General features: G+C 53.4%; 109 protein-coding genes (1 of these 109 cut by a window edge). 58 read left to right on the top strand and 51 right to left on the bottom strand.

The features are described from left to right. The 3 genes from CR46_RS0107080 to moaB all read left to right on the top strand — a co-directional run. A protein-coding gene (locus CR46_RS0107080; RefSeq protein WP_404813856.1) for a formate dehydrogenase subunit gamma crosses the window boundary here: on the top strand, positions 1–226 show its 3' end. It extends 764 nt beyond the left edge of the window; the window shows 226 of its 990 coding nt (coding positions 765–990); its start codon lies off the left edge, out of view; its stop codon occupies positions 224–226. A gap of 87 nt (positions 227–313) precedes the next feature. Beyond that, complete coding sequence (locus CR46_RS0107075; protein WP_030071317.1) at positions 314–640, top strand: DUF1244 domain-containing protein; 327 nt, start codon at positions 314–316, stop codon at positions 638–640. A gap of 4 nt (positions 641–644) precedes the next feature. Then, entirely contained in the window at positions 645–1,163 is a 519-nt protein-coding gene (gene moaB, locus CR46_RS0107070) for a molybdenum cofactor biosynthesis protein B (RefSeq protein WP_030071315.1), read from the top strand. Positions 1,164–1,390: 227 nt separating this feature from the next. On the opposite strand, the gene CR46_RS0107065 is transcribed toward moaB, so the two are convergent. After that, positions 1,391–2,845: an ATP-binding protein gene (locus CR46_RS0107065; RefSeq protein ID WP_030071312.1), complete on the bottom strand. Its 1,455-nt coding sequence runs from the start codon at positions 2,843–2,845 to the stop codon at positions 1,391–1,393. Between the two features lie 255 nt (positions 2,846–3,100). On the opposite strand from CR46_RS0107065, the gene CR46_RS0107060 reads away from it, so the two are divergent. Then, positions 3,101–4,306: a molybdopterin molybdotransferase MoeA gene (locus tag CR46_RS0107060; protein WP_030071310.1), complete on the top strand. Its 1,206-nt coding sequence runs from the start codon at positions 3,101–3,103 to the stop codon at positions 4,304–4,306. Here the strand turns inward: CR46_RS0107060 and CR46_RS0107055 are convergent. From CR46_RS0107055 to CR46_RS0107020, 8 genes are read right to left on the bottom strand one after another with little or no spacing between them, the layout of a single operon-like run. Then, positions 4,295–4,705: a hypothetical protein gene (locus tag CR46_RS0107055; protein ID WP_051690139.1), complete on the bottom strand. Its 411-nt coding sequence runs from the start codon at positions 4,703–4,705 to the stop codon at positions 4,295–4,297. The two genes, CR46_RS0107060 and CR46_RS0107055, sit on opposite strands and share 12 nt — an antisense overlap. A gap of 3 nt (positions 4,706–4,708) precedes the next feature. Beyond that, positions 4,709–5,296, bottom strand: a complete 588-nt coding sequence (locus CR46_RS0107050; RefSeq protein ID WP_030071305.1) for a chemotaxis protein CheW — start codon at positions 5,294–5,296, stop codon at positions 4,709–4,711. Further along, a complete protein-coding gene (locus tag CR46_RS0107045; RefSeq protein WP_051690138.1) occupies positions 5,293–7,005 on the bottom strand; it encodes a diguanylate cyclase in 1,713 nt (570 codons plus the stop codon). Before CR46_RS0107045 ends, CR46_RS0107050 begins: the two co-directional genes overlap by 4 nt. Before the next feature lie 54 nt (positions 7,006–7,059). Next, the gene (locus CR46_RS0107040; RefSeq protein WP_030071301.1) at positions 7,060–7,416 is read right to left on the bottom strand and encodes a response regulator; all 357 of its coding nucleotides are present in this window, start codon (positions 7,414–7,416) and stop codon (positions 7,060–7,062) included. 25 nt (positions 7,417–7,441) lie between these two features. Further along, positions 7,442–9,568 carry a hybrid sensor histidine kinase/response regulator gene (locus CR46_RS0107035; RefSeq protein ID WP_030071299.1) on the bottom strand — a complete coding sequence of 709 codons (2,127 nt, stop codon included), beginning with the start codon at positions 9,566–9,568 and terminating at the stop codon, positions 7,442–7,444. Beyond that, on the bottom strand, positions 9,568–10,914 hold the full coding sequence (locus tag CR46_RS0107030; RefSeq protein ID WP_030071297.1) for a CheR family methyltransferase: 1,347 nt from the start codon (positions 10,912–10,914) through the stop codon (positions 9,568–9,570). Before CR46_RS0107030 ends, CR46_RS0107035 begins: the two co-directional genes overlap by 1 nt. A gap of 5 nt (positions 10,915–10,919) precedes the next feature. Further along, entirely contained in the window at positions 10,920–11,987 is a 1,068-nt protein-coding gene (cheB, locus tag CR46_RS0107025) for a chemotaxis-specific protein-glutamate methyltransferase CheB (RefSeq protein WP_035536470.1), read from the bottom strand. 10 nt (positions 11,988–11,997) lie between these two features. After that, complete coding sequence (locus CR46_RS0107020; protein WP_030071292.1) at positions 11,998–14,025, bottom strand: methyl-accepting chemotaxis protein; 2,028 nt, start codon at positions 14,023–14,025, stop codon at positions 11,998–12,000. A gap of 387 nt (positions 14,026–14,412) precedes the next feature. On the opposite strand from CR46_RS0107020, the gene CR46_RS0107015 reads away from it, so the two are divergent. Then, a complete protein-coding gene (locus tag CR46_RS0107015) occupies positions 14,413–16,008 on the top strand; it encodes a solute:sodium symporter family transporter (RefSeq protein WP_030071290.1) in 1,596 nt (531 codons plus the stop codon). 71 nt (positions 16,009–16,079) lie between these two features. Here CR46_RS0107015 and CR46_RS0107010 read toward each other — a convergent pair whose 3' ends face one another. The 5 genes from CR46_RS0107010 to CR46_RS0106990 are packed head-to-tail and all read right to left on the bottom strand — an operon-like array spanning position 16,080 to position 21,339. After that, positions 16,080–16,526 carry a phosphatase domain-containing protein gene (locus tag CR46_RS0107010; RefSeq protein ID WP_030071288.1) on the bottom strand — a complete coding sequence of 149 codons (447 nt, stop codon included), beginning with the start codon at positions 16,524–16,526 and terminating at the stop codon, positions 16,080–16,082. A 10-nt stretch (positions 16,527–16,536) separates the two neighbouring features. Continuing rightward, positions 16,537–17,619, bottom strand: coding sequence for an MBL fold metallo-hydrolase (locus CR46_RS0107005; protein ID WP_030071286.1), 1,083 nt, complete (start codon positions 17,617–17,619; stop codon positions 16,537–16,539). Next, the gene (locus CR46_RS0107000) at positions 17,616–18,668 is read right to left on the bottom strand and encodes an ABC transporter ATP-binding protein (RefSeq protein WP_030071284.1); all 1,053 of its coding nucleotides are present in this window, start codon (positions 18,666–18,668) and stop codon (positions 17,616–17,618) included. Before CR46_RS0107000 ends, CR46_RS0107005 begins: the two co-directional genes overlap by 4 nt. Further along, entirely contained in the window at positions 18,656–20,356 is a 1,701-nt protein-coding gene (locus CR46_RS0106995) for an ABC transporter permease (protein WP_030071281.1), read from the bottom strand. The genes CR46_RS0107000 and CR46_RS0106995 overlap by 13 nt, the downstream gene beginning before the upstream one ends. A gap of 2 nt (positions 20,357–20,358) precedes the next feature. Next, a complete protein-coding gene (locus CR46_RS0106990; protein ID WP_030071279.1) occupies positions 20,359–21,339 on the bottom strand; it encodes an ABC transporter substrate-binding protein in 981 nt (326 codons plus the stop codon). A 148-nt stretch (positions 21,340–21,487) separates the two neighbouring features. On the opposite strand from CR46_RS0106990, the gene CR46_RS0106985 reads away from it, so the two are divergent. Together CR46_RS0106985 and mtnK are read left to right on the top strand one after the other, a co-directional pair. Beyond that, complete coding sequence (locus CR46_RS0106985; protein WP_035536469.1) at positions 21,488–22,240, top strand: DeoR/GlpR family DNA-binding transcription regulator; 753 nt, start codon at positions 21,488–21,490, stop codon at positions 22,238–22,240. A gap of 139 nt (positions 22,241–22,379) precedes the next feature. Further along, positions 22,380–23,642 carry an S-methyl-5-thioribose kinase gene (mtnK, locus tag CR46_RS0106980; RefSeq protein WP_030071276.1) on the top strand — a complete coding sequence of 421 codons (1,263 nt, stop codon included), beginning with the start codon at positions 22,380–22,382 and terminating at the stop codon, positions 23,640–23,642. 227 nt (positions 23,643–23,869) lie between these two features. Here mtnK and CR46_RS0106975 read toward each other — a convergent pair whose 3' ends face one another. Genes CR46_RS0106975 through mtnB form a run of 3 tightly spaced genes read right to left on the bottom strand, consistent with a single transcriptional unit; the run spans position 23,870 to position 25,726 of the window. Next, positions 23,870–24,418 carry a 1,2-dihydroxy-3-keto-5-methylthiopentene dioxygenase gene (locus CR46_RS0106975; RefSeq protein ID WP_030071273.1) on the bottom strand — a complete coding sequence of 183 codons (549 nt, stop codon included), beginning with the start codon at positions 24,416–24,418 and terminating at the stop codon, positions 23,870–23,872. Between the two features lie 34 nt (positions 24,419–24,452). Next, entirely contained in the window at positions 24,453–25,139 is a 687-nt protein-coding gene (mtnC, locus tag CR46_RS0106970) for an acireductone synthase (protein WP_030071265.1), read from the bottom strand. Then, the gene (gene mtnB, locus CR46_RS0106965; protein WP_030071263.1) at positions 25,136–25,726 is read right to left on the bottom strand and encodes a methylthioribulose 1-phosphate dehydratase; all 591 of its coding nucleotides are present in this window, start codon (positions 25,724–25,726) and stop codon (positions 25,136–25,138) included. Before mtnB ends, mtnC begins: the two co-directional genes overlap by 4 nt. A gap of 111 nt (positions 25,727–25,837) precedes the next feature. Between mtnB and mtnA the strand changes: the two genes are divergently transcribed. Next, positions 25,838–26,857 carry an S-methyl-5-thioribose-1-phosphate isomerase gene (gene mtnA, locus CR46_RS0106960; RefSeq protein ID WP_030071262.1) on the top strand — a complete coding sequence of 340 codons (1,020 nt, stop codon included), beginning with the start codon at positions 25,838–25,840 and terminating at the stop codon, positions 26,855–26,857. A gap of 27 nt (positions 26,858–26,884) precedes the next feature. On the opposite strand, the gene CR46_RS0106955 is transcribed toward mtnA, so the two are convergent. The 7 genes from CR46_RS0106955 to CR46_RS0106925 form a co-directional block, all read right to left on the bottom strand. After that, positions 26,885–27,565 (bottom strand): RES family NAD+ phosphorylase, encoded by a 681-nt coding sequence (locus tag CR46_RS0106955; RefSeq protein ID WP_030071261.1) that lies wholly within the window; start codon positions 27,563–27,565, stop codon positions 26,885–26,887. Next, complete coding sequence (locus CR46_RS0106950) at positions 27,562–27,963, bottom strand: MbcA/ParS/Xre antitoxin family protein (protein ID WP_030071259.1); 402 nt, start codon at positions 27,961–27,963, stop codon at positions 27,562–27,564. Before CR46_RS0106950 ends, CR46_RS0106955 begins: the two co-directional genes overlap by 4 nt. A gap of 71 nt (positions 27,964–28,034) precedes the next feature. Further along, positions 28,035–28,889, bottom strand: a complete 855-nt coding sequence (locus CR46_RS0106945) for a carbohydrate ABC transporter permease (RefSeq protein ID WP_030071257.1) — start codon at positions 28,887–28,889, stop codon at positions 28,035–28,037. Continuing rightward, complete coding sequence (locus tag CR46_RS0106940; RefSeq protein ID WP_030071255.1) at positions 28,886–29,770, bottom strand: carbohydrate ABC transporter permease; 885 nt, start codon at positions 29,768–29,770, stop codon at positions 28,886–28,888. Before CR46_RS0106940 ends, CR46_RS0106945 begins: the two co-directional genes overlap by 4 nt. A gap of 62 nt (positions 29,771–29,832) precedes the next feature. Then, positions 29,833–31,113 (bottom strand): ABC transporter substrate-binding protein, encoded by a 1,281-nt coding sequence (locus CR46_RS0106935; protein ID WP_030071253.1) that lies wholly within the window; start codon positions 31,111–31,113, stop codon positions 29,833–29,835. A gap of 29 nt (positions 31,114–31,142) precedes the next feature. Beyond that, complete coding sequence (locus CR46_RS0106930; RefSeq protein WP_030071251.1) at positions 31,143–32,270, bottom strand: ABC transporter ATP-binding protein; 1,128 nt, start codon at positions 32,268–32,270, stop codon at positions 31,143–31,145. Between the two features lie 98 nt (positions 32,271–32,368). Next, positions 32,369–33,787: a sigma-54 interaction domain-containing protein gene (locus tag CR46_RS0106925; protein ID WP_030071250.1), complete on the bottom strand. Its 1,419-nt coding sequence runs from the start codon at positions 33,785–33,787 to the stop codon at positions 32,369–32,371. 209 nt (positions 33,788–33,996) lie between these two features. Here CR46_RS0106925 and speB point away from each other — a divergent pair, with 209 nt between their 5' ends. The 4 genes from speB (at position 33,997) to CR46_RS0106905 (ending at position 39,588) form a co-directional block, all read left to right on the top strand. Further along, the gene (gene speB / locus CR46_RS0106920) at positions 33,997–34,947 is read left to right on the top strand and encodes an agmatinase (RefSeq protein ID WP_030071249.1); all 951 of its coding nucleotides are present in this window, start codon (positions 33,997–33,999) and stop codon (positions 34,945–34,947) included. Positions 34,948–35,080: 133 nt separating this feature from the next. Beyond that, positions 35,081–36,463 carry a YjiH family protein gene (locus CR46_RS0106915; protein WP_030071247.1) on the top strand — a complete coding sequence of 461 codons (1,383 nt, stop codon included), beginning with the start codon at positions 35,081–35,083 and terminating at the stop codon, positions 36,461–36,463. Between the two features lie 11 nt (positions 36,464–36,474). Continuing rightward, the gene (locus tag CR46_RS0106910) at positions 36,475–38,127 is read left to right on the top strand and encodes a 5-guanidino-2-oxopentanoate decarboxylase (RefSeq protein ID WP_030071245.1); all 1,653 of its coding nucleotides are present in this window, start codon (positions 36,475–36,477) and stop codon (positions 38,125–38,127) included. Continuing rightward, positions 38,128–39,588 carry an aldehyde dehydrogenase family protein gene (locus CR46_RS0106905; RefSeq protein WP_030071243.1) on the top strand — a complete coding sequence of 487 codons (1,461 nt, stop codon included), beginning with the start codon at positions 38,128–38,130 and terminating at the stop codon, positions 39,586–39,588. Positions 39,589–39,590: 2 nt separating this feature from the next. Here the strand turns inward: CR46_RS0106905 and CR46_RS0106900 are convergent, their stop codons facing one another. Both CR46_RS0106900 and CR46_RS0106895 read right to left on the bottom strand, forming a co-directional pair. Continuing rightward, positions 39,591–40,553 (bottom strand): hydroxymethylglutaryl-CoA lyase, encoded by a 963-nt coding sequence (locus CR46_RS0106900; RefSeq protein ID WP_232222352.1) that lies wholly within the window; start codon positions 40,551–40,553, stop codon positions 39,591–39,593. A gap of 10 nt (positions 40,554–40,563) precedes the next feature. Continuing rightward, a complete protein-coding gene (locus tag CR46_RS0106895; RefSeq protein ID WP_030071239.1) occupies positions 40,564–41,769 on the bottom strand; it encodes a CaiB/BaiF CoA transferase family protein in 1,206 nt (401 codons plus the stop codon). Between the two features lie 151 nt (positions 41,770–41,920). Here CR46_RS0106895 and CR46_RS0106890 point away from each other — a divergent pair, with 151 nt between their 5' ends. Further along, positions 41,921–42,823: a LysR family transcriptional regulator gene (locus CR46_RS0106890; protein WP_030071238.1), complete on the top strand. Its 903-nt coding sequence runs from the start codon at positions 41,921–41,923 to the stop codon at positions 42,821–42,823. Between the two features lie 18 nt (positions 42,824–42,841). Here the strand turns inward: CR46_RS0106890 and CR46_RS0106885 are convergent, their stop codons facing one another. Beyond that, entirely contained in the window at positions 42,842–43,609 is a 768-nt protein-coding gene (locus CR46_RS0106885; protein ID WP_030071235.1) for an SDR family NAD(P)-dependent oxidoreductase, read from the bottom strand. A 309-nt stretch (positions 43,610–43,918) separates the two neighbouring features. Here CR46_RS0106885 and CR46_RS0106880 point away from each other — a divergent pair, with 309 nt between their 5' ends. The 13 genes from CR46_RS0106880 to CR46_RS0106820 all read left to right on the top strand — a co-directional run bounded on the left by CR46_RS0106880 (position 43,919) and on the right by CR46_RS0106820 (position 55,118). Beyond that, positions 43,919–44,899 (top strand): TRAP transporter substrate-binding protein, encoded by a 981-nt coding sequence (locus CR46_RS0106880; RefSeq protein WP_030071233.1) that lies wholly within the window; start codon positions 43,919–43,921, stop codon positions 44,897–44,899. A gap of 108 nt (positions 44,900–45,007) precedes the next feature. After that, complete coding sequence (locus CR46_RS0106875) at positions 45,008–45,538, top strand: TRAP transporter small permease (protein ID WP_404813857.1); 531 nt, start codon at positions 45,008–45,010, stop codon at positions 45,536–45,538. Beyond that, complete coding sequence (locus CR46_RS0106870) at positions 45,535–46,830, top strand: TRAP transporter large permease (protein ID WP_030071229.1); 1,296 nt, start codon at positions 45,535–45,537, stop codon at positions 46,828–46,830. The genes CR46_RS0106875 and CR46_RS0106870 overlap by 4 nt, the downstream gene beginning before the upstream one ends. A gap of 301 nt (positions 46,831–47,131) precedes the next feature. Further along, positions 47,132–47,446: a hypothetical protein gene (locus tag CR46_RS0106865; protein WP_009722824.1), complete on the top strand. Its 315-nt coding sequence runs from the start codon at positions 47,132–47,134 to the stop codon at positions 47,444–47,446. 169 nt (positions 47,447–47,615) lie between these two features. Continuing rightward, positions 47,616–48,722 (top strand): heparan-alpha-glucosaminide N-acetyltransferase domain-containing protein, encoded by a 1,107-nt coding sequence (locus CR46_RS0106860; RefSeq protein ID WP_030071227.1) that lies wholly within the window; start codon positions 47,616–47,618, stop codon positions 48,720–48,722. Positions 48,723–48,783: 61 nt separating this feature from the next. Next, positions 48,784–49,848, top strand: a complete 1,065-nt coding sequence (locus tag CR46_RS0106855; RefSeq protein ID WP_030071225.1) for a serine hydrolase — start codon at positions 48,784–48,786, stop codon at positions 49,846–49,848. 82 nt (positions 49,849–49,930) lie between these two features. Then, on the top strand, positions 49,931–50,209 hold the full coding sequence (locus CR46_RS0106850; protein WP_030071222.1) for a peptidylprolyl isomerase: 279 nt from the start codon (positions 49,931–49,933) through the stop codon (positions 50,207–50,209). Between the two features lie 58 nt (positions 50,210–50,267). After that, on the top strand, positions 50,268–51,203 hold the full coding sequence (locus CR46_RS0106845; RefSeq protein ID WP_030071220.1) for an ABC transporter ATP-binding protein: 936 nt from the start codon (positions 50,268–50,270) through the stop codon (positions 51,201–51,203). Further along, on the top strand, positions 51,200–51,961 hold the full coding sequence (locus tag CR46_RS0106840; RefSeq protein WP_030071218.1) for an ABC transporter permease: 762 nt from the start codon (positions 51,200–51,202) through the stop codon (positions 51,959–51,961). The genes CR46_RS0106845 and CR46_RS0106840 overlap by 4 nt, the downstream gene beginning before the upstream one ends. 196 nt (positions 51,962–52,157) lie before the next feature. Beyond that, entirely contained in the window at positions 52,158–53,171 is a 1,014-nt protein-coding gene (yejK, locus tag CR46_RS0106835) for a nucleoid-associated protein YejK (RefSeq protein ID WP_030071216.1), read from the top strand. A gap of 129 nt (positions 53,172–53,300) precedes the next feature. Further along, positions 53,301–53,753 carry a tellurite resistance TerB family protein gene (locus CR46_RS0106830; protein WP_030071214.1) on the top strand — a complete coding sequence of 151 codons (453 nt, stop codon included), beginning with the start codon at positions 53,301–53,303 and terminating at the stop codon, positions 53,751–53,753. Between the two features lie 52 nt (positions 53,754–53,805). Next, entirely contained in the window at positions 53,806–54,399 is a 594-nt protein-coding gene (locus CR46_RS0106825) for an exopolysaccharide biosynthesis protein (RefSeq protein WP_030071211.1), read from the top strand. A gap of 65 nt (positions 54,400–54,464) precedes the next feature. After that, positions 54,465–55,118, top strand: coding sequence for a YqhA family protein (locus tag CR46_RS0106820; protein WP_232222350.1), 654 nt, complete (start codon positions 54,465–54,467; stop codon positions 55,116–55,118). A gap of 15 nt (positions 55,119–55,133) precedes the next feature. On the opposite strand, the gene CR46_RS0106815 is transcribed toward CR46_RS0106820, so the two are convergent. Continuing rightward, complete coding sequence (locus CR46_RS0106815) at positions 55,134–56,135, bottom strand: serine hydrolase domain-containing protein (protein ID WP_030071206.1); 1,002 nt, start codon at positions 56,133–56,135, stop codon at positions 55,134–55,136. A gap of 576 nt (positions 56,136–56,711) precedes the next feature. Further along, positions 56,712–57,041: a hypothetical protein gene (locus CR46_RS0106810; RefSeq protein WP_030071204.1), complete on the bottom strand. Its 330-nt coding sequence runs from the start codon at positions 57,039–57,041 to the stop codon at positions 56,712–56,714. A gap of 304 nt (positions 57,042–57,345) precedes the next feature. Here CR46_RS0106810 and fliD (CR46_RS0106805) point away from each other — a divergent pair, with 304 nt between their 5' ends. From fliD (CR46_RS0106805) to CR46_RS0106710, 19 genes are all read left to right on the top strand, one after another. Then, on the top strand, positions 57,346–58,698 hold the full coding sequence (gene fliD / locus CR46_RS0106805; protein ID WP_030071201.1) for a flagellar filament capping protein FliD: 1,353 nt from the start codon (positions 57,346–57,348) through the stop codon (positions 58,696–58,698). Positions 58,699–58,934: 236 nt separating this feature from the next. After that, on the top strand, positions 58,935–60,353 hold the full coding sequence (gene fliD, locus CR46_RS0106800) for a flagellar filament capping protein FliD (RefSeq protein WP_030071199.1): 1,419 nt from the start codon (positions 58,935–58,937) through the stop codon (positions 60,351–60,353). Positions 60,354–60,732: 379 nt separating this feature from the next. Then, complete coding sequence (locus tag CR46_RS0106790; RefSeq protein WP_030071193.1) at positions 60,733–62,100, top strand: FliC/FljB family flagellin; 1,368 nt, start codon at positions 60,733–60,735, stop codon at positions 62,098–62,100. 93 nt (positions 62,101–62,193) lie between these two features. Then, positions 62,194–62,388, top strand: coding sequence for a hypothetical protein (locus tag CR46_RS0106785; RefSeq protein WP_030071191.1), 195 nt, complete (start codon positions 62,194–62,196; stop codon positions 62,386–62,388). Positions 62,389–62,544: 156 nt separating this feature from the next. Beyond that, on the top strand, positions 62,545–63,144 hold the full coding sequence (locus tag CR46_RS0106780; RefSeq protein ID WP_030071189.1) for a hypothetical protein: 600 nt from the start codon (positions 62,545–62,547) through the stop codon (positions 63,142–63,144). A gap of 223 nt (positions 63,145–63,367) precedes the next feature. Then, positions 63,368–63,559 (top strand): hypothetical protein, encoded by a 192-nt coding sequence (locus tag CR46_RS0106775; RefSeq protein WP_030071186.1) that lies wholly within the window; start codon positions 63,368–63,370, stop codon positions 63,557–63,559. Between the two features lie 1,099 nt (positions 63,560–64,658). Continuing rightward, positions 64,659–65,351 carry a P-loop NTPase family protein gene (locus tag CR46_RS0106770; protein WP_030071184.1) on the top strand — a complete coding sequence of 231 codons (693 nt, stop codon included), beginning with the start codon at positions 64,659–64,661 and terminating at the stop codon, positions 65,349–65,351. Between the two features lie 356 nt (positions 65,352–65,707). Next, entirely contained in the window at positions 65,708–65,974 is a 267-nt protein-coding gene (gene rpsT / locus CR46_RS0106765) for a 30S ribosomal protein S20 (RefSeq protein ID WP_009722795.1), read from the top strand. A gap of 94 nt (positions 65,975–66,068) precedes the next feature. Further along, a complete protein-coding gene (gene murJ, locus CR46_RS0106760; RefSeq protein WP_030071180.1) occupies positions 66,069–67,646 on the top strand; it encodes a murein biosynthesis integral membrane protein MurJ in 1,578 nt (525 codons plus the stop codon). A 151-nt stretch (positions 67,647–67,797) separates the two neighbouring features. Beyond that, entirely contained in the window at positions 67,798–68,835 is a 1,038-nt protein-coding gene (gene ribF, locus CR46_RS0106755) for a bifunctional riboflavin kinase/FAD synthetase (RefSeq protein WP_030071178.1), read from the top strand. A gap of 7 nt (positions 68,836–68,842) precedes the next feature. Further along, a complete protein-coding gene (gene ileS / locus CR46_RS0106750) occupies positions 68,843–71,674 on the top strand; it encodes an isoleucine--tRNA ligase (protein ID WP_030071176.1) in 2,832 nt (943 codons plus the stop codon). Beyond that, on the top strand, positions 71,667–72,200 hold the full coding sequence (gene lspA / locus CR46_RS0106745) for a signal peptidase II (RefSeq protein WP_030071174.1): 534 nt from the start codon (positions 71,667–71,669) through the stop codon (positions 72,198–72,200). Before ileS ends, lspA begins: the two co-directional genes overlap by 8 nt. 69 nt (positions 72,201–72,269) lie before the next feature. Then, entirely contained in the window at positions 72,270–72,713 is a 444-nt protein-coding gene (fkpB, locus tag CR46_RS0106740) for an FKBP-type peptidyl-prolyl cis-trans isomerase (protein WP_009097963.1), read from the top strand. A gap of 54 nt (positions 72,714–72,767) precedes the next feature. Then, the gene (gene ispH, locus CR46_RS0106735; RefSeq protein WP_030071170.1) at positions 72,768–73,757 is read left to right on the top strand and encodes a 4-hydroxy-3-methylbut-2-enyl diphosphate reductase; all 990 of its coding nucleotides are present in this window, start codon (positions 72,768–72,770) and stop codon (positions 73,755–73,757) included. Positions 73,758–73,820: 63 nt separating this feature from the next. Next, positions 73,821–74,237, top strand: a complete 417-nt coding sequence (locus tag CR46_RS0106730; protein WP_269556844.1) for a type IV pilin protein — start codon at positions 73,821–73,823, stop codon at positions 74,235–74,237. Next, positions 74,238–74,645 (top strand): type IV pilus modification PilV family protein, encoded by a 408-nt coding sequence (locus CR46_RS0106725; protein ID WP_030071167.1) that lies wholly within the window; start codon positions 74,238–74,240, stop codon positions 74,643–74,645. 13 nt (positions 74,646–74,658) lie between these two features. Continuing rightward, positions 74,659–75,135, top strand: a complete 477-nt coding sequence (locus CR46_RS0106720) for a PilW family protein (RefSeq protein ID WP_030071166.1) — start codon at positions 74,659–74,661, stop codon at positions 75,133–75,135. Between the two features lie 31 nt (positions 75,136–75,166). Beyond that, positions 75,167–75,691, top strand: a complete 525-nt coding sequence (locus CR46_RS0106715) for a pilus assembly PilX family protein (RefSeq protein WP_030071164.1) — start codon at positions 75,167–75,169, stop codon at positions 75,689–75,691. Between the two features lie 49 nt (positions 75,692–75,740). Next, the gene (locus tag CR46_RS0106710) at positions 75,741–76,763 is read left to right on the top strand and encodes a tryptophan--tRNA ligase (protein ID WP_030071162.1); all 1,023 of its coding nucleotides are present in this window, start codon (positions 75,741–75,743) and stop codon (positions 76,761–76,763) included. Between the two features lie 72 nt (positions 76,764–76,835). Here CR46_RS0106710 and CR46_RS0106705 read toward each other — a convergent pair whose 3' ends face one another. Next, entirely contained in the window at positions 76,836–78,509 is a 1,674-nt protein-coding gene (locus CR46_RS0106705) for a cryptochrome/deoxyribodipyrimidine photo-lyase family protein (RefSeq protein ID WP_084180394.1), read from the bottom strand. Positions 78,510–78,621: 112 nt separating this feature from the next. On the opposite strand from CR46_RS0106705, the gene hmuQ reads away from it, so the two are divergent. Beyond that, positions 78,622–78,924: a heme-degrading protein HmuQ gene (gene hmuQ, locus CR46_RS0106700; RefSeq protein ID WP_030071158.1), complete on the top strand. Its 303-nt coding sequence runs from the start codon at positions 78,622–78,624 to the stop codon at positions 78,922–78,924. 148 nt (positions 78,925–79,072) lie between these two features. Continuing rightward, entirely contained in the window at positions 79,073–80,440 is a 1,368-nt protein-coding gene (aptA, locus tag CR46_RS0106695; protein ID WP_030071156.1) for an omega-aminotransferase AptA, read from the top strand. 30 nt (positions 80,441–80,470) lie between these two features. On the opposite strand, the gene CR46_RS0106690 is transcribed toward aptA, so the two are convergent. Then, positions 80,471–80,671: a DUF1127 domain-containing protein gene (locus CR46_RS0106690; protein WP_030071154.1), complete on the bottom strand. Its 201-nt coding sequence runs from the start codon at positions 80,669–80,671 to the stop codon at positions 80,471–80,473. Positions 80,672–80,873: 202 nt separating this feature from the next. Here CR46_RS0106690 and CR46_RS0106685 point away from each other — a divergent pair, with 202 nt between their 5' ends. Beyond that, on the top strand, positions 80,874–82,316 hold the full coding sequence (locus CR46_RS0106685) for an aminotransferase-like domain-containing protein (RefSeq protein ID WP_030071151.1): 1,443 nt from the start codon (positions 80,874–80,876) through the stop codon (positions 82,314–82,316). A 21-nt stretch (positions 82,317–82,337) separates the two neighbouring features. Here the strand turns inward: CR46_RS0106685 and pcsA are convergent, their stop codons facing one another. After that, entirely contained in the window at positions 82,338–83,060 is a 723-nt protein-coding gene (gene pcsA / locus CR46_RS0106680) for a phosphatidylcholine synthase (RefSeq protein ID WP_420038467.1), read from the bottom strand. 396 nt (positions 83,061–83,456) lie between these two features. Here pcsA and CR46_RS0106675 point away from each other — a divergent pair, with 396 nt between their 5' ends. Beyond that, complete coding sequence (locus tag CR46_RS0106675; RefSeq protein ID WP_030071148.1) at positions 83,457–83,906, top strand: GNAT family N-acetyltransferase; 450 nt, start codon at positions 83,457–83,459, stop codon at positions 83,904–83,906. Positions 83,907–83,978: 72 nt separating this feature from the next. Here the strand turns inward: CR46_RS0106675 and CR46_RS0106670 are convergent, their stop codons facing one another. Then, positions 83,979–84,611 carry a TetR family transcriptional regulator gene (locus CR46_RS0106670; protein WP_030071146.1) on the bottom strand — a complete coding sequence of 211 codons (633 nt, stop codon included), beginning with the start codon at positions 84,609–84,611 and terminating at the stop codon, positions 83,979–83,981. Positions 84,612–84,761: 150 nt separating this feature from the next. Between CR46_RS0106670 and CR46_RS0106665 the strand changes: the two genes are divergently transcribed. Then, positions 84,762–85,859, top strand: coding sequence for an efflux RND transporter periplasmic adaptor subunit (locus CR46_RS0106665; RefSeq protein WP_030071144.1), 1,098 nt, complete (start codon positions 84,762–84,764; stop codon positions 85,857–85,859). A 1-nt stretch (position 85,860) separates the two neighbouring features. Continuing rightward, positions 85,861–88,899, top strand: coding sequence for an efflux RND transporter permease subunit (locus tag CR46_RS0106660; RefSeq protein ID WP_030071142.1), 3,039 nt, complete (start codon positions 85,861–85,863; stop codon positions 88,897–88,899). Positions 88,900–89,118: 219 nt separating this feature from the next. On the opposite strand, the gene CR46_RS0106655 is transcribed toward CR46_RS0106660, so the two are convergent. Next, positions 89,119–89,475, bottom strand: coding sequence for an accessory factor UbiK family protein (locus CR46_RS0106655; RefSeq protein WP_030071140.1), 357 nt, complete (start codon positions 89,473–89,475; stop codon positions 89,119–89,121). 347 nt (positions 89,476–89,822) lie between these two features. Between CR46_RS0106655 and CR46_RS0106650 the strand changes: the two genes are divergently transcribed. The 3 genes from CR46_RS0106650 to glnK all read left to right on the top strand — a co-directional run bounded on the left by CR46_RS0106650 (position 89,823) and on the right by glnK (position 92,008). Next, a complete protein-coding gene (locus tag CR46_RS0106650) occupies positions 89,823–90,161 on the top strand; it encodes a P-II family nitrogen regulator (protein ID WP_007112359.1) in 339 nt (112 codons plus the stop codon). 59 nt (positions 90,162–90,220) lie between these two features. Beyond that, the gene (locus CR46_RS0106645; RefSeq protein ID WP_030071135.1) at positions 90,221–91,468 is read left to right on the top strand and encodes an ammonium transporter; all 1,248 of its coding nucleotides are present in this window, start codon (positions 90,221–90,223) and stop codon (positions 91,466–91,468) included. 201 nt (positions 91,469–91,669) lie between these two features. After that, positions 91,670–92,008, top strand: coding sequence for a P-II family nitrogen regulator (gene glnK / locus CR46_RS0106640; protein ID WP_009098335.1), 339 nt, complete (start codon positions 91,670–91,672; stop codon positions 92,006–92,008). 120 nt (positions 92,009–92,128) lie between these two features. Here glnK and CR46_RS0106635 read toward each other — a convergent pair whose 3' ends face one another. Continuing rightward, positions 92,129–92,905 carry a ferredoxin--NADP reductase gene (locus CR46_RS0106635; protein ID WP_030071131.1) on the bottom strand — a complete coding sequence of 259 codons (777 nt, stop codon included), beginning with the start codon at positions 92,903–92,905 and terminating at the stop codon, positions 92,129–92,131. Positions 92,906–93,089: 184 nt separating this feature from the next. Here CR46_RS0106635 and CR46_RS0106630 point away from each other — a divergent pair, with 184 nt between their 5' ends. After that, a complete protein-coding gene (locus CR46_RS0106630; protein WP_030071129.1) occupies positions 93,090–94,016 on the top strand; it encodes a LysR family transcriptional regulator in 927 nt (308 codons plus the stop codon). Between the two features lie 70 nt (positions 94,017–94,086). On the opposite strand, the gene CR46_RS0106625 is transcribed toward CR46_RS0106630, so the two are convergent. From CR46_RS0106625 to CR46_RS0106615, 3 genes are all read right to left on the bottom strand, one after another. Beyond that, positions 94,087–96,201 carry a methyl-accepting chemotaxis protein gene (locus CR46_RS0106625; protein WP_030071126.1) on the bottom strand — a complete coding sequence of 705 codons (2,115 nt, stop codon included), beginning with the start codon at positions 96,199–96,201 and terminating at the stop codon, positions 94,087–94,089. Positions 96,202–96,211: 10 nt separating this feature from the next. Continuing rightward, positions 96,212–98,083, bottom strand: a complete 1,872-nt coding sequence (locus tag CR46_RS0106620) for a methyl-accepting chemotaxis protein (RefSeq protein WP_030071125.1) — start codon at positions 98,081–98,083, stop codon at positions 96,212–96,214. Between the two features lie 118 nt (positions 98,084–98,201). After that, positions 98,202–98,633, bottom strand: a complete 432-nt coding sequence (locus CR46_RS0106615) for a host attachment protein (protein ID WP_030071122.1) — start codon at positions 98,631–98,633, stop codon at positions 98,202–98,204. Positions 98,634–98,734: 101 nt separating this feature from the next. Between CR46_RS0106615 and CR46_RS0106610 the strand changes: the two genes are divergently transcribed. After that, positions 98,735–99,328 (top strand): histidine phosphatase family protein, encoded by a 594-nt coding sequence (locus tag CR46_RS0106610; protein WP_030071120.1) that lies wholly within the window; start codon positions 98,735–98,737, stop codon positions 99,326–99,328. Here CR46_RS0106610 and CR46_RS0106605 read toward each other — a convergent pair. The 8 genes from CR46_RS0106605 to hemE all read right to left on the bottom strand — a co-directional run bounded on the left by CR46_RS0106605 (position 99,325) and on the right by hemE (position 107,479). Continuing rightward, positions 99,325–99,720, bottom strand: a complete 396-nt coding sequence (locus tag CR46_RS0106605) for a RidA family protein (RefSeq protein ID WP_030071118.1) — start codon at positions 99,718–99,720, stop codon at positions 99,325–99,327. The genes CR46_RS0106610 and CR46_RS0106605 overlap by 4 nt on opposite strands. Positions 99,721–99,822: 102 nt before the next feature. After that, positions 99,823–100,551 carry an amino acid ABC transporter ATP-binding protein gene (locus CR46_RS0106600; protein WP_009723183.1) on the bottom strand — a complete coding sequence of 243 codons (729 nt, stop codon included), beginning with the start codon at positions 100,549–100,551 and terminating at the stop codon, positions 99,823–99,825. An 85-nt stretch (positions 100,552–100,636) separates the two neighbouring features. Next, complete coding sequence (locus tag CR46_RS0106595) at positions 100,637–101,737, bottom strand: amino acid ABC transporter permease (RefSeq protein WP_030071115.1); 1,101 nt, start codon at positions 101,735–101,737, stop codon at positions 100,637–100,639. A 21-nt stretch (positions 101,738–101,758) separates the two neighbouring features. Then, on the bottom strand, positions 101,759–102,949 hold the full coding sequence (locus tag CR46_RS0106590; protein ID WP_030071114.1) for an amino acid ABC transporter permease: 1,191 nt from the start codon (positions 102,947–102,949) through the stop codon (positions 101,759–101,761). A gap of 120 nt (positions 102,950–103,069) precedes the next feature. Beyond that, positions 103,070–104,095: an amino acid ABC transporter substrate-binding protein gene (locus CR46_RS0106585; RefSeq protein ID WP_030071113.1), complete on the bottom strand. Its 1,026-nt coding sequence runs from the start codon at positions 104,093–104,095 to the stop codon at positions 103,070–103,072. Positions 104,096–104,388: 293 nt separating this feature from the next. Continuing rightward, positions 104,389–105,399 carry an amino acid ABC transporter substrate-binding protein gene (locus CR46_RS0106580; RefSeq protein WP_030071112.1) on the bottom strand — a complete coding sequence of 337 codons (1,011 nt, stop codon included), beginning with the start codon at positions 105,397–105,399 and terminating at the stop codon, positions 104,389–104,391. A 107-nt stretch (positions 105,400–105,506) separates the two neighbouring features. Continuing rightward, complete coding sequence (speE, locus tag CR46_RS0106575) at positions 105,507–106,367, bottom strand: polyamine aminopropyltransferase (RefSeq protein ID WP_009723178.1); 861 nt, start codon at positions 106,365–106,367, stop codon at positions 105,507–105,509. After that, positions 106,367–107,479 carry a uroporphyrinogen decarboxylase gene (hemE, locus tag CR46_RS0106570; RefSeq protein WP_030071111.1) on the bottom strand — a complete coding sequence of 371 codons (1,113 nt, stop codon included), beginning with the start codon at positions 107,477–107,479 and terminating at the stop codon, positions 106,367–106,369. Before hemE ends, speE begins: the two co-directional genes overlap by 1 nt. Positions 107,480–107,713: 234 nt before the next feature. Between hemE and ribA the strand changes: the two genes are divergently transcribed. Together ribA and trhA are read left to right on the top strand one after the other, a co-directional pair. After that, positions 107,714–108,349, top strand: coding sequence for a GTP cyclohydrolase II (gene ribA / locus CR46_RS0106565; RefSeq protein WP_030071109.1), 636 nt, complete (start codon positions 107,714–107,716; stop codon positions 108,347–108,349). A gap of 35 nt (positions 108,350–108,384) precedes the next feature. After that, positions 108,385–109,083 carry a PAQR family membrane homeostasis protein TrhA gene (trhA, locus tag CR46_RS0106560; protein ID WP_030071107.1) on the top strand — a complete coding sequence of 233 codons (699 nt, stop codon included), beginning with the start codon at positions 108,385–108,387 and terminating at the stop codon, positions 109,081–109,083. Here the strand turns inward: trhA and CR46_RS0106555 are convergent. From CR46_RS0106555 to CR46_RS0106535, 5 genes are read right to left on the bottom strand one after another with little or no spacing between them, the layout of a single operon-like run. Further along, positions 109,080–109,706 (bottom strand): glutathione S-transferase family protein, encoded by a 627-nt coding sequence (locus tag CR46_RS0106555; protein WP_030071105.1) that lies wholly within the window; start codon positions 109,704–109,706, stop codon positions 109,080–109,082. The genes trhA and CR46_RS0106555 overlap by 4 nt on opposite strands. A 58-nt stretch (positions 109,707–109,764) precedes the next feature. Next, positions 109,765–110,526: a co-chaperone DjlA gene (gene djlA, locus CR46_RS0106550; protein WP_030071103.1), complete on the bottom strand. Its 762-nt coding sequence runs from the start codon at positions 110,524–110,526 to the stop codon at positions 109,765–109,767. A 49-nt stretch (positions 110,527–110,575) separates the two neighbouring features. Further along, complete coding sequence (dxs, locus tag CR46_RS0106545) at positions 110,576–112,501, bottom strand: 1-deoxy-D-xylulose-5-phosphate synthase (protein WP_035536360.1); 1,926 nt, start codon at positions 112,499–112,501, stop codon at positions 110,576–110,578. 35 nt (positions 112,502–112,536) lie between these two features. Then, complete coding sequence (ispA, locus tag CR46_RS0106540; RefSeq protein ID WP_030071098.1) at positions 112,537–113,433, bottom strand: (2E,6E)-farnesyl diphosphate synthase; 897 nt, start codon at positions 113,431–113,433, stop codon at positions 112,537–112,539. Further along, positions 113,427–113,723 carry an exodeoxyribonuclease VII small subunit gene (locus tag CR46_RS0106535; protein WP_030071096.1) on the bottom strand — a complete coding sequence of 99 codons (297 nt, stop codon included), beginning with the start codon at positions 113,721–113,723 and terminating at the stop codon, positions 113,427–113,429. Before CR46_RS0106535 ends, ispA begins: the two co-directional genes overlap by 7 nt. Positions 113,724–113,986 lie beyond the last annotated feature (263 nt).

The following is a 113,986-nucleotide window of genomic DNA, read 5'->3' as shown; positions in this document are numbered from 1 at the left end:
GGGTTTAACGGCGGTTGCGCTAGGCCATATTTATATTGGCACCGTCGGAACGGAAGGTTCACTGGAAGGTATGACCACAGGCTATGTCGATGAAACCTGGGCCAAAGAGCACCACAACTTGTGGTACGAAGAGGTCAAAGATCAAGCCCTAAGCGAAGAAGAAGTCGCGGCACAAAAAGCGGGTAGCAGTAGTGGTGGCGATGTTTCCGCCACTAAGCCTAGCTAAGCCGTTTGCTGAAACGCTTTTCGACACCGCCTTCGGGCGGTGTCTTTTGTTATGCTGCTTCACAGTCACTTGATAAGAGGATCGGTAATGTCATCGTTCAATGAACTAGACCAAACCACGCGTACAGAACTAGAAGCTGCCGCGTTTCGCCGCTTGCTACAACATTTAGACGATAATAAAGATGTGCAAAATATCGACCTAATGATTCTTGCTGACTTCTGTCGTAACTGCCTATCTAAATGGCTAGTTACGGCAGCAGATGAGCAAGGTAAAGCACTGGACTATGACGCTGCCCGTGAGTATGTCTACGGCATGCCCTACAGCGAATGGAAAGCCCACTACCAAGGTACCGCAACTCCTGAACAGCTAGCCGCATTAGAGGCTCGCCAAGCCCAGAAAAAAGCCAAGGAGTAAGCCCATGGACAGCATGGAGCCCTTAAAAATAGCGGTATTGACGGTATCGGATACGCGCACGGAAGAGACCGACCGCTCTGGACAAGCGCTGGTACAACGTTTAACCGAAGCAGGTCACACCCTAGCCGAAAAGCGCATCGTGCCAGATGACGTCTACCAAATCCGCGCGGTCGTTGCCCAGTGGATTGCCGATGCCAACGTTCAGGTGGTGATTACCACGGGCGGCACTGGCTTTACGGGGCGTGACTCGACGCCTGAGGCGGTGTCCGTGCTACTGGATAAGCGTATTGAGGGATTCGGTGAACGTTTTCGCCAGCTGAGTGGTGATGAGATTGGTAGTTCAACCATTCAAAGCCGCGCGTTAGGTGGCTTCGCTAATGCCACAGTCATGTTTTGCCTGCCAGGTTCAACCGGCGCCTGCCGCACTGGTTGGGACGGCATTTTGGCGGAACAGCTCGACAGTCGTCACAAACCCTGCAACTTCGCCAACCTCGTCATTCCAGGCCGGGGGCAGCATGGCTGAAAGCGTTCGTGTTTATAGCTGTTACTAGCTGAAAAGTAAGGCTACAATTTTCTAATGTCACATGGCCTGCCCCTGTAGGCCATGTGACAGTGTTCTTTCTTGGCGCTCTGCCTGCCGTAGGATCAAGAGTGGATCAAGAAAACTAAAAGTCTAACTCATTAATTAACATAGTTTTTAGAGAAGAAAAACGTAAGTTAGCTAGAATGAATCAAAACACGATCAAGAAATCATGCCCACTGCGGGACGTAACCTGCTCTTGGGTGCTCGGGATCTGCTTCGCGTATTAATCCAGCTTCTTTTGCCTTTTTAATGACCACAGATGCTTGAGAAGCATTGCGGCTTTCAATTCCGAATCGCGCGCATAATGTCGCGTTCTTCATTCGCTCCCCTGTTAAAAATTTAAGCACAGCATGCTGGTAGCATGCCCTGGTACGCTCTTCTGGTGTCATCTGGGCAAAGTGGCGAGGCCCGTAAAGCACGACCTGCATGGCGTTACCTTCTTCTCGAAACAGCGGTGGAGGCAACTGGAACATTTCAATGGAAGCAATCACCTTATCCAGGCCGCTACCTTGCTCTTCACACATCCCCATTCGCCGCATCAGCGACGCTAGCGCTTCATTTCTCGAACGGGGCGGGAGATCAATCATTCTGTCTGCGGGCACTAATGGCTTACCAGGATTAGTTATCTCTATGCGATCTTGAAAAACTTCGATCTGCGGGCCAGCTCCAGAAATAGTCATATTCTGATGGATCAGCGCATTGGCAATCACTTCACGAACCGCGATGGTCGGAAATAACGGCTCTTCGGTGCGTAGTGCTACATCTATATGTTCATTTTTCGGCAGAATGCTGTTAATAAACTCAATGAGTCCTTCAAAACCAACGGCATAGCCTTTTTTACCTTCTACTCGGTGGCTTACCTGCGCTGCACGATTTTTTCCTAGATAAGCAGTGAAACGGACTGCTTTACGCGCCAAAGCGCTATCAAACTGAGTGAGGTCGGCAGCGAAAAGAATGGCACCTAGGTTGGTGATGTTCCAGTGTCCACCCACATCTTGGTGAATCAGGCGTTCGGCTGCTAGCTTATCGAAAATTCCCTGTCGATTATCTGGCAATGGTTGTTTGGTGAGTTTGAAATAGCTACTGTAATCCAGCAGATCCAATACATCATCACCGCTGATGTATTGCCGTGCCACTGCGTGCTCCCAGGTGTAGGGTCGCAGACGCTCAATAAGTTGCTGATAACGCTCTGGATAATCTGTTAGCTTAGGAGTTGCGCTACCAATTCGAATGTAAGGGATGTTTTTGAAAGCAACGGGCGCAGCGGTCGCTGCGGGTATTTCTAGAATAACCACATTGCCATGCGGATGTTCGATACGTCTAAATTGGAATGGAATGCTGGGTTGTAATTGTCGTGCCAGCCAAAACGCCAGTTCTTGCCCATTAGCCTTTTGTGTATGTGGATTGAATTTAGACCCGATCACGCTAAGCGTTGCATCGTCAATTCCCCAAAGCATGTAAGCGGTATCCTTACCAATCAGGCGTGCCGCATTAGCCAACGCTGAACAGCGAACCCCAATCATCTCAGGTTCAAAATTATCTTTTTTGAACTCTAACCAATCGGTTTCAGAACCTTGAGCTAATAGCTCATTGATCAAATCAGTATCGCGTTGCTGGGACATAGCGCTAGGCTCTCTTTTTTGGGTGACTGCCCAACGGCACCAGCGATTCTTTTTGTCTTAGGCTGCTTGGAATGCCGCTTAGTGAAGACATTAGCTAGCTGTTTCTATCCGTTGATCGTGGCATTCTACCTATACCGATCATCTAATTCTTGGGTTTCACTACTTCAATTTTCCTGTTTTTAGAGACGACTATGCCACTATTTCATAATAACCAGCTTATGTTTAACAACCTCGTCATTCCAGGCCGGGGGCAGCATGGCTGAGTTACAGCCGATAAGTGCCGCGCTTGAAGCGCTGCTAGCCGATGTCACTCCGCTTGGCGCTGAGCGTGTGCCGCTTGATGCGGCAGCTGGGCGTGTGTTGACCGACGCTGTTAACGCACAGCTAGACGTCCCGCCATTTGATAACAGCGCAATGGATGGCTACGCGCTTCGTGCCAGTGATGCGGGCAAGTGGCTGCCGATCAGCCAGCGTATTGCGGCGGGCAGCCCCGCTGTACCCTTGGCACCAGGCAGTTGTGCGCGCATTTTTACCGGCGGTGAGATTCCTGATGGCGCCGACTGTGTAGTGATGCAAGAGCGGGTAACGCAGCACGGTGACCAAGTATTGATGCCGGATGCACTGCCGGTGGGCGACAACGTGCGCCGCCAAGGGCGTGATGTACACCAGGGGGAGCTGCTGCTGGCGGCAGGCGAGCGCCTGGAGGCGGCAGCGCTGGGGCATTTGGCGGGGCAAGGAATTACCCAGGTGAGCGTGCGTCGTCGGCCGAGAGTAGCGCTACTGTCGACGGGTGACGAAATAGTTGACCCTGGCACGCCGTTAAAGCCAGGTCAGCTATATAACTCTAATCAGCCGATGCTGAAACGATTGCTAGAAAACTTTGGTGCGGAGGTGGTACAGCGGGTTAGTGTGCCTGACGATTATGCCCAGACGGTCAAATTATTAACGCAAGCCGCCTCCGTCGCTGATGTGGTTGTCAGCACCGGTGGGGTTAGCGTCGGAGAAGAAGATCATGTTAAGGCTGCGCTGGAATCGCTAGGCCAATTAGATATGTGGAAACTGGCGATTCGCCCAGGAAAACCGTTGGCGCTAGGCCGTCTGCCACGTGAAGATGGCAGCGAGGCGCGTTTTGTAGGGCTGCCGGGTAACCCTGTTTCTGGGTTTGTGGGCGCGTGGTTGTTTTTACGTCCTTTGATGGGAAGCCTACTGGGTTGCTCAGCGTTGAGCGCCTTGCCTGCCCTAATGGCCACGGCTAATTTCAACACGAGTACTGGCCCACGCCAGCACTATATGCGTGTTGCGCTGCGGTTTAGCGAGGAGGGCGTCATAGCTGATGCGTTTGAAGACCAAAACTCAGGCGTGCTTTCATCGTGTATTAGTGCTGACGCATTAGCGGTGATTGACCCGCACCAGCAGATAGAGAAAGGCACGCCGGTTCGCTGTTTATGGTTACAGCGTTAGGTCTGGTTTAAGCGCTGCGCCATCAAATAACAAGCGTACCGTTTGGTTGGCCAACGCTAAGCCTCGCAGAGCGGGGCTTGCGTGGCGTGCAGCAATTAGAGCGGGCAATGGAAACAGTTCCACTATTGGCGTATGTGCTAAAACAACTTCTCCCGAGACACCTAACTGCCAAGCGCCATCGGCATCTTGCAGGGTGAGCCAGTGAGTAGGGGCTATGCTTATTAGTTGAGTATTAAGCAGTAGGCGCTCAGCATTGGCGCATCGTGGTAAGCGGGCTATGTTCGCTAACCCAGTGATATGACGTGCTTCAATGGCGGCCAGGGTCTTGCCAGCATTAAATAGCACTAAGGCAACATGGGACGGTGGGTCTGAGGAGTGCTTCGGTGCACCATTTACCATGACTTACCCTAAGCCTTGCTGATAAGCACTGAATAACGCGTCTGGGTCGAGTAAAACAATGGCTGCGCTGCGTTTTTCAGAATAACCTTCAGCTGCTTCTCTCTCGCTCTCTTCCGGCGTTGCTTCAGGTTGCCAGAGCCCACTTACATAGGGCGTTAACTGTCTGGAAAGGGTGTCTGGGGCGGGTTTTAGCGTGCTGATCGGAATGTCGCAAACATCGTCTAAATGGTCGATACGAACGGCGCTACGAATGCCTGCTGCAGTAACTAATAACAGCATGCCCGTTTGTTCTGCAGGGGGAAGCTCAAGCAGTGACCGCAGCGTCATCACCGATTCAATGTTGCCGCGTAAGTGAATCACACCTTCCATCGAGTCGGGCAGCCCAGGCACAAAATACACGGGTTGGTCACCGTTCAAAATTTCATTGACCGCACTGCCAGGGAAGGCGAAGCGTTGACCGGCTAAACGAAATAGCACCAACTGCTGGCAGGGTTCGTCCACATCAATAATCGACTCGTCGTTACTCTGGCGTGCTAGCGCTTCTTCAAGAGAGATAGCTTGTGCATCACGTTGTGGAGCAGTATCGGTCATTGTTTTCCCGTGTCACGTTGTGCTGCGCTACGATGGTTTGGGTCATGCTCTTTACTGATCACTACTTGATTACGCCCTTGCCGCTTAGCAAGGTAAAGCGCTTGGTCTGCGCTAAGGCGTAACGCTTCAGTGGAAGGCTGGTTAGGAAAACTGCTAATGCCTGCACTGAAGGTGCAGCGAAAGCGCTCTCCACCGGCATGAAAATCCACTAGTTCAAAATCGTGGCGCAGTTCATCAATAAGTTCGGCTGCGCGTTCTGCAGTGATCCCTTTTAGTAATACAACAAACTCTTCCCCACCATAGCGTCCAATAATATCGGATACGCGCAAGCGAGTTTTTAGCAGCCGAGCCAGTGTGATAATGACCTGATCACCCGCTAAGTGCCCATGGGTATCATTGACGGTTTTAAAATGATCGATATCCAGCATGGCCATGGCGTGCTGGCTGCCTTCGCGATAGGCATGGGCGAGGGCTTTACCGATCATGTCAGTGGTGGTGCTATGGTTATAAAGCCCCGTCATGCTGTCTTGGGTCATCAGAGAGCGCAGTAAATGCAAGCGTTCGGCACGCAGCTGTACCGCAGAGACCAGTTCATCGGGGGTAACAGGCTTAGTAATAAAGGCCTCTACGCCTGCGGTCATGGCCGAAAGCTGCTTTTGGCTGTCTGTTTCGCTAGATAGATAAATAATCGGCAGGCCAATATGCGCGGATTGCTGGCGAATAATCGTCGCCAGCTCTTCCCCAGAACACACTGGCATATAGACATCAATTAGCAGTAAGTCAGGACTAAAACGGTCCAGCGCCGCTAACGCATCCGCAGGGTGATTAACCTGCTGAACAATCATACCTGCTTCTTCAAGAATCAATGAGTGATAGGCCGCTGCTTCTGGCTCATCATCAACGACCAATACGCGCAGAGGCTCTTCATCTAGTGGAGTGGTGAGTTCATCGATGGCTAACATTAAATCCAGTGGCTTAATGGGCTTAGTAAAGTAGCCATTGCAGCCAGCACGAACAGCGCTCAGCCGTGAATAAAAATCGCCGTAGGATGACAATACAATAGAAGGCAGCCGTTCTCCGGTGAGCTTGTTCAGGCTGGTCAGCGTTTCAGTACCCGCGGTGTTACCTTGAGGAAACTGCACATCCATGATGATAGCGTCGGGTCGACGGGTAATGACCGCGTTAAAGAAAGATTCGGTGTCTTCAAAATGAACCACTTCATGGCCGAAACAGCGCAGGTGATGCAGCAGCTGACTAACTTGGTCGGGTTCGTCGTCGCATAAATAGATTAGCCGTTGACGCTTACTGCGTGGCTGTGCAATGGCCGATGACAGCTCAATACTGTTAAGCGATGCCAGCACCGTCTGCTGGCCTTGCTGGGACTGCAAATACTTAATTTCCTCGGCAAGCTGTTGAAAAAGCTGAGGTATCAAGCTGTTTAATGTAGGTGGAGTAGGGCTTGTTTTTAGCGCTTCTTCGCCTTGATTGGCTAACATCGCAATGCGCTCAAAGCCTAACGAGCGCCCTGTACCTTTTAAGCTGTGGAAAAAGCGATGGAGTTCAGGCGCTAAGCGTGACTCTGCCTCCAGCGACAGGTGGCTTTGTTGCCACTTGTCGGCGGTTTGCTGTAAACGTGCTGGCAGCTGTTCAATAAAACGGTGGCGCAAATGGTTCAGCTTTTCGTGCAGCGTCGGAGCAGAGGATGACATCAGACTACCTGTTTATGTGGGCAAACGATGCGTCGTGAAGCAGATAGCTTAGGTTTAACCATTGAGCGCTTGGGTCACGGCATGTTGGAGTGTAGAGGTTAGCTGCGCATCTTTTTGTAAGCAGGCATTCAAGCCTGGTGTTTGCAGTAGCTCTGGCTCAGGGGTGTCGCCGCTGAGTAAAATAAAAGGCAGAGAGACGTCTTGTTCACGCAACATTTCCAAAAATTCGATGCCATTAATAAGCGGCATATGCATGTCGCTGACAATAAGCTCGATAGTATCCAGGTTGTCCAAGTGTTGAACAGCCTCCATGGCATCATTGGCCATGATCGTTGTATAGCCTTGAAACTCAAGTAACGCTGCTGTCATTTCACAGGCTAATGGGTCGTCGTCTACGACCAAAATTTGCATGATTACCCCCCACCATGAAGTGTGCTTAGCCGAGTAAAGCTCTCAGCGTGTCCACTAAATTATTTTGATCAAAACTACCTTTAACAATATAGGCATCAGCGCCTACTTCAATGCCACGTCGGCGATCCGCTTCTTTTTCTCGTGATGTAATAATGATAATAGGCTTATAACGATAAAGCTCATTTTCTCGCAGACTTGCAGTCAGTGCAAAACCATCCATGACAGGCATTTCGACATCGGTTAGCACGGCATCAAACGAATCAGCAAGGGCTTTATTAAGCCCATCACGGCCATTTTCTGCCAGTGTGACCTGATAGCCCCATGCCTCTAAAACGTCTTTTTCAATTTCACGGGTGTTCAGTGAGTCATCGACAACCAGTATACGATGCGCCTGGAGCGGTTGTTCCGTTTTCACTAACGTCCGTGGTGCATAGCGACGTGAGTGCTCCAGTAATGTTGGTACATGTAAAAGGCTGACCAGCGTATTGCGCCCCAGAGTGACCATACCCGATACCAACGGCAAATGGCGTAAATGGGCGGGTAAAGGCTTAATCACCATATCGCGTTCATCCACTAACGCATCGATAATTAACGCGAGTTTTTGATGACGTTGATGTACGACAAGTAATAGCAAATTATCAGCAGTAGAGGGCGTGTAGGAAAGGCCTAATAATTCTGCGAGAGAAACGACTGGAACAAATTCGTTACGTAAGATTAGTGTTTTTTGCCCAGCAGCATCGATAAAGTTCGTTGATAGATGCTCTACAAGCTCTGATACATAAGGTGCCGTGATACCTAGCGTGATGGTACCCACTTTTATCAACAGAACACGCATCATGGCCAGCGATAAAGGCAGGCGCAGGGTAAAGCAGGTGCCTTTGCCGGAATGGCTGGAAAGATGTAAATCACCGTTGAGTTCATCAATAACGGTTCGTTTGACGACATCCATGCCCACGCCGCGGCCTGAAAAATCGGTAATCAGCGGTTTGGTTGAAAAGCCGGGCAGGAAAATAAGCTCTAGGGTTTCCTGTTCGGTTAGGGCAAGCAACTGCTCTTCGCTGAGCAGCTGCTTGGAGAGCGCCTTGCGGCGTACCGCTTCTAGGGAAATACCCGCGCCGTCATCGCGCATTTCAATCACTACCCAGCTGCCGTCTTGCCATGCCTCTAGCGACAACTGCCCCCGAGCAGGCTTACCCGCTGCTTGGCGTTCATCGGGTGCTTCCAAACCGTGATCTAGTGCATTCCGCAGCAGATGAATAAGCGGGTCCGACAGGCGATCTATCATTTGTCGGTCAAGTTCAATTTCACTGCCGTGAACACGGCAATTAACCTGTTTGCCTAGCGAATGGGCAAGGTCTCTGGCCATTTGGGATAAGGGGTCAAACACCACGCTCAACGGTAACATACGCATCTGCAGTGCTCGATCATGAAGGTCACTCATTAGCCCGTCGTGGGAAAGCACGCTGTCTTTCAACTCGCGGCTAAAGGCGTTAAAGGGGGCCTGCTGATCTTTGGGAAGAGCCGCGCCGAGGCTGCGAGCTTGTTCTACCAGGGAGTGCAAATGATGGTGCCCTGATAATACTTCGCCCATTAGGCGAATCACGTCATCCAAACGGTCAAGGCGCACGCGTACCGTATCTGTTAAACGCAGTTCTTGAGCCGGAAGTGCTGGGCTCTTTGTGGTAGGCGGTGTAACGCTAGGTTCGCTGTTCACGAGTGCTGCTGTTTCAGGGAGCCGTTCAGACGTTGGGGTTAGCTTTCCCGCAGCGGCGTTTTCCAGCGCTTGGCAGAGCTGGCTATCAGCCTCGGGTAGCTCTGCGGGTGGCACATTTTGGGCAAGTTGACTGACCAGGTCCGACAGGGCATCCGTCGCCTGATTTAAAAGACATGTGATATCCGGCGAGACGGTTTGTGATCCGTCACGCAGTGCGCTTAATAACTCTTCAGTGCTGTGAGCGATCGCTGTAATGGGCGTCAGCTTCAGCATACGTGAAGAGCCTTTCAGCGTATGAGCAGCGCGAAATAGCTCGTTAATTCGCTCTTGCTGGGTGTCGCCTTGTTCAAGTGCTTCGATACCTTCCCTTAAACGGGGCAAGTGATCCGACGCTTCTTCAATAAAGCGCTGAATAAAGCGTTTAATATCCAGTGCCATTAACCCACTCCCTGTGTGGCCGTTTGTGCACGAAGGTGACGAGTTGCCAAAAAGTAGGCATCCCCAGGTGAGATAGGCGGCTCAATGATCGTTAACCCACCATCGGCCTGTTTTGAGGCATCCAATAGGCGAATAACCGCTGCGTAGCCACGCTGACGCTGCGTTGGGGCATCGTTAAGCTCGCCTAAACGGAAAAGTTCGGCTTGAAAAAAGTGCGCTGGCCAGCAATCCGGAGCCACATAAATAGCGCGCTTGAAATAATCATAGGCATCCGTAAAGCCCTGCTGCCAACGAGCAACTAAACCTGCCAGTAGCAGCGCATCAACACTCCAAGGTTGTTGGGCTAACAGTTTGGAAAGTAGCGCGGCGGCTTCAGAAAACGCGTTCTGGTTGAGTAACTGATGAGCCTGCAGTAAGGCTTCGTTAAACGACGTCAGCGACTCGAACTCAGCGTTATCCTCAGAGGGTGAATAATTATCTACCTGCACCGGCGGGACTAGCCACTCATCATCGTTATCGTGTGGCTCATCATTAGCCGGTAGAGCGCTGGCCTGCGCCTCCTGGAAGAAAAACACCCCCTGGGCCTGCTGTAGTTCCAAAACGCCCAGATCGTTGCCTAAGGTTTCCGTGACGCCACACAACAAAACGCCATTTGGCGCCAGTAACTGTTGCAAATGGCGCTGTATATCGCGTCGGGTCGATTCGTCAAAATAGATCGATACATTGCGAAATAAGATAACGTCGAAGAGGCCGATTTTGTCAGTATTTGGCTGTAACACGTTGAACGAGCGAAAAGTTATCCACTGACGAAGCGTCTCCTCTATTTTGAAGCGTCGACCCTCTGGGCGAAAATAGCGGTGTTTAAGCGCAGGGCTCAGTGCCCGAAACGACATGCCGCTGTAAATGCCCTGTTGGGCTTTGCTAAGTACCTGCTGATCAACATCTCCGCCGGTAATATGGAAGAGTTGTTTGGCACGTTCGCCGTAACGCTCAAACAGCGCAATAGCGATACTGTAGGGTTCTTCGCCCGATGAGCAGCCCGCGCTTAGAATGGCCAGTGGCTTACCTTTTTCAGCTAGTCGCTTTGGAAGATGAACATCGGCTAACCAATCAAGTGCCTCTGGTTCTCGATAAAAGTAGGTTTCGTTTACCGTTAACTGACTAATAAAATGATTAAACAACACGTCGTTTTGCGCTAATTGCGCAATAAGCGATGATGTATCAGATACGTTGGTTTCGGCTTGAAGAGTATCAATGGCTTTCACTAAACGAGCTTCAGCAAGGCCTTCTAAGTGTAAACCACAGCGACGGCGTACGAGATCCTTAAACGGCGTTAGCGAATGTATGGAACTCATAGCGGTTGCATCCACGAAGATGACCGTTGACCGCTTGATTCATGAATAAGCCTATCAGGTAGCTCATCAAGCGCCACAATGTGTTGAATAACACCGGCATTCACCGCTTCTTGGTTCATCCCATAGATGACCGAGCTAGCTTCATTTTGAGCAAAGGTGCTACCGCCCGCTAGGTGTATGGCACGCACCCCATTAACGCCGTCGCGTCCCATGCCCGTTAAAATGACACCAATTGCCTCCGGACCATATACATTGGCAACGCTCGTTAACAGCGCATCGCAGCTAGGGTGGTAGAGCGCATTGTCAGGCCCTTGTTGTAACTGTAGGCGGTGATTAGGCGTTACATGGAGGTTAGTTTCCGACGGCGATAGATAAATACACCCTGGTTTGAGCGGTTCACCATGTTGAGCAACGCGAACTGGCATTGAACATAGTGATGCCAGCCAGTGCGCCATGCCTTCAATAAACCCATGGCTGATATGTTGAGCAATCACCACTGGCGCAGGAAAGTTGGCGGGCAGCTTACTCAGTAAATGGGCCAATGCCTGCGGCCCACCGGTAGAGCAAGCAATAGCGACGATGCGTTGAAACGCTTTCGGCATAGTGGGGTGACAGACAGGTGGTGCGTTTATCGCCACAACAGGCATAACCGAGGTGGGGCGGCGCCGTAGGCGAGTAATCACGGCTACTCCCGACAGCAGTCGAACACGCGCGAGTAGTCGTTGTGCGTCTTCATCATCAAGGGTTGGCTTCTGCATAACCTCTAGCGCGCCAACATCAAGCGCACGATAAGCTGTTTCGGCATCAGAGCGGTCGCTTACCACCAGGATCGGCACCCCTTTGGTATGCATAATTTCTTCAATGGCGCTGAGACCGTCCATGACCGGCATATTCAGATCCATGGTGATTAACTGCGGCGCTAAGCGACGGGCAAGTTCCACCGCTTCACGCCCGTTAGTGGCTTCACCAACAATCTCAATATCGCCATCGCGGGTGAGGATATTACGCAGCACATCGCGCGCTAGTTGACTGTCGTCCGTGATCACTACCCGGATTGCACTCATCACGGCATCCTCACGAAGGGCGTTGGTGGTTTGCATCCTGTTGAGCCAGAGTAAACTCCTGCACCAGAGCGTTTAGCTCTGCCGACATGTTAATCATCTCCTGGCTGATGTCGGTTATGCTGCGTACTGACTGCGCATTACGCGAGCTGGCGGTATCAATATCCCGCAGTGCAATCACCACCTGACTGCTGGCGGTTTTCTGCTGTTGTGTTGACAGCGATATCTGCTGCGCCGCACTACTGGTTTGGCTGGCCGCTTTGAGCAGGGCATCCAAGTCCTGGGCGGTACTAATGCTGACCTCAACGCCTTTCTCAATCGACGATGCACCCTTTTCAGAGGCAACGACCAGCCGGTTAATGGCGTTTTGAATATCTTCGGTGTGGCCTTCAATCTCTTGGGTTGAGTCAGTTACGCTGTCTGCCAAGCGGCGTATTTCATTAGCGACCACGGAAAAACGACGGCCGGATTCGCCTGCACTTGAGGCTTCTAATGCCGCATTGAAAGCAATTAGTTTGGTTTGCGCAGCAAGGGTGTTAATCAGTTCCATCACCTTACTGATTTGTTTCGACTTAGCACCCAGCGCCATGATTTCTGCCAGACTCTGTTCGCTATCGCTACGAATATCCTGCATTTTAGACTGTAGCAGCTGCATGGCAGTGCTGCCCTTACGGCTGCGTTCCAGCGTTTGATTCGCCACCTCTACCACGGATTGGGAGTGGTCAGCGATTTGCGTTGACGAGGTGGAAAGTTCTTCCATGGTCGAGGTAATTTCAGCCACTGACGACGCCATCTCTTCCACGGCGGCGGCCATGGTCTGATTCGCTTCATGACGAATATCGCCGCCCTGGATGCCTGATAGCCCTGCCGTTTGCGCCAAGCGATCTGCTACCTGGGTAAGGGCTAACGCGTTATTGGAAACAGCCATGATAGTTCGCGATAGTCGGGCTAACAGTTCGTTAGTTTGGTCAGCCAAGACACCGAGTTCAGCTCGATCATCGGTTTCTACCCGGCGGGATAAGTCTAAACTAAGAGTGATCTCTTTTAGCTGGCGCTGAAAGCGGATTAAAGGGCGAATTAAGCTGCCGGTAAGTGGGTATAAAATGATTAGACCAACCAAGAGGATCAGCAACCCGATACCGGTAGACGCCAAGAAGCGCTCTCTAATGGAGCTTAAATACTCCTCTTTGGAGACTTCAATCATTAAATAACGCTGCAGCTCGGGCAGCCAGCGTGTAGTGACTAAAAAGGTTTGTCCATCCCGTTGCAGCTCATGTACACGAAGTTCGTGTTCATCTTGTAATAGGCTGTCTGCGTCTTGGCTTTGAAGCGCTGCGAGCGACGTTTCGTCGCTACGAATAAGCAGTTCGCCTTCCGCGTTTAGTAATGCAGCGCGGCCCGTTTCGCCTAATCGGAAGTCGTTAATTAACTGCGCCAACCGAGAAAGATCTAACCCTGCACCGGCAACTACCAGTGGGCGACCATTGAGCGCTTCCTCACGGCTGCGGAAATTTAAAAAGACAAACGCTTCTTCAGGTGAAAATGTATCGCTATCTAGGTTTAAGTTATAAGCGGAGCCGCTGTCGGTAAATTGATAGTACCAATCATCATCGCCGCCAGGCGCTTGTAATGTTCGCTCTAAAAACTCCCCATCGCGGTACTGAAAATAGTAACCACGTCCTTGATATTGAGCAGCGATAAAGAGAAGTTCAGTGTCTAGTTGGGTCATCAACCGCGATAAATAACGCATGATCGCGGGTTGTGACGTATCGGGCAGCCCATCGCGTACCCACTCTTCAATAAAGTAGCTGTCGGCTAGGCTTTCTGACAGTGCCAACGCCGGGCTTAGCCGTAGGGTTAACCGTGTAGCAAGGCCCTCTACCTGGGCAGGTAACTCTTCGTTTAGCAAGTTCGTCAAGCGCGCTTGGCTGTGTGAGCGAGCCTGTAAATAGAGCGCTAGCAACATGGCCAATGCCAATACCGTTCCAAACGAAATAAATAGTCGTAACCGTAAAGGCAAGGATTTCCAACGCGCTGTCATTATCGCTTGTGCTCCAAGTTAACTGTTGTCGCCAATAGAGAGATAGTGCCTGAGCCAATCGTATGATATTAAAAAAAGTTACTCATACATCATAAGATGATTTCAGCGGCTTTTATGAGAGCTGTCCAGTTTTCTCCTTAGCGCTATACCGCCCCGCCCTGCGGTTGGATACTGTCGCACAGATATTGCATCAGTATTTCTTCTTTTTCGTTAACGTCTTGCCAAAATAGAGAGTAATTAGTAAAAAACCGCCTTATTTATTCTTTATTGCTACTAAAGCATAATGGATGAATCGTTTCACCTGCTTAGAATCCCGCGCATATTGGTAATTTTACCTAAATTCACTATGTCGTTTGTTGTTTAGCGACTTCTTCTAAGGATTTTTTCATGCATGCCCTTACGCTGGCATCGTTCATCTTTTTTACGGGCTTAGTGGCCTTTGTGACATGGCGTATCACACGTCAAGATGATCACCGAAGCACCAGTGGCTACTTTCTCGCCGGCAGGACACTAACCTTTCCGTTAATTGCCGCCTCAATGTTGATGACTAATCTCTCAACCGAGCAGATGGTTGGGCTGAACGGTTCGGCGTTTACCGATGGCCTAAGTGTCATGGCTTGGGAAGTGATCGCGGTGATTGCTTTAGTAGCACTGGCTCTGTTTTTCCTGCCGCGCTTTCTAAAAAGTGGGATCGCGACGCTCCCCCAGCTGTTAGCGATACGTTTTGATAATGGTACCCAACTGATTGCCAACGTTATTTTCTTGATTGCTTACGCCGTGGTGCTGTTGCCCATCATTCTCTATTCAGGGGCGATTGGTTTACAGGGCATGCTGGATCTTCAAGGATTGACCGGCATTGAGTCGAGTACAGCGCTGCTGTGGGCTACCGTCTGGACGGTTGGCATCATCGGCGCGGTGTATGCGCTATTTGGCGGTCTGCGCACGGTGGCGGTCTCAGATACATTGAATGGCGTCGGTCTGTTGATCGGTGGCTTTGTGATTGTTTATTTCGGCCTTCAGGCAGTGAGCAATGGCAGCGGTGTCATGGAGGGCTGGAGCATCCTGAAAGAGAGCGACCCGAGTAAATTTAACTCGGTAGGTGGCCCTGATCAGCAGGTGCCGTTTTCGACTATCTTCACCGGTGTTTTATTACTGCATCTGTTTTATTGGACAACGAATCAGCAGATTATCCAGCGCACTTTTGCGGCTAAAAACCTGGCTGAAGGTCAGAAGGGCGTGCTGCTAACCGGCTTCTTTAAGCTGTTAGGTCCGCTCTATCTGGTGCTGCCGGGTATCATTGCTTACCACCTCTATGCCGACCAAGGCGTTCGCGCAGACGAAGCCTATGGCCACTTGGTATTTAACGTTCTACCGCCGTACCTAACAGGTTTTTTTGCTGCAGTAATGGTGGGGGCGATTCTCTCCTCATTTAACTCGGCGCTAAACAGCACCACCACGATTTTCAGCCTGGGAATCTATAAAGGTGTGCTTAAAAAAGATGCCACTGAAGAAGAAGTCGTGAAATCAGGCAAGGTGTTTGGCTGGATCATGGCTGTCACAACCATGGTTATTGCGCCGCTGTTAGCAGGCCAGGATAGCCTATTTGGCTATCTGCAGAAGATGAACGCCATTTACTTTATCCCTATTTTAGCGGTTGTTCTGGTGGGGCTTCTGACGAAACGCGTGCCTCCCATGGCGGCTAAAGTAGCGCTGGTAGGGGGCTGTTTGCTGATCGCGGCTGGCTACTTTGTTCCGCCGTTTAACAAGCTACCGATGGTGATGCATGAGTTCCACTTTGTCGCCGCGGTGTTCGTGCTGTTGGTCGCCGTAATGCTGATTATTGGTAAGCTGCGCCCCCGCGCCACCGCCTGGGTGCAAGAAGATTCGGGCGATGTGGACCTTACGCCTTGGAAGGGCGCTGTGCCAACCGGCATTGTGCTTGTGGTACTCGTGGTGATTATGTACGCCTCGTTCGCAGGCTGATAACGTCTGACATCATCGCTTTATTAACAACGGCGCCCCGTTTAGCGGGGCGTCAGTGTGTTGCCGTCTCCTTAAAAATCTCCCGGTGCGCACTGCAAGCAGGTGAGGCCGAGCGCGCGCCATTGGGCGACTACTGCGTCACGGTCATCCAGCACCAGCCAAGGCGCAAAGCCGTCGCTACGCATTTGATTGAGCAGTGCGGCTTTCACCTCTTCATCATCGATATGGTCATCACCTTGCGGGCGCAGGTACATGGCATCAAAGGGAATGGTGTGGCGCTCTAACCAGCGCTGGGTATGCTCACGGTGGCTGTCAGGCCGGCCGCTGCAGATCACGATCTGTTGGCCTTGAGCTTTCAGCAGCTTGACTAGCCGCGCCACTGGCTCAATGACTGGCGCTTCGGCCATATGGGCAAAAAAAGGATCCCACTGCTTGGCGGGGCCAAGAACCCACTCGTGTACGTCGGTGGGGTGAAATTCGGCAAGCGTGCCGTCAACATCAACAATTACTGTGGACATCGTTAATTTCCTAAACGGTTAAATGGGCGGTAGAGCGTCCGGCCGTATGCGGATGAATCTCTAGGGAGCGGTGGGGGCACAGCCGCTGCCCCAGGCGTTGTTGCCAATCGCTTAAGCAGTTACCAGTGAGCGGGGTAAAGAGCGGGACTACCTGAGTGGCCCTTAGCTGGTCGGCAAGCGCTACTAGATGCGATGCACGCAGGTGTACGTTCCAGCGCTGCCAGCGCACCTCGCCTGCGGCAAGCTGGGCTTGACGTTCAGGCGTTAAATAGCCGGTGTGCAGTAGCTGGTAATTGGGCCATTGGTCGGGCGTATCATTGCGATCGCTGACCAGCCGCAGCACTGGCTGCGAAGCACTCTGTCGTTTTAGCAGTGCGCTAATCGCACTGTCGAGACCAGGGCGACGTAAGTCGCTTGGCAGTGCTAGCAGTGCGGCGAGGTTGTCGCGAATAATCGGGTCAATGGCGAAATGGAGCTGACGGCGGTCGGCCTCTTCCGACAGCCACAGCGCCATTTCCAGAGCGCGCCCCGTTTCAGGCACCGGTAATACCAACGGCTGTTCAAGCTGCTGGCAAATCGCCTGCAGACAGTTTTCCTGGGGCTGGTCGTAATTGCCGTAGGAACCATCTAGTAGCGCAGTGTGAGCTGCTGGCGGCGTATCAAAGGGAAACAAGCGGGATTCAAAACAGGCATCGCCGCTGTAGAAAATGCCGCCATCCACGTCTAAGTGCAGCCAAACGCCACCCAGCGAGTGCCCCGCTTGGCCGGTGGTCACTTTGATACCTTCGACCATCAGGCTTCCGCGTGCTGGCAAAGGCTGCCAAGCGCGGTGCTTAGGCAGTGCGTTAGCGACTAAGGGTGTGCAGTAGAGCGGGATGGTCTCGGGCAGTTCGGCAACGCCGCCGATATGGTCAATATGGTCGTGACTAATCAGCATAGCGTCTACGTCTAAGCCACCTGCCCAGGTGATAGATTCCCCAGGGTGCAGCGCTCCACCGGCGTCCAGCAGCAGCCGCTTTCCGTTGGTTTCGACCACGATAGCCGCAGGGCCTTTATCACCCAACCCGCTTAATAAATGAATATGGGTGCTCATTGGTCAGGCTCCAGGCACCAGCCTTCTAGTAGTCGCAGAGCGACTTGCTGGCCCTCTTCAAGCGCACAGTGGTGGTAAGCCAGCAAGGCTTCACCGCTGGGCAGGCGCAGGTGCAACTCATAGCGTTCACCACGAAAGGTTAGCCGCTCGACGCGCCCGGTAAGGTCGTGTTGATTGGGGGCTTGGGTGTCTACGCGAATATGCTCGGGGCGAACTAATACAGGTTGGCGTGCAGGCTGGGTGCTGTGTGCTGCGGCCAGCCCTTGCATTAGGGCGCTTTCCGTCAACCGCTGCCCTGGCGCACCGTTGGCAATGGCCAACTGGCTACCTTGGCCGATAAAGCTTGCCACCCACTCGCTGCGCGGTTCGCGATAAAGCGTTTCAGGCGTTGCCCACTGTACTAGCTCACCGTCGCGCATTACGGCAATGCGGTCCGCCATCGCCATGGCTTCACTTTGATCGTGGGTGACGTACACCATTGTTGCGTGGGTACGGCGGTGGAAATCCACAAAGCTGTGTTCCATAGAGGCACGTAGATTACGGTCTAGATTGGCCAGCGGTTCATCCAATAACACAACTGCAGGGTCAGTCACTAGGCAGCGGGCTAGCGCGACCCGTTGGCGCTGACCACCGCTAAGCTCCTGTGGCGAACGCTGTGCATAGGGTTCCAAGGCTACCTGTGCCAGCGCATGAGCAACTCGGCGTTGATACTCACTGCCCTGAATGCGGCGCAGTTTGAGTGGGTAACCGACGTTGTCTGCCACGTTCATATGCGGCCAAAGCGCGTATGACTGAAAGACCATCGCCATGTTGCGCTGTTCTGGGGGCATATGTTGATGGCGACTGGCTAGCAGCGTATCGTTCAGGCGTATTTCGCCACCCGTCACGTTTTCGAACCCCGCTAGCATACGCAACATGGTGGTTTTACCGCAGCCGCTAGGGCCCAGCAGTGCCACAAACTCCCCTGGTGCAATCTCTAACGAGAGATCATTGACCGCGCGATGGTCGCCAAACTGTTTGGTGACCTGTTGAATCGCTAGCCCTGCCATGGCACGACTCCTTTGGGTAAACGAGGGGCAAGCAGGCTGAGCGACAGCATCAGCGAGGCGACCATGACGACCACCAGTACCGATACCGCAGACGCCAGTACGCTTTCACCGCCCTCATCAAGGTTAAAAATCAATACGCCCAGCGTTTCGTTACCGGCGCTCCAAAGCAGTGCCGATACCGTTAGCTCGTTCACCGCCAGCAGGAAGACCAACAGCCCGCCTGCAAAGAGCGATGGTGCAATCAACGGCAGTACGATCGTGGTTAGCCGCCGCCAGGGGCCTGCCCCCGCCAGTTGTGCAGCTTCTTCCAAGGAGGGATCAAGCTGTGCCAGGCTGGCACTAACGGGTTTGAGGCATACCACTAAAAAACGCGCCAGATAGGCCACAAAGATCAGCCCGAGCGTGCCGTAGAGCGCTACGTTGATCAGCGGCAACGGGCGCACGAACAGCAAAATGCAGGCGATCGCCAGCACCACGCCGGGCAGTGCGTAGGGCAGCTCAATAGCGCTGAGCGTGAGCTGCTGGAGTCGGGGAGGGAGCCGCTGCAGGCGATATGCTAGCGGCAGGCTGCACAGCATAAGCACCAGCGCGGCACCGCCTGCTAGCCATAGGCTGTTGCGCACGGCGCGCCAGGTGGCTCCTTGGCGGCCAATCACTTCGTGATAGGCGTTTAATGTCACGCTATCGACGCTAAGGGGAACCCCCATGGCGGGCACCAATGAGCTGACCACCAGTGCCGCGAGTGGTGCGACGAGAATCACCAATAAAACGCCGACGAGTACGGTCGTCACCGCTGGCCGAAAGCGGCCCAGCGTAAAGTCATGAGAGCGGCCACTGTGGCCGCCTAAACCAAAGCGGCTGCGATTCATCCAGTATTGCTGCAAGGCAACGCCTGCCAGTGCCAGCACACCAATCAGTAACGAGAGCGCTGCCATTTCCGCCAGCACGCCAGTACCAAAGCTAGCCATACGCTGGTAGATCAGCGTCGGCAAAACGTAGTAGCCCGCTGGAATTCCCAGCATGGCAGGAATGCCGAAGTTACCCAGGCTAGAAATAAACGCCATCGCAGCCCCGGCAATTAAGCCGTGCCGAGTGACTGGCAAAATAATCTGCCCCCAAACTTGGGCTTGGCGTGCGCCACTGATGCGGGCTGCTTCGATAAGCTCGCGGGGTAGCGAGATCAGAGAGGTGCGCAGTGCTAAAAAGACCAGCGGTGCACTTTGAATCCCCAGCAACAGAGCAATGCCCTCCGCCGAGTAGAGCGGCTGGGGGCTGCCCAGCGGCGGTGCCATACCAATGCTTTTCAGCAATGGGCTGGCGGGGCCGAACAGCTGTAGCCAGCTCAGCGCCGTCACCTGGGGAGGAATCATCATCGGCAGCATAAAGCAGAACACGAGCCACGCTTTGCCACGGATGTCGGTCAGCGTAATCACGAAGGCGAACAGGCTGCCCAACACCAAGGCAATCAGCATGCCAAGGCCCGAGGTATACACACTGTGCCACAGCGCTCGCCAAGTACTCGCCGCGTTGAGCACCTTCCATAGCGGTGATTCGCTACCTTGGCCAAGGTCGCTAAGCGCCTCGACGAGTAGCCGCAAACTGGGCGCTAGGCTTAACAGCACCACCGTGAGCGTGATTAGGCTGAGCAGCCAGCGGTGCTGGCTGCCAACGTTAAGCGACGGTGTCATGGTTAGCCGCCAAACAGGTCGCTAAAGCGCTGTTTCAATGTTTCTTCCTGTTCCAGCGCTTGCTCAATATTGATCGGCATTAGCTGAATAGCGTCACGAGCGGGAAAGCCTTCAGGCGGCGTAACAGCCGGGTGGGCGGGCAGGTAGCCTTGCTGGCTAACAAGTTCTTGGCCTTGTTGGGAAAGTACGAAATCGACAAATTTCTGAGCGGCGTCCAGATTGTTGGCACCCTGCATAATCGCGACGGGCTCGGTGACCGCGCTCACGCCCTCTTCGGGGAAAACAAATTCAACCGGCGAGCCCTTAGCGGCCTCACGAATCGGCAGGAAATCGACCACGATGCCGTAGGGCTTCGTGCCTGAGGCAACGGCATTGAAAACGCCGCCATTACCGCCCTGAGCTTCTGCACGATTAGCTTGCAGCGCCTCGTAGTAGCCCATTCCAAGATCGGGGTGGTCGCTCAGCGCTGCCATATGAATAAGCGCTGCGCCGGAATAGAGCGGACTTGGCATTGTTACAAGGCCTTCATAGTCAGGCCCCGTCAGATCTTTCCAACGCTGCGGCTGATGCTCGGCAGCGGTGTTATACACAATCCCGGTGGTGATCAGTTTGGTGCCGTAGAAGTAGCCTTCGGGATCGTATAGCGCCTCATCATAAGCCTCCCGCTCTGGGCTGAGGTAAGACTGTAAATGGCCCTCTTGCTTGAGTGAGGTCATGGTCATGCTGTCAGCAATTAACAGTACGTCTGGGTTACTAACGCCAGCGGAAAGCTCGGAGCGTAGGCGCGTCATCAGGCGAGTGGTGCCATCGCGGACCCACTCCACCTCAATATCAGGATAGGCGGCCTGAAAGGCATCCACGGTTTGCTGGGCGTCGCTATTCGGTTGGCTGGTATAAAGCACCAGTTTGTCATCAGCAAGCAGCGACGACGATAGAGCAAAGCTTGCAAGCGTAACGGCAGTGCACAGTGAGCGCTTCAACATCGTAAAAACTCCAGTAGGTGAACACTGATCACACTACTGTCATCGGCTTACAACATCGTGACACTACGCTTTCGTTTGATAGCGATAGGCTTTCGCCTGTCAAAAAAACGCTTTCGTTACTCAGGTGGTCGCCAACGTGAAGAAAATATTGGGCTTAAACGAGCGCCGCCGTGCCGTGTTGGCGCAGGTTCGCCAGCAAGGACGCCAGCCCCTGGAATCGCTGGCTAGCCAGTTTGATGTGTCGGTACAAACATTACGCGGGGATGTTCGTGTCTTGGCGGAGCAAGGGCTGGTATTGCGTCGCCACGGGGAAGTGCTGCCATTTCCTGATCAGGAAAATATTGGCTACGATCAGCGCCAAATCGTTAATCAAGCGGGTAAGCGCCAGATTGCCCGACAGGCCGCTTCGCTGGTTCAGCATCATCAATCGCTATTTTTAGGTACGGGCACCACGGTAGAGCAGCTGGCCGACGCCTTGCGCGATAAACAAGGTCTGCAGATTATGACCAATAATCTGCATGCACTCATCAAATTATGCACCATGGAGTGTGAGCTGGTGGTGGCGGGTGGGCGTGTACGGCGCCGTGATCAAGATGTGATTGGCGGCGATGCCTGTCGCTTTTTTCAGCGCTACCGAGTGGATGTCGGTATTGTCTCAGTTGGCGGTATGGACAGTCATGGCCATTTATATGACTACAATGATGACGAGGTCATGGCCCGTGAAGCGCTGCTATCCCATGCCGCATACCGCATCCTGGTGCTGGATAAAACCAAATTCGACCTGCCGCTGCGCTGTGCCGCTGGCGAGCTTGCTGACTACCATGCAGTGATTACCGATAGCCCACTACCCGATAGACTGCGCAGCCCTTTGGCCGCCCAGGGGGTGAGATTTTTGTGTTAACTCCCTTTCAAGGCATGTTCGTTGTTATTAGGCCGTGGTTTAAAGCTTACTAATGAAGTTGATGTCTTTTAAATAAGGGCATTTGACAACCCTGCTGGGGTATGACAAACAAGCATCATTTTTCGTGAGGAATCAAATAGTGGCACACGAGCAGCCCTATCAAGCACTGGATGTCGATACCCTGGCGCAGCGGCTAGGTGAGGTAGAAGAAGTGGCAAGCCGAGTGGGCGGCAACCCCGGGCAGTGGCAGATTCGCGAAGTAGGGGATGGCAACCTCAACCTGGTATTCATCGTATCGGGGAGTGTGGGCAGCGTGGTGGTAAAACAAGCGCTGCCTTATGTTCGTATGGTAGGCGAGAGCTGGCCGCTGCCGCTTTACCGTGCCCACTTTGAATACTACGCTCTGGTACGCCAAGCTCAGCGTGCGCCTGGCATCGCGCCAGAGGTGTTTTATTTCGATAAACCCCAAGCGCTGATTGTCATGGAGTACCTTTATCCGCACACGATTCTGCGTCGCAAGCTGATCAACGGTGAGCGGGTTACACAGCTTGGCGAAACCATTGGTGAATTTTGCGCGCGTATGGCGTTTCGTGGCTCGGAGCTATCGTTAAACAGCCCTGAGAAGAAAGCCGACGTGGGGCTTTTTTCAGGCAACGTGGCGATTCCTGCGATTACCGAATCCCTGGTGTTTACCGATCCTTATTATGGCGCCGAAATGAACCGTCATACGCCGGAACTTTCGCCGGTTGTGGATGAGCTGCGCCGTAATACGCGCTTAAAAGCTAAGGTGCAGCGGTTGTTGATGAAGTTCACCGCGAATACCGAAACCATGCTGCACGGTGATTTGCACTCTGGGTCAATTATGGCCACCGAGTCAGATGTGCGGGTGATTGATCCCGAGTTTTCCCAGTATGGCCCCATGGCTTTTGACCTAGGCATGGCCGTTGCCAACTTCCTAATGGCCTATTTCAGCCAGCCTGCTCACCGCCAAGCAAGTGAACTTGATGAGTATCAGGCGTGGATTCTTGATGTGATTGAAGCGTGCTTTACCCACTTTGATGCGGAGTTCCGCCACCTGTGGCAAACCGAGCGCACCGGCATTCTGTTTCCGAAGGCGCTGTTTGAAGCCCAGGGCAATAGTGCCGATGACGCCTGTGATGCCTTACTGGAAGAGATCCGTCTGGATGCGTTGGCCTACTGCGGTATTGAAATGCATCGTCGCGTTTTATCGCTGGCCCATAACGCTGACTTTGAAGAGATCGAAGACACCGCCCTTCGCGCTAGGCTTGAAGCACGCAATGTGCTGATGGGCCAAGCGTTAATTATGGAGCCTGAGGCTTATTGTGATCTTGCCGCGCTGGCGGAGCTTGCCAAGACGTATAACCAGCAAGAGGTGTTATAAGCGCTTACCCCTCTCGGTATAATGGACTTCGCGATAATGGCACCGTGGCTGATTTGGCCACAGTGCCAACTTCGGCAACGCTGGCGCGTTGCTTCGCGGGTGCGCTGACGCTTACGCCGCGCTACATAATGAGCCCAACTCAACTATCGTTAAGCCCCGTAGCGCGGTGTAACGAATCTCGCGAGGGACGAGCGTATGAGGCACCCGCGGGCGGCGTTCTTCACAGCTTACAGCTGATCCAGGCGGTCAAACTTCCCGGCGATATCGCTCTCTGTCCAGTGAGGCACCCAGCCTTCAACGTTATCGAAGAAGCGCAGCGCAGTAAATTCTGGCGCTGGGCCCATATCGAACCAATGGGGCGTATTCGCGGGTACGCTGATCAGGTCATTGCGGGTACACAGCACCTGATACACCTTGTCTTCAATATGCAGGCAGAAAAGCCCTTGGCCTTTAACGAAGAAGCGCACTTCGTCTTCGTGATGGCGGTGTTCGTTTAAGAACTTCTGGCGCATGGCCTCTTTGTCTGGGTGCGTGGGCACCATGTGCAGTACATCAACGGTTTGGTAGCCGCCCATGGCCTTTACGCGGTCGATATCGTCTTGGTAGAGCGCCAAAATGTCTTCCTGGGTGGCATCGTCGGCAATCTCGCCCGGCGTTGCCCAGCGCTCAAACAGTACACCCACCTTGCTCAGCTCAGCAGTTATCTGTTCGCCGTCAGTGATGTCCAGTAGGGCGTCGTTAGGATTTTGATCTGCAAATACTTTCAGTTGCGACATTCTAGGCTCTCCTTAAAGATGGCGGCAGTAAAGGCTAAACAGCGATTTCATCAAAGCGAGTAACGCAAGCGTGGGTGTTGCCCGCCTGGGTGCCTTCGCGAACTAACTGCAGGGTTTGCATGCCCGCTTGCTTGGCGGCGTCCAGCTCTTCTACCACGTCAGACAGAAACAGCACTGCCTCGGGCGGTAGATCAAGCTCAGCGATAATACGCTGATAGGCCGTGGCTTCGCGTTTATGGCCAATATGGGTGTCAAAGTAGCCGCTAAACAGGGGGGTTAAGTCGCCTTCATCGCTGTAGCCAAACAGCAGCTTCTGCGCCTGCACAGAGCCTGACGAATACACGTAGAGCGCTTTGCCTGCCTGCTGCCACTGGCGCAGCGCCGGGGCGACGTCACTATACAGGTGGCCTTTAAAATCGCCACGCTGATAGCCGTCCGCCCACACCATGCCTTGCAGTGCTTTCAGCGGCGTGACCTTTTGGTCGGTCTCGATCCAGTGCAGTAACTGAGCAATGACAGCATCCAGCGTGGCATCAGCGTCACCCATGTCACGGCGTACCGCGTTAATCTGCTCGGCAACCGCAGGTGTGCCTGCATTCGCGCGTAGAAAGTCGGGTAGCTTGGCCTGGGCGTAGGGAAACAGCACCTTATGCACGAAGTTAATATCCGTGGTGGTGCCTTCAATATCGGTTACAACGGCGCGAACAGCTAGGTTACTCATTTAGACCACCGGCTCTCTTCAAGTACACAGGACAGTAAAAATTCAATGGCTTCCAAGTGCCGGCGGCAACTAGCGATGCTATCGCCCACGGCGTAGATACCGTGCCCTGCTACCAAAAAGCCCCAGGGCATCGGCCAGCCGCTGCGTACATGCTCCGCTAGCTCGTCCATATTTTGGGAATTTGGCACTACAGGTAAGCGAATAGTCGCATCATGGGTCACGTTGCCCTGCAGGGCTTTTTGCATCTCGAAGCCGCTTAGCTCAATGCCGTTTGGAAAGCGCCGCGACAGCACGGTGCTGGCTAGGGTATGGGTATGCAGCACGCAGTTAATCGATGCGTCTAAGCGATAGAGCGCAGCATGGAGATCACTTTCCGCGCTTGGCTTACCATCGCCTGATAGCACTTTGCCATCCAGATCGCACAGCAGTAGGTCATCGGCCTGAATACGGGTCTTATCGCGCCCGGAAGCGGTGACCAAATACCCCGCTTCGGTACGGGCGGAAAAGTTTCCGCCGGTGGCGGGCGTCCAGCCTTGCCGCGCCGCCCATGAAATGGCATCCAGCAATTCAGTTTGTAGCGTCATCATAGGATCTGCGTCGCCTCTTCTAGTGGCAGCCATTCTATATGATAAGCTTCGCGCCTGATAAGCCGCGCCGTTGTTCTGCTAGTCAAGTTCAAGTGCTCAAGGAGTCCACCAATGCCACACTTACAGTCACGCAGTTTACGAGTCTATGTCGACTACCTTGAGTATTTGGATCAAACCCAGCTGCCCCAGGCGGAGCAGTGGGTGCGCTGTGACTCGCCAGAAGAGTGGCAGCATGCGGTGAAAAATCTAGCGATTCGCGGTGCGCCACTGATTGGCTTGAGCGCTGCCTTTGTGCTGGCGCAGACTGCTGCGCGCCATCCGCAAGGTAGCTGGCAATCCGTCAGTGACCGCTTACGTGCCACGCGACCCACCGCAGTGAACCTGATGTATTGCCTGGATGCCATGGAAGCCTGCTTCGAGCAAGGGGCTGCCGCCCTGGCTGAGCGCGCCGCTGAATTGTTTGCAGAAGACCGTGCGCTTTGCCAACGCATGGCCGAGCGGGGGGCAGACCTTTTGCAATCGGGTGATCGTGTTTTGACCCACTGCAATACCGGGGCGCTTGCCACCGCAGGCGTTGGCACCGCCATTGGCGCGCTGGCAGTTGCCCAGCAGCGTGGTGTGGAGCTGCATGTGTATGTGGATGAAACACGTCCATTGCTCCAGGGTGGCCGCTTAACCGCTTGGGAAATGGCCGACTTAGGTATTCCCTATCAATTGATTGCTGACAGCATGGCCGCGAGCTTAATGGCGGCAGGGAAAGTCGATAAAGTCATGGTCGGTGCCGACAGGATTTGCGCCAATGGTGACTTCGCCAACAAAGTGGGCACCTACATGCTCGCCGTTGCCGCTCACTACCATAACGTGCCGTTTTACGTGGTCGCACCCTACACCACCGTCGATCCCGCCTGCGCGTCAGGCGGCGATATTCCAATTGAACAGCGCGATGCGGCAGAAATCCGTGGCGCTTCCGGCGCTTTTGGTGATGTCGTCTGGGCGCCCGAAAATGCTCCCGTGTGGAACCCTGCCTTTGACGTGACACCCGCCGCGCTTGTCACCGCCTGGGTGTTAGACACGGGCACCTTCGATGCTGCCGCGATAGCGCGAGGGGAACACTGCCAGGGGCGCGGTTAGCAGTAGTGGTAGCCGTTACGTTCGTTGCTAACCCAGCAGCGTTAGCTCATAAACATGGCGGATTTGCTGCCCATCCCAGTCGTAGCCAAGGTGTTTCCCTTGGCGTGTTGCGGCAAGTACGGGTGGCCGCAAAACCGCCGCACACTCGCCTTCAGGATCACGCACGCTGGGGTAAACAATGCCATCGACTTGGTTTCCCCATGCTTCTCGGCCAAAGCGTTGCCCGGCTTCCCAGCTATCCGGCATGAGAAGCGTCTGGGCAGTGTTGTGACCACGTAAATCAATCAATTCACCCGTTAAATCCGACAGATAAACACGCTGCTGAAGCATCATGGGTGGTTCATTTGACTCACGCATAAAACGCTCGGCGTGATGACAGGTCTCGGCAATGGCGGTGGCTTCCGTTAGCGCGCAGTAGTAGGCGCCAAAGGTGCCATCGCTAAACCGCGAGCCGGTGGCGGGGAAGTGGCAGAAGGCGGCCATGACGGGTGTCCAGCCTTGACCATAGCGGCGATCTTCATCACGCACTAGGTGAATAGCACCAGCTTCCTCTCGCAGCCGTGCCGAGGTTTCACCCTCTAACTCGTTGAGTAGCTCCCAGTCATCGGTGCTAGTGTTTACCCCCTCAAATAAATCAATTGGTGGAAAGCGTGAAGGAATGACGCGGTAACTGGGTCGCCATATAACCTCGCTCAATGAATAGGTCATGCATGGCTTCCTCCGCGCGCTGCATCCAAATGCTGGCGAACAACATAAAGATCAGACACTTGCCCGCTGAGCAGGCGCTCCATTGGCGAGTGACCTGAAAACAGAGGATTGTTGTTAGCTCTCTGAAGCCAGCTATTAGCAGCTTCTGTATTAGGGAGGAGGATATGCAGCGCTTTATATATGCCGAGGATCAACGACATGCGCTCCAGATGATTTGCATCAAGCCGCGCCTGCTCAGGTGACTGTTTCCAACGGCGGTAGGTAGAGTCAGGAACTCCTAGTAGCAACGCTGCCTGACTCTCTTTCAGCCCCCATGCTCGTGAAATATTGGGGTAAGTACGCATCGCTGCGGCCCCCATATTGCGGCGTTTATCGGCTGTTTTTTGCTGAATAGCCATCTATTTTTCCTCCTCGCTTGCCTATAGATTACGCCAAGTGAGCGATTTTTTAAAATAGCGACCATTTGAGCTTAACGAATACCGGCCCTTAAGAACGACTGCACGAACTGGCGTTGGAAGAGCAAGAAGGCGATGAGCAGCGGGGCGATGCTTAATAGCGTGGCGGCGCTCACGGTAGCCCAGTTCACGCCGGTTTCGGGCGCGGAAAACACCCCTAATCCTACCGTTAGCGGGCGGCTCTCTACCGAATTGGTCACAACCAGTGGCCAAAGGAAGTTGTTCCAGTGGTGGCTGATGGAGACCAATCCGTAAGCAAGGTAAGTAGGCTTGGCCAGGGGAACGTATACTTTCCAAAGAATTTCGAGCCAGTTGCAGCCCTCAATACGGGCTGCGTCTTCTAGCTCTCGAGGAATCGTTTTAAAGGTTTGGCGCAGCAAGAAAATACCAAAGGCACTGGCCACGTAGGGCAAGCCGATACCAGTAATGGTATTGATCAACCCCAGTTCACTAGCGATGCGGTAGTTCTCAACAATCAGCACTTCGGGAAACACGAAGAGTTGAATCAGCACCAGCATAAACAGCAGGTTCTTGCCGGGAATCGGAAAACGCGCAAAGGCAAATGCTGCCAAGGTACACACGATAAACTGAGCGAGCACCACCCCGGTGACCAGCATGAAGGTGTTTAGGTAATAACGAGCAAAAGGGGCCTGGGCCCAGGCGTTTTTAAAGTTATCTAGCGTTAGCGGCGCAAATAAATCAAAGCGCACCATGTAGGCGGGCGGATGAAACGCCGCCCAACATGCGTACAGCAACGGAAAAATCCAAATGAGCGCCAGCAGCCAAGCCGCTATGGTTTCAAGCGATGGCACTGAAAAAAAGCGCGCGCGTGTCGGGTATGGTGTTGAAGGCGATGAGATTGAGCTCATTGGTAGTGTGTCCTGCGGTCGAGAACCGTGAACTTCAGCGTGGCCACCACCGCAAGCACCAGCAAAATGACCACGGTGATGGTGGCCGCCATGGTGCGATCGAAGAAGGAGAACGCGTTCTCGTAGACGTAATAAAGCAGCAGGTTAGTGGCGTTGTTCGGGCCGCCCTTGGTCAAAATAAACAGGTGATCCACGACCCGTACCGAGTTAATCAGCGCATTGATGAGCACAAACAGCGTGGTGGGCATCAACAGTGGAAATGTCACCCGCCAGAAAAAACTCCAGCGGCTGGTGCCTTCCAGGTCAGAAGCCTCCTTCAGTTCTGGCGGAATCCCCTGTAACGCCGCCAGATAAAAAATCATAAAAAAGCCGGCTTCCTTCCATATCGACATCACAATCACAGAACCAAGCGCCACGCTTGGGTCGCCAAGCCAGTTCACGCTGGAAAACCCTAGTGCGCCGAGCAACGTGTTGAACAGGCCAATCTGCGGCGCGTAGAAGAACATCCAGATATTGGCGGCGGCGATCATTGGCAAAATGGTGGGGGTAAAATAAGCCATCCTCACAAAGCCACGCCCGCGCAATTTACCATTTACAAACAGTGCCATCGCCAACGCCAGCGCGATGGACGTAGGAATTGTACCTAGCGCATAGAGTAGGTTGTTACGGGCGACCTTCCAAAACGTCGGGTCGTCAAACAATACGTGGTAGTTTTCTAGCCCTACAAATTGCGTAGGCGCACCGCGAAAACCGGGTAAAAATAAGCTGTTGACCAACGTGGCGATGGTGGGCAGGTAAGCAAAAGTGGCTAGCAGGATGGCGGCGGGTAACAGCAACAGAGCGCCATAAAGCTGCATTTTGCGGTGGTCGGTAAAAGACATAATGAAATACCGCACGTTGGAAGCGCCGGGGCAAACCCCGGCGAACGGAACGATGAAGTGCGTTAGCGGGCGTAGCGGCGCAGCACGCTATCGGCTTCTTGCTGCGCTTGGTTCAGCGCTTCTTCTGGAGATAGCTGGCCAGTGAGTGCCGCTTGAACAGCGTTATCCAGTGCGCGGCGAATACGGCCACCCTGGTAAGTAGAAAGTTCCGCCGTGCCATGTTCCAACTGGTCGCGGGCGACCGCTGCCGGTGGAAACTCTTCCACATAACGTTGTAGTGCGTCAGTTTCGTAAGCGGCGGGGCTAACGCCCATGTAGCCGGTTTCAATCGACCAGGCGGCAGCGCGCTCGGGAGCGGTCATCCAGCGAATAAAGGTCATCGCTGCGCGCTGCTCTTCTTCGCTTGTATCTTCAAAAATGTAGAAGTTGCCACCGCCGGTAGGGCTGCCGCGTTGGGTGCTCATTGGCAGCATGGCGACACCAAAATCAAACGTTGCGTCACTGCGCACAGCGGTTAGGTTACCGGTGGTGTGCCACATCATCGCGGTAGACTGTTCAAGGAAGTTCTGACGTAGAGTGCCCCACTCAATGGTGCCGCTTGGCATCGCTTCGTATTCCGTGGACAGCGACACCCAATACTCAAGTGCTTCAATGGCGGCGGGGTCGTTAAAATATACCTCGGTGCCATCGTCACTCATTAACCGGTGACCATTTTGAAAAGCGAAAGCCTGGAACATCCAGTAGGGGTAGCCAGTCGACGGCACCATCACGCCCCACTGCTCACCATTAGAGGCTTCGCGCACGGTAGTGGCCATGTCGGCCATCTCTTGCCAGTTTTCTGGAGGTGTTTCGGGGTCAAGGCCTGCCGCTTCAAAGGCGTCTTTGTTCCAGAACAGCACAATGGTGGAGCGCTGGAAGGGGATGCCGTAGGTTTTGCCATCCAACTGGCCGTTTTCCATCAGCCCTGGGTAGAAGCTATTGAGCCATTCGCGCTCTTCATCGGTTTCGACCAAGTCGTCGAAAGCAACAATGGCGTTTTGCTCAATTAACTCGTAAAGATCGATAGAAAACAGTACGGATAGTTGCGGTGTATCGCCTGCTTCAATGGCAGACATCGCGCGCACGCGAGTGTCGTCGTAGTTGCCGGCATAGATCGCTTCTACGTTGATATCCGGGTGCTCGCTTTCAAACTCCGCCACTAAATTATCTACCACGTCGGTGAGTGCACCGCCCACCGAAACGGGGTAGTACATAGTGAGATCAACGCTGTTCGCATTAACGTGCGCAGCACTTAATAGACCTGCTGCCAGGGTGGTCATAGCGAAAGGAATACGTAAACGCATAAACGGCTCCACAAGTGTCAATACTGCTGTCAGTGTTGGAAAGAGCCCACCGCAGGTGGACGAGGAACGGTTCGGTGTGTCGACGTAAGCGGGCTCATCATGAGGTCGTCTCGCCGTGTACCGTGAGCATCGAAAAAGTGTGCGCTTTCTACTGGCCAGTAAAGACGGCAGGTCGAGTCGGATAAAGCGTGTTTGCCGCTAATCCGAACGCGTAAGGTGTGCGCCCCTACCGCCACATGGGCAATGGTGTCCGCGCCTAGGTACTCTTTGCTCACCACTGTCGCGGGAACGCCGGGCTCAGAGGCGGGGCGTAGCTCGATATCTTCTGGCCGCACGCCCAACTGTCCGCCCGCAGCTTCTAAGGGAGCGATCGGCGTCGTTGGCTCGCCCTCGATAATGGCGCCTTGTTCACCTTGTACCAGTGGCAGTAGATTCATCGCTGGGCTACCAATGAAACTAGCGGCGAAAGTGCTGGCTGGGCGGTTGTAGAGCTCATCAGGTGTGCCGTCTTGAACGATTTTTCCTTGCTGCATCAAAATCACACGATCGCCCATGCTCATGGCCTCCACTTGGTCGTGAGTAACGTAAATCACCGTCATAGTTAAGCGGCTTTGCAGCGCTTTAATTTCCCGACGCATATCACTACGCAGCCGTGCGTCCAGGTTGGAAAGTGGCTCATCCATCAAGCAGATCGGGTGTTCGGAAATGATCGCACGGGCCAACGCCACACGCTGGCGTTGGCCACCAGAAAGCTGGGCAGGTTTGCGGTTTAAGTAGTCCGTCAGGTCAACCAGTTCTGCAACGTTCGCTAACCGTTGGCGCTGTTCGGCTTTAGGTACCTTGCGGCTGCGTAGGCCAAAAACGATATTGTCGGCAACGCTCAAATGCGGGAACAGCGCATAAGACTGAAATACCATGCTCAGCCCGCGATCACCGGGGGGAAGGCGAGTAACATCGCGCTCGCCAATATGAATTTGCCCGCTGCTGGCTTCTTCCAGGCCAGCAACCATACGCAGCGTGGTAGATTTGCCGCAGCCCGATGGCCCCAGCAAAATAACAAACTGCCCTGGTGTGACATCGAATGAGATGTCATCGACAGCGGTGGTCGCGCCCCAACGTTTGGAGACGCGCTCCAGGCGGATACGCGATTGGTTCATAAACCCCTTCACTCGCAATCAGTAACTACGTTTAAGAGTGCGAGGAAGGTGTTGCGGTTGTATGACGCTTATATGGCGGGGATGTGTCAACCCAAGCGTTAGGCGGTGATTTTAATGCCATAACGCTGCAGCCTGCGCACCACGCTGGATTGGCTAATCCCCAGCCGCTCAGCGATGGCATACGTACTGGGGAGCGTTGTGCTCAATGCCTCCAGTGTGTCGTGCTCCAGCCTGGCGAGGTACTGCTTTAGGGTTTCATCCGGCGCTAAGGGTGCTGCCGATGAGGATGCTGGGATATTCGGCAGATGAGCTTGAGGCTGCTCCTTATAGGGATGGAGATTAGGTGCTTCAATTTGATCGGTAGGGCTGGATAGCCAAGCTCTCTCTAGCCAGTTTTCAAGCTCGCGAACGTTGCCTGGCCAGTCGCTTCCCATCAACGTTGACCACACTTGATTACCCAGAATTTTTTGCCGCCCGTAGCGTTGGTTAAGGCGTTCCAAGCAGGCTTCCACGAGATCGGGGATATCTTCTCGGCGGTCGCGCAAAGGGGGAAGCGTGACCGGTATGACGTTGAGACGGTAGTAAAGGTCCAGACGAAATAGCCCCGCTTCTACTTGTTTAGCTAAATTCTGATTCGTGGCGACGACTAAGCGAAAGTCCACTTTGCGTGGCCTCGTATCACCTAGCCGGGTAAGGCTTCCGTCCTGGATGACTTTTAGCAGTTTGGTTTGCATTAATAAGGGAAGCTCACCAATTTCATCCAGAAACAGCGTGCCGCCTTCCGCTTGTTCTAGTAAGCCAGCTTTTCCTTGGCGAGCTGCGCCGCTGAATGCGCCTGGCTGATAGCCAAACATCTCAGACTCAAATAAATTTTCGGGAATGGCCGCACAGTTAACCTCAATAAAGGGGCTATTACTGCGTTGACTCCAGCGGTGCAGCTGTTTGGCAAACGCGGTTTTCCCCACGCCCGACTCTCCCAGCATCAATACATTGGCATCTGAAGGTGCAACTCGCTTGAGAAGCAAGGCGACTTCACGCATAACGTGGCTTCTCGCCTGCAGGTTATCCAACGCATCGTCCAGCGCTTGTTCCTCGGCATCGGGGGCTGCTTGGCTGCGCTTTAAGTGTTCACTAAAGCGCTTCTGGAGTAGTGCGTATTCATCTTGCAGGAGCTGTAGATCAGTTAAGTCTCTGGAACGGCTAATAACACGCTCTAATTTTCCATTCACAAAGACAGGGTAGGCTTCAGCAATCACACGGCGACCGGTGCCCGTTACCTGCATTAGTTGCGCTGGCTGTTGGGTGCGCATCACCTCTAAGGTGATGGATGGCTTCAAGATGCCTTTTTGCTGAAGCTGATAAACGCTACTGCCTAGAAGCTCTTCCCGGGGCGCGCCATAAACGGCTTCAGCGCCGGGACTGATATCAAGTACTTGGCCCTCTCCGCTGACGATAAAGAAGTGATCGTTAGCGGTTTCCACAATGGTTTTTAGCACGCACTTATCGATTTCACTCACAGCGTTGTCTCTCGAATAACCTTTAATGCATTTTTGCATCGATGATGCATAGATGACTTAAGTGTACGTGATTTTAATTCATTACTGCATCGATAATGCCTGAATGCCCTATTATTAGGGCGTTCAGGGACTTGGCATGGTCTGTGCAACGTAGTCGTTATCAGTACGCACGACAGCGCTACAACATGAACAACGCCAAGGAGATCTGTATGTCTGACTTTAATCAGCCGCTCGGGGGCAATAGCATGCCGCGCTTTGGTGGCCCTGCCACCATGATGCGTTTACCCGCTCAGGAAAGCGCTGCTGGTTTAGATGCTGCGTTTATTGGTATTCCAATGGATATTGGTACGTCCAACCGTCCTGGTACGCGTCTTGGCCCCCGCCAGATTCGTGATGAATCTCGTATGCTTCGGCCCTATAACATGGCGACCCGCGCCGCGCCGTTTGAAAGTTTACAAGTGGCTGATATAGGCGACGTGCCCATCAACACGTTTCACCTGCCCAAAAGCGTCGACATCATCACCGCCTTTTATGATGACGTGCTTAAACACAACTGCATTCCGTTAACGCTGGGTGGCGAACACACCCTGACACTGCCCATTTTACGCGCCATTGCCAAAAAGCATGGGCCGGTGGGGCTGATCCATATTGATGCCCATGCCGATGTGAACGAGCACATGTTTGGTGAGCCGATTGCCCATGGCACGCCGTTTCGCCGCGCCCAGGAAGAAGGCCTGTTAGCCCACGGCAAAGTGGTGCAAATCGGCCTTCGTGGTACCGGTTACGCCGCTGAAGATTTTGATTGGTGCCGAAATCAGGGTTTCCGCGTTGTTCCCGCTGAAGAGTGCTGGTATCGCTCGCTGGCTCCCTTGATGGAAGAAGTGCGCGAGCAGATGGGCGATGTGCCTGTTTATATCAGCTTCGATATCGATGGTTTGGATCCTTCCGTTGCGCCAGGAACGGGAACGGTAGAGATGGGCGGGCTGACCTCAGCCCAAGGGCTGGAAATTGTGCGCGGTGCGGCAGGCTTGAACATCGTCGGCTGTGACTTAGTGGAAGTATCGCCTCCTTATGATCCCAGCGGTAATACCGCATTGATGGGCGCCACACTGCTATACGAAATGCTCTGCGTGCTGCCGGGCGTAAAGCACAGTGATTAACCAAGCAAGCTAACGCTAGTTACCAAAGCGTCGGTCTAACAAGGCGCTAATTATAAGAGCGTACAGGGAAGCACTGCTTCCCCTCGGACGCCACCAGCCCACCTCTAATAATCACTTCCAATAGGTGAAAGAAATGTCTTACTCCCAAGTAAAATTGGATGACGCCGATCCATCGGCTCCAATCCATCGCGCTCATTTGCTGAAGTTTCTAATTCCATCGTTGATTGGCGTCCTTTTGTTTTTGGTGCCTTTTCAAGTAGGAGGATCGATTAATATTGGTATGGGATTGATGGCCGATGGACTGCAGTCCCTGCTTGGCTCTGCACTACCCGCCATTGCCATGCTAGTACTATGTTTATCCGTAGTGATAACGCTTTACGTAAAAGTGGCGAAGCCTAACTGGGCACAACGAGGTCACTTTCACGATATGTTCGACGTAGACACTATCTGGGTAGTGATGCGCATATTAGGTGCGATTTTTGTCGTCATGACGTTTTTCCAGGTCGGCCCCGAATTTGTAACGGCGCCGTTTACTGGCGGCGTAATGCTCAATGATTTGGCACCGGTGCTACTGACATTCTTCTTCTTTGCGGCGATTCTCCTACCGTTTTTGGTCGAATTCGGCTTTATGGAGTTTATCGGCACCATGGTGCGTAAGCCGTTTCGGGTAATTTTTAATCTCCCGGGGCGCAGTGCTATCGATGCGACGGCTTCTTGGATGGGGTCAGGCACTGTGGGTGTATTGATCACCGCTCAGCAGTATGAGCAGGGGTATTACAATGGCCGCGAGGCATCGGTCATTGCAACTAACTTTTCAGTGGCTTCCATCGCATTCAGTCTACTGGTTACGAACTTTGTTGATATCAATCATCTCTTCGTGCAGTTCTACTTTACGGTAGTGGTATCAGGGTTGATCGCTGCCATTATTGTGGCGCGGATTCCGCCGCTATCGCTAAAATCTAACGACTACTATGAGCCAGTCGGCTGCCAGTTAAGCGAGAAGCGCACAGAAAATGTAGGGCTGCTTCGTTACAGCTTGCTACAGGCAACTCGCCGGGCAGCGGATGCCCCAGGGCCAAAAGAGTTGGTGCGTTTAGCGCTACTCAACGTGATTGATATCTTTCTGACACTGCTGCCTCTGGTATTTGCCATCGGCACTGTCGCGCTAATTTTAGCCGAGTTTACTCCGCTGTTTACCTGGCTTTCCTACCCCATGGTGCCTGTGCTTGAGTTGCTGCGTATTCCTGAAGCGCAAGCGGCTGCCCCTGCCACGCTGGTCGGGTTTGCCGATATGTTCTTACCGGCGGTACTCGCGACAAATATTGAAAGCGAGCTGACCCGCTTTGTGATCGCTTGCTTGTCGATGACGCAGCTGGTGTATATGTCAGAAATTGGCGCACTGCTACTTAAATCAAAAATCCCTATTAAGCTTTGGGAACTAGCCGCCGTTTTCTTACTTCGCACAGCCATTACGTTGCCTATTATCGCCTTTATGGCCCATACATTTTTCTTCTGAGAGGGCCCAGAATGAGCAATGACGCAATGCGCAATCAATCAACCATGACCTGCGCGGAACTGTTGATACGCTTACTGCGCGATACTTATGGCGTGCAGGCAGTGTTTGGCATCCCCGGCGTGCATACCGTAGAGCTCTATCGTGGGCTTGAAGATAGCAATGTGCAGCATATAACCCCGCGCCATGAGCAGGGCGCAGGGTTTATGGCTGACGGCTATGCCCGTGCCAGCGGTCAGCCTGGGGTATGCCTGATTATCACTGGCCCAGGGATGACCAATATTGCCACTGCCATGGGCCAAGCATTAGCAGACTCTATCCCCATGTTGGTGATCTCTAGTGTTAGCCGTCGGGATACGCTGGGGCTAGGCCAAGGTCGGCTGCATGAGCTTCCCAGCCAGCAGCAGATGATCAGTGGCGTAGCGCGGTTTAGCCATACGCTATTAGATGCCAATACGCTACCCGACGTGCTGGCCCGCGCCTTTGCCATCTTCAATGGTGCGCGCCCAGGCCCGGTACATATTGAAATTCCGATTGATCTATTCAATGCACCGGTGAAGGTGCCGACCAGTTGGCAAGCGCCAATGCTTTACCGAGCAGCACCTGACCCAATGGGGCTTGCGGAAGCGGCTCGTTTATTAAAATCAGCCAAGCAACCCTTGGTGCTTCTGGGTGGTGGCTGCGTTGCAGCGCCAGACGCAGCGCGAGCATTAGTGGAGAAGCTTGATGCCCCCGCGGTGACGACTATCAACGCCAAAGGGCTACTAGGCCGCGACCACCCGCTGGATTTGGGTGCTAATGCCGCCCTGCCAGCGGTGCGCGAACTGGCGGCCAACGCCGATGTGATTTTGGCGGTGGGTACCGAGCTTGGCGAGACCGACTACGACGTTGTGTTTGACGGTGGCTTTCACCTCAACGGCAAGCTGATTCGTATTGACCTTGATTCCGAACAACTGGTGCGCAACCAGCGTGTAACGCTAGGGCTAGTCGGCGATGCTGGGCGTAGCTTAGAGCTTCTACTCGCTCACTTTCCCGACCCATTGAAACGCAGCGGTATTGAGCGAACGTCGGCGGCTTTGGGTGCGCTGAATCTGGTTAACGATCCTGCTTTTAGCGACTTCGTACCGCTTTATAAAACCCTAGCAGACTACTTGCCTGAGGCGATTTTGGTGGGTGACTCCACCGCGCCGGTGTATGCAGGCAACCACTTAGTCAGCCAGCCAGCGCCAAGGCGCTACTTCAATGCCTCTACCGGCTACGGCACTTTGGGCTATGGGTTACCGGCTGCATTAGGTGCACAGTTAGCTCGTGCTGATTTACCTGTGGTGGCGCTCGTCGGTGATGGTGGGGTGATGTTCACCCTTTCTGAGCTTGCTACCGCAGTAGAGGAACGCCTGCCGGTGGTGATTGTGCTGTGGCATAACGCAGGCTATGAAGAAATTCGCCGCTATATGGATGCCAATGGTGTGGCGCGGTTGGGCGTGGACATTCAAGCCCCCAACTTTCTTACCTTGGCCGAAGGGTTTGGTTGCCAAAGCGTAAGGGTAGAAAGCCCTGAGGAACTTGCAGACTCACTCGCTAAGCGTGCCTCAAATGGCCCGTTACTCATTGAAATAGACGCGGCTGCTTGGCAGCGTGCGTGCAGCATTTCCGACCAGGATACGTAGATGTCGTTACCCAACCAGCAATTGATCAATCAGCAGTTCATCAACAACCAATGGGTTGCCTCGGCAGGCACGCGCCTGCTCGATGTGATGAACCCTTATCGCGAAGAACGTATTGCTCAGGTCACGGCGGGGGACGCGGCAGATGTCGACGCTGCCGTTAAAGCTGCTCAGCAAGCGCTACCTGCTTGGCAAGCGCTGGGTGGAGCTGCGCGTGCAAATTACCTAGATAGCTTTGCCGATGCGCTGGAGGCTCGCCGAGAAGCGCTAATCACTCTGTCAGCCACTAATAATGGCAAACCCCTCGCTGAAGCAGGCATTGACCTAGACGATGCGATTGCCTGTCACCGCTATTACGCCCAGCAAGCTAGGGCGTTAGATGCTCGCCAGGGCGAACTGGTCAGTGTGGAAATGGAGGGCGTTGAGGCGCGTACGTATCATGACCCGGTGGGCGTCGTTGGGCTGATTGCGCCCTGGAACTTCCCGCTGGTGACAAGCGCCTGGAAACTGGCGCCCGCGTTGGCGGCAGGCTGTACCGCAGTGCTCAAGCCGTCAGAGGTAACGCCGCTCCCCGAGTTGGCGCTGGCAGAAATTGCCCTGGAAATTGGCTTGCCTGCGGGTGTTTTGAACCTGCTTAATGGTGACGGCGAGGGTATTGGCGCACCGCTAACCAATCACCCAGGTGTTGATAAAATCTCTTTTACCGGCAGTAATCGAGTCGGCGAAGCCGTTATGCAAGCCGCTGCTGCTCGCACCGCCAGTGTCTCTTTAGAGCTAGGTGGAAAATCGCCGATTCTGGTAATGGAAGACGCCGACCCAGCCCAAGCTGCCGACTGGGTAATGGCGGGTATCTACTTTAATGCTGGGCAAATCTGTTCAGCGACTTCGCGCTTACTGGTGCATGAAAACGTGGCAGAAGCACTCTATATCGCCCTGGCGGAACGTATGGATGCGCTAACCTTAGGCAACCCACTTGCTGAAGGCACTGACTTAGGGCCAATGACCAGCGCTAAGCAGCGCGATGCGGTACAGCGCTATTTAGACTTGGCTGAACAAGAAGGCCTGACGGCCGTGCGTGATATTACCCATCGCACGCTGCCCACGCATGGCTACTTTTTAGCGCCGACGCTTTACCGCGATGTGCCGTTGGAAAGTCGCCTGTGGCAAGAAGAAATCTTCGGCCCAGTACTTTGCGCGCGCAGCGTTACCAGCGAAGAAGAGGCGATTACACTCGCCAACGATAGCGCTTATGGATTAGCGGCGACGGTGATTAGCGGTGACCCCGAGCGGGCAAAACGCATTGGTCGCCAGCTAAAAGCCGGTAGCATTTGGTACAACAGCGAGCAGCTGGTGCTGCCTGAAACCGCCTGGGGCGGCTTCAAGCGTAGCGGCATTGGTCGTGAACTTGGCCCCTGGGGCTTAAGCGCCTATTTAGAAGTGAAGCATGTGGTAGGGCCCGCGTAAGGTTAACGCTCGGGCATCGCATAACGCCGGGATGATTTCCCGGCTTTTACCACTTGCCCGGGCACGTCGTGGCCGATAAGCGTCGGTAGGGTGGCGGCAACGTCAAGCAGCGCATCTAGATCGACGCCAGTATCGACCCCCATCGCTGCAAACATATGTACTAAGTCTTCGGTGCATACATTACCGCTAGCGCCTGGAGCAAAGGGGCAGCCCCCCAGCCCACCGAGCGACGCATCAAAGCGGCTAATGCCCGCCTGCCACGCCGCCAGGGCGTTGGCTAAGCCCATGCCGCGGGTGTTGTGAAAGTGCAGCGTGAATGGCGTTTTTGGCCAGCACTCAAGCACGGCATCACACAGGCGCTTCACTTGGGCTGGGTTGGCCATGCCTGTGGTGTCGCATAGCGTGACGCCCTGAATGCCCAGCGCGATCAGCTGTTCCACCAGAGCGAGAACCCGCGTTTCAGGCACCTCGCCTTCAAACGGGCAGCCAAAGGCGGTTGACAGTGAGGCGTTGATAAACACGTCGCTGCCTTGGCAGGCCTCCACAATCGCGGCAAATTGCTCAAGCGACTGCTCTGGCGTCATGCGAAGGTTTGCCAGGCCATGGCTATCGCTTGCCGACATCACCAAATTAATCTCATCCACTTGGCAGGCGAGCGCACGCTCTGTGCCCTTAAGGTTAGGCACTAAGACGCTGATATCGACCCCAGCCCGGCGCTGAATACCTGTGACAACGTCCGCAGCATCGCGCAGGTTAGGAATCGCTTTGGGCGATGTGAACGAAGTCGCCTCGATGCGCCGCAGACCGGTAGTGGAGAGCGCGTCGATCCAGCGGATTTTATCGTCGGTGGGGACAAAGCGCGCTTCAATTTGCAGACCGTCACGCGGGGCGACTTCATTAATTTCTATTTTTTTAGGATAGGGTGCTGTCGGACAGGGCATGGGTTGACTCGTGGACTTGTGCATAGCGCTCTCCTTAAATAATGCCCGCTTGACGAAGCTTGGCACGGGTTTCATGGTCGATTCCCAGCTCATCCAGCACGTCATCGGTATGCTGGCCAAGCGCAGGGCCGCCATCGCCAAGCCGTCCTGGGGTAGCGCTAAGTTTGGGCAGTACACCGGGTACTTTTAATGGTTTGCCGTTGGGGCGAGTGAAGGTTTGAATCATTTCCCGCGCCAAGTAATGGGGGTCAAAGGCAATATCTTCGGCGGTGTACGGATAGCCTGCTGGCACACGTGCCTCATCCAGCGCTTTAAGAATCGCCTCTCTTGGGCGCTCTTCAGACCACGCTTGTATAGCAGCGTCGATCATTTCAGCCTGCTGACTGCGGCCATCGTTGTGGGCTAGCGCGGGGTCGTTGGCCAGATCATCACGGCCAATGACCCCCATCAAGCGTTTAAAAATACTGTCGCCGTTACCGGCAATGAGCACGTAATCGCCGCCCTGGCAGCGGTAGGCGTTAGAAGGCGTAATACCGGGCAGGGCGCTGCCGCTGGGTTCACGCACCTGGCCGCTGGCATCGAATTCCGGCAGCAGGCTCTCCATCATGGCAAATACCGACTCATAAAGCGCCACGTCGATCTCTTGCCCCAGGCCGCTACGGTTGCGCTCTTGCAGTGCCAGCAAGGTGCCAATGACAGCGTAAAGCGCGGAAAGTGAATCACCAATACTTACACCCACGCGCACAGAGGGCTCTCCTGGCTGGCCAGTAAGATAACGCAACCCGCCCATGGCTTCGCCCACCACACCAAAGCCGGGCTTATCGCGGTAAGGCCCCGTTTGTCCGTAGCCGGAAATATGCACCATGATTAGCCTTGGGTTGAGCTTAGAGAGCGATTCCCAGCCCAATCCCCAACTATCTAAAGTGCCAGGGCGGAAATTTTCCACCACCACATCAGCCTCGGCAGCGAGCTTGCGCACCAGCGCTTGGCCCTCTTCACTGCGCAAGTCCAACGCTACTGAGCGCTTGTTACGGCTCTGTACGTGCCACCAAAGCGAGGTGCCTTCCTCAAGCATTCGCCATTTGCGAAGGGGGTCGCCGGTACCAGGCGGCTCTACTTTAATGACATCGGCACCAAATTCACCCAACAGCTTGGTCGCAAAGGGGCCAGCAATGAGCTGCCCAAGTTCAAGGACTTTCAAGCCTTCTAAAGGAAGCTGGCGCGCTTCGGGAGCATGCATTAAGGCTCTCCTGGTCGTGTCGTTAATATTGTTGCCTACCAGCATGCGTGAGCCGCCTAGGGGCGACAATTAGGCAATGGGTAACAAAGGTTTCGTGACTGGCGAAGGTATGCGCTAGCATAGTCAGGTTACTTTTCAGGAGTTTGCCGAGATGCGCCGCTTTGATTTCTTTACGCTCAAGCTGTTTATCTCTGTTGCAGACGAAGGCCGTTTGACCGCGGCTGCCGAACGCGAACACTTAGCCCTTGCCGCCGTCAGCAAGCGTATGAGCGATCTTGAAAGCTTGGTTGGAACAACGCTACTTTACCGTAAACCCCGAGGTGTGGAGCTAACGCCGGCTGGGCAAGCGTTTTTGCACCATGCGCGGCGTATCCTCGACAACGTTGAACGCTTACAGGCAGAGCTTAGCGAATATGGTGAAGGCGTGCGTGGGCATGTGCGTATTCATTCCAATACCTCAGCAATCATCGCGTTTCTCCCCCAAGACCTTAGTGCGTTCTCTCGCCACTATCCTGAAATAAAAATCGACCTGCAAGAGCGTGTCAGTAGTGAAATTATTGCCGCTGTAAGGGATGGCTTAACCGATATTGGCATTTTTGCTGGGCATGTGGCTGCGCCAGACTTGCAGATAATTCCCTATCGGCGTGATCGCTTAGTGTTAGTAACACCTGATGAACATCCATTAGCGGAGCGAAGCAGTATTGCCTTCAACGAAGCACTGGCTTTCGATTTTATTGGCTTGCAGCAAGATGCTTCGCTGCAAGCGCTGTTGCTTGAGCAGGCTAACCTAGCGGGAAAAGCGCTGAGAATGCGCATTCAGGTACGCAGTTTTGATGCCATTTGTCGCATGATTCACCATGGCATGGGGGTAGGCGTGCTGCCAGAGCAAACGATATATCGCGAGCTAGGTGATCTGCAGCTTAAAAGCATCCCGTTGAACGACGGCTGGGCCCAGCGGGAGCTTGTTATTGGCGTACGCCGCTATGCGACTCTTCCTGCCACGGCAAGGCACATGGTGGACCTTCTGACTGAAGAAGCGCATTCAGCGCTATAAGGTTCATCGAATTGGCGTTTAATCTCGCAGTATCGTGGGAGCCGACCACTGCTGACAAAGCGGCATCACTTCTAAGCGCGTGATATTGATATGCGGTGGAAGTGAGGCTATATGGAGGGCTTGGTCGGCGATATCTTCAGGCTGGAGTGGTGCCGTGCCTTCGTAGTAGCTATCGGCTACTTGCTGATCACCCTTCATACGAACCAGCGTAAACTCACTCGCTGTCATCCCAGGAGCGAGGTCGGTCACCCTAACGCCCTGTGGACCAACATCGCAGCGAAGGTTGTAACTAAACTGTTCTACAAAAGCTTTGGTGGCACCATACACATGTCCGCCTGGGTAAGGCGTATGAGCGGCGATAGAACCCAGATTTATTACCGTTGAGCCAGGGCCAGCGGCAATGAGTTTTGGCAATAGGTGGCGCGTAACAGTCACTAATCCTTTCACATTGGTATCAATCATTCGATGCCAGTCATCAAGCTCAGCGTTTTGTGCTGGTCCCTTACCTAGCGCTAGCCCTGCATTATTGATTAGTGCATGCACGTGCTTAAAACGTTCTGGCAACGCTGCAACCACGTTAGCTACGTCTTGTGGGTTGCTGACGTCCAGTTGAGCGATATGCACAGGTACGCTGTTTTTCAGTGAGTTATAGAGCCCCTCTAAGCGTGTTTGACGTCGTCCTGTTAATACTAGTGCCCAGCCCGCTTGGGCAAAACGGTGGGCACAAGCAAGACCGATTCCAGAAGTGGCGCCGGTAATAAACACGACGGGTGCGGCTTCGTGCATGATGAAAGCTCCTGGTGAAAATGGCGTTTTAAATCACTGCTAAAAAGCAGCAAGCAACCTCCATTGAGATAGCCTAAGAGTGCAGTAGATATTCATCTTTGGTCGTACGGTGATAATGGGGTGAGCAGTTTAGCGCGCTATAGCGGCGTTTCTAGCCATCGTATTTGACGAAGTCAGCCTTCATAAACGTCGATTTGAGCCGTTTGGCTGCTTGTTTCAAGATCAATCAAACAGCAAAAATGCTGTGTTAAGCATCACACTTAATATCGGTAACCACATCCAATAATGACAACCGTAGAGAGTCATCCCATGCGGACAACATTGCTTACCACGCTGGCCACCCTGGGTATGCTAACGGCGGCTCCCTTTGCCTTAGCAAACCCGATCGAAATTCAAGTTAATAACACTATGAGTGAAGGCGGCTCTGAAAGCGCAGCAGTCGAGCGTTTTGCCGAATACCTAGAAGAGCAAGCACCGGGCCGTTTTGACGTGCGTCCTTTTCTAGCAGGTTCCCTCGGTGGTGAAAACGCGGTGCTGGAATTGCTCAATTTAGGCCAAACCCAGCTTTCTATCACCGGAGGCAACTGGCGCCAGCAGTATGCGCCAGAGTATGACGCTATTACCGTTCCGTTTGTGTTCTCAACGTGGGACGAAGTAGATGCCTACATGGAAAGTCCTTCTGGCCAAGCTTTGATTGAGCAGGCTGAAAATCAGGGCGGTCTTAAATATTTCGGCACCCAACACCGTGGTCCACGCCATATGACCGCCAATAAGGCGATCAATAGCCCTGAAGATTTAGATGGCTTCCGTTTGCGTCTGCCATCGCTTCCCGTATGGCTTGAGGTGTGGGAAGAGATCGGCGCCCAAGTAGTTAACGTTCCCGCGCCGGAAATTTACTTGGCCATGCAAACAGGTCAAGTCGATGGCCATGAGAATTCATTGTCATCGCCCTATACCCGCCGCCTGTGGGAAGTGCAGGATCACATCATTATGACCAGCCACGTGCAGTTTCCTTGGAACTGGGTAGCCAGTTCACGTTGGTGGGATGGGTTAGAGGCGGAAGATCAAGCGTTGATCGAGGAAGCTATTCATGTCGCCAGGGAGCATGGTTCAGAGCGTGAGCGTGAGCTTGATGAGTACTACCTGACGGCGCTACAGGAAGAGGGCATGACGATTATCGAGCCCGATATTGACGCTTTCCGCGAAGCGGCGTTGCCAGCGATTGATCGTGTCATGGCCGATATGGCTGATGGTGTGCGTGAAGATGCGTTAGGTAATGAAAGCCAGTAATTGTTTGTGCTAAATGATCAACGGCGGCCTATCGGGCCGTCGTTGTAGTTTTAAAAGATACCTATTTAAGCCTTATTAAGCCTCAGGAGCGTTCCCGTGGACTCAGCTATGCCGCCCAGAAACGGGCCGGATAGAATCGCTTTTTATGTGTTGCGTTACACCACCCGTCTTTGCGATGGGGTGGGGGTGACGTTAATGGCCGCGATATTGCTGCTCATTGTTTCAGCAGTGGTAGCCCGAGACCTGCTTGGGTTGGGGATGCCATGGACAGAAGAGGTTGCGTCACTGCTGGCCATTTATGCCATTGGCTTTGGTTCTATTTCTGCGTGGATACGCAGTGAGCATTTAGTGGTTGACCTGTTCAGCCACAAGCTTTCTCGCTTCGGTAAAAATAGTCAGTACCGGCTTACTTCTCTTATTTCTTGCGGTTTTTTTGTACTAGCGGCATGGGGCGCATGGATTATGTCGGATATGAGTGCCAACAATAAAACCGTTTCGTTAAGTATTAGTTTCAGCTACCTCTACTACGGTATCTTCTTTAGCTTCGCGGGCATGGCGGTCATTGCACTTTGGAAAACGCTGCGCGGCCCCGTTTTCTGGCTTGAAGCGCCCCGTGAAGAAGAGGTGATGGCCCCATGACTGAATTACTGATTTTCGTTGGCGGCCTGCTGGTGCTAATGGCCATTGGGTTGCCTGTTGTGGTGGCCATCGGTGTCACCTCGTTTATAGCCTTGGTATTCACCGGTACGGGAGGGTTACCCGTTGAGCTACTGCCACTGCGTATGGTGCAAACACTCAACAACTTTACCTTGCTAGCCATCCCGCTGTTTATTTTGGCTGCCAATATTATGAATATTGGCTCAACGACCACGCGGATTTTTGATTTCGCCACGGCATTAGTAGGCTTTACCAAGGGTGGGCTTGGTCACGCCAATGTGGTTGCCAGCTCTATTTTTGCCACTATGTCGGGTACTGCCGTGGCCGATGCGGCGGGTCTTGGCAGCATTGAAATTAAAGCCATGAAAGAGCGTGGCTATGAGCTGGGTTACTCGACTGGTGTTACCGCAGCGTCAAGCGTTATTGGGCCGATTTTGCCGCCAAGCATTGCGCTAGTAGTATATGGCTGGCTAGCCAATGTGAGTATCGGTGGGCTGTTTATGGCGGGGCTGTTGCCCGGCATTTTGATGGCACTACTGCTAATGGGTATGACGGTAGTGCTCGGAGCAACAGGCAAAGTAGTGATGCCTAAGCCTACGCCGTTTGATGCCTGCGAAGTTATACGAACCGGCAAGCGCGCTATTTTACCTCTCATGATGCCTGCCATTATTGTCGGTGGTATTTGGGGGGGCTTCTTTACACCAACGGAAGCGGGTGCTATTGCCTCGCTCTATGCGATTATTTTAGGTGGCCTGATCTATCGCGACTTAAGTCTGCGCGACTTGTTTAATGCCTTCCAGCGTACCCTGATGTTCAGTGCCGTAATCCTGCTGATTATTGCTGTTTCCAGCTTTTATGGCTGGATTTTGGTACGTATGGGCATTCCTCAGGCGTTGGCGGGGCAGGTGGCCAGCATTGAGATGCCGACGATTGCGCTGTTGCTCTGCTTTGCGTTGTTCTTCCTGCTGATCGGCTGTTTTATGTCGGTGATTGAAAGCATTTTGATCTTCACCCCGATTGTTGTGCCTGCCGCATTAAGTGCGGGGTTAGACCCTGTTCATTTCGGTATTGTGATGGTCATTACGCTTTCAGTTGGGGTTATCACACCGCCCTTTGGCACAGTGTTGTTTCTGATGGTGGGAATCACGCGACTACGCTACGGGCAGGTGGTCAAGGCGGTATTGCCGTTCTTGTTACCTATTCTCGCTACAATTTTATTGTTGATCGCTATACCTGAACTTGCCACGTGGCTGCCCAGGGTGATGGGGTATTAAATACCTAAATCTCGATTGACATGCTACAGCAGGGCTCATGTGTCATTGATAAACAATAAATTGCTAATTAAAAATCGTTTTGTCATTCGGTTGGCATGCGTAATTTTTATTTAAGATATTGTATTTATAGAGTTTTTATTTTTATTGGCATTTTCTGGTATGGCGGCTGCAATAGTCTGGGCAAGAGCGAAATGTTAGGAAGACATAACGTTCTTGCCACTAACCAACGTTTTCAAATCACCGAATTTTTTTGATTACTGAAAACTGACGTAAAAGTGAAGCCATATCAGGAGGCATGACCATGAAAAAGGAAGCTCTCAAGAAACTTGGCATTTTAGGCGTATCGTTTGGTTTAATCGCTAGCCCGCTGGCCTTTGCTGGCATGGAAGGCAACGATGATTATGAGCCCGCTCCTCAGGAAGAAACGACCCAGGATGAGCAGGGCGCTTACAACTCTTTCGACTCTGATCAAGAGCAAGGTGCCACCACTGAAGGCGCTACTAATGAAGGTGTAACGACCGAGTACGAAGAGGAAGAGCAAGAATTTACCTATGAAGAGGAAGAAGAAGAGCAAGACACATGGGAAACTGAAGAGGAAGATGATTCCGGTTGGTAACTCATGACTGCTAAAGGATTAACTTCTATTCCGGTTCACGGATGAACCATGAAATGCCCCGCCAGTTGCGGGGCATTTTTGCGTTAAAAGATGTTAAGTAGGGGGCGGGCAATGAATAGGCTATGGTTAAAGTCCTATTATTAACATCAGCCACAAGGACGTTACCGACGTGTTGAACTGGATGGAGATGCCGCAGCTTCCTAAGGCGCAAGGCCGTATCGAGGCGATTGATCTCGCTCGCGGTATCGCCATTGGGCTGATGATTATTAGCCATGCTGTTAGTGGTTTAGTAGGTATTCGTAATGTGCCTGATTGGGGCATGGTACCTATCCATTTTTTGACTAAATTCTCGTCCTCGCTGTTTATTTTAGTGTTTGGTATTGCACTGGCGGTGGCCTTCTTATCTCACACCCAACGTGACGACTGGCCCAAGCGGCGGTTAAAGCTGTGGGTAAGGGCCATTGAGGTTTGGTTTTGGTATAAGGCGCTAATTGTTATAGAAATGCTGCCCTTTAGCTCGCCTAGCGATATTGTTGATACGCTGCTCTATGGGCGATTTGCTATCTGGGTAGAGATTCTAGGCTTCTATGCCGTTGCCTTGCTTTGGGTGCCGTTAATATTGCCGCTGTGGGCAAAAACGCCACTGTGGGGGCGTTTAATAACCATCGTAGGATTAACGGCGCTTTCAGCGTGGCTACAAGGCTTTTCCTTTGGGGGCTATGACCTCTTAAAAGCGTTTCTGGTTGACCATGAAGAGCACTATGCCTGGGGGCAGCTTAGCCGCGCCCCACTCATACTGTCTGGCTTATTGATCGGTGAGGCGCTGCTACGCTGCTATTTCGATGCCGCCTTACGCCGCCGCTTAATTCTTTGGCTGGTAGGGGTGGGGGCGCTGATGGTAGCCGCTTTTTATGGCATAGCTATCGCCGAGGGCGATGTTCATGGTGCGATGCTGGCGGTGGCACGCAATGTGGGGAAACACCCGCCAGGAATAAACTTTATGCTGTTTAGCGTGGGCGGCGCGCTGGTGCTGCTGGGGTTAGCCCTGGCCGGTGGAAAAGCCGCTGCGAAAGTACTGCTGCCCCTTACCCTCGTTGGTAGTGATGCGCTCAAAGCGTTTATTTTTCATATCGTGATGATTTTTCTGGTGCTGCGTTTTTTATTGGAAGGCGACGGGGCCTACAGCTACCCACAGGCGCTTGGCGTTGGCGGTTTGTTAATACTCGGTGCCGCGCTGTGGATTTGGCTGACCCGCTGGATGGCGGCTCATCGGTAAAGTAAGCGCGATTAAACTGACGGGAGTTGACGATTTGCGACACTGGATACAGCGCGGGCTAATGGTAGTAGCGCTGTTAATAGCGCTGCCCGTTAATGCCGACTGGTATTATGAAGTCGATAAACAGAGCCGCTGGCAGGGCGACTTAAATGCTCGCATGGCCGCTATCGAAGAGGTATTTGGCGGGCAGTTAGGCGTGTATGTGCAGAATTTGGCCAGTGGCGAAGCCTATTCCTGGAAAGCCGATGAGCCGTGGTATTTGGCATCGCTGATAAAAATACCGGTGGCTGCCCAGGTGTTGGCCGAGCGCCAAGCTGGCAGGTTATCGCTTGATGAGCGGATTACCCTGGCGCGCAGCGACTATGTGGATGGTGCAGGCCCGGTTAACTGGCATGATCCAGGCACGCCTATTTCTATTGGTTATTTGTTGGAACAGATGATCACCGTTAGCGATAACACCGCCTCCGATATGCTGATTGACCGTGTTGGGCTTCCGGCAGTGAATGAACGGGCGAAGGCCATGGTGGCCGCGAGTGGTGGAAGGCCCAGCGCACTAGGGCCGATTAGCAAGCTTGTGGGAGTACGCCAAGGCGTTTATAGCCAGCTTCATCCCGCTGCTCAGGGCTTAGGTGGTTTAGACTTTATGGAATTGCGCAAGCACAGTATTAACCAGCGGCCGGTAGCGTTAGCCCAAACCCTTAACGTGCGCCAAGATGCCTTCAAGCAACCGGACTACGATCGCGCCTTTGATGCCTATGAAGCCACGGGTGAGAACGTAGGCACGCTGCGTGCCTTCGGGGATGTTCTGGCCTCGCTTCACCATGGCGGCATGACGGATTTGAATACCGAGCAGCGCCAAACGCTGCTGGCGGTAATGAGCCGCACGTCTTCTGGTGAGCGACGCTTGAAACAAGGGATGGGCAGTGACGTTCATTTTGCTCATAAAACCGGTACCCAGCACCGTCGCAGCTGCGATGCGGGTATTGCCTCACGTATTTCTTCAGCCCAGGGGCCTTGGGTAGTTGTCGCCTGTAGCCGAGGCCCGCTGCCGGTAAGCGCCCACGAACGCGCCCTGGCAAGTGTAGGCAACGCGCTGCGTGTTAGCGGCGCGCTCGCTGGCCCTTAATCAAGCTAACGCTAGCGCCTAACTCTGTACCAGCATGATAAACTGATACGCCGCTTTGGGGCTTTTTAATAAGGAGCTTGTTATGGCACGCGCCAGCGCCCGTCATATTTTGGTAAGCAGTGAAGAGCAGTGCAACGCACTGAAACAAGAGATCGAAAACGGTCGTGACTTCGCAGAAGTGGCTAAGCAGCACTCTAGCTGCCCATCTGGCCGTCAAGGCGGCGACCTGGGTAGCTTTGGCCCCGGCCAAATGGTACCGGAATTCGACAAGGTCGTTTTCAGCGGTGACCTGAACAAAGTACACGGCCCAGTACAAACCCAGTTTGGTTACCACTTGTTGGAAATCACCAGCCGCAGTTAATGGCGCCGAACATCCGTTAAGCACCGCGGCACAACTGTCGCGGTGTGAGGAGCACGCCTTGAACGATCCCATTATTACTATTGAAGGCTTGAACAAAACCTACGAAGGTGGCTTTCAAGCCCTTACCCGTGTGGATTTAACTATTCAACGCGGTGAGATTTTTGCCCTGCTTGGCCCCAACGGGGCGGGTAAAACCACCTTAATCAGCGTGGTGTGCGGGCTGGTAAACCCATCCCAAGGCCATGTGGTCGTCGATGGCTACGATAACGTTAGCCACTATCGCCAGGCCCGTGAGCTTATTGGCCTTGTGCCGCAAGAACTGACCAACGAAGCCTTTGAAACAGTATGGAACACCGTCAGTTTTAGCCGAGGTTTGTTTGGCAAGTCGCCGAACCCAGCGCATATTGAGAAAGTGCTTAAGTCGCTAGCCTTGTGGGATAAACGCAACAATCGTTTGATGACGCTTTCAGGCGGTATGAAGCGCCGCGTCTTGATTGCCAAAGCGCTCTCTCATGAGCCGCGCATTCTATTTCTGGATGAGCCAACTGCTGGGGTAGATGTCGAGCTACGCCGTGATATGTGGAACGTGGTACGCGGGCTGCGCGATAACGGTGTCACGATTATTCTCACCACCCATTACATTGAAGAAGCCGAAGAGATGGCTGACCGCATTGGCGTCATCAATCGCGGTGAGATTGTATTGGTAGAAGAGAAAGCAGCGCTGATGAACAAGCTTGGCAGCAAGCAACTGACGCTTCAGCTGCACACGCCGCTTACCGTACTTCCCGCCGCGCTTGAGCAAGACGAGCTGAGCCTAACCGCCGACGGCTATGAGCTGGTGTACACCTACGACGGTCGCCAGGAAGAGGAGGGGCGCGGTATTTCTGCGCTGCTCACACAGTTGGAAAAGGCCGGCATTGGCTTTAAAGACCTGCATACCCGACAAAGCTCGCTGGAAGATATCTTCGTTGACTTGGTAAAGGAGCGCTCATGAACCTCTATCCCGTTCGCGCCATTTATATGGCGGAAATGGCGCGCACCCGCCGCACCTTGCTGCAAAGCATTGTGTCGCCGGTAATTTCTACCTCGCTCTACTTTGTGGTGTTTGGCGCGGCGATTGGTTCACGCATCAGCGAGATTAACGGGGTCAGCTACGGTGCCTTTATTGTGCCCGGCCTGATTATGCTGATGCTGCTGACCCAGAGTGTCTCTAACGCCTCGTTTGGAATTTTCTTCCCGAAGTTTTCCGGCAGCATTTATGAAATCCTCTCCGCGCCTATCTCTTATTTAGAAGTGGTGGTGGGCTATGTGGGCGCGGCTGCTTCGAAGTCGATCCTGCTGGGGCTGATTATCCTGCTGACCTCTAACTTTTTTGTGCCGTTAGAGATTGCCCATCCGATTTGGATGCTGACCTTCCTGGTGCTTACTGCCGTCACCTTCAGCCTGCTAGGCTTTATCATCGGTATCTGGGCGGACGGGTTCGACAAGCTGCAGCTGGTGCCACTGTTAATCATCACCCCGCTGACGTTTTTGGGCGGCAGCTTTTACTCTATTGATATGCTGCCGCCGTTCTGGCAAACCGTCACCCTGGCTAACCCTGTGGTCTACTTGGTCAGCGGGTTTCGTTGGAGCTTTTACGGCATTAGCGATGTCAGCTTAGCGGCCAGCGTGGCGATGATCCTGCTCTTCCTAGCCGCCAGCCTTGCCACTATTGCCTGGATTTTCCGCACCGGTTATCGCTTAAAGCCCTAAATGCGCTGATTGCCTGTTAAGCGGTTCTTTGCCAACACCGCGCTGATGATGAATTGTTTTTTAAGCAACCGTTCTTGGTTAAACCGCGCTCTTAGCTAAATCGCGTTCTTGGCTAAATCGCTTTCCTAGCTAAACCGCGTTTTTAGATAATTCGTTCTTAGATAAATCGTTTTTAGAAAAAAGGTAACTCCTGCTTATGCCGCTACTGCAAAGTATTGTGCACCGCCTTGACCCATCGCTAGATGGCGAGCGCTTAACCGTCACGGCGGCACCGGCGTCAACGCCTGCGGCCAACGAAGACCCCGTGATGGCAAGCCTGGTGAATTCGTTAAACGATACCTACAACACCAAAGCCAAAGGGTGGGGGCGGTTTGCCGAGCAGGGCGAGCAGGCTGGGCCGCTGGTGGCTTGGCTGCGGGCGTACATGGCCGAAGAGCAGGATTTCACCCAGCTGTCGATTGCTATTGCCGAACGTCTTGCGCAAACGCTGCAAGAGCAGCTTTCGGTGAGCGGCTACTTGGTGTTTGCTCACTTACGCCAAGGCGATACCGAGACGCTGTTTCTAGGCCTAGTTCATCAGCGGGAAGGGATTGGCATTAACGCAGAGCACCAAGCAGTGCCCGCCGCGCAGCTGAATACCAGCCAGCTTACCTTGGCGGCACGGGTAAACCTGACCCAGTGGCAGAGCGATTCTGAAAGCGCGCAGTACGTATCGTTTTTAAAAGATCGCGGTGGCAAAAAGCTCGCCGATGGCTTGATAGCGCTGTTGGGAATGGAAGAGGGCATAGATGCCCCCGCCGAAACCCGTACGCTGCTGAAAGCCTTCAGTGATTACGTTGAAAAAGAGGACTACGACGACGAAGCCAGCCGAGAAAAAACCGACACCCTGGTTGATTACGCCAACGAGCAGCTGCGCCGTGGCGAGCCAATGACGCTAGAAGAGCTTTCAGGCTTGGTAGACGAAAAACAGCCCAAAGCGTTTTACGACCATATCCGCAATGCAGACTACGGCCTTTCACCGGAGATCCCGCCAGATAAGCGCACCATCAGTCAATTTCGCCGCTTTACCGGGCGCGCTGGGGGAGTGTCGATCAGCTTTGACTCCCACCTGCTTGGTTCCAGCATCGAGTACGATGAACACCAGGACCGCTTGATTATCAAGCAAGTGCCCAAGCAGCTAAAAGAGCAGCTGGCGAAGCGCAAAGAGTGAGGAGCTAGGAGTGAGGAATGAGGAGTGAGGAGTGAGGAGTGAGGAGTGATCCAGTTTTCAGCCAGTATCTAGGCACTTAGTGCGGTAACTGCAGTCGAACAGCAAGACTCAATAGCAGGAGAGCTTAACGTGCTGGATGCCATTAGCAATTTCTTCCAACGCGCGCTGGCAGAACCTGAACAGCGCGATAACCAAACCTTAACGCTAGAACTCGCAACGGCGGCGCTGCTGTGTGAAATCATGCGTGCCGACTACGATAAAAGCGATGCTGAACGCGCCGCACTCAAGCAAATGCTCATTAACCGCTACCACCTAAGTGAAAGTGACGTTAACGAGTTAATGACGTTAGCGGAAGCCGAAGTGGATGATGCCGTCGATCATTACCAGTTTGTCAGCTTGATAAAAGAGCACTACGGTTATGAGCAGCGTTATGAGCTAGTCGCGCTAATGTGGCAACTTGCCTGGGCCGATGGCAGCGTTGACCCGCTCGAAGAGCATCGTATCCGGCGGCTGGCAGATCTTTTACACGTTAGCCACAGCGACTTTATTCGCAGCAAGCTTGAAAGCACACCCCAGACTTAATAGTGCCCCACAGGACAGACGCTAAACACAGGAATGGAGCGCCGAGACGCCAATGAGTGATATGCAGGATGCATCGAACTTAACCGAATTAATTAATACCATGGAACGAATGGAGCGTGAAAAAGCCAAGGTAAGCGTAGACGACGTGGTTCACGCGGTAGGCAGGCGTTCATTTGGGCCACTGTTGCTGGTCGCCGGGCTAATTACGCTCGCTCCCATCATTGGTGATATTCCTGGTATGCCAACACTGATGGCTGTGTTGGTAGTGCTCACGTCTGTTCAGCTATTAATCGGCAGAGAAACTTTTTGGTTACCTAAATGGCTGACAAAACGCTCGATTTCACGGGAAAAATTCGATAAAGCCATTCGCTATATGAAAAAGCCCGCCAAATGGGTCGATAGCTTGTTAGGTGTACGTTTAGCGTGGATGACCGGCTATATTGGCATACGCGTGACCGCGGTGATGTGCTTACTCATTGCGTTAGCCATGCCGCCGATGGAGTTTATTCCGTTTAGCGCCAACGGCGCAGGCCTGGCACTTACCCTGTTTGGATTAGGCTTAGTGGCCCGCGACGGCATCATGCTCTCGCTGGGTTTTCTACTGACTGGGGTGACGTTTACGGTGGTGCTGATCAACGTGCTATAAGTGTGAATACTATCATCCTAATGTCGTCTAAGCCGGCGACTTTTTTGCAGGAGTAAGCACGCACTATGTCTGATCCAGTACCGTCTGAATCGTCATCATCGCCACACTCATCCCAGGTACCTTCATCCCAGGTACCTTCATCCCAGGTACATTCATCCCAGACACATTCAGCTTCGCCACCAGCACCTAAAGCGCCGCATGAACAGTCACCTTGGGAGCGGCGAATTGAAACAGCGCTTTGGAATTCGCGCTTTTTAGTAATGTTGGCGGTAGTGCCAAGCCTACTAGGCTCACTGATGCTGTTTATCGTCGGCACGCTGGATATTTTAACCGTGGTAGGTGACGTCCTGCGCTACTACCTCGTTGATAGCTCTATAGATATCCACGACACCCTGGTGCCAGACATCATCATCGCCGTTGATGTGTATTTAATCGCGATTGTGCTGCTAATCTTCGGGCTAGGTATCTACCGGCTGTTTGTTTCCCGTATCGACCAAGCGGAAGTGCGCTATCCCACACACCCGTTTAACGTCGGCTCGCTGGATCAGCTCAAGGATAAAATTGCCCGCGTGGTGATACTGGCGGTGATTATTGAGTTTTTCCGCGCCGTGGTAGATATCCGTTTTAGTACGCCGCTGGAAGCCATTTACCTCGCGCTTTCGGTGCTGGCGCTTGCCGCAGCGCTTTATCTTATGAGCCTAGGGCATAAGGGAGAGTAGAGGCGCGGCATCTCACTATTCACCTTCCAGCAAGCCCACCACTAACTGGTTAAGCTGCTGCTGAAACTGCCCGCCGGGCGAAGGCGGCGTTGGGTCGGAGGTGATCACAACGGTCATCTCCCGCTCAGGAATCACATAAAGCGCTTGCCCGCCGTATCCACGCCCGTACATAACCGGCTCCTGCGCCAAGCTGGTGACAAACCAGCCGTAGCCGTATCCATCGCCTGTCCAGGGCGATTGGCCTCTTGGCGTCCACGATGCCTCTACCCAGCCTTCCGGTAATACTCGCCTGCCATCTACCATGCCGTCATTGCGATAAAGCTCGCCGATTTCGACGAGCGCTCTTGGGGAAAGCTGCATATCGTTGCCGCCGAAGTAAATACCTTGCGGGTCTTGTGGCCAGGTAGGAATCGCAATGTCTAGCGGCTCGCCAAGCAAGCGCTGGGCAAGGGCGTAGGTACTTTCACCACTCGCCTGGGTAAGCGCGGCAGAGAGCAAATGGCTAGTGCCAGTGGAGTAGAGCATGCGCCCACCGGGTTCATCCACAAACGGGCGGGTGAGCGCATCGTTCACCCAGTGGTTACTGGCGACCCAGGCACCATAGTTACTGCCCGATGTCCGCTCTAGTCCTGCTTGTAAAGCAAGCAGATGCGCCACGGTAATATCATTCACCCGTGGGTCAACGCCGCTAGGCAGTTGGCCTAACAGCTCCGCTAACGGCTGCTCGGTAGATGCAATAATGCCGTCTTCAATGGCCGCACCGGTAATGGCTGCCAATACGGTTTTTGAAAGCGATTTGATGTTAGCGGGGGTGGAAGGCCCAGGCCCGCCTTGATGTCGCTCGTGAACAATATCGCCCTGATAAGCCACCACCACCGTATGCACACGGCGTAGCTCACCCGCTTTTTTGTCAAGCGCTTGCAGCGTGCTGGCTGATGGCTGGCTTGCAGAAGCAAGTGCAGGCAGCAACGAAACCATCGTAAAAACAAACAGTAAAGGAAAAGCAGTAGCGCGCATTGCAGCCCCTTTGGCATCAAGCTTGGCCTTGAATTTGGCGGAGAAGAGAGGATAGAGAAAAGATAAGTAAACAGGCTTTTTACAAGGTCCATGTCTAAGGACTATTTCTAAAGTCTATGCCTAAAGTGCATGTCTAAGGCCTGTATCTCTTGTAACTTTCTTACAGTAGTAACGTTTGAGGAAACAAGCGGCGGTAGGTTCAATAAATCTCAGTAAACGCCAGCTGTGGCTAAAGTACGCAAACATAACCAATCACTGCTAGGCTTGGGGTGTTATTTCAAAGGTAAGCATTCTGTTGCCTTCTTTGAAACCTAAAGCTTGAAAAGTGAAAGCCTCAAACGCAAAAAGCAAGGAGTGCCGTTATGCGTAACATTATTTATATTATTGGCCTGATCGTTGTCGTGCTGTTTATTCTTTCGTTGCTTGGACTGCGCTAATAAACGGCTGAATGTGAGGCCAGCACGCCAAACGCAAGGCGCCCGCACATCCTTACGGTGTGCGGGCGTCTTGGTTTTAACGATTTGGTTTTAACGATAAGAGGTGTTTATCGATAGAACGTTGGTAACGCGAGCGCGATCAAGCGCAGTCAGCGGCACCCTGGCCGAACATATCAAACATCATCTCGCGCCCCATGGGGGTTAGCACAAAGCGGCCATAGTCGTTAAGTTCAGCGGCGCCGCTCTCTTCAAGCACTCGCTGACAGGTTTTCCAGCTGGCGCAGTGGCTATTTAAATCCATCAATTCGCGCCGAGTAAGGCCACGCTGGGGCAGCGTTATGGTTTCGAGTACATGGCCGTTGTCATAAAGCAGCTCGGCAACGGTAGAAAGGCAGTGACGTAGGCTACGCTGCACATGATACGTGGCAGACGCGACGGTAGAGGCGGGGTGTGACACCTCGGGAGTCATAGGTCATTCTCCTGCAAACAGTGCCAAAATGGACGTGTTGCAGTGCATTATACAGTCATTAGTCTGTTAGACCAAGGTCTATAATTTTAGGAAGGAGGTTTAGTAAGCGTGTTCGCCCGCTACTCCACTGGCGAAGGATCAAATTGCCAAATCTTTTACAATTATTTACCTTTTAGCCAGTAGAAAAAGCCATCTAGGTTAAAGTTCGGGGTTTGATGGCCGATAATGCTTATTAATAAATCACATTCATACGCATGAGCAGCGCCAGCGTGATGGGCGTTTTTTTAAAAAAGGGCAGTAACTTATGGCTTCCATTTCATCACTCGGTATTGGCTCAGGGCTCGATCTCAACGGCTTGTTAGATCAGTTGCAAGATGCAGAGCGGGGAAAGCTTGCGCCAATTGAGCGTCAACTGGAAACCCAGCAGACCAAAATTTCCGCCTATGGTCAGCTGCAAAGTGCACTCTCCCAGTTTCAAACAGCTTCTGCTGGGCTAAACGACAGCGCGCTATACGAAAGCCTTTCCACCAATGTGGGGGGCAGCGCCATTACCGCCACCGCCGATGGCGAAGCGCAGCCCGGCAGTTACAACGTCAGCGTTGAAACACTCGCCACCCGTGGCACGCTAGCCTCTGAAGGGGTGGGCACGGTGGACCAACCGCTGACCACCGCCGAGCAAACGTTAACGTTTACGTTCGGTGATGGCACCAGCAAAGATGTCACCATTGGCGCAGATAGCAGCTTAGAAGCTATGCGCGATGCGATTAACGCCAGCGAAGATTCCGGCGTTAATGCCACCATCGTCAACGACGGCACGAAATATCGGCTGGCGCTTAGCTCCAGCGAAACCGGTGCAGACGCTTCTATTACCGGCTTTAGCTTTTCCGATGCCGGCACGGCACCTTTCGCCGCCGACACCGATAACACCCTGCAAGCAGGCACCGATGCCGCCTTAACCGTTAACGGCATCGCCATTACCAGCCCCACCAACCAAGTGGAAGGGGCAATTCAAGGCGTTACGCTTAATCTTCAAGAAGAGGGTGATAGCACCGTGGCAGTCGAGCAGGATACCCGCGCTGTTCGTGAAGCGATTACCGGTTTTGTTGATGCTTACAACGACCTAAAAGGCACCATTGGCGAGTTAACCAGTTTCAATGCGGAAACCGGTGCCGCCGGCGAACTGCTTGGCGACAGCGCAGTGCGCACCGTCGAATCGCGTATGCGCAGCGTATTAAGTGGCGGTATTGAAGGCGAGTTTTCAATGCTTAGCGATATCGGTATTTCGCTACAGCGTGACGGCACGCTGTCTATTGATGAAGGCGAACTTGATAACGCTATTGCCAATAATCAGGATGCGCTGTCGGCGTTTTTCGCAGGCGATGCGGATGATTCAGGCATGGCTGGGCAAGTTAACCAAACCCTGGAACAGCTGCTAGGTACCAACGGCGCGGTAAAAGGGGCTATTAACGGCGCGGAAAACCGCGTGGAGTCTCTTGGTGAACGCTACCTCCGCACGGAACAAACCATCGAGCAGACCATTTCCCGCTACCGCACCCAATTCGGCCAGTTGGATAGCATGATCGCTCAGATGAACCAAACCAGCGATTACCTTACCCAGCAGTTTGATGCCCTTGATGCCCAGCTGGGCCGCAACTAAACGCTAAGCGGTTAAGTCGTTGCTAAACGCCTGGGCATTGACTGCCCAGGCGTTTTTATTAGACGACCCTTTTTGGCGATGAGCATAAAAAAACACCAAAAGAAAATATCAAACCCATGAAAAAGCGCTAAAGTTGCGCGCTTTTCTGCCGATAACGTTAATATCTATTAAATGGGCGCTCGCAATGCGCCTAACTTACTTGTTGGTTTAGCCTTTTGCACTGAGGAACACCCCGCATGGCGACGATAACCTCTCTTGGCGTTGGTTCTGGCCTTGACCTCACTGGCTTGCTTGATCAGCTGCAGGCCGCCGAGCGGGGTAAACTCGCGCCGATTACGCTTCAAAAGAAGCAGCAGCAGGCGAAAATTTCTGCTTTCGGGCAGCTGCAAACGTCGCTGAACTCGTTTCAAGATGCGGTCGCCAAAATTAACGACCCCAAACTCTACCAAAGCCTTTCCGCCAATGTGCGTGGCACTGGTAGTGGAGAAGCTATTAAAGCCACTGCCGCCGCCGATGCGCTGCCGGGCAGCTATCGGGTTGAAGTCAGCCAACTGGCGACCTCTGGCACGCTGGCCTCTAGCCGCGTCGATACCAAAGACCAGGCGCTTGACCTGCAAGGGGCGACCACGCTGCAGCTCACCTTTGGCAGTGGGGAAGGGGTCGAAACCAACACCGTCGATATCAATATTGCGGAAGGCAGCAGCCTCGCTGATATTCGTGATGCCATTAACGCCGACAAAGAAGCTGGGGTTAACGCGACCATTATTAACGACGGCACCGGCTATCGGCTGGCGCTTAGCTCTAAAACCACCGGTGCAGAGGCTTCTATTGAAAGCTTCAGTTTGGTTGACTCCAATGCTGCCGTAGTGACCGGCCCCTTTGCTGAAGATGCGCTCACCAAGCGCCCTGGCGAAAACGCCGCGTTAACGGTGAACGGCATTGCGATTAGCAGCGCTGACAATAAAATCGAAGGCGCGATTCAAGGCGTAACGCTAAACCTTGCGGAACTCAACATTGCCGAGGGCGAAACCGCCACCAGCACCGTTAACGTAGAGCGCGACACGCTAAAGCAGCGCGAAGCAATTAACGGTTTTGTAAAAGCGTTTAACGACCTAAAAGGCACCATTGGCAAACTGACCAGCTTTACCGGCGACAGCGAAACTGCCGGTGAGCTAGTGGGCGACAACACCGTGCGCACCATCGAATCCCGGCTGCGCAGCGTGCTAACCGGCGGCGTAGAAGGCGGCGAGTTATCGACCCTTAACCAGCTAGGCATCACCCTGCAACGGGATGGCAAGCTAAAAGTCGATGAAGAAACGTTAGATAACTTAGTCGCCAACAACCCCCAGGCGCTAAACGCCTTTTTTGCCGGGGATACAGCAGAAAACGGCATGGCAGGCAGGCTGAACACCACCATCGAACAGATGCTGGGCAACAACGGCGTGGTAAAACTAGCGATTAGCGGCGCAGAAAACCGCGTCAAAAGCCTAGACGACCGCTTCGAACGCATGGAAAAAACCATTGAAGGCACCATCTCCCGCTACCGTAAACAGTTCAGCCAGCTAGACTCCATGATCGCCCAGATGAACAGCATGAGCAGCTATCTCACCCAGCAGTTCGATGCCCTAGACGCCCAGCTAGGCGGCAAGAAATAATCTTAACGCTGTAACATTGTAGGAGGGCGCTTTAGCTCTGGTTCGACACTTCGACGATGATTCAGGCTTTGCAGTTTATGCTGACTAAGGGCGGCTACGCCGCCATCGCCCACTGGAAGTGGCCTCCTACAATAGAACAGTGGCACGATATCTTGTGGGAGGGAGCTTTAGCTCGCGATCTCAGCTGCGAAGACAGTGAATCAACCTCAACTTTCCTAAAAGTGCTGCTACCCTCCTCCTTCTGTTACCAAAAATTACATCTTTTTTTACTAGCCGCCCTAAAGATTCCCCTCGCCGTGCCGTTAATTAATATAACGGCACACACAGTGGCCGAAAAGCAGGCCTACTAGGCCAGTGTCCAAGCAAGGAGAATCACACCATGTCAGTGATCAATACCAACATCACATCGATGATCGGCCAGCAAAACCTGTCCAAATCACAAAATGCTCTGACCACGTCTATGGAGCGCTTGAGTTCTGGTCTGCGTATCAACAGCGCCAAAGACGACGCGGCGGGTCAGGCCATCGCCAACCGCATGAGCAGCCAGATCACTGGTCTATCGACCGCTCAGCGTAACGCCAACGACGGTATCTCCGTTGCCCAGACCGCTGAAGGCGCGCTAAATCAGGTGAATGATAACCTCCAGCGTGTTCGGGAATTGACCGTACAGGCTCAAAACGGTACAAACTCTCAAGATGATCTTGACTCCATCCAGGCAGAGATCGGTCAGCGACTTAATGAGATTAACCGTATTTCTGAACAGACCGATTTCAACGGGACTAAAGTTCTTTCGGAGGGAATTAACCCTATTGCGATTCAAGTTGGTGCGAATGATGGTGAGAATATTGCTATTGATTTAGAAACTATCAATCAAAATACACTTGGTTTGGATGGCTTTGACGTTACTGCGACCCTTTCAGAGCTTTCTGCTGGTGACGGGGAATTTTCTTCTTCTGCAGTGAGCTTTACTAAAGCTGATATGCAAGCAAATGCTTCTGCTCCTCTTACTGATGTTAATATTGATTCCACAGCTACGGGCGGAACTCGTACTATTACAGATACGCTTGGTGCGGACTTGACGGAGGCCGATTTTGAAATACGGCAATATGATGGGAAAAACTATGCTGTTGGTATAGCTAACGCAGCAGATGGTAAAGTCTTCGAGATTTCAACTACAGTTGATGGCAGTAATAATCTTACAATCACTCTTGCGGATGAAGTTACTGGTAATATTGCCTCCGCAGCAGGGGACAAAGGAACGTCTTTTGACTATGCTGCAGGTACCTCTGGAATTACTATAGGAGATCAAGATATCTCCCTCTTGTCAGATGGGACTGATAAATTTGCTAGAGTTAAAGACGAGAACGGTGATACTAAATATTATAATGTCACTGCAACTGGCAAGGCTACTGCAACTGGTGAGGTTTCGGTTACTCTTGGCGCAGAAGTGACTAATGAGTTAGATGGTAAAACTCTTGATCCAATGCAAACTCTTGATGATGCTTTAAGTAAAGTTGATACCCTGCGCTCTGACCTTGGTGCTATACAGAACCGTTTCGAATCTGCAATTACTAACTTACAGACTAACGAAACCAATCTGTCTGCTGCTCGTTCGCGTATCGAAGATGCTGACTACGCTACAGAAGTAGCCAACATGACCCGCGCGCAGATCCTACAGCAGGCCGGTACTTCTGTATTGGCACAGGCCAACCAGATTCCGCAGAACGTTCTTTCTCTGCTGGGTTAATCTGAGGCTTAGCCTTGATAGGAAGTTTCCTCTATCGCTAAGCAGCACAATGAACCGGCTCCCATTGGGGGCCGGTTTTTTGTTGGGGGCAATATGACCAATGAAGAACAACAACACGTTATCGACGAGCTACAAACAGTCATAGCGGACACTCAAGCCACGCTACAACGCTTTGAAGACACCGGCATGGATAAAGAGATGCCTGCGGACTATGAAAAGCTGCTAGATATTTTAGACGGTGCGGTGAAACAGCAGCATGAGCATACTAAGGTGATGTTGGAGGGGTGAAGAGCCGTTGCTTTAGACCAAGGTTTGCTGGCGATTGCGGACTTTTTTGCCATAATCTATTAGCAGGCTTATTTGTTGGCTATGCTTCTGACAATAGAGTGCTTTTATAAGGCGAGGGTGTGAAGGCGCGGTGGGTGCCAGGGACGAGAAACTAGTATGGATACTTATACGCTTACATTGGTGGTGGCGATTGTTACGATGTGGGTCAGCCTGACCTGTGGTTTTGTCGCTATGTATTTAATTCTTAGCGATGGGGCTAGAGGCGCTCTCCAGCCGGCTAATAAGCCCCGAAAGCTTTCGATGGGTACAAAAGCGCAAGTAGAAGATGTCCCCACGTTGGCAAATGAAGGCAGTACGTCTTGGGGGGTGCAGGTGGTATTTGAAACCCCTTCCCCTGGGCTAAACGAGCGCTTAAGTGTGGCGCTGGCATCTGCTGGCGCGGTGTATGAACCTAATACAAAAGCTTTTACGGTGACGGGGGAGTCTTCCCTTAACCCAATCGTTATTGAAAACGCTTTTCCTCCTGGGCAGCTTCCTTCGTTTACAGACGATAATAGCCAGTACTTGATTAAGGGTATCGCTATTAAAGTGAATGAAAATAGCCGTTCTCTTTCACCTAGTAAGCTCCAGCTTGCGCGGCTGGTTTCTCTTGCGAAATCGTTGGCCCGTTTAGGCGGTAAGGTAGTTGATGCTAATCAACAGCCGATCACTAAAGCTGGTTTTAAAGCCGTTATTTCTGGTAAGGCAAAGGTTTAGTTATTCAAAGCATTATTGTTACTCGTTTTGTCGTTCATTTTGCTAAGGACTGGGTGTTTTCTTAACAGGCAGGTATGTCTGTACTGGCACAGGCCAACCAGATTTCACAGAGCGCGCTTTCGCTGCTGGGTTAATCTAGAGCTTCACGATACAGCGAATTTTTGATGGCTAAGCGGTACACTCAACCGACTCCTTTTGGGGTCGGTTTTTTTATGGGGACAACATGACCAATGAAGAACAACAACACGTTATCGACGAGCTGCAAAAAGTCATAGCGGACACTCAAGCCACGCTACAACGCTTTGAAGACACCGGCATGGATAAAGAGATGCCTAGGGACTATGAAAAGCTGCTGGATATTTTAGACGGTGCGGAGAAACAGCAGCGCGAGCATACACGAGTGATGTTGGGGTAGCTGACACCCGCCACTTACAGAGGTGACGCCTCAGGTCTGTCATTCCCGCATGCCCTTAGCGGGAATCCATGGTGAATCAGGCAGCTGCATCTTATTGGGCAAAGGTCAAAATGGATTCCCGATAACCCCACTCGGGAATGGCGGTGCGATGGTCTTCGGGCATAACGGTGGGGTGTGCTCGCGAGTGATGTTGGGGTAGCTGACATCCGCCACTCACAGAGGTTATACCCCAGGTCCGTCATTCCCGCATGCCCTTAGCGGGAATCCATGGTGGGGCAGGCAGCTGCGTCTTATTGGGCAAAGGTCAAAATGGATTCCCGATAACCCCACTCGGGAATGACGGTGCGGTGGTTAGCCCGGGAATGACGGTGTGGTGGTTTGCTCGGGCATAACGATGCGGTGCATTCGGGAGTGACAGTGGGGTGTGCTCGGGAGTGATGCTGGGGTAGCTGACACCCGCCACTCAAAGAGGTTATACCCCAGGTTCGTCATTCCCGCATGCCCTTAGTGGGAATCCATGGTGGGGCAGGCAGCTGCGTCTTATCGGGCAAAGGTCAAAATGGATTCCCGATAACCCCACTCGGGAATGACGGTGTGGTTGCTGACACCCGCCACTTACAGAGGTGATGCCCCAGGTCCGTCATTCCCGCATGCCCTTAGCGGGAATCCATGATGAAGCAGGCAGCTGCATCTTATCGGGCAAAGGTCAATATGGATTCCCGATAACCCCACTCGGGAATGACGGTGCGGTGCACTAGGGAGTGATCGTGGGGCGGCTAACACCCGCCACTTACAGAGGTGACGCCCCAGGCCTGTCATTCCCGCATGCCCTTAGCGGGAATCCATGGTGAGGCGGGCAGTTGAGTCGTATCGGGCAAAGGTCAAAATGGATTCCCGATAACCCCACTCGGGAATGACGGTGCGGTAGCTGACATCCGCCACTCAAAGAGGTTATACCCCAGGCCCGTCATTCCCGCAGGCCCTTAGCGGGAATCTATGGTTTTGCCTGCGTATTAACACTCTTGTTATGTCTTCCGCTTTTGCCATTTCCTGCTAAATTCGCTAAGGGTTTGGTGTTTTCCACACTGGAGAAACAGGTATGGGCAGGGTGCACTTTATTGGCGGTGAGAAAGGTGGGGTGGGTAAGTCGATGACGGCGCGGGTGTTGGCGCAGTATTACATCGATCACGAGATGCCATTCTTGGGGTTTGATTGCGATGCTTCCCACGGGACGTTTTCGCGCTTTTATCAGGATTATGCCTCCCCCGTGGTGGTGGGCGACGACGATAGCCTAGACGGCATACTGACGGCGCTGGAAGAGCACCCCGAGCGGGACTTAATTATTGATTTGGCGGCACAGTCTGCCCAGCCGATTAACCGCTGGATTGAAGATACCGATGTGTTTGGGCTGTTGAATGAGCTAGGCATGCAGGTGGTGTGGTGGCACGTGATGGATGATGGTGCGGATTCTGTTGCACTGCTTGCCGAGGTGCTGGAACGTTACAGTGCCCAGCCGGTTGAGCTAGTGGTGGTGCAAAACTTGGGGCGGGGTGAGAATTTCACGCGCTTCCAGCGCTCTGATGTTTATCAACAGGCCAGCGCCCAGGGCGCTACGTTGATAGAGCTGCCCAAGCTACATGCCAAACTGACCCAGAAAATTGATTTCAACAACAGCAGCTTTTGGGCGGTGGCCAACGACCGTAGTCTTATGAATATTGCCGAGCGTCAGCGTATGAAGGTGTGGCTACGCAACGCGTATGCGCAGGTTGGTTTCTTGGACTCGAAGAAATAGTCTTTGAAGAAATAGCGTTTGATACAGCCTGTAGAGCGAAAGAGATGCTGAATTAAGCGTGATGCTGCGGGTAGAAAAGCATTGACAAGCGCTGGCAAGCCCGCTTAACGCGTGATAGACTATGCCATCCTCTCAGACAAGACCCGTGGGCGGGCAGATTTTGAACTGCTCGTTACACTATTTGGCAGCATTTTAATTGCTTCCAAATCAATTGGTTGTTGTGGAAAGATACTGACGGAAAGGTCGTGTCGTGGCGAAAATCTAGAGGTGAAAACCTAGAGATAAAAGCCGACCGACAAATACATAGTTAATTCGTTGCCGTTGATTGGCAACCTTTATTCTCCAAGGAGATACCTGTGGCGAACAGCAAGCAAGCACGCAAGCGCGCCCGCCAGGCCGAGACTCGTCGCGTCCTGAAAGCCAGCCAGCGCAGCATGGTCCGCACCTACATCAAGCGTGTGATCAAAGCGATCAGCACTGGCGATCATGGCAAAGCGATGGAAGAGTTCCGGGCTATGCAGCCGGTTGTCGACCGCATCGCTGATAAAGACGTTCTTTCTAAGAAGAAAGCTGCACGTCTGAAAAGCCGCTTGAACAAGCGCATTAAGGCTCTGGCGGCGTAAGCCGGCAGGCGCCATAAAAAAAACCGGCTGCGGCCGGTTTTTTTGTGTCTGAACATCGCCTGTAGCGATGCACTGTGAGCTTATGGATTGAGTCATGACCACGAACACGCCTCCGCAAGCCAATATGTCTCCCCCGCGCCGCGGGTTGATGCGCTCTGGGTTAGTGGTCAGCGCGATGACCATGCTGTCGCGAGTGATGGGGTTGGTGCGCGATGTGGTGGTGGCAACCTTTTTGGGGGCGGGAAGCGGGGCTGATGCGTTTTTTGTCGCGTTTAAAATTCCTAACTTTCTGCGCCGTTTGTTTGCTGAAGGGGCGTTTAACCAAGCCTTTGTGCCGGTGCTTTCCGAGTACTCTACCCAGCGCAGTAAGCAGGAAATTCGTGAGTTACTAAATGCGGTGGCGGGCAGCCTAACGGCCATTTTAGCGCTAATAACCGCGTTGGCGATGCTGGGTGCCCCGTGGCTGGTGTGGGTGTTTGCCCCTGGCTTTGGGCGTGATCCCGAAAAGTTAGCGATGACTGCCGATATGCTGCGGCTGACGTTTCCCTATTTGCTGTTGATTTCGTTAACGGCGTTTTCGGGTAGCGTGCTGAACACCTGGAACCGCTTTGCGGTGCCCGCGTTTACCCCGGTGCTGCTGAATCTTTCGCTGATTGGCGCGGCGCTGCTGCTCATGCCGTTAATGGAAGAGCCCGCCATGGCGCTGGCTTGGGGGGTGTTGATTGCCGGGGCTGCCCAATTAGTGTTTCAGGTGCCGTTTTTGCTGCGCCTGGGGCTGTTGCCAACCCCGTGGCCAAATTTTGCCCATGAAGGGGTGAAGCGCATTCTGAAGCTGATGGCCCCCGCGCTGTTTGGGGTGTCGGTCTCGCAGATTAATCTGCTGCTGGACACCGTATTGGCGTCGTTATTAACGGCGGGTAGCGTGTCATGGCTGTACTATTCGGATAGGTTGGTCGAGCTGCCGCTTGGGGTGTTTGGTGTGGCGATTGGTACGATTATTTTGCCAGCGCTTTCTAAACGCCATGCGGAGCAGTCCACCGAACACTTTTCGGCCATGCTGGACTGGGCCATTCGTGTGGTGCTGTTGTTAGGAGTGCCCGCCGCGCTGGCGTTGGCCGTGTTGGCGGAACCGTTTTTGATTACCCTGTTCCACTACGGGGCAATGACCGATAACGATATTCAAATGGCTGCCATGAGCCTACGTGCCTACGCGTTTGGGCTGGTGGCGTTTATGTTGATTAAAGTGTTAGCGCCGGGTTTCTTTGCTCGCCAGGATACTAAAACGCCGGTGAAAGTGGGCATTATCGCCATGGTGGCTAACATGGTGTTCAACCTGCTGTTGATTTGGCCGCTTGCCCACGCGGGTTTGGCGCTGGCGACCGCACTGTCGGCATTTTTAAATGCTGGGTTGCTGGGGTATCTGCTCTATCGCCAGAAGGTGTTGATCTTTCAGCCAGGGTGGGGGCGTTACGCCGTTCAATTAGTGGGCGGCAGCGCGTTAATGAGCAGTGCGCTTTATCTGGTAGCCCCTGATTGGCAGGCATGGCTTGAGTTTGAGCTGTGGCAGCGCATTTACTGGGTGGCAGGATTAGTCGTGCTGGGCGGCGGGCTTTATTTCGCTTGGCTGACCGCATTTGGCCTGCGGCTGCGCCACTTTAAGATGAATAGCTAATGCGCAAACAGCCAGCATTAAGGTGAACGAGTAGCTAATGCCAGGACGAAGGTAATCTTCCCCTGCACCGGAACAGCGCGTTCGTTATAATCGAAGGCTTTTAAACGGTAAACGCTTTTAAAACGGCAAACGCTTTTAAAAAAGAGGTGCCATGCACGTCATACGAGGTCTGCACAATCTGACAGCGGCTCATTGTGGCTGCGTTGCTACCATCGGTAATTTTGATGGTGTGCATCGCGGCCATCAGGCGATCCTGCAGCAGTGCCGTGAGCATTCGGCGCGCTTGAATGTGCCGTTGACGGTGGTGGTGTTTGAACCTCAGCCGCGGGAGTTTTTTGCCGGTGAGCAAGCGCCGCCACGGTTAACCCGCCTGCGCGAAAAAGTGCGCCTGCTGCGCGATCATGGGGCCGAGCAGGTGCTATGCCTACCCTTCAACGATGCCTTGCGCAGCCTGACCGGGCGCGAGTTTATCGATCAGGTGCTGATTGATGGTTTAGGGGTAAAGCATTTGGTGGTGGGCGACGACTTCCGCTTTGGCTGTGACCGCCGTGGCGACTTCAATCTGCTGGAAACCGTCGGGCTGGTGGAAGGGTTTGGTGTAGAGCACACCCGCACCTTTAAGGTCGATGACGAGCGGGTATCCAGCACGCGGGTGCGCACCTTACTTGCCAGCGGCAATTTCGAGGTTGCGGCGCGCCTGCTAGGTCGGCCTTATTCACTGCATGGCCGCGTGGTGCGTGACCAACAGCTAGGCCGCACCATTGGTGTGCCTACTGCTAACTTGCCGCTATTGCCCCAGCCGTTAACGCTGCGCGGTGTGTTTGCCGTGGTGGCTGAACTGGCTAATGGCCAGCGTTACCCCGCAGTAGCAAATGTTGGCTTTCGGCCAACGGTGGGGTCTAAGCGCCCGACGCTGGAAGTTCATCTATTGGAATTTTCAGGCGATCTTTATGGTCAGCGGCTGACGGTTTACCCCTGCGCGCGGCTACGCGGGGAAGTGAAGTTTGATGATTTTGATGCGTTGAAAACGCAAATTGAACACGATCAAGCCAGAGCGCGCCGCTACTTTGCGACAGCCGGTACTGGCTGCATGAATGCTCTTCCGCTGGCCTCGGCCCCGCTTGGGCGTGAGACCGCTTCTTCTGATTTCTCTTCGGCGGATAACGCCGCCGATGCTAACGACGGCTGACCGGACTATGGATTATAAGCACACGCTAAACTTGCCAGAAACCGACTTTCCCATGCGCGGCATGCTGCCGAAGCAGGAGCCAGGACGTGTTTCTAAATGGCAGGATATGGACCTGTACCAGCGCTTGCGCGACACCCGCGCGGGCGCGCCGCTGTTTGTATTGCACGATGGCCCTCCCTACGCCAACGGCAGCATTCATATCGGTCACGCCGTTAATAAAATTCTTAAAGATATTATCGTTAAATCAAAAAACCTGGCGGGTTTTGATGCGCCTTACGTGCCGGGTTGGGATTGCCACGGTCTGCCTATTGAGCACAAGGTAGAAACTACCCACGGTAAACATTTGGCTGCCGATAAAGCCCGTGAGCTATGCCGTGAGTACGCTGGTGCACAGATCGAAACCCAGCTAGCGGACTTTGTGCGTCTGGGTATTATTGGTGACTGGGACCACCCGTACCGTTCGATGGACTACGCCAACGAGGCGGGGGAAATCCGTGCGTTGGCCGATATGGTCGATGCGGGCTACGTGTTTAAAGGCTTAAAACCAGTTAACTGGTGCTTTGATTGTGGCTCGGCGCTGGCCGAAGCGGAAGTTGAGTACGCTGATAAAAAATCCGATGCTATCGATGTGGCTTTTCCGGTCGAAGATGCCGACAAGCTGGCAGCGGCCTTTGGTTTAAGCGAATTGCCCAAGCCAGCGGCAGTGGTGATCTGGACCACCACGCCTTGGACAATTCCTGCCAACCAGGCGCTGAACGTTCATCCTGAGTTTACCTACGCGCTAGTGGATACCGGCGAACGCCTGCTGCTGCTCGCAGAAGAGCTGGTAGAAAGCTGTTTAGAGCGCTACGGATTGACCGGTAGCGTGATGGCTACTGCGCAAGGTAAAGCGCTGGACCTGATCAATTTCCGTCACCCGTTCTATGATCGTCTTTCGCCGGTGTATCTAGCGGATTACGTTGAGTCAGAAGTTGGCAGCACGGGTATTGTTCACTCTGCGCCTTCCTACGGCATGGATGACTTTATCACCTGCCGTGAGCATGACATGAGCTTTGACGACATGCTCAACCCGGTGCAGGGCAACGGTGTTTATGCCGATGATCTGCCGTTCTTCGGCGGCCAGATGATCTGGAAAGCCAACCCGAATATCGTTGAAAAATTGCGCGAAGTGAACGCGCTGATGGCGCATACGCCCATCAAGCACAGCTATATGCACTGCTGGCGGCATAAGTCACCGGTGATTTACCGCGCTACTGCCCAGTGGTTTGTGGGCATGGATATTCAAGGTAAAGACGGCAAAACCCTGCGCGAGCGGGCGCTGGAAGGTATTGAAGCCACCGAGTTTACTCCCGCATGGGGGCAGGCGCGCTTGCATAGCATGATCGCTAATCGCCCTGATTGGTGTATCTCTCGCCAGCGTAACTGGGGCGTGCCGATTCCGTTCTTCCTGCATAAGCAAACCGGCGAGCTGCACCCGAATACGGTTGAGCTAATGGAAGAAGCCGCTAAGCGCGTGGAGCAAGAGGGCATTGAGGCGTGGTTTAAACTCGACCCTGCAGAGCTTTTAGGTGCTGAAGCGGCTGAGTACGACAAAGTCACCGATACCTTGGATGTTTGGTTTGATTCCGGCACCACGCACCGTCATGTACTGCGCGGCTCGCACCCCCATGGCCATGAAAGCGGCCCGCGTGCTGACCTGTACCTGGAAGGCTCGGACCAGCACCGTGGTTGGTTCCATTCGTCGCTACTGACCGGCTCCGCGATTGACGGCCACCCGCCGTACCGTCAGCTGCTGACCCACGGTTTCACTGTCGATGCCCAGGGCCGCAAGATGTCGAAGTCCATCGGCAATGTGGTTGCGCCGCAAACAGTAATGGATAAGCTGGGTGCCGATATTCTTCGCCTGTGGGTCGCGTCTACCGATTACTCTGGTGAAATGGCGGTGTCAGATGAAATTCTTAAGCGCACCGCCGATGTGTACCGCCGCATTCGTAACACTGCGCGCTTCTTGCTTTCTAACCTGAACGGTTTTGATCCGGTTAAAGATCAGGTGGCCTTTGGCGATATGCTGGCGCTGGATCAGTGGGTGGTCGACCGCGCGGCACAGCTGCAAGGGCGCATCGAAAAAGCCTATGAAGAGTACCGATTCCTGGATGTGTACCAGCAGGTGCACGGCTTCTGTGCACGGGAATTGGGCGGTTTCTACCTGGATGTTATCAAAGACCGCCAGTACACCACCCAAACAGATTCATTGGCCCGCCGCAGCGCCCAAACGGCGCTTTATCATGTGGTTGAAGCGCTCAGCCGCTGGGTCGCACCGATTCTGTCGTTCACTGCCGAGGAGATTTACGAGCATATTCCCGGCGAGCGTGGCGACAGTGTGCTGCTGGAAACCTACTACACCGAACTTGGCACCTTGGCAGATGATGCCGCGATGGGCCGTGCCTTCTGGGAGCAGGTGCTTGAAGTGAAGCACTCAGTGAACAAGTGCCTGGAAGACGCGCGTAATGCCAAAGTCATCAAAGGTAGTTTGGCGGCGGAAGTGACGCTTTACGTTAGCGATGAGCTGAACGCCACGCTTGACAAGTTGGGCGATGAGCTGCGCTTCGTTATTCTCACCAGTGAAGTACATCTGGCACCGCTAGCGGATGCTGCCAACGCCGAAAGCACCGAGCTTGACGGTTTGAAAGTGGCCGTTAGTGCAAGCGAGCACCAGAAGTGCGAGCGCTGCTGGCACCATCGTGCCGATGTTGGCACTCATGCTGAGCACCCAGATTTGTGTGGCCGCTGTATTAGCAATCTTCCCGAAGGCAGCGGCGAGATTCGTCACTATGCCTAATCCTGCGTTAACCACCAACGATCCACACCAGCGGCCGCCCATGCGGCGGCCGCTGCGCTGGCTGTGGCTGGCGGTGGCGGTCATCGTGTTGGATTTGCTGACCAAGTACATGGCCAGCCACTTTTTGAATTATGCCCAGCCCGTTGAAGTGCTGCCGTTTTTCAACCTTACGCTGCTGCACAACACTGGCGCGGCGTTTAGCTTTTTAGCGGACCACCCTGGCTGGCAGCGCTGGTTTTTTGCCATTGTGGCCATTGGTGCCAGCATTGGCTTAACCATCTGGCTTGCCCGCGTTAGAGCGGATGAAAAGCTGCTGGCTGTGGCGTTGCCGCTAATTATTGGCGGTGCCCTGGGTAACCTGTATGACCGTTTAGTCCATGGCTACGTGGTGGACTTCTTATCGTTCCACGCTGCTGGCTGGTATTACCCCGCCTTTAATATTGCCGATATCGGCATTACCTTAGGAGCGGTAGGGTTAATTTGGGAGTCAATAATGGGTGATCGGCGTCGCAAAAAAGCCGCGTAACGGCTCCACGATGAAAGGGCAGTGATACACTGCCCACATGACTATTTGCATACGATTGCGAGGAACGTTATGGACTACCTAATCGATGACGGTATGGAAATTACCCTGCACTTTACGCTGAAGCTAGAAGACGGCACGGTAGTTGATTCCACTAAAGAGAAAACGCCTGCTACCTTTCAGTATGGCGATGGCAATTTGCCGCCTGGCTTTGAACATCCCATTAAAGGTATGGCTGCTGGCCAGAGCGGGTCTTTTCAGATTACCCCTGAGCACTCGTTTGGGCAGCATAACCCGCAAAATATCCAAACCCTCAAGCGCGCCGATTTTGGTGACGAAGAGCCGGAAATTGGCATGGTGATGTCATTTGCCGATAAGGCGGGAACGGAATTGCCTGGTGTGGTCAAAACCATTGACGGTGACCGCGTGGAAGTCGATTTTAATCATCCACTGGCGGGCCGTACGCTAACGTTTGAAGTTGACGTATTGAACGTGACACCAATCACCAAGCACTGATTTTAAGCACTCGTTTTCATTTAACAGGCGATGCAATAGCATCAAGGCGCTTTTATGCAGTCATCAGAGTCATCTCAGCCAACACAGCCGGTACAGATCAAGCTAGCGAACCCGCGTGGTTTTTGTGCGGGTGTCGATCGCGCGATCGACATTGTTAACCGTGCGCTAGATGTCTTCGGTCCGCCAATTTATGTGCGCCACGAGGTGGTTCATAACCGCTTTGTGGTGGAAACATTGCGTGAACGGGGCGCGGTATTTGTGGAAGAACTCCATGAAGTGCCCGATGACGTCATCGTGATCTTCTCGGCTCACGGTGTTTCCCGAGCGGTGCAGCAGGACGCCGAGCAGCGCGGCCTTAAAGTCTTCGATGCGACCTGCCCGCTGGTGACCAAAGTGCATATGGAAGTGCTGCGCTACGCCAAGCGTGGTCAGGAGTGCATTTTGATCGGCCATGAAGGCCACCCGGAAGTCGAAGGCACCATGGGGCGTTACGATACCTCTCACGGCGGCCAGATCTATCTGGTCGAGGATGAACAGGACGTGGCGAAGCTGGTGGTTAATAACCCCGCAGCGCTGGCGTTTGTGACCCAAACCACGCTCTCGATGGACGACACGGCTAAGGTGATTGACGCACTGCGTGAAAAATTCCCAGAGATCCAGGGGCCGCGCAAAGACGACATTTGCTATGCCACTCAAAATCGCCAGGATGCAGTACGGGAGTTGGCCGCAGATAGCGACTTGGTGCTGGTTGTTGGCAGCCCTAATAGCTCCAACTCTAACCGCCTACGTGAGCTTTCCGAGCGGATGGGTACGCCCGCTTACTTAATCGACAATGCCGACCAAATTGAGCCCGCGTGGCTTGAAAATGTAAGCCGTATTGGGGTCACTGCGGGTGCCAGTGCGCCAGAAGTATTGGTAAAAGGCGTGATTGATAAGCTGCAAGCGTTAGGAGCAGCGGTGCCTATTGAGCTTCAGGGGCGCGAGGAAAACATCACCTTTTCGATGCCGAAAGAGCTGCGTGAGCAAGTGATTGTAAGCGACTGATGCAAAGTGTATCGGTTTGCGACATACTTCGCGTATGGGCCAACTGATACAGGAGCACGCTCAGTGCCTTTATGCCTTTTTCGTCGTGCTTGTCTGTACCGTGCTAGCTGCCAGGAGGCTCGCCAGCACGGTTTTACGCTAGTAGAAATGCTAATTACCGTCGCGATTATTGGAATAGTGGCGGGTATTGCCTACCCAAGTTACACCCGTTACGTAGAGCGTTCGCTGCGCACCGACGCGCATGCAGGGTTGTTGCAGGCCGCTTCTGAGCTTGAGCGCTGCTATTCACGCCAATACGCTTACACCGACTGCACATTTACGCCTGCCTCTCCCGATGGCAACTACACCATTACGTCTTCTGATGGCAGTGAAGACGACGGTGGCTTTTTACTGACGGCTACAACAACCCAAGCCGATGGCTGTAACAGCGATATTCATTTTAATGCACGGGGCGAGCGCCTGCCTGAGGCGTGCTGGTAAATGCCCAGGCAACGTGGCCTTTCGCTGGTTGAAGCGCTGATTGCGCTGGTGATATTAGCGTTTGGGCTGATGGGCGTGGCGGCTATGCAGGTAAAAGCCCTGCAAAGTGCTAGCGCTGGCTATACGCAGTCGCTGGCGAACGTTGCTGCGGTAGATGCCCAAGAGCGACTATGGGCAGCGCTTGCTGCGCACCAACGCTGCAATAGTATTCCGTTAGCGACGATTGAATCTGCTTGGCTTAGCCACTGGTTTACGGACCCACTAGCAGTGCTTAGCCATACTCAGGGGCAAGAGAGCCGTATCGACCGACAAGGCTGCCAGTTTGATGTGGTGGTGCGCCTACGTACTGAGCCGAACGAACCCCACGATAGTTTCAACTACGTGTTCCAACTTCCCAACCAACCGTAACGGTGGGCCTGCCATGGATGAGCAGCGCGGTTTTACCTTACCAGAGCTATTAGTTGCTATGGCCATTGGCGTGGTGGTGGTTCTTGGCGCAGGCCAGCTTTTCTTAAGCACCTTTCATACGTTTAAGCAGGTAGATCAGCTGGGTCGTCATCAGGAAGCGCTTCTTTATGTGGCGACAACCGTTGCTGACACATTACGCAGACAAGGCGCTACCGATGAAAACGGAGCGCCTTTTTTTCGTCTGCAGTGTGTGGTGGTTGATGCCCACTGCCGCTGCACGGTTCAAGATATGCGGGAGTCTCAGCCATTGGTCACTTTTGACTATACAACGTCGGACGATGCAGCAGGCGTTGGCTGTGAACGAGACGAGCCGCTTGGAACGCCAGTCGGCAAAGGCGTCAGCATGGTGTCGCTGCCGCTGGGTCGTCAGGGGGCTGCGGTTGATTTTTACGTTACCCATCGCGCGGCTGCGCTACAGGCGGGGCTTTAAGCTTGCCAATAAGTACTCGCAAGGAGGCGATATGCGACATCGACATCGACATCGACATCGACATCAGGAGCAAGGAGTTGCGTTAGTCGTGGTCATGGGGTTACTGGCTAGCGCCGTGGTCGTCGGCGCGATCAGTGTGCAATCCGCTCTGGTAGAGGAGCGTTTAGCAAGTAACTACCGCGCTGCGACGTTAGCGCAAATGCGTGCTGAAATAGCGGCTGCCCAGGCGGTGGCTTCTTTTAGTGAGCTGGTGTGGGGAGAGGGCGTGCTTGCTATCGACAGTGAACATCCTAATCGGTGGGAGGACATCATTAGCTGGGAAGAGTTAGTGGCGCACCCGTTAACCACGGTGCTTAGCAGTGCCTGTGAGCACAATAGCTGCTTATTTATCCCGATTGAACGCGATGGTCAACCGTGGGTGATGGCACTCGGGGCGGTGATTGCTGTGGATAGTACTGATGGCGAATCGCTGCTGGCACAGAGCTTACCTGTCTTTATCAACGTGAAGGAAGGGGAGGTAAGCCAGCAGACAAAGGCGACGGTGGTTTGGCATTAAGTGTACAATGACTTACCTTTTTTGACCTTTATTCAGCTGGATCCACACTATGAGTCAGACAGCTAAAACCCGTGTGCTGACCGGGATTACCACGACCGGAACGCCACATCTTGGTAACTATGTGGGTGCTATTAAGCCTGCCATTGAGGCAAGCCAAGACCCCAACGTACAGTCGTTTTACTTCCTTGCTGATTATCACGCGCTGATCAAGTGCCAAGATCCTAAGCGTGTGCAGGAGTCGCGGCTGGAAATCGCCGCTACGTGGCTTGCGTTAGGGTTAGATACCGATAACGCCATTTTCTATCGCCAGTCGGATATCTTAGAAATTCCCGAACTGATGTGGATGCTGTCGTGCGTGTGCGCCAAGGGGCTGATGAACCGCGCTCATGCTTACAAAGCGGCGGTTGCAGAAAATGAAGAAGCCGGCGACCAGGACCCTGATAAAGGTATCACAATGGGCTTGTTCGGCTATCCGGTGTTAATGGCTGCCGACATCTTAATGTTTAACGCCAATAAAGTGCCGGTAGGGCGCGACCAGATTCAGCACATTGAAATGGCGCGTGATATCGCCGGCCGTTTCAACCACCTGTTTAAAGGCCAATATTTTGTTCAGCCTGAAGCCGTTGTGGATGAAAAAGGGGAGGTATTGAAAGGGCTGGACGGTCGTAAGATGTCCAAAAGCTATAACAATACGATCCCGCTTTTCTCTAGCGAGAAGAAGCTGCAAAAGCTGGTGCGTAAAATCAAAACCAACTCACTGGAACCCGGTGAGCCTAAAGACCCGGATACCTGCACGCTGTTCCAAATTTACGCAGCGTTTGCCAGCAATGCAGAAGCCGCAGCGCTACGTGAGCAATATGCGGCAGGTATCGGTTGGGGCGATGCTAAAAACCACGTGTTTGACTACTTAAACGCGCACTTAAGCGCACCCCGCGAGCGTTACACCGCATTGATGGAAGACCCTGCGTATATTGAAGCAGTTCTACAAAAAGGTGCTGAACGCGCTAGGGAAGAAGCGGCGGTGACTATGGATCGGTTGCGTTCTGCGGTGGGCTTAGGGCGTTTTATTTAACTTGCTGCGCTGACGGTTAAAAATAGCCCCTGCCATTGGTAAGGGGCTATGGTAAGGGGCTATGGTAAGGGGCTATTTGGAAGGTTTGTTTCCCTCTAACGGCGCTGTTTCACCGTGCGTGGCTTCATTGTCGGCAAGCATATCGTTACTAAATAGCTCGTTATCAAATAGCTCGTTATCAAATAGCTCGTTATCAAATAGTGAAAGCTGTTTGCGATTAACGGGCTTTCTAGTGTTAGTACGCTTGTTGGGTCGCCGCTGGCTAGCGAGCTTATCCACAATGGCTCGGCTGGACTCTCTGGCTTCTGGCGTGCGTCTTAGCTCATACAGCATTTTCTTCCAGTGTCGCGCCTCGGTTTCAAAATCGTTGGGCAGCGGATAATGTTCGTCCGGCTGAAAACCAAATCTCTGGCACAGGCTTTCGGGCAGTGCCCAGGGCGTCGCACGCCACTCTAACGGTAGTCTTTTTAGCTCTGGTACCCAGCGAGCGACGAACTCACCAGTGGGGTCGTTATCTTCCGCCTGTTTAATCGGGTTATATACCCGCAGCGCATTAGTGCCGGTGGCTCCTGCTTGCATCTGCACCTGGGGGTAGTGAATGCCCGGCTCGAAGTCAGTAAACAGCCGCGCTAGGTGCAGCGCCGGTTCCCGCCAGTGCAGCCCAAGGCCAAACGTGGCGTGGGAAATTAGCATGGCGCGCATGCGAAAGTTAAGCCAGCCAGTCGCGATCAAGCTGCGCATACAGGCGTCTACCAGTGGCACCCCGGTTTGGCCACGTTTCCAAGCGTTAAGAGTAGGGTGATTAGGGTCACGCTCTCTTAAGCCGCGCAGCGCCGGGTGCAGCGTTTGGTTCTCAATGCTGGGTTCGCTCTCTAGCTTTTGGATAAAGTGGCAGTGCCAGTAAAGGCGTGAAGTGAAGGCGCGCAGCGAGCGTGACCACGCCGTGTCATCGCTGTGTTTTTCCCGCTGACGACGTAGCGACTGGACCACTTCACGCATGGAAAGCGTGCCCCAGGCCAAGTGAGGTGAAAGCCGTGAGCCAAACTCCCAGGCCAACAGCGGTTTAGACAGCGAGCCGCGATAACGCCGCCCGCGTGCTTGCACAAAGCTGCGCCAAAGCGCGCGGCCTTCACTGCGCCCGCCACGCTGGCGTTGGGGGCACGGCGTGGTATCAAACCCCAGCGTCAGGGTGTGTAGCTGCTCAACGTCAAGGTGATGAAAGATTTCCCAGCCTGGGGCTGTTTGGGCGCTTTGCGGTGCAAGGTAGGTCGGTGCCGACATTAGCGATTCCCAGTGGCTTTCCCAGCGGGTTTGGTGCCCCGTGCGGCTGCTGAGCCCGCGTACCACGCCCTGTTGGCGGGTTTCCTGCCAAGTGATGCCGTTGGTTTGGCACCAAGCATGCACCCGTTTATCTCGTTCAAAACTCCAGGCGTTGCCAGTTTCTTGGTGAGAGTGAAGGGCAATGTGGCCGTAGTATGCTTTTAGTGCCTTCAGCAAACCGACAATATCGCCTTGCCAGATACATAGCGGTAGGCCCAGTGTTGCTACAGCATTGGAGAGGTCGACAAGCGAATCTGCAGCAAACTGCCAATGGCGTAACGCGCTATCCGCTGCTTGCCATTGGTCAGGCTCAATGGCGAAGAGCGGCAGCACCGGGCCAGCTGCGGCCGCATTGGTAAGCGGCGCATGATCATGAATGCGTAAATCGCGTTTGAACCAAACGACCTGGATGGGTGCCTTAGCCATGCCGTATCCTGATGATTGAGCGCTATTCGCCGGTAAACCATGACGTTACCATCAGGGTGACGTTGACGTAACTAATCCAGCAGAACTGGATCAGCTTAATAGGAGAGTGACGATGTATATTGCGATGAACCGTTTTCGGATAGCCCCAGGCCGCGAAGAGGATTTTTTGGACGTATGGCGTAACCGTGATTCTCATCTTGATGAAGTGCCGGGCTTTAAGCAGTTTCAAATGCTGCAGGGTGAAAGCCAGGAAGACCATACCGTATTTATCTCCCACAGCGTATGGGAGTCGGAAGATGCCTTCCGCGCCTGGACCAAGTCGGAAGCGTTTCGCAAAGCCCACGCCAATGCCAAAGCGCCGGAAGGTATCTACCTTGGCCCGCCCAAGTTTGAAGGGTATGACGTCGTACTATAAGTAATGAGCCACCGTTTGGCAGGGCGGCTGTGCGGTGGTGCCTATTACGTATAAATTTTCTAACGTGAGCAAAAGAAAATCGTAATTTTATAAACGTGTTCGGTGGCGCATGCTGAGGCCATGTCTCATAGCGATGGAGCTGAACAGCATGTTTGGCCTAAAAAACACCACCACTCCCCAAGCGTTTATTGATGAGGAGCGCGCTTGCCCTAGCGCGCTTAATCAACACTTTTGGATGCCGTTTAGCGCAAACCGGGATTTTCACGCCAATCCGCGGGTTATCGCTGGCGCAGAAGGGCGCTACTACATTGACGACCAGGGCCGTAAGCTATTCGATTCACTCTCTGGCTTATGGACCTGCGGCGCGGGCCATAACCGTGAAGAGATTCAACAGGCCGTGTCGGCTCAGCTGGGCACGCTCGATTTTGCGCCAAGCTTCCAAATTGGCCATCCGCTGGGGTTTAAGTTAGCGGAAAAAATCGCCAGCCTTACTCCTGCAGGCTTGGATCATGTGTTCTTCACTAACTCTGGCTCAGAAGCTGCCGATACCTCGGTCAAAATGGCCAAGGCCTACTGGCGGTTAAAAGGTAAACCTGAGAAAACCCGTATGATTGGCCGAGCCAAGGGCTATCACGGGGTGAATATTGGTGGTACCAGCCTGGGCGGTATTGGTGGCAACCGCAAGCATTACGGCCAATTGATGGACGTCACGCATCTTCCGCACACCCTGCAAGCGGGCCATGCGTTTACCCGGGGCCAAGCAGAAACCGGTGCCGAACTTGCCGATGCGCTGCTTGATCAAATTGCCCTGCACGATGCCTCGACTATTGCGGCGGTGATTGTTGAGCCGATGTCTGGTTCTGCAGGGGTAATTGTGCCGCCCAAAGGCTATCTGGATCGGCTGCGCGAGATCTGTACCGCCCACGATATTCTGCTGATATTTGATGAAGTTATTACCGCCTTTGGCCGTAGCGGTGCGACCACTGGTGCCGAAGCGTTTGGCGTTACGCCGGATATTATGAACGTTGCCAAGCAAATCACTAACGGTGCGGTTCCCATGGGGGCAGTGATTGCCTCCAGCGACATTTTCGACACTTTCATGCACGCGGGTGGTGCCCCACACGCCATTGAGTTTCCCCACGGCTACACCTACAGCGCCCACCCCGTCGCTTGCGCGGCTGGCTTAGCGGCGCTTGAAATAATGGAGCGCGAAAACTTCCCGGCCCAGGTCAGCGCGATAGCGCCTGCGTTTGAACAAAAGCTTCATGCTCTAAAAGGCCGTAACCATATTGTTGATATTCGCAACTATGGCTTAGCGGGCGCAATTCAATTGGAGCCCCGTCATAGCGACCCAACCATTCGCCCCCGAGATGCCCATTTAGCCTTGTGGGAAGCTGGGTTTTACGTGCGCTATGGTGGTGACACGCTGCAGTTCGGCCCTCCCTTTGGTACCACGGAAGCTGAGCTAGAGCGGCTGTTTGATGCAGTGGCCACCGCTCTAGATTCGCTGGCATAGCCCCGCTAGCGCGATATAAAAAGATCATGCTCAGCGATGTTCATACAGCCCCCTGTTAATTGGCGAGTGCCGCCAAAACGGTTTATGCCCCTCTTTGCACGCTTGGGCACGGGTGATGCCGATATCCTCTAACAGTCGATCATCAAGGGTTAGTAACTGGCGGCGGCTGCGACGGCGCTGATGATAGTGGCGTAACTGACAGCGAATCTGGGTGAGGCTGAAGCGTGACATAGCGGTTCTCCTGGATGGCAATGTGCTCAACCAGATTACGCAGCCGCGTTAGAGCAATACAGATATAGACTTTTCTATTTTTAAGATACAGATGACCTGTGCTATACCTCTGTATGCTTGCTAATGCAGGAATCTGTATTGCTTAGAAGCTTATATTTAACGCTGTATTGGAGGCTGTTTTTAAAAAACAGAAGGTAAGAGTATGACTCGCTACGAGGAGGTTGCTGGCATTTTGCGGGAGCGAATTGAGCACGGTATTTACCGCGTGGGTGATCGCTTGCCTTCTATTCGAGTGGTATGTCAGGAGTTTAATGTCAGTATCTCGACCGCTCAGGAAGCTTATCGGCAACTGTTGGATGTGTCGCTGATCGAATCACGGCCGAAATCGGGCTACTTTGTTCTTCCAAGCAGAGTGCCTGCGGTGCTGCCATCTGTCTCTCGTCCTGCGCAGTGCCCACTGGATGTCTCCCAATGGGATCAAGTACTAGAGCTGGTCGCTACACAGCGTGACGATAGTCGGCTGTTGCTTGGGCGCGGTGTGCCGAATCTGGCTTACGAAACGCTTAAGCCGTTGTCGAAAATACTGTCGGGGCTGCATCGTAAGCACGATCTGAATGGCTTTAACTACGACAAACTAAGTGGTAGCCCCGAGCTGCGTCAGCAGGTAGCGCGCTTGGCCATTGCCTCCGGTTGTTTGCTGCATCCAGATGACATTATGATCACCACCGGCTGTCAGGAGGCATTATCGATAGCACTGCGCACCCTCACTCAGCCTGGCGATGTGGTGGCTGTGGACTCGCCCAGCTTTTACGGCACCATGCAGATCCTAAAAGCCAATGGCCTAAAAGCGTTAGAGATTCCTACTGATCCGCAAACCGGTATCAGTTTGGAAGCATTGGAAATGGCGCTGGAACAGTGGCCGATCCGTGCCATACAGGTCACTCCGACGTATAACAATCCGCTGGGCTACACCATGAGCGAGGCGCGGAAAAAGGCGCTGTTTCAACTTGCCCAACGCTTCGACGTGGCCATTATTGAAGACGATATCTACGGTGATCTCGCCTATACCCACCCAAGGCCGTTGACAGTGAAATCTTTCGACGATGACGGGCGGGTGTTGTTATGCAGCGGTTTTTCCAAAACGGTGGGGCCTGGGCTGCGGGTGGGCTGGCTGGCGCCGGGGTGTTATCGGGACAAGGCACTGCATATGAAGTATGTCTCTACCGGTGCCTCAGCCACATTACCGCAGCTGGCGGTAGCCGAGTTTGTTGCCAAAGGCCACTACGAGCGTCACCTTCGCTATGCCACTCGCCAATATCAGCGCCAACGGGACGTCATGATTAACTGGGTGCAGCGCTATTTCCCTAAAGGTTCAGGCATCAGCTATCCGCAAGGCAGTTTTTTGCTATGGGTGGAGTTACCCGCCTTGGTGGATTGTGTGCGCCTTAATGAGCGCTTGGCTCAGCGCGCTATCCATGTGGCACCTGGCTCGCTATTTTCAGCCTCTGGCAAGTTTCGCCAGTGTTTACGTCTTAACTATGCATTTACGCTAACACCGGCCATTGAAGATGCCGTGCGCACCGTGGGAGAGCTTGCCACCGAGATGGTGGAGGAGGCACAGCAGCATGAGGTGGCGCTGAAGTAAGCATTGTTTGCTATCGCTAAGTTAAAACGCCTCTTGAGCGGTACGCCATACGCACATACCGATGAAGTAAACGGATGCAATGCCCCATCCCCATAGTGCCCAAGCGGTATGGTCGGGGCTGGAGAGCACCAGTGACGTTGTACATGCGCACCATAACAGCGTGATGGCGATATTGAGCGGCATAAACTGACGAACCCGAAACGGATGAAGAAATTTCATCTTAGTCACGGTAAGAATGGCTAGAAAAACGATAGACGCAAAGGTAATAAAAGGCGGTAAATCGAGAATATAAAAATAGGCTGCGGCGATGTTCCAGGCGGCAGGAAAGCCAACAAAATAATTATCTTGGCTTTTCATATCGACATTGCAGAAACAGAACATCGATGACAACAGAATGATGAACACTGACAGCAATTCGAAATTGGGCGGCAACTCAATAAAGAAATAAATAAACAGAGCGGGAATAAACGCCCAGGTTAGATAATCGATGACCATATCAAGCGTCGAACCATCGAAGTGGGGCAGAACGGTTTTTACTTCATACTTACGCGCCAGGGTGCCATCGAAACCATCGACCATCATTGCTGCACCTAGCCAGAGTAAGCAGGCGACTGGGTTATTGTCGATCAGTGAAAGTAGCGCCATTGTGCCGAGCAGTACGCCGCTGGCGGTGAAGATGTGCACGCTCCAAGCCTTCCATCTTGAAGTGCGGGATTCTGTGTGCGAAGAGAGCGATTGAACCACGTTGACCCCATTGGGAACGTGTTGTCCCCTTGCTGTTTGATGGATAGATAGATGAGTGTGTAAAAAACATACCCTACTACAAGAAAGCACTGCGCGAATACGCAGACCGTTCATCTAGATATAGCGTATTTGTTGAGAAGGGTGCGCTAATTCAAGCTTAACTGATAACTTTCTACTCAGTGCTTTTCAAATAGCCGTTGGTTGTCAGCCGATGGAAGCCGGATTCGTTGTACTGATTAGCTGTCTTTTTAAGACAGGTATGCTGCGGCACCGACTGTCTTTCATTGCCGATACGTTGTTTACTGGAGGTCAGTTTGACTTGATCAAGAGCAACTGCGTTGGGATGAAGGTAGCTTACGACTAAGATGCTAAGGAATACGTCTAGGAGGCGGCAGCATGATTACAATTCGCGCAGCGACTATTAACGACCTTGATACCTTAACCGAGTTACTGGAGGGCTATCGGCAGTTCTATCAGCAGCCGAGCGATAGCGGTGCGGCACGTGACTTTTTGCAGCAGCGTTTTCGGCAGGCGGACTCACGTATCTTGGTGAGCGAAACGAGTGACGGTGCCCTTACCGGCTTCGTGCAGCTTTATCCTGGGGTTTCTACAGTAGGCTTAAACGCCCGTTGGACGCTAAACGATCTTTTTGTAGTGCCGGAGAGTCGCGAGAAAGGCACGGGCAGAGCATTAATGGAAGCGGCTACCCAGCTGGCGCGTGAGCATGGCGTCGCGCGTTTGATTCTTATGACTCAGGTGGAAAACGAGCGTGCCCAGCAGCTTTATGAGTCGTTAGGGTGGCAGCGGAACACAGCATTTTATGGCTACTTATTAGATATCAACTAACCAAGACCATGCCCGCTGCTCTATGCCCGCTGCTATGCGAGATAATGTGCTGAACCGGTACAAGAAGCGGGCTTAGACGTGATGTTTTGCATGGTCCACCATCATCCCTCGCATTAAGGTGTCGACCATGCTCTCGTATTCGTCTGCCAATTCAAACTGTTGTGGGTCTTGCAGCCAGTCAAAGCAAACGCCGATTAAAAAGCTGTGAAACTGAAGGCGGGCACTTGAAGGGCTAAGGCCCTGGCGTAATTGGCCGCTCAGCTTAGCCTGTTCGAAGAGCTGTTCTACCTGCGCTTTTGAATGCTCTGATAGTTGGGTAATCATACTGATACGCGGATGGTCATCTTCTAACTTTTCGCAGCGGTGCAGCACAATGGTCGCGGCGCGCTGCAGCGGAAGGTTATAGCAAATAGCGCGGAGTGCACTGTGGGCAATTCCCTGTAAACACTGAGTCGGAGCATTGCCTAAACGAAGCACTGTTTCATCGACGATCTCATCAAGCGGCACGCGAACACGCTCAAGCAGGGCATTAAATACGGCCGCTTTATCCTCAAAATGCCAATAAATCGCACCGCGGGTAACCCCCGCTGCCGCCGCAATATGGGCCAAGGTAGTGCGCGACACGCCTTGGGCGAGAAACTGAGTTTCTGCGGCATCAAGTATGGCCTCGCGGGTGCGTTCAGCCTCAGCTTTGCGGCGTGACATAGCAGCTCCTAACAAAAAAGTGCCCATATTTTGGCATTACTGAATGGCAAAGTCGCCAGTAGGCTATTAGTATACACGTTAACTGACATTCATGAATGTCAGTGAAATTCCCCCTGACTGCGTATTAATAACACCGCCGAGGAGTCCGCTGTGCGTAACACTGTGATTCGATTACTTCCAGCGTTGCTGGTCCTGCTGCTGGTGGCGGGTGCCGCTGATGCCGAGGACCAGAATGAACAACCTCCCCGGCCGGTGAAATTGATCACACTGGAAGCGTCTGGCGCAGCGCTGCAGCGCCAGTTTCCTGCGCGGGTTGAAGCCACTACACGCAGCAATCTGTCGTTTCGCATGGCGGGCGAGCTCTTAGAGGTTAACGTGAGCCCAGGCCAGCAGGTAACGGAAGGCACTCTCATCGCCCGTATTGATGATCGTAACGTGCGCAGCGAGTTGGACAGCGCCCGTTCGCGGTTAGAGTTGGCGCAAGCAACCCGCGAGCGTATGCGTTACACCTTAGAGCGCGGTGCGATCAGCCAGGCTCGGTTTGATGAGTCAGAGGCGGAATGGCGTGCCGCTCGGGCGACTTTTGAGCAAGCTGAAGAACAGCTAGAAAACACCCAGCTACGCGCTCCTTATGATGGCGTGATTGCTCAGGTGCCCGTAGATAACCGGCAGATCGTTCAAGTGCAAGAAACGGTGGCGGTGATTCAGCAGCCAGGGCAGCTTGATGTGGTCTTTCATTTACCACAGCAAATTGTTCAGCAAATACCACGCAGTGATAGTGTTTCACCCTTTGAAACGGCGATGGCCTTTGAAGTGCGGTTTGGCAACAGCGAAAAACCTTATCTTGCGCAACTAGCGTCGTACACCACTCAAGCCAGTGCCCAAAGCCTTGCGTATGAGGTAACACTCCGGCTGCCGCAGCCAGACGATATCACGCTGCTCGATGGTATGAGCGCCACCGTACGGCTTGATTTAGGCCAGCTGTTACCAGCGTCCGACAGTGCCGTGTGGCATTTGCCGCCTGAGGCCATTAGCTATCTTGCTGATAGTCCAGAGCAGGCGGTGGTGTGGCGTTTTCAATCACCTGACCGTCTAGAGGCAGTGCCAGTTGAGGTGGGGCGTTTGACATCTAAGGGACTAGAGGTGAGTGGTGAGCTGGACGCGAATGATCGTGTGGTGGCGGCGGGAGCCCATCGCGTTAGTACGGAAATGCGGGTAACGCCATGGGTCAAGGAACAGGGGCTATAAGATGGTTGATTACTTCTTACGCCACCGGGCCGCTAGTTATTTAATGACCGTGGTGCTACTCGTAGGTGGGTCGCTGGCTTTCACGGGTATGGGGCAGCTTGAGTTTCCTGAATTTACCATTCGCAATGCGCTGGTCACTACCCAGTACCCTGGCGCTACACCAGAAGAAGTAGAGCAGGAAGTTACTTCAACGCTGGAAGAAGCCATTCAAGAAATGCCCTCGATCAAACGCATCAGCTCGGTGAGTTCTGATGGGTTTTCGCAAATCACCGTTGAACTGCAAAGCACGGTTCAAAACGATGAGCTGCAACAGCTTTGGGATTCCTTACGCCGCAAAGTGGGCGATGCTCAAGCTGCCTTGCCGCCAGGCGCGAGTCAGTCTCGTGTTAATGACGATTTTGGCGATGTGTTCGGTCTGATGATTAACCTGACCGGGGATGGCTACGCCATGCCTGACTTAAAAGGTCATGCCGAGTTTCTTAAGCGTGAACTCGCCTTGGTGGAGGGGGTTGAAAAGGTGTCGCTGGCGGGGGTCAGGGAAGAGCGCATTTTCATAGAAGTTGACCGAGAGCGGCTACGTGCGCTGAACATCCCTCTAAGTTCACTCCAACAACTGCTTGATACGCAAAATGCGGTAGTCGATTCGGGACACTTAAAGCAGGGAGGCCAGCGTTTCCGGGTAACGCCGTCGGGTAGTTCTGCCAATATTGATGATTTACGTGCGCTCATCGTCAGTGAAGGCAACGGTGAGTTAGTGAGGTTGAGCGATATCGCGGAGGTTTCCCGTGGCTTAGCCGAGCAACCACAACTGCTCTATCGTGATATGGGGCGACCGGCCATTTCCCTAGGCATCTCGTTTGAAAGTGGCGTTAACGTGGTCGAAGTAGGTGCCCGCTTAGATCAACGGCTAGAGGAACTGGAGGCACGTTCGCCGTTGGGTATGGAGCTTAATGTGGTCTATGACCAGCCGAGCGTGGTAGATGACGCGGTATCCGGTTTTCTAATCAGCCTGCTTCAGGCGGTGTCCATCGTTATTGTGGTGCTAATGCTGTTTATGGGCTGGCGCAGCGGTCTACTGATGGGCTTTATTCTGCTGATCACCATTATTGGCACTTTTATGTTGATGCGTATCCACGGCTTGCAACTGGAGAAAATCTCCCTGGGTGCGCTGATTATCGCCTTGGGTATGCTGGTCGATAATGCCATTGTGGTTACCGAAGGCATGCTAGTAGGCCTTAAGCGCGGCCAAAGTATTCGTGAGTCGGCACATCAGGTGGTTAAGCAAAACGCTTGGCCGCTGCTGGCAGCCACGCTGATTGCAGTGGCGGCGTTTGCACCAATTGGGTTGTCGCCGGATACCACCGGTGAATTTATCGGCTCGCTGTTCTATGTGTTGCTGTATTCATTGCTGTTAAGTTGGCTAACAGCGCTGACGCTCACGCCTTTCTATTTCAAGCTGCTGTTTCGCAATGTCGCCCCTAGCAGCACAGACGAAGACCCCTATACAGGCGTGGTGTACCGCGTATTTAGCCGTGTGATTGTGGCGGGTATCCGGCTGCGTTGGCTGACGATTGGGCTGGTATTGGTAATACTGGCAGGCGCGGTTGTCGGTTTTGGTTCCGTCAAGAATGCCTTCTTCCCTGCCTCGAATACGCCTCTCTTCTTTGTCGATTACCGCACACCAGAAGGCACCGATATTCTGGAAACTGAACGGCGGGTCGCTGAACTTGAAGACGTGGTCATGGACATGGACGGTGTACGCCACCTTACCACCGTTATTGGCGGCGGTGCCCAGCGCTTTACCCTAACCTATGCGCCGGAAGACCGTTATGCCAGCTATTCGCAGCTAATAATTGAAACTGATGACAAGGTCACGCAGCAAGCGCGCATGGCGGATGTTGAAGCGGTGCTTGAACGTGATCACAGTGATATCGACTATAAAATTGCCCCGTTGGAAGTTGGCCCTGCTCCGAAAGCGAAAATTGAAGCAAGGCTATACGGCAGCGATCCTGCTGTCTTACGCCAGCTAGGTGAACAAGTTGCAGCCCTGTTTAGTGATACGTCCAATATGGTCAGCGTACGCACTAGCTGGCGTAACCGTGTTCAGGCCGTGGTGCCAATTTTTGCCGAAGACACAGCGCGACGGCTGGGCGTTACCCGTGAGAATCTGGCGGCCACACTGGCGCTAAGTACCAGTGGTAGTCAGGTGGGCATTTATCGTGACGGCAGTGACCTTATCCCGATTGTTGCCAGGGCCATACCCGAGCAGCGCAATGATATCGATAACGTCGGATCACTTAACGTATGGAGCGCTGAACAGGGGCGCTACATCACTGCAGACCAAGTGATGCGCGATGTGACGACCCAGGTGGCTGACCCATTGATGATGCGCCGTGACCGCGAACGCATGCTAGCAGTATATGGTGAACCCGACCCGCTCAGTGGCGTGACTGCGGCTAGTGTATTGGCTCAGGTTCGACCGCAAGTAGAGGCGCTTGACCTGCCACCCGGTTACCGACTTGAGTGGGGCGGTGAATTTGAGACTGCTGGTGAAGCACAGAGCGGCCTATTTTCCTCACTGCCACTTGGCTTGGTAATGATGTTTATCATCACGGTGGTGTTGTTTAACAACTTCCGTCAGCCGCTGGCGATCTGGTTTTTGGTACCGCTGACCATTGTCGGGGTAGTCGCTGCACTTCTGATAACTGGGATGCCGTTCTCGTTTATGGCGTTGCTGGGCACACTGAGTTTGATTGGGATGGTGATCAAGAATGCCATTGTGCTGGTAGAAGAGATCAATGTGCAGCTACCACTGCACAAAGATCGCTATCACGCTGTAGTACGCGCTGCCATTAGTCGTGTCCGGCCCGTTTCCATGGCTGCGCTGACTACCATGCTAGGGCTGATCCCGCTGATTAGTGATGCATTCTTCGCCAGCATGGCGGTCGCGCTGATTGGTGGTCTCGGTGTCGCCACGCTACTCACCCTTATTGTACTACCGGTGATCTACTGCGTGCTTTACCAGATCAAGATTCACTGAGCGCCCTTATCAATCGCTGGCGCCAAACGGTGAGGGCAGCGTGGTGCAGTTGCTTCGCGATTGGATGCAACAATTCGTTTGGCTGCCCTTTATTGGTGCTCAACATTGGCGTATAGACGCACCATCACCATCATTTCGACTGTGAGTGATGGTGATGGTGGCTAAATAGATAAAGAAGCCAGCAGCTGGTATCTCTCACCGCTGGCGAACGGATGTTGCTTACTTTGGAGTATCCGTTTTAGGAGGCTCGGTACTGTTAGCACTAGTACCTTGTGGTTGAACGGGCGCTGGTGGTGCTTCTGCTTCAACAGGGGTGTTGCTTGTAGACGTAGAGGCTTCCACTGCTGCCTCAAGGCTGGCTACCTGCCGCTCCAGCGCTTCAACGCGTGAGCGCGTGCGCTGTAGTACATCCATCAAAATATCAAAGTCTTCCCGTGACACCAGTTCCAGCCGGTCAAAGGCACCGCGTACCACCTGCTGTACGCCCTTTTGAATGTCTTCTGGGGCTTGGGATGCGTTTTGCAGACGATCCCCGATTTGCTGGGCTAAACGGCTAATGCGATCTTGAGGCGCCATCGCTCTCTCCTTAAATGTCCACGCATAAATGTGCACTGCTTATTAATAAGGATACGCAACCCGTCGCCAATACGCATGCGTCGTTTGCAATTTAGCCTCAGTCCTTTCGCAATTGGGCTGCTGCATCGAAATGAAGCGTCTCGCTTTTGTTAATGTTCTTTTATGGTGCAAGCAGCTAATGGCAAATGCTGCTATGCCTGACCCTCCGTTAGATAATTTTAAATTATGTGAAACAACCTGCTGACTTTTAAGCAAAAAAAATTGAGTGGCACGGTATGCGCATTGACGAGGTAAGTACTTAACTCGGGCGGCGCTGCCGCTACCTAATCCAGCAGGGGAGATCCGGGATGAAACTCATCACCGCTATCATCAAGCCATTCAAGCTTGACGACGTTCGTGAAGCGCTCGCCGATAACGGCGTTCAGGGCATTACGGTTACTGAAGTCAAAGGCTTTGGCCGTCAAAAAGGGCATACCGAGCTTTACCGTGGCGCGGAGTATGTGGTCGATTTCCTACCTAAAGTAAAAGTAGAGGTTGCTGTCGATGATGCGCGCTTGGAGAGCGTTCTCGATGCCATTTGCAGCGCAGCTAACAGTGGCAAAATTGGCGACGGCAAGGTGTTTGTAACGCCATTAGAAGATGTGATCCGTATTCGTACCGGTGAGCGCGGCGCAGACGCTGTGTGATCAACACTTTCCGGACTGTTTTTACGTATAACTTCTCTTAGTACAACGGGGAACACCTCATGAATGAGTTAGCTGATTTGAGCTATGCGCTCGATACGTTTTACTTCTTAATTTGCGGCGTGCTCGTAATGTGGATGGCCGCTGGCTTCTCGATGCTTGAAGCGGGTTTGGTGCGTTCAAAAAATACCGCCGAGATTTTGACCAAAAATATCGCGCTGTTTGCGATTGCCTGCACCATGTACTTACTGGTGGGTTACTACATTATGTATTCCAGCAGCGCAGGTGGCTTCTTACCTAACCTTGGCTTCCTGATCGGCACTGAAAATAGCGTTGATGCGGTGACGGCTGGTGGTGACGATGCACCTTATTACTCCATGCGCTCTGACTTTTTCTTCCAGGTAGTGTTTGTCGCAACCGCCATGTCGATTGTGTCGGGTGCGGTTGCCGAGCGTATGAAACTGTGGGCATTTCTAGCTTTCGCCGTGGTGATGACAGCCTTTATCTACCCAGTATCTGGTTACTGGACATGGGGCGGCGGCTGGTTGTCTGAAGTGGGTTACTCTGACTATGCGGGTTCCGGCATTGTTCACTTAGCTGGTGCAGCCGCTGCCTTAGCTGGTGTCTTAGTGCTTGGCCCACGTAAAGGTAAGTACGGTAAAGATGGCTCGATCCATGCGATTCCAGGCGCAAATATGCCGCTGGCGACCCTGGGTACCTTCATTCTGTGGATGGGCTGGTTCGGTTTCAACGGTGGCTCTGAGCTGAAAATGTCTGATATCAGCTCTGCTAACAACGTTGCTCAAGTATTTGTGAACACCAACGCAGCCGCTGCGGGTGGCGTTCTAGCGGCACTGATTCTTGCCAAGCTGTGGTTCCGTAAAGCTGACCTTACTATGGCACTGAACGGCGCGTTAGCAGGTCTAGTGGCGATTACCGCTGATCCGCTGTCTCCTTCTGCACTGGGCGCTGCTGTGATTGGTGCTGTGGGTGGTGTGATCGTCGTCGCCTCTATTGTCACGTTGGACAAGCTGAAACTTGATGATCCAGTGGGTGCAATCTCGGTACACGGTGTTGTGGGTATCTGGGGTGTATTAGCAGTGCCGCTGACCAATGGTGATGCTTCTTTCGGTGCACAGCTGATTGGTATCGTCGGTATCTTTGGCTGGGTATTCGTGGCAAGTCTTGTGGTTTGGCTGGTACTGAAAGCCATCATGGGAATTCGCGTTAGCGAAGAAGAAGAGTATGAAGGTGTCGATATCGCCGAGTGTGGTCTTGAAGCTTACCCTGAGTTTAGTGTTAAGAAATAAGCCTGCGCTAATGAAGTGAGCTGGCGTGTTCTTTCGGCCTCCCTATAGGGAGGCCTTTTTGTTTTAGTGTATTCTTACAATCCATGGCGTTGATTTTTTATTCTCTGCCGGTAGCGGTGTATGCTTAACGCTAACGGGCTTGGCTAACAGCAGTGTCCCGCCACCCTTTGATAAAAGGCCACCAAGCTAGAGGATGTCGCAATGAAATTGATCTCAGCCATTATCAAGCCGTTTAAGCTTGATGACGTACGCGAATCGCTCTCTGATATCGGCGTGCAGGGCATTACGGTAACGGAAGTGAAGGGCTTTGGCCGTCAGAAAGGCCATACTGAGCTATACCGTGGCGCAGAGTACGTGGTGGATTTTCTGCCCAAGGTGAAATTAGAAGTAGCCGTTGATGACGATATGGCCGAGCAGGTGATTGATGCCATCACTCAAGTGGCAAACACCGGTAAGATTGGTGACGGTAAAATCTTTGTAATGCCACTGGAGCAGGTAATCCGTATTCGTACTGGTGAAACCGGTAAAGACGCGGTTTAACCGCGACAGGCCTAGCTGCCTAACGTTACCAAAACGCCCCGCTAAATGGTGTTGTTTAGCGGGGCGTTGTTATTAGTTGGCGGTCGCTTACCTAGCCGCCAATTTCTTGCTTGTTACTGCTTACTTTTCAACAAAGGCGCGCTCAATCACGTAGTCGCCCGGCTCGCCCATGCGCGGGGAAATATTCAAGCCCAGCTCGTCTAGCAGTGCGCTAGTGTCGTCGAGCATGGCGGGGCTACCGCAAATCATCGCGCGGTCTTGGCGTGGGTCAATCGGCGGAAGACCGGTATCTTCAAACAGCTTGCCGCTGCGAATGTGGTCGGTCAGGCGCCCCATGGTGTGAAACTCTTCACGGGTAACCGTGGGGTAGTACACCAGTTTCTCGGCAATGTCATCGCCCAGATATTCGTGCGCAGGTAACTCTTTGGTAATGAAGTCGGCGTAAGCCAGCTCAGACACTTCGCGCACGCCATGTATCAGCACCACTTTTTCAAAGCGCTCGTACACTTCAGGGTCTTGGATCAGACTCATAAATGGTGCGAGGCCTGTGCCGGTGGAAAGCATATAAAGGTTGCGGCCCGGTAGCAGGTCATCGCATACCAGCGTGCCGGTAGGCTTACGGCTGACCATAATTTGGTCGCCAACTTTTAGATGCTGCAAGCGCGAGGTAAGCGGGCCATCGGGTACTTTGATGCTGAAAAATTCTAGATGGTCTTCGTAATTGGGGCTGGCAATGGAGTAAGCACGCATCAACGGTTTACCGTTGACTTCCAAGCCGATCATAACAAACTGGCCGTTTTTGAAGCGCAGACTGCGTTCACGGGTAGTGCGAAAGCTGAACAGAGTGTCGTTCCAGTGGTGAACGCTGAGAACTTCTTCCAAGGCAAACTTGCTCATGCTGACTCCTCCAATGGGCAGAGTGGCGTAAGCCTCGTCTGCCATATTCTAAAAAAGTATAAAAAATGGCTAAATATGTTGCCTATGATTATAAATAAAGAGAGGGTTATCTGTTAAGCAAATTATACTGATAACCCTTATCTAAAAAATAGATATAAATGCCGAATCAAGATAGGTCGCTGCTATGCATTACACCTTGCGCCAGTTAGAAGTCTTTGTAGCCGTCGCCCAACACGAAAGTGTTTCTCAGGCGGCGCGTGCCCTTGCTATGTCTCAATCTGCCACCAGCACAGCGCTGGCGGAGCTTGAGCGTCAATTTGACTGCCAACTGCTTGACCGCATTGGCAAGCGTCTAAAACTCAATGCGTTGGGCTTTCAGCTGTTGCCTAAAGCGGTTGCCTTGCTGGATAGGGCGGAAGAAGTGGAAGAGTTGTTGCGAGGCCAGCAAGGGGTGGGCGCGTTGGAGGTGGGGGCAACGCTGACTATAGGTAATTATTTAGCGACTTTATTGATTAGTGATTTTATGCAGCGCTATCCCGGTAGTCGGGTGCGCTTAGCGGTGCGTAATACGCGCCACATTATTGAGAGTGTGCGCCAGCACTCGCTTGATTTAGGGTTGATTGAAGGCCAGTGCGACGACGATATGATTATCAGCCAGCCCTGGGTAGAGGATGAGCTGTGTGTGTTTTGCTCACCGCGCCATCCGTTGGCAGGGCGTGAACACTTGGAGTTGGAACAACTGCTGCGAGAAGATTGGATAATGCGCGAGGAGGGTTCTGGCACTCGCATGACCCTTGAGCATGCCGCGCGGCATCGGCGTAGCCGGTTTAATACCCTGCTGGAGCTTGAACATACCGAGGGCATTAAGCGGGCGGTAGAGTCGGGCCTGGGCATTGGCTGCGTTTCCAGGCTCGCGCTGCGTGATGCTTTCCGGCGTGGCAGCTTAGTGCCGCTGCCAACACCGGAGTTAGACTTAAAACGTCAGTTCACCTTTATTTGGCACCGTCACAAGTATCTCACCACCGGCGTGCGCGAGTTCTTGCGGCTTTGCCGTGAGATGACGGCGGGTGCCAAGCGCAGTGATGACATCCCTTTACCGCCGATCCCCTAGGCCAGGTGTTATACCGCTTAATATCAACGTGGCCTAATGGATCTGTTTTACTATCCCTCGTTGGGGTTGATTAGTACTGTCGCGCAGGCGTTGGCGCAGGCAGGGTGGGTTGATCCTGGCGACTACTATTCGCTTCGAGTATGAAGCCGCCTACCAATGCATCGAGCCGCTCAGCCTGATCTTTTAGCTGTTCGGCAGCAGTGGTGGACTCTTCCACCAGGGCCGCGTTTTGCTGAGTCATCTGATCAAGGTCGGTGACGGCAATGCTTACCTGGCTGATGCCATCATTTTGTTCCCTCGCTGCCGTGCTGATATCGCCAAGCATTTGGGTCACTCGCGTTACGCTTTGGGCTAACTCATGCATCGCTGCTTCTGCATCGCGCACCATTTGAGTGCCGCTTTCTACCTTACCTGCCGAGGCATTGATGCGTTGACGGATGTCTTTGGCGGCATCACTGCTGCGAGAGGCCAGTTGCCTGACTTCATCCGCCACGACGGCAAACCCACGGCCATGCTCCCCAGCACGAGCTGCTTCTACAGAGGCGTTTAGCGCTAGCAGATTGGTTTGGAAAGCGATGCCATCAATAACGCTGACAATACTCTGAATTTCATCAGAATTAGTGCGAATATCGGTCATCGTAGCGACCACCTGCTCAAATGCACTATCTGTTCGGGCTGCTAATTCAGAGGCGGTTTGTGAGAGCCCGCTGGCCTCCTGAGAAGCGTGGGTGGTGTGACCAACGGTACTGCTGATCTCTTCCATGGCAGAAGATGTCTGTTGCAGGCTGGCGGCGGCCTGTTCGGTACGCCGTGAAAGGTCGTGCCCCCCTTGGGTAATCTCATTGGCCGCGTGGTTGACTGCTTCGCTGCTGCGTCGGACATCCAGCAAAATGGCTTGGATTTTCTCTGCGAAGGCATTGAACTGTGTTGCTACAGCTGCACTTTCATCGCGGCCATGAACCGGCAAACGTTGGGTCAGGTCGCCATGTCCCGTGGCGATCTCTTCCATACGATTAGCCAAGCGCTTAAGGGGACGTGCGATGCGTCCACCAATCCACCACAGTGCGGCAACACCAATGGCTGCCAACAGCAGCCCCACCAGCGTCATGCCCAGGGTGTTTTGTTGACGCTGTTCACTGAGCACATCTTGCAAGGCGTTCAGCTCGGCCAATACCACTGATTCAGGCAGCTGTAGTACCAGCACCCAGGGCTGATCAGTGTCGCCAAGGGTGATCGGCTGATAGCGCTGAAGCATACCGTCCGCCATACTGCTTTGGAGACTCCCCTGAGTAGCGGCTTGTTCAATACCTGCCAACAGAGTGGCATTTAGGGAGTCGCTAGCGTGTGCCCCCAGGGAGTCCTGGTTAGCGGTATCGGCAACTAAACCGCCACGCCCTGCCACTAGTGTCATCCGTCCTGCGCCGTTGTAAAGCGCTTGATTAGCATCGCTTAACAGGGTTTGAATAAAGTTAAGCGCTAAATCAACCCCTGCGATTCCGCGAAATTCGCCATCCACCAAGATCGGTGCGTTGAACGAGGTGACTAGCTGGGTCTCGCCGCCAAAGTCGTACGCTGCCGGGTCAATAATACAGGCGGTCAAGGTTTCACGCGGACACAGGTAGTACTCTCCTTCACGCACGCCGCTGGCCAGACGCGTCTCGCTTTCCATGTCGTCACCTAACGGGAGTATGGCTAACTCACCCTCTTCCGTGCGGTACCACCAGGGCATAAAGCGGCCGCTGCCGTCATGACCGTAGCGCTCGTCACCCGCGTAGCGTGCGTCGTCTCCAAAGGCATTGGGTTCCCAGCCAATATAGGCATCCAAAAGTTCAGGGTTATCAGCAACTGTTTGCCGTACTAAGTTGGAGAGCTGTCGGCGGCTTAAGTACAGCGCACGCTGGCCTTCTGCGTCTTCTACGCCCATTAACGCGTTGGTCGTGGCGAGCTGCTTGGCTAGCGTCATCGCTTTATCCAGCTCGCGTTGAATGCGTCGTCCCTCGGCATCGGCAATCGCATTTAAGCGGGCATCCAGCGCGCTGTTCATGAGTTCACTGGTATGCTCATCCACGGTTTGCTGGGTATGAGTGGCGGCGATCAGGTTATACACCACCAGTGCAGCCACAATGGCTAGCAGGCAGGGGCCTGCCAGTGCCACGACAAAAGAGCGTAACGAGCGAAAATGCATAGCATATTCCTTAGGCAATATGGCGATGTTGGCTGGCAGACGCTTGATAGGGCACCTGGAGAGCCGGTGTAGTGGCATGCGACAGCTTAAAGCTGCTGATCGTCCCCGAGAGATGCTCAGCTTGCTCTTTTAGCTGTTCGGCAGCGGTCGTGGACTCTTCCACCATTGCAGCGTTTTCTTGGGTCATACGGTCAAGCTCAGCAACCGCAATGTTGACTTGGTTAATGCCATCGCTCTGCTCGCTGGTGGCCGCGTTAATTTCGGCAAGTACCTCCGTCACGCGGGTAATATGGGCCACGATATCCTGCATCGTTGCACCTGCGTTGCGCACCAGCGAGGTGCCTTTATTGACTTTGGTTTGCGAATCCTCAATCAGTTTTTGGATATCATTGGCTGCTTCGCTACTGCGCCCTGCTAGCTTACGTACTTCATCAGCAACGACTGCAAAACCTCGGCCATGTTCACCTGCTCGGGCAGCTTCTACCGAAGCGTTAAGTGCCAGCAGGTTGGTTTGAAACGAAATGCTGTTCATTAATGTGACAATGTCGCCAATTTTATCGGAAGCATGGGTAATGTCTTCCATCGTGGTAACGACATTTGCCACCACTTGACCACCTTCTTTCGCGACGTTTGACGCCTCATTGGAAAGTTGGTTGGCTTCCTGCGCAGAGGCAGCGGTGTGCTGAACCGTGCTGGTGATTTGCTCAACCGATGCAGACGTTTGCTGCAGGCTAGACGCAGCGTTATCGGTGCGGCGCGATAAATCCTGACCGCCCATGGCAATTTCATTAGCCGCATGGTGAACAGCTTCACTGCTTGTGCGTACATCAATCAATACGGCTTCCATTTTGCCAACAAAGCTGTTGAAAGCGCTGGCAATTTGGGTCACTTCATCGTTGCCTTCTTCCGGCAGGCGCTGGGTTAAATCACCTTCTCCGGAAGCAATGTTATCCATTGCATTACGCACGCCTAGCAAGCGGCGAAGCAGTAGGGAAAGTAGTAGGCTAAATACCACTGCGGTAATGGCGGCGACGACGAGCAGGGTAATGATCGAGGTTGTCGCGATGGCACGCAGACCAGCGGTCGCTTCGTATTCATCAAGCGCTACCACCAGCTGCCAGCCACTGCTGCCGCCAACGGTACTTCCCATTAGCAGCTTGGCACTGTCTTGTAGTTCAAGCGCTTGGGGCTCTTCGGCTTGGATAATCTGAGCCAGACTGTCGTTGGTAAGATCGCTGCTCAATACTGAAGAGGGCTCAAGCGTTAGTTGAGCGTCAGGATGCGCTACAAGCGTGCCATCTTCCGTCGTCAAAAAGCCAAAGCTTGAAGGTGTCGGGGCAATGCTGGCGACAATTTCAATAACGTCTTCTATTGTAATATCAGCACCAATGACAGCAGCGAGCTGACCATTACGATAAAAAGGGCGAGCAAAGGTAACGACTAATCCACCGGTTTGAGCGTCCACATAAGGGGCTGTGATAATGGTGTCTTGTGCTTTTGCAGCAGCCTCGTACCACGGCCGTTGGCGTGGGTCGTAATCACTAGGTGGTTGCCAGCCGTCAGAGAAAACCGCGTCAGATGTGGAAGGATAGGCCAGATAAGAGGTTAAAAAGTTGCCAGAGTTAGCCAGCTGGCGCAGAGCGACAAGAGGGTCGCTACTGCTTGCCGCATCTTCCATGCTAGCCAGCATTGTATAACGGGCGTTAAACCACTCATTAATTGCTTGGGTGTTACCATCGACAACAGCATTGAGGTTTCTGCTTACTTGCTGAGTGTTATGGAATTTTACAGTGGTGTAGCTAGCGATGCCGTTAATAATCAGAGCTAACACAATAGCGGTCAGGGCGGCTAATAAAATGCGTGCGCGTAGGGAGGAAAACATGGTCGCTCTCAACTTCGTCAGGGGATCAGACGACTATCGGCGAGAGCGACAACTTCTTTAGCTGAAATTTAGTTGAAAAGCATCCTATTCAGAAAAAGAACGAGTGACGGTGAAAACGTTAGCGTAAGTCGCTTACGGCATGTTGAATATCGGCAAGAGAGGCTTTGCTCAAATCCTTTGAAAGCGTATGAATGACCAGCTTTTGGGTGGTGTTGTCGAGTTTTTCACGCAGCAAACCAAGAAATTTAGGCGGCGCAACCATGATGAGTTTTTCCATGCTGTTATCGACCCGTGCCCCATATAAGCGCTTGGCAACTTCCTTGGCAAACAGCTCATTTTCATGGTGTGAGGCAGCGCCTTCCTCTCCTGATGAGCGCGACGACGTTGACGTGGATTCATGGACATCGGCACCGCGGCGGTCAGTAATTAAGTCGCCTTCATGCAGCCTGCCTGCTGCGTGTACAAGGCTTTCATGTTCAGCAAGTTGTAATGCATCACGAGTAAAAATGCGTGCACGAGCGGCGTCAGCTACCACAATATAGGTGGTCATCGTCGTACGTCCTCCTTGTCGTTAGTTACTCTCTAACCATGGCAAGCGTTTGGCATTTGGTCAAACATCCATGATTCAGGGAAAAAATTAATAGGGAAAAAATGTCGGCAGAATCTTCTAAGCCACTTTGCTTTTGGCGAAACCGTTATCTTTTGATGCGTCATGGTCACAGCCAAGCGAATGAACGGGGGCTCATTATTAGTTCACCTGAGCGTGGTCTATACGATTTTGGCTTGTCACCTTTGGGGGAAAAGCAACTATTGGCTGTTGCTCAGCAGTGGCGGTGGCCGACGCCTACCAAGGTGGTGCACTCGGACTTTCTGCGAACCACACAAACTGCTGAAAGAGTCGCCAGTGTGTTTGATTTAACGCTGGAAAAAGAGGAGCGTCTGCGTGAACGCTACTTCGGTGAATTCGATGGCCAAGCGGATCGCTATTATCCTGATGTATGGGCGCTAGACGCCCAGGATGCTGAGCATCAACAGCACCAGGTGGAGCCAGTTAGCAAGGTGGCTGCGAGGATGTGCGCAGTGATTAATGAGCTAGAACGCCGCTGTGAAGGCGAAACAGTGCTAGTGGTTAGTCATGGCGACCCGTTACAAATACTACTCACGGCGCTCGCCGATAGGCCGCTGGCGCAACACCGTGAACAGTTAGCCCTGCAGCCTGCCAGTATTACCCTGCTGGGTGATTAGTCGGTTTTTGGCGCGGGAGGAATCCAAGCAATCATATCTACTTCGACATCGGCACCACCGGCAAGGCCTGTCACCCCAATACAGGTGCGGGTTGGCAGAGGTTGCTTGAAGTAGCTGGCGTACACGCGATTAACCTCGTCAAAATGGCCCATGTTGGTAATAAAGACCCGTGACTGCACGACATATTTAAAGTCGCTGCCCACTTCTTCTAACACGATCGCTAGGTTTTGCATCACGCGGTGGGTTTGTTCGGTAAATGTCCCCAGCAGCATTTCGTTGGTTTCAGGTACGGTGGGCATTTGGCCGGTAATAAATACTAAATCGCCCACTCGGCAAGCGTGCGAAAAGGGGGCAATCGGCTGTGGCGCACGATCAATAAATAGCTTTTCCATTTTGAATGGTCTCTCTTGTGCCGGTGAGTCGGCGTCGCTAGCGATAAACTAAAGATAAAAATGGGCCTACGCTGAGGCCCATCGTCTTATCAGTCGCTTTACTTAGTGCCCTAGAATCTGGCTTAAGAATAGCTGGGTACGTTCTGACTGCGGGTTATTGAAGAACGGCTCGGGGGCGTTTTCTTCGATGATTTGCCCTTGGTCCATAAAAATCACCCGGTCAGCGACGGTTTTGGCAAAGCCCATTTCATGGGTCACACACAGCATGGTCATGCCTTCATTGGCCAGTTCAACCATAACGTCGAGTACTTCCTTGATCATTTCTGGGTCAAGGGCCGAGGTGGGTTCATCGAACAGCATGACATCAGGGTGCATGCACAGCGAACGGGCTATGGCTACCCGCTGCTGCTGGCCGCCGGAAAGCTGACCTGGGTACTTAAGTGCCTGCTCGGCAATACGTACCCGCTCTAAGTACTGCATGGCCATTTCTTCTGCCTCGCGGCGCGGCTTTTTTTGCACCCACATGGGTGCGATACAGCAGTTTTCCAGCACCGTTAAGTGGGGGAAGAGATTAAAGTGCTGGAATACCATGCCCACGCTACGGCGGATTTGCTCAATACGCTTAACGTCTTGGGTAAGCGGTACACCGCCTACCACGATATCGCCTTGCTGATGCTCTTCTAGGTGGTTGATACAGCGAATCAACGTAGATTTGCCCGAGCCTGAGGGCCCGCAAATAACAATACGCTCACCGCGCTTTACTTCCAGATCGATATCGCGCAGCACGTGGAAATCGCCGTACCATTTGTTAACGCCGCGCATTTCAACCATCAGGTCAGAAGTACGAGTATCAGAGATGTTGGTGGCTGCTTGAGTCATGTCTTTATCCTGCTAAAAATCGTTAATAAAAGCGGCGTTAGCGCTTATGGCCGGTGTGCAGCTTGCGTTCTAAATACTGGCTATAGCGCGACATGCTGAAACAGAAGATCCAGAACATGAAGGCGGCAAACACATAGCCTTCCAGCGAGAAGCCAAGCCAGCGTGAGTCGGCCAGCGCCGCTTGCACGATCCCCAATAGGTCAAATAGCCCGATGATCATGACCAGGGTGGTGTCTTTAAACAGCGAAATGAAGGTATTCACGATGCCGGGAATCATCATTTTCAGCGCCTGAGGAAGCACAATCAGTCCCATCCGCTTCCAGTAGGTCATGCCTAGCGCAGCCGCCGCTTCTTCCTGGCCTTTTGGGATGGCCTGCAACCCCCCACGAATAACCTCGGCCATGTAAGCGCTTTGGAACAGTGTTAAGCCAATCAGCGCCCGTACCAGTCGGTCGACGCTCATATCAGAGGGTAGGAAAAGCGGCAACATTACCGAGGCCATGAACAGTACGGTAATCAGTGGCACACCGCGCCAGAACTCGATAAATACGACGCAGAAGCTTTTGACAATGGGCATGTTAGAGCGTCGTCCCAGCGCCAGTACAATACCGATTGGCAGCGCGCCCACCATGCCGACCGTCGCTAGCAGCAGGGTCAGCATTAAGCCGCCCCAGCGATGCGTAGGCACGCGCGGCATGTCAAAGTAGCCGCCGTGTAGCAGCACATAAGCAACAATGGGGAAACCGACAAGAGCGAATACCGCCACCCAGCGCTTGAAAGGCAGGCGAGGTATTGCAAGCCATGCTATTAGCGTAAAGAAACCCGCAAAGACAATGTTGGCGCGCCAAATTTCCTCACGGGGATACAAACCATAAATGAACTGGGTAAAGCGGGCGTTAATGAAGACCCAGCACGCTCCTTCTCTAGAGCAGTCATCCCGGGTAGTGCCTATCCAGTCAGCATTGATAAACGCCCATTGAACGGTGGGAACTACCAGCAAATACAGTATGTAAAGCCCGATTAGGGTAAAGAGGGTATTGATCGGGCCATTGAACAGATTGGCACGTAGCCAGGCAACCGCCCCTACAGAGCTACTGGGGGCTGGCCGCTCTTTAATGATTGTTTGATTATGGATCATGTAAACATCCTCACCGTCGGCCTAGCGTTCAACCAGTGCCACTCGGGCGTTGAACCAGTTCATAAACATGGACACCAGCAGGCTGATGGTTAGGTAGACCGCCATGGTCATTGCAATGACTTCAATAGCTTGGCCGGTCTGGTTCAGCGTGGTGCCTGCAAACACCGAGACAAGGTCGGGATAACCGATGGCGGTGGCCAGCGACGAGTTCTTGATCAAGTTCAGGTACTGGCTGGTCAACGGCGGAATAATGACGCGCAGCGCCTGCGGGATCACCACCAAACGGAGTACTAGGTTACGTGGCAGGCTGAGCGCCTGGGCAGCTTCCGTTTGCCCGTGCGAGATTGCCTGAATACCTGAGCGAACAATTTCAGCAATAAATGAGGCGGTATAAATCGACAGTGCCAGCCAAAGCGCGAGGAACTCAGGAATAACGGTAATACCGCCCCGGAAATTAAAGCCGCGTAGTTCCGGCATTTCCCAGGTCACCGGCACACCGGTAGCGACGAGTACTAACAGCGGTAAACCAAAAATAAGTACAAACGAGATCCAGTAAGCCGGCAGACGTTTACCTGTGGCTTCATGGCGGCGTTTATTCCATACCACCAGCGCAATACTGGCAATGATGGCGACGAGGAAGGTCAGAGGAATTAAGCCAAAGCCAGATTCAAACAAGGGTTGGGGTAAATACAGCCCGCGCACGTTAAGAAAAATTGCTTCGCCGAATGCCATGCTATCTCTGGCGCTCGGCAACGTGCGTAGCACGGCAAAGTACCAGAAGAAGATTTGCAGTAGCAGCGGAATATTACGGAAGGTTTCGATATAGGCGGTGGCTAAACGCGCCAGCAGCCAGTTAGGTGACAGGCGAGCAATACCCACAATAAAGCCGATGATCGTAGCGGCTAGTACCCCTAGTCCACCGACTAACAGTGTATTCAGCAAGCCAACTAGGAAAGTGCGGCCATAAGTGCTCTGAGAGGAGTAGTCGATCAGACTCTGTACAATCCCAAAGCCTGCGGTGTTGCCTAAGAAACCAAACCCAGTGGTGATGCCACGTGCGGATAAGTTGTCTTGGACATTACCGACAATGTAAAGCAAAAAGGCTGCTACAGCAGCGACAAGAAGTAGCTGGAAGATAAGCGCACGTTTGGCACGGTCTCGCCAGAACGGCGGCTTGTGGCCAGCGGGGCGAGTGTTAGGACTTACGGACATGGAAGGCGTCTCCGCGATACGGACGGTCAATCAAATGGCCCGCCTAGCCCCTGGGGATAGGTACCTGAGAAATGCAGTAACTATCTGAAAAGGGCGGCGGGCCGGGGTCAAGCGAGACGCTTAGCGAATCGGCGGTGCGTACTGGAAGCCACCTTGGTTCCACAGTGCGTTAACACCACGTTCAATCTCAAGCGGAGAGCCCATACCTACATTGCGCTCAAAGCTTTCACCATAGTTACCGACTTGGCTCAGAATGTTGTAAGCCCAGTCAGCTTCTAAGCCCATACCTTCACCGTAGTTACCATCTTGTCCAAGCAAGCGAGCAACATCAGGATTTTCAGAGCTGAGCATTTCTTCAGCATTTTCGCTGGTGACGCCGTATTCTTCGCCGTTAATCATGGCGAATAGCGACCACTTCACAATGTTGAACCATACATCGTCACCTTGGCGTACCACTGGGCCTAGCGGCTCTTTGGAGATGACGTCTGGCAGAATCACTGCGCCAGCCGGGTCGTCTAGCTGGATACGCAGGGCAGCCAGCTGGGAAGTGTCGGAGGTCAGAACGTCACAGCGGCCAGCCTGGAAGCCGCCAACGGTTTGTTCAGAGGTATCGAAGACGATAGGGTCAAACTCCATGCCGTTAGCACGGAAGTAGTCAGCTAGGTTCAGCTCAGTCGTGGTGCCGGACTGGATACAAATAGCGGCGCCGTCTAGTTCAGATGCGCTGGAAATACCCAAGTCGCTAGAGACCATAAAGCCTTGGCCATCATAGAAGTTAACGCCAGTGAAATTGAGGCCTAGCGTGGTGTCACGGGTGGTGGTCCAGGTGGTGTTGCGTGACAGTACATCGACTTCGCCAGACTGCAGAGCCGTAAAGCGCTCTACGGCGTTTAGGGAAATATAGTTAACTGCATCTGCGTCGCCAAGAACGGCTGCTGCAACGGCACGGCATACGTCAACGTCAAGCCCTTGCCAATTACCTTCATCGTCTGGGGCGGAGAAACCTGGCAGGCCGTCGCTGACGCCACACTGTACAGCGCCGCGCTCAAGTGTATCTTCCAGTGTATCAGCGTGGGCGGTTGCAACACCGGCTAACGTAATTGCGCCAGCGGAAGCCAGCAGTACCAAGTGCTTCTTATTCATCATGGTCGTTTCCCTTACTCGTTTTAATGTCGTTATGCATGCAGATGCATGACACTAAAAGCTAGCAAGGAAGGTGCCAGAAAGGATATGTCGTCAAATTCAGCGCTTTTCAACGCAAAATACGCGCTGTATACGAAAGTATTGGTGCAAAAAGAGACCCTAGCGACTAGCGATTGCTTCATTTTGGTGCGTAGTCGCTAAGGCTGCAGTTAACTTGAATTCGTGTGGCTTACTGTTAAGAACTCAATGCTAAGAATACAGTGCGGCAGATTCATAGGCTTGAAGGACACGCAGGCTTAACGAATCGGCGGTGCGTACTGAATCCCACCCTCTTTCCACAAAGCATTTAAGCCTCTGGCAATCTTGAAGTCTGAGTTGGCACCGACATTGCGGTCATAGATATCAGCGTAGTTACCCACCTGCTTGATGATTTGGTAGGCCCAATCGGTGTTGACGCCCATTGATTCACCAAAGTCACCATCTTGACCAAGCAGGCGCATGACATCAGGATTTTCCGAGGTGAGCTGCTCATCCACATTAGCTTGCGTGACGCCAAGCTCTTCCGCGTTTAGCATGGCAAACAGTGACCACTTCACAAGATTGAACCACTGGTCGTCATTTTGACGGACGGCTGGGCCGAGTGGTTCTTTCGAGATGATTTCAGGGAGTACTACCGCCATGTCGGGGTCAGCAAGCTGCATCCGCTGAGCATAAAGCTGGGAGGCATCAGAGCTTAAAACATCGCAACGGCCTGCTTCAAAGCCTGCAATCGACTGCTCTGGTGCATCAAATACGACGGTATCATAGGTCATGTCGTTGACGCGGAAGTAGTCAGAGAGATTGAGTTCGCTAGTGGTGCCGGACTGGGTGCAAACTGCCGCGCCATCGAGTTCTTTAGCGCTTTGCACGCCAAGATCGCTGGCGACCATAAAGGCCTGGCCGTCGTAGTAACTCACGCCGGTAAAGTTCATACCCATCGTCGTGTCACGGCTTGATGTCCAGGTAGTGGTGCGTGATAGGACATCGACTTCGCCAGACTGCAGTGCGGTGAAACGCTCTACTGAGTCGAGTGGCACGAAATCTACTTTTGACGCGTCGCCAAGCGCAGCAGCAGCAATGGCACGGCACACATCGGTATCCAGGCCTCGGTACTGGTCATTGTCATCTAATGACGAAAAGCCTGGCTGGGCAGCGTTAACGCCACAGCGCACGCTATCGCGCTCTTGGACAGTTTCCAGCGTGCTGGCCATAGCCAGCGCAGGTACTAAAGCACCAATTCCTACTCCCAACCAACGAACGGTTTTCATTTGTTATTCCTTAACGTGAAAGGGCAAGTAAACGTAAGCTCAAAAACGTAAGCCCATAAAAAAAGGCCGAGCAATGCTCGGCCTTTTGGCTATTCGCAGACGCAGCGTTATGCGAAGGCTTTACGCATAAAAGGCGGTAGCGATAGTGCACCACGGTGAGCATCACCTGTGTAGTACTGTAGCGGCATTTCGTGTTCAGCGGCAGCCTGTTCGCGGAAGCTTTCAACGCTGGTAGCTTTACCGGCCAGCGTGACGCTCCACCAGCCAGACGGATACACTGGCTGTGGGAAGGGCAGCGTTGCCACGCTATCAAAGCCCGCTTCACGCATATCGTTACGCAGTTCACGGATGATAGAGCCGCTATGGTAAAGCGGCGATTCGCTCTGCTGCACCATGACACCGCCATTTTTTAAAATACGGTGGCAGCGCTTTAGAAAGTCAGTTTTAAACAGCCCTTCGGCGGGGCCGACGGGGTCGGTAGAGTCGATAATCAGCACGTCGATGCTCTCATCGGCAGCGTCGTCTACCCACTTCACCCCATCAGCAAACAGCAGCTCGGCACGCGGGTCACCGTTAGCTTCTACCAGCGCTGGGAAAAAGCGCTCGGCAGCTTTAGTGACTTCTTCATCGATATCGATTTGGGTCACTTTTTCAACGCCAGGGTGACGTAACACTTCTTTTAACGTGCCGCAGTCGCCGCCGCCAATAATCACCACGCGCTTGGGGTCTTGATGGGTGAACAGTGCCGGGTGGGCGATCATCTCGTGATAGAGGAAGTTATCGCGATCGGTCAGCATCACGCAGCCATCAAGTACCATCAGGTTGCCGTAGGTCTCTGTGGTATACACTTCCAGATGCTGATAAGGGCTTTGAACATCTAACAACTTCTCAGTGACTTTCAGCGAGAAAGCGCTGCCGTGGCTATCAAAGACTTCGGTAAACCACTGATCGTCGCGTAAATCGCTCATTACTTTGCTCCTGGGCGCGTGTTATCTGTCTGGGTCGGAATGCTTTGATGATACTGCGGGCTTAAATCATGCAGCGCCTCCATAAAGGCGGTGACGTGATCAGGGTTAGTAAACTGGCTGATACCATGGCCTAGGTTAAACACGTGGCCGGGGCCGTGGCCGTAGCTTTCCAGCACGCGGGCTACTTCTGCGCGAATAGCAGAAGGCCGGGCGAACAGCACATTCGGATCAAGGTTGCCTTGCAATGCCACTTTATGGCCCACCCGCGCACGAGCGTCGGAAAGCTCTGTAGACCAATCAATACCCAGCGCATCGGCACCGGCGCAGGCAATATGCTCCAGCCACTGGCCGCCATTTTTGGTGAACAGAATAACCGGCACGCGGCGTCCCTCATGTTCACGGATCAGGCCAGAGACAATTTGCTCCATGTAGCGCAGCGAAAATTCTAGGTAGGCGGGAGTTGAGAGCGCGCCACCCCAGGTATCAAAAATCTGTACCGCTTGAGCGCCAGCGCGAATTTGCGCATTAAGGTAGTCAGTGACCGACTGAGCCAGAGTGTCCAACAGTTGGTGCATGGTGTCTGGCGTGTCGTAAAGCATGGTTTTTAGATGGCGGAAATCTTTGCTGGAACCGCCTTCTACCATATAAGTGGCAAGCGTCCAGGGACTGCCCGAAAAACCAATCAGTGGCATGCGGCCGTTCAGCTCGCGGCGGATAGTTGATACTGCACGCATCACGTAATCCAAGTCGCGCTCGGCGTTGGGAACGGTTAACGACGCTACCTCTTCTGGGGTGCGCACGGTTTTTCTGAATTTAGGGCCTTCACCGGTTTCGAAGTAGAGCCCCAAGCCCATAGCGTCAGGGATCGTTAGAATATCCGAAAAGAGAATCGCGGCGTCGAGCGGGTAGCGCTCCAGCGGCTGCAGGGTAACTTCACAAGCCAGGTCATGATTACGGCACAGATCCATAAAACTGCCAGCATCGGCACGGCTAGCGCGATACTCTGGCAGGTAACGACCCGCTTGGCGCATCATCCATACCGGTGTGCGGTCAACGGGCTGACGGGCTAATGCGCGAAGAAAACGATCATTTTGCAATGGTGTGGTGGTCATAAATACTTGCTCTTGAGAAATTTGCCCGCATTGTAAGGGAGTCATTGTACTTGAAGATAGGACTAGTACTTAAAGACTAGTACTTAAAGAGAGGGCGCATAGCGGCTCTCCCGCTAAGAAAAATCGACGCACCCTGTTGATACCGTGAGGCCGTCGCTGCTTCCTGGTAGACTGTTTTCTTATTTTGCCAACACCGGTGTGGTTAGCTGGTTTGGTTAATCAACGAGGTAACCTGTGACCATTCGCTTCATTGCCGCTTCCCGGCTGCCCACGCCTTGGGCCACATTCACCATGCATGGTTTCGAAGACGAAGCCACGGGTAAAGACCATATCGCCTTAACACTAGGCGATGTGAGCGGCGGCGAGCCAGTGTTGGGGCGCGTACATTCCGAGTGCTTAACGGGTGATGCGCTGTTCTCGATGCGCTGCGACTGTGGTTATCAGTTGCAAGAAGCACTTAAGCGTATTGCCGAAGAGGGGCGTGGCGTGCTGTTTTACCTGCGTCAGGAAGGGCGAGGTATCGGGCTGCTAAATAAAATTCGCGCTTATCACCTGCAAGACCAAGGTGCCGATACGGTCGAGGCCAACGAGCAACTTGGTTTCGGGGCTGACATGCGACGCTATGACCTGTGTGTGCCGATGCTCAACCACTTAGGTATCACGGCATTAAAGCTAATGACCAATAACCCGCGTAAGGTAGATGCCTTAACCCGCGACGGCGTGAATGTGGTTGAGCGCCTGCCGATCACCACTGGCCTAAACCCTCATAATGAACATTACCTTTCGACAAAAGCTGGCAAGCTTGGCCATATGATGGCGTTGGACGATTTTACCCAGGCCAGCGATGTCGATATTGAACGTAAAGGGTGATAGTGAGGGGAAGAGGTTTTTAGGGGTTCCCCAAAATGAAAGCTGTCGATCAACAACAACCTGATGCACTGCCCGACAAGCAGGGCGAATTCAGCAGTATCGAAGAGTGGTGGCACAGTGTTACCCATGGCGTGGGTGCTGTGCTCAGCCTAGTGGGCATGGTGGTGTTGCTGGTGGTGGCGAGTTTAGCGGCCCATGTCGACCCATGGAAAATTGCCAGTCTGAGCCTCTATGGCACCACGCTAGTGCTGCTTTATACCGCGTCGACCTTCTATCACGGTATTTCCCATCGGCGCTGGAAGCGACGCTTTCAGTTGCTTGACCACTGTGCGATTTATTTACTTATCGCGGGCACTTATACGCCTTTTCTGCTCGTTAATATGCGCGGCACCACGGGCTGGGTCTTATTTATCGCCGTGTGGTCGCTAGCGCTAGTAGGGATTGGCTTCCTATTGCTATGGCCACAGCGTTTTTCGGTGCTACGCGTGGCGATCTATCTCCTCATGGGCTGGATGATTGTGTTGGCCTCAAGAGAGATGGCGGCCAGCTTATCGGTGACCGGCATCGCTCTACTTGCTACAGGGGGGATCATCTACACGCTGGGGGTTATCTTCTACGCTGTGCGTGCCATTCCCTACAACCACGCTATTTGGCATCTATTTGTAATGGCTGGAAGTGTCTGCCACTACATTGCCGTTTATAGCGCTGTGCTGCCCCACCAGGCGGTTACTTAACGCTCTTCAGCGGCTGCTTGCTCTTTAGCCATGGCACGGGCTAGCGCAGGACGGTCAGCGTGGCGTGCGCGGTAGGCAGCCAGAGGTTCAGGCAGGCGGTGTTTCATGCTGGCTGCCCACGTTAACGTATGGGTAAGGAAGATGTCTGCCAAGGTGAACGTCTCGCCGACTAACGTTTCCTGGCCCTGATAACGGCGCTCCAGCGCTAGCAGTGCCCGCTGAAATTCCCAAGCGGCGGTAGGCAATACTGAAGGTACGCGCTTATCTTGAGGTAAAGCGAATTTATGCTTGGCCTGTAGCCATAGCGGCTGCTCGACTTCAGTGACGATAAAGCTTAGCCACTGATCGACCTGTGCGCGTTCAGCGGCGCTTTCTGGCAGTAAATTACCGTTACCGTACTGCTCAGCCAAATAGCGGCAGATAGGTGCCGACTCAAACAGCGTTAGCGCGCCATCTTCCATCACTGGCACCTTGCCATCTGGATGGCGAGCTAGGTGCTCAGCGGTTTGCCCCTCGCCTTTATCTAGTGCTACGTGCTGGCAGTGGTAGTCCAGGCCAAGCTCTTCAAGTGTCCAGGCAACCCGCACCGAGCGGGAATTTGGAAAACTGTAGTGGATTATCATACGGCGGCTCCTAAGCAGCGCGGTGGGGTTTTACTGTAGCGAGTGCTTAGAAACCTGTCTATTGGCCACGGGCGCTACGGATACGTTCGTAAGCGTTGCCAATTTCGCTGGTGCGCGCCTGTGCCACTTCACGCATGCTTTCAGGCAGCCCTTTGCCAGCCAATTTGTCGGGGTGATTTTGGCTCATCAGACGACGGTACGCTTTTTTGATTTCTGCGTCGCTGGCGTCTTCATTCACCCCAAGTACACGGTAGGCGTCTTTCAATGCCTCTTCACTGGAACCTTGCGAATTCGCGGCGGCACCGTGAAGCATGGCTTCGATTTGCTGTACTTCAGCGTCGCTACAACCAACCCCGCGGGCTACACGTAGAATCATCTCGTGCTCTGCAGGGTGAAGCACGCCGTCAGCCGCGATGGCGGTTAACTGAACCTGCAAAAACACCTGCCGTAAAATCGGCTGGCGCTGGGTTAGGCGATTGACGCTGGCCAATTCTGCTTCAAGATTGAAATCATCGGCCCGCCCGCGCTCAAAGGCTGCCCGTGCCCTGGCACGCTGTTCGCCTTGAAGGTGCATTTGGTCGAATAGCTTTTCAGCCACGCCCAGCTCGCCATCAGTGACTTTGCCATCGGCTTGGCATAAGCAACCCATTACCGAGAAGATCGATTCTAAAAAACCCTCTTGAATCTGCATGCGCGCTGCATTCAGTCGGCGGCTAATCCGCCGTGCTAACCACCAGCCCAATCCACCGCCAATCAGCAGGCCAATGGGACCTCCGACAGCAAGGCCAATCAGGCCAAACACGATAATCAGAAATAGCATAGTGTTCTCAACTGTTAAAAAGTTAAAAGTACTGTCAAAGCGTTAAACGTTACGGAAGACGGGCACGAATGGCACGCTCGATACCGTCGGCATCTAGGCCGCAGTCGCGTAGCAACTCTGTGGGGGTGCCGTGTTCAACAAAGGTGTCAGGCAGGCCTAAATTTAGCACTTCGATTTGTACGCCTTCTGCGTGCAGCAGCTCGTTTACGGCGCTACCTGCCCCCCCGGCGATCACATTCTCTTCTAGAGTGACCAGCAGCTCATGTTCATCGGCGGCATGGAGCACGGTGTCTCGATCCAGTGGCTTGATAGAGCGCATATTGATATGTGTGGCGTCGAGCTTTTCAGCGACTTCTGCAGCAGCGCTGTTGACGCTACCAAATGCCAGCAAGGCAATGCGTACACCGTCATTGCCCGCATCGCGGCGCACCTGTGCCTGGCCAATGGGCAGCGACTCTAAGTGGTCAGGAATAGCTACGCCGGGGCCTGTGCCGCGTGGGTAGCGAACTGCAGCAGGACCAGGATGATGGTAGGCAGCGCTCAGCATGGCACGGCATTCTGCTTCATCCGCAGGGGCTAAAATCACCATGCCGGGGATGCAGCGTAAAAACGATAAATCCATACTGCCGTGGTGGGTTGGCCCGTCTTCACCCACAAGGCCAGCGCGGTCAATCGCAAATGTTACGTCAAGGTTCTGGACGGCTACATCGTGAATAAGTTGGTCGTAGCCGCGCTGTAAAAACGTTGAGTAAATCGCCACGACAGGCTTCATATTTTCACAAGCCATACCTGCAGCAAGCGTTACGGCATGTTGCTCAGCAATGGCGACATCAAAATAGCGCTCAGGATACTGCTGGGAGAAGCGAATTAAATCCGAGCCTTCTCCCATGGCGGGGGTAATTCCCATCAGCCGTGAATCGGTGGCTGCCATATCGCACAGCCAGTCGCCGAACACGTTGCAGTACTTTTTCTTAGCCGCCGCTTTCGGCGCAGCCGCTGGCTTCATCAGTGGCGCATTGGCTGTGGCGCTTGGCTTTTCCAGTTTGGTAATAGCGTGATAGCCAATCTGGTCGGCCTCGGCGGGCAGAAAGCCTTTGCCTTTGACCGTTTTGATATGCAGAAACTGTGGGCCATCTTGGTCGCGCAGATTGCACAGCGTTTCAGTCAACGCTTCTAGGTCGTGGCCATCAATGGGGCCGATATAGTTGAAGCCCATCTCTTCAAACAGCGTGGCAGGGCTCACCATACCCTTCATGTGCTCTTCGGTGCGCTTGGCAAGTTCGAGTGCGCCAGGCAGATGAGAAAGCACTTTTTTGCCTTCTTCGCGCATTTTAAGGAAAGGCTTGCTAGACAGCACACGGGCTAGATAGGTGGCGATGCCGCCAACGTTTTCCGAAATCGACATCTCGTTGTCGTTCAGCACCACTAGCATATTGGCGTTAACGTGGCCTGCGTGGGCCAGCGCTTCAAAGGCCATGCCCGCGGTGAGTGCACCGTCTCCGATAATCGCACACACGCGACGCGGGTCGTTTTGTGCCTGGGCGGCGAGCGCCATCCCCAGAGCCGCTGAAATCGACGTGCTAGAGTGGCCGACACCAAAGGTGTCGTACTCGGATTCTGCGCGGCGTGGAAAGGCTGCTAAGCCACTATGTTGGCGAATGCTAAGCATTGCGTCACGCCGTCCGGTCAAAATCTTATGTGGGTAAGCCTGGTGGCCCACATCCCATACCAAGCGGTCTTTGGGCGTATGAAAGGCGTGATGAAGCGCTACGGTGAGCTCCACAACGCCCAGGCCTGCACCGAAATGACCGCCAGTCACTCCCACGCTATAGAGCAAATAGGCGCGTAGTTCATCAGCCAACTGGGCAAGCTGCTTAGCATTCATGGCCCGCAGCGCAGCAGGGTGGTCAAAAGAGTCGAGCAGCGGTGTCGCGGGGCGCTCGCGGGGAATCTCGTCGAACAGCTTCATAGGCATGTTTTCATGGACGTTGCTTGTTTCATGGACATTGTTCAGTGGTCGCGCTCGATCATATAGTGGGCAAGGTCGGCCAGCGGTGCGGCTTGCTCGCCAAGCGGGGCGAGGGCGGCAATGGCCTCTTCAATCAGCGTAGTTGCTTTGTGCTGTGCGCCGGCAAGTCCCAGTAAGCTGGGGTAAGTCGGCTTGGCACGTGCAGCATCAGCACCAGAGATTTTGCCCAGCGTGACGGTATCTCCCGTCACGTCCAGGACATCATCATGAATCTGGAAGGCTAGACCAATGGCGCGGCCGTAGCGAATTAGCGCAGCAAGCCGCGGGTCATTTTCATCCACCGCCACCAATCCGCCTAAACGCACTGCGGCCACAATCAGCGCACCGGTCTTATGGGCATGCATATGGGCCAGTGCGTCCACATCCGGGTGGCCGCCTACGGCGGCTAAGTCTAGCGCTTGGCCTGCGACCATCCCTGCCCGGCCTGAGGCCACGGCCAGCGTGGTTACCATGCTGCCAAGCCGTGGATAGGGTTGGCTGGCGAGCACTTCAAAGGCCAGTGCCTGTAGCGCGTCTCCCGCTAAAATCGCGGTGGCCTCATCAAAGGCTTTATGCACCGTAGGCTGGCCGCGCCGCAGGTCATCATCGTCCATGGCGGGTAGGTCATCATGAATCAATGAGTACGCATGGATCAGCTCAATTGCAGCGGCGGGGGCGTCCAAGGCATCTTCACGCGCCCCTAGTGCGTTACCAGCTAGGTAAACCAGCAGTGGCCGCAAACGTTTGCCACCTACCAGTAGGCCGTGACGCATTGCGGCTTCAAGGCGCGGCGCAACGGCTGGGTGGGTGTCAAACAATGCTGAGAGTGTGGCGTCAACCCGTGCGTTACTCGCGTGGCGCAGCGCCGCCAGTTGAGAAGCATTAGCAGTCGTTACCATGGCGGCGTTTCCTCGCTGTCGTTGCCAAGATCAGTGGCGTCGTCCGTCTCTGGTCCTGCCGCAAAAGCGGTAACGTCAAGCTTACCCTCGCAGTCTTCACTTAATGCGCGTACTTTTAGTTCGGCGTTATCGAGACGCTGTTGAGCGTCACGAGTGAGACGCACGCCCCGTTCAAAGGCGGTCAGTGCGTCCTCCAATGAGAGTTCGCCGGACTCAAGGCGTTCCACAATGGTTTCAAGTTGTGAAACCGTTGCAGCGAAATCTTGCGCAGGTAGAGTGTTATCGCTCATTGGGTAAGGCCTACTATTTTGCTGGTGCCCTGATGCTGATTAAGGGCGGCGAACGTGGCTATAGCCGAGTTATCAAAAAATAAACGCCCAGTATACACCGAGCTAAGGGGGTGGCGTCTGCCCTCAACCTTGGTCAATTCTTCTACTTGCGGCTAGTTCATCTTGTAAACGCACACTTTTCATCATCTCAAGACGCCGAGAGTGGTCGTGGCTGTGCTACTATATGGACCTTCCGTGAACCGATACACGGCGCATGCCGCCGA

It is taken from the genome of Vreelandella neptunia (assembly GCF_000712975.1).
GTDB classification, from domain to species: domain Bacteria; phylum Pseudomonadota; class Gammaproteobacteria; order Pseudomonadales; family Halomonadaceae; genus Vreelandella; species Vreelandella qaidamensis.
This window is presented reverse-complemented; position numbering and strand designations above follow the sequence as displayed.

Bases quoted from the DNA above. Each gene is read 5' to 3' on its own strand.
- CR46_RS0107075 (WP_030071317.1), top strand. From the start codon at position 314: ATGTCATCGTTCAATGAACTAGACCAAACCACGCGTACAGAACTAGAA.
- moaB (WP_030071315.1), top strand. From the start codon at position 645: ATGGACAGCATGGAGCCCTTAAAAATAGCGGTATTGACGGTATCGGAT.
- CR46_RS0107065 (WP_030071312.1), bottom strand. From the start codon at position 2,845: ATGTCCCAGCAACGCGATACTGATTTGATCAATGAGCTATTAGCTCAA.
- CR46_RS0107060 (WP_030071310.1), top strand. From the start codon at position 3,101: ATGGCTGAGTTACAGCCGATAAGTGCCGCGCTTGAAGCGCTGCTAGCC.
- CR46_RS0107055 (WP_051690139.1), bottom strand. From the start codon at position 4,705: ATGGTAAATGGTGCACCGAAGCACTCCTCAGACCCACCGTCCCATGTT.
- CR46_RS0107050 (WP_030071305.1), bottom strand. From the start codon at position 5,296: ATGACCGATACTGCTCCACAACGTGATGCACAAGCTATCTCTCTTGAA.
- CR46_RS0107045 (WP_051690138.1), bottom strand. From the start codon at position 7,005: ATGTCATCCTCTGCTCCGACGCTGCACGAAAAGCTGAACCATTTGCGC.
- CR46_RS0107040 (WP_030071301.1), bottom strand. From the start codon at position 7,416: ATGCAAATTTTGGTCGTAGACGACGACCCATTAGCCTGTGAAATGACA.
- CR46_RS0107035 (WP_030071299.1), bottom strand. From the start codon at position 9,568: ATGGCACTGGATATTAAACGCTTTATTCAGCGCTTTATTGAAGAAGCG.
- cheB (WP_035536470.1), bottom strand. From the start codon at position 11,987: ATGAGTGCAATCCGGGTAGTGATCACGGACGACAGTCAACTAGCGCGC.
- CR46_RS0107020 (WP_030071292.1), bottom strand. From the start codon at position 14,025: ATGACAGCGCGTTGGAAATCCTTGCCTTTACGGTTACGACTATTTATT.
- CR46_RS0107015 (WP_030071290.1), top strand. From the start codon at position 14,413: ATGCATGCCCTTACGCTGGCATCGTTCATCTTTTTTACGGGCTTAGTG.
- CR46_RS0107010 (WP_030071288.1), bottom strand. From the start codon at position 16,526: ATGTCCACAGTAATTGTTGATGTTGACGGCACGCTTGCCGAATTTCAC.
- CR46_RS0107005 (WP_030071286.1), bottom strand. From the start codon at position 17,619: ATGAGCACCCATATTCATTTATTAAGCGGGTTGGGTGATAAAGGCCCT.
- CR46_RS0107000 (WP_030071284.1), bottom strand. From the start codon at position 18,668: ATGGCAGGGCTAGCGATTCAACAGGTCACCAAACAGTTTGGCGACCAT.
- CR46_RS0106995 (WP_030071281.1), bottom strand. From the start codon at position 20,356: ATGACACCGTCGCTTAACGTTGGCAGCCAGCACCGCTGGCTGCTCAGC.
- CR46_RS0106990 (WP_030071279.1), bottom strand. From the start codon at position 21,339: ATGTTGAAGCGCTCACTGTGCACTGCCGTTACGCTTGCAAGCTTTGCT.
- CR46_RS0106975 (WP_030071273.1), bottom strand. From the start codon at position 24,418: ATGTCGCAACTGAAAGTATTTGCAGATCAAAATCCTAACGACGCCCTA.
- mtnC (WP_030071265.1), bottom strand. From the start codon at position 25,139: ATGAGTAACCTAGCTGTTCGCGCCGTTGTAACCGATATTGAAGGCACC.
- mtnB (WP_030071263.1), bottom strand. From the start codon at position 25,726: ATGATGACGCTACAAACTGAATTGCTGGATGCCATTTCATGGGCGGCG.
- mtnA (WP_030071262.1), top strand. From the start codon at position 25,838: ATGCCACACTTACAGTCACGCAGTTTACGAGTCTATGTCGACTACCTT.
- CR46_RS0106955 (WP_030071261.1), bottom strand. From the start codon at position 27,565: ATGACCTATTCATTGAGCGAGGTTATATGGCGACCCAGTTACCGCGTC.
- CR46_RS0106950 (WP_030071259.1), bottom strand. From the start codon at position 27,963: ATGGCTATTCAGCAAAAAACAGCCGATAAACGCCGCAATATGGGGGCC.
- CR46_RS0106945 (WP_030071257.1), bottom strand. From the start codon at position 28,889: ATGAGCTCAATCTCATCGCCTTCAACACCATACCCGACACGCGCGCGC.
- CR46_RS0106940 (WP_030071255.1), bottom strand. From the start codon at position 29,770: ATGTCTTTTACCGACCACCGCAAAATGCAGCTTTATGGCGCTCTGTTG.
- CR46_RS0106935 (WP_030071253.1), bottom strand. From the start codon at position 31,113: ATGCGTTTACGTATTCCTTTCGCTATGACCACCCTGGCAGCAGGTCTA.
- CR46_RS0106930 (WP_030071251.1), bottom strand. From the start codon at position 32,270: ATGAACCAATCGCGTATCCGCCTGGAGCGCGTCTCCAAACGTTGGGGC.
- speB (WP_030071249.1), top strand. From the start codon at position 33,997: ATGTCTGACTTTAATCAGCCGCTCGGGGGCAATAGCATGCCGCGCTTT.
- CR46_RS0106915 (WP_030071247.1), top strand. From the start codon at position 35,081: ATGTCTTACTCCCAAGTAAAATTGGATGACGCCGATCCATCGGCTCCA.
- CR46_RS0106910 (WP_030071245.1), top strand. From the start codon at position 36,475: ATGAGCAATGACGCAATGCGCAATCAATCAACCATGACCTGCGCGGAA.
- CR46_RS0106905 (WP_030071243.1), top strand. From the start codon at position 38,128: ATGTCGTTACCCAACCAGCAATTGATCAATCAGCAGTTCATCAACAAC.
- CR46_RS0106900 (WP_232222352.1), bottom strand. From the start codon at position 40,553: ATGCACAAGTCCACGAGTCAACCCATGCCCTGTCCGACAGCACCCTAT.
- CR46_RS0106895 (WP_030071239.1), bottom strand. From the start codon at position 41,769: ATGCATGCTCCCGAAGCGCGCCAGCTTCCTTTAGAAGGCTTGAAAGTC.
- CR46_RS0106890 (WP_030071238.1), top strand. From the start codon at position 41,921: ATGCGCCGCTTTGATTTCTTTACGCTCAAGCTGTTTATCTCTGTTGCA.
- CR46_RS0106885 (WP_030071235.1), bottom strand. From the start codon at position 43,609: ATGCACGAAGCCGCACCCGTCGTGTTTATTACCGGCGCCACTTCTGGA.
- CR46_RS0106880 (WP_030071233.1), top strand. From the start codon at position 43,919: ATGCGGACAACATTGCTTACCACGCTGGCCACCCTGGGTATGCTAACG.
- CR46_RS0106875 (WP_404813857.1), top strand. From the start codon at position 45,008: ATGCCGCCCAGAAACGGGCCGGATAGAATCGCTTTTTATGTGTTGCGT.
- CR46_RS0106870 (WP_030071229.1), top strand. From the start codon at position 45,535: ATGACTGAATTACTGATTTTCGTTGGCGGCCTGCTGGTGCTAATGGCC.
- CR46_RS0106865 (WP_009722824.1), top strand. From the start codon at position 47,132: ATGAAAAAGGAAGCTCTCAAGAAACTTGGCATTTTAGGCGTATCGTTT.
- CR46_RS0106855 (WP_030071225.1), top strand. From the start codon at position 48,784: ATGGTAGTAGCGCTGTTAATAGCGCTGCCCGTTAATGCCGACTGGTAT.
- CR46_RS0106850 (WP_030071222.1), top strand. From the start codon at position 49,931: ATGGCACGCGCCAGCGCCCGTCATATTTTGGTAAGCAGTGAAGAGCAG.
- CR46_RS0106840 (WP_030071218.1), top strand. From the start codon at position 51,200: ATGAACCTCTATCCCGTTCGCGCCATTTATATGGCGGAAATGGCGCGC.
- yejK (WP_030071216.1), top strand. From the start codon at position 52,158: ATGCCGCTACTGCAAAGTATTGTGCACCGCCTTGACCCATCGCTAGAT.
- CR46_RS0106825 (WP_030071211.1), top strand. From the start codon at position 53,806: ATGAGTGATATGCAGGATGCATCGAACTTAACCGAATTAATTAATACC.
- CR46_RS0106820 (WP_232222350.1), top strand. From the start codon at position 54,465: ATGTCTGATCCAGTACCGTCTGAATCGTCATCATCGCCACACTCATCC.
- CR46_RS0106815 (WP_030071206.1), bottom strand. From the start codon at position 56,135: ATGCGCGCTACTGCTTTTCCTTTACTGTTTGTTTTTACGATGGTTTCG.
- CR46_RS0106810 (WP_030071204.1), bottom strand. From the start codon at position 57,041: ATGACTCCCGAGGTGTCACACCCCGCCTCTACCGTCGCGTCTGCCACG.
- fliD (WP_030071201.1), top strand. From the start codon at position 57,346: ATGGCTTCCATTTCATCACTCGGTATTGGCTCAGGGCTCGATCTCAAC.
- fliD (WP_030071199.1), top strand. From the start codon at position 58,935: ATGGCGACGATAACCTCTCTTGGCGTTGGTTCTGGCCTTGACCTCACT.
- CR46_RS0106790 (WP_030071193.1), top strand. From the start codon at position 60,733: ATGTCAGTGATCAATACCAACATCACATCGATGATCGGCCAGCAAAAC.
- CR46_RS0106785 (WP_030071191.1), top strand. From the start codon at position 62,194: ATGACCAATGAAGAACAACAACACGTTATCGACGAGCTACAAACAGTC.
- CR46_RS0106780 (WP_030071189.1), top strand. From the start codon at position 62,545: ATGGATACTTATACGCTTACATTGGTGGTGGCGATTGTTACGATGTGG.
- CR46_RS0106775 (WP_030071186.1), top strand. From the start codon at position 63,368: ATGACCAATGAAGAACAACAACACGTTATCGACGAGCTGCAAAAAGTC.
- CR46_RS0106770 (WP_030071184.1), top strand. From the start codon at position 64,659: ATGGGCAGGGTGCACTTTATTGGCGGTGAGAAAGGTGGGGTGGGTAAG.
- murJ (WP_030071180.1), top strand. From the start codon at position 66,069: ATGACCACGAACACGCCTCCGCAAGCCAATATGTCTCCCCCGCGCCGC.
- ribF (WP_030071178.1), top strand. From the start codon at position 67,798: ATGCACGTCATACGAGGTCTGCACAATCTGACAGCGGCTCATTGTGGC.
- ileS (WP_030071176.1), top strand. From the start codon at position 68,843: ATGGATTATAAGCACACGCTAAACTTGCCAGAAACCGACTTTCCCATG.
- lspA (WP_030071174.1), top strand. From the start codon at position 71,667: ATGCCTAATCCTGCGTTAACCACCAACGATCCACACCAGCGGCCGCCC.
- fkpB (WP_009097963.1), top strand. From the start codon at position 72,270: ATGGACTACCTAATCGATGACGGTATGGAAATTACCCTGCACTTTACG.
- ispH (WP_030071170.1), top strand. From the start codon at position 72,768: ATGCAGTCATCAGAGTCATCTCAGCCAACACAGCCGGTACAGATCAAG.
- CR46_RS0106725 (WP_030071167.1), top strand. From the start codon at position 74,238: ATGCCCAGGCAACGTGGCCTTTCGCTGGTTGAAGCGCTGATTGCGCTG.
- CR46_RS0106720 (WP_030071166.1), top strand. From the start codon at position 74,659: ATGGATGAGCAGCGCGGTTTTACCTTACCAGAGCTATTAGTTGCTATG.
- CR46_RS0106715 (WP_030071164.1), top strand. From the start codon at position 75,167: ATGCGACATCGACATCGACATCGACATCGACATCAGGAGCAAGGAGTT.
- CR46_RS0106710 (WP_030071162.1), top strand. From the start codon at position 75,741: ATGAGTCAGACAGCTAAAACCCGTGTGCTGACCGGGATTACCACGACC.
- CR46_RS0106705 (WP_084180394.1), bottom strand. From the start codon at position 78,509: ATGGCTAAGGCACCCATCCAGGTCGTTTGGTTCAAACGCGATTTACGC.
- hmuQ (WP_030071158.1), top strand. From the start codon at position 78,622: ATGTATATTGCGATGAACCGTTTTCGGATAGCCCCAGGCCGCGAAGAG.
- aptA (WP_030071156.1), top strand. From the start codon at position 79,073: ATGTTTGGCCTAAAAAACACCACCACTCCCCAAGCGTTTATTGATGAG.
- CR46_RS0106690 (WP_030071154.1), bottom strand. From the start codon at position 80,671: ATGTCACGCTTCAGCCTCACCCAGATTCGCTGTCAGTTACGCCACTAT.
- CR46_RS0106685 (WP_030071151.1), top strand. From the start codon at position 80,874: ATGACTCGCTACGAGGAGGTTGCTGGCATTTTGCGGGAGCGAATTGAG.
- CR46_RS0106675 (WP_030071148.1), top strand. From the start codon at position 83,457: ATGATTACAATTCGCGCAGCGACTATTAACGACCTTGATACCTTAACC.
- CR46_RS0106670 (WP_030071146.1), bottom strand. From the start codon at position 84,611: ATGTCACGCCGCAAAGCTGAGGCTGAACGCACCCGCGAGGCCATACTT.
- CR46_RS0106660 (WP_030071142.1), top strand. From the start codon at position 85,861: ATGGTTGATTACTTCTTACGCCACCGGGCCGCTAGTTATTTAATGACC.
- CR46_RS0106655 (WP_030071140.1), bottom strand. From the start codon at position 89,475: ATGGCGCCTCAAGATCGCATTAGCCGTTTAGCCCAGCAAATCGGGGAT.
- CR46_RS0106650 (WP_007112359.1), top strand. From the start codon at position 89,823: ATGAAACTCATCACCGCTATCATCAAGCCATTCAAGCTTGACGACGTT.
- CR46_RS0106645 (WP_030071135.1), top strand. From the start codon at position 90,221: ATGAATGAGTTAGCTGATTTGAGCTATGCGCTCGATACGTTTTACTTC.
- glnK (WP_009098335.1), top strand. From the start codon at position 91,670: ATGAAATTGATCTCAGCCATTATCAAGCCGTTTAAGCTTGATGACGTA.
- CR46_RS0106635 (WP_030071131.1), bottom strand. From the start codon at position 92,905: ATGAGCAAGTTTGCCTTGGAAGAAGTTCTCAGCGTTCACCACTGGAAC.
- CR46_RS0106630 (WP_030071129.1), top strand. From the start codon at position 93,090: ATGCATTACACCTTGCGCCAGTTAGAAGTCTTTGTAGCCGTCGCCCAA.
- CR46_RS0106625 (WP_030071126.1), bottom strand. From the start codon at position 96,201: ATGCATTTTCGCTCGTTACGCTCTTTTGTCGTGGCACTGGCAGGCCCC.
- CR46_RS0106620 (WP_030071125.1), bottom strand. From the start codon at position 98,083: ATGTTTTCCTCCCTACGCGCACGCATTTTATTAGCCGCCCTGACCGCT.
- CR46_RS0106615 (WP_030071122.1), bottom strand. From the start codon at position 98,633: ATGACCACCTATATTGTGGTAGCTGACGCCGCTCGTGCACGCATTTTT.
- CR46_RS0106610 (WP_030071120.1), top strand. From the start codon at position 98,735: ATGTCGGCAGAATCTTCTAAGCCACTTTGCTTTTGGCGAAACCGTTAT.
- CR46_RS0106605 (WP_030071118.1), bottom strand. From the start codon at position 99,720: ATGGAAAAGCTATTTATTGATCGTGCGCCACAGCCGATTGCCCCCTTT.
- CR46_RS0106600 (WP_009723183.1), bottom strand. From the start codon at position 100,551: ATGGTTGAAATGCGCGGCGTTAACAAATGGTACGGCGATTTCCACGTG.
- CR46_RS0106595 (WP_030071115.1), bottom strand. From the start codon at position 101,737: ATGATCCATAATCAAACAATCATTAAAGAGCGGCCAGCCCCCAGTAGC.
- CR46_RS0106590 (WP_030071114.1), bottom strand. From the start codon at position 102,949: ATGTCCGTAAGTCCTAACACTCGCCCCGCTGGCCACAAGCCGCCGTTC.
- CR46_RS0106585 (WP_030071113.1), bottom strand. From the start codon at position 104,095: ATGATGAATAAGAAGCACTTGGTACTGCTGGCTTCCGCTGGCGCAATT.
- CR46_RS0106580 (WP_030071112.1), bottom strand. From the start codon at position 105,399: ATGAAAACCGTTCGTTGGTTGGGAGTAGGAATTGGTGCTTTAGTACCT.
- speE (WP_009723178.1), bottom strand. From the start codon at position 106,367: ATGAGCGATTTACGCGACGATCAGTGGTTTACCGAAGTCTTTGATAGC.
- hemE (WP_030071111.1), bottom strand. From the start codon at position 107,479: ATGACCACCACACCATTGCAAAATGATCGTTTTCTTCGCGCATTAGCC.
- trhA (WP_030071107.1), top strand. From the start codon at position 108,385: ATGAAAGCTGTCGATCAACAACAACCTGATGCACTGCCCGACAAGCAG.
- CR46_RS0106555 (WP_030071105.1), bottom strand. From the start codon at position 109,706: ATGATAATCCACTACAGTTTTCCAAATTCCCGCTCGGTGCGGGTTGCC.
- djlA (WP_030071103.1), bottom strand. From the start codon at position 110,526: ATGCTATTTCTGATTATCGTGTTTGGCCTGATTGGCCTTGCTGTCGGA.
- dxs (WP_035536360.1), bottom strand. From the start codon at position 112,501: ATGCCTATGAAGCTGTTCGACGAGATTCCCCGCGAGCGCCCCGCGACA.
- ispA (WP_030071098.1), bottom strand. From the start codon at position 113,433: ATGGTAACGACTGCTAATGCTTCTCAACTGGCGGCGCTGCGCCACGCG.
- CR46_RS0106535 (WP_030071096.1), bottom strand. From the start codon at position 113,723: ATGAGCGATAACACTCTACCTGCGCAAGATTTCGCTGCAACGGTTTCA.